At 67.6% G+C, this 90,470-nt stretch carries 85 protein-coding genes, 1 tRNA gene and 1 pseudogene; 56 read left to right on the top strand and 31 right to left on the bottom strand.

The genetic code is table 11. The features are described from left to right. The coding region (locus OX89_RS08505) for a CYTH and CHAD domain-containing protein (protein WP_234305535.1) at positions 1-1,607 on the top strand (1,607 nt) is incomplete at its 5' end. A gap of 204 nt (positions 1,608-1,811) precedes the next feature. Next, positions 1,812-2,684: a 4-hydroxybenzoate octaprenyltransferase gene (gene ubiA / locus OX89_RS08500; protein WP_047350289.1), complete on the top strand. Its 873-nt coding sequence runs from the start codon at positions 1,812-1,814 to the stop codon at positions 2,682-2,684. A 54-nt stretch (positions 2,685-2,738) separates the two neighbouring features. On the opposite strand, the gene proC is transcribed toward ubiA, so the two are convergent. Together proC and glpK are read right to left on the bottom strand one after the other, a co-directional pair. Then, positions 2,739-3,569, bottom strand: a complete 831-nt coding sequence (gene proC / locus OX89_RS08495) for a pyrroline-5-carboxylate reductase (protein WP_047350288.1) — start codon at positions 3,567-3,569, stop codon at positions 2,739-2,741. Between the two features lie 165 nt (positions 3,570-3,734). Beyond that, positions 3,735-5,231 carry a glycerol kinase GlpK gene (gene glpK, locus OX89_RS08490; RefSeq protein ID WP_047350287.1) on the bottom strand — a complete coding sequence of 499 codons (1,497 nt, stop codon included), beginning with the start codon at positions 5,229-5,231 and terminating at the stop codon, positions 3,735-3,737. Positions 5,232-5,329: 98 nt separating this feature from the next. On the opposite strand from glpK, the gene OX89_RS08485 reads away from it, so the two are divergent. From OX89_RS08485 to OX89_RS08400, 19 genes are all read left to right on the top strand, one after another. Then, complete coding sequence (locus OX89_RS08485; RefSeq protein WP_369799266.1) at positions 5,330-6,904, top strand: FAD-dependent oxidoreductase; 1,575 nt, start codon at positions 5,330-5,332, stop codon at positions 6,902-6,904. 203 nt (positions 6,905-7,107) lie between these two features. Further along, complete coding sequence (gene rplN / locus OX89_RS08480) at positions 7,108-7,476, top strand: 50S ribosomal protein L14 (RefSeq protein WP_047350286.1); 369 nt, start codon at positions 7,108-7,110, stop codon at positions 7,474-7,476. 10 nt (positions 7,477-7,486) lie between these two features. Beyond that, positions 7,487-7,807: a 50S ribosomal protein L24 gene (gene rplX / locus OX89_RS08475; RefSeq protein WP_047350285.1), complete on the top strand. Its 321-nt coding sequence runs from the start codon at positions 7,487-7,489 to the stop codon at positions 7,805-7,807. A 9-nt stretch (positions 7,808-7,816) separates the two neighbouring features. Continuing rightward, entirely contained in the window at positions 7,817-8,356 is a 540-nt protein-coding gene (rplE, locus tag OX89_RS08470; RefSeq protein ID WP_047350284.1) for a 50S ribosomal protein L5, read from the top strand. Positions 8,357-8,365: 9 nt separating this feature from the next. Further along, positions 8,366-8,671 carry a 30S ribosomal protein S14 gene (gene rpsN, locus OX89_RS08465; RefSeq protein ID WP_011803856.1) on the top strand — a complete coding sequence of 102 codons (306 nt, stop codon included), beginning with the start codon at positions 8,366-8,368 and terminating at the stop codon, positions 8,669-8,671. 21 nt (positions 8,672-8,692) lie between these two features. Continuing rightward, positions 8,693-9,088 carry a 30S ribosomal protein S8 gene (gene rpsH, locus OX89_RS08460; RefSeq protein WP_013520742.1) on the top strand — a complete coding sequence of 132 codons (396 nt, stop codon included), beginning with the start codon at positions 8,693-8,695 and terminating at the stop codon, positions 9,086-9,088. A gap of 24 nt (positions 9,089-9,112) precedes the next feature. After that, the gene (gene rplF / locus OX89_RS08455; protein ID WP_013520741.1) at positions 9,113-9,646 is read left to right on the top strand and encodes a 50S ribosomal protein L6; all 534 of its coding nucleotides are present in this window, start codon (positions 9,113-9,115) and stop codon (positions 9,644-9,646) included. A gap of 11 nt (positions 9,647-9,657) precedes the next feature. Beyond that, complete coding sequence (rplR, locus tag OX89_RS08450) at positions 9,658-10,023, top strand: 50S ribosomal protein L18 (protein ID WP_013520740.1); 366 nt, start codon at positions 9,658-9,660, stop codon at positions 10,021-10,023. Between the two features lie 15 nt (positions 10,024-10,038). Then, on the top strand, positions 10,039-10,560 hold the full coding sequence (gene rpsE, locus OX89_RS08445) for a 30S ribosomal protein S5 (protein ID WP_013520739.1): 522 nt from the start codon (positions 10,039-10,041) through the stop codon (positions 10,558-10,560). Between the two features lie 12 nt (positions 10,561-10,572). Beyond that, positions 10,573-10,755: a 50S ribosomal protein L30 gene (gene rpmD / locus OX89_RS08440; RefSeq protein ID WP_013520738.1), complete on the top strand. Its 183-nt coding sequence runs from the start codon at positions 10,573-10,575 to the stop codon at positions 10,753-10,755. Positions 10,756-10,765: 10 nt separating this feature from the next. Then, a complete protein-coding gene (gene rplO / locus OX89_RS08435; protein ID WP_013520737.1) occupies positions 10,766-11,197 on the top strand; it encodes a 50S ribosomal protein L15 in 432 nt (143 codons plus the stop codon). Between the two features lie 23 nt (positions 11,198-11,220). Beyond that, positions 11,221-12,540, top strand: a complete 1,320-nt coding sequence (gene secY / locus OX89_RS08430) for a preprotein translocase subunit SecY (protein ID WP_047350283.1) — start codon at positions 11,221-11,223, stop codon at positions 12,538-12,540. Positions 12,541-12,684: 144 nt separating this feature from the next. After that, positions 12,685-12,798: a 50S ribosomal protein L36 gene (rpmJ, locus tag OX89_RS18125; RefSeq protein WP_003050535.1), complete on the top strand. Its 114-nt coding sequence runs from the start codon at positions 12,685-12,687 to the stop codon at positions 12,796-12,798. A gap of 23 nt (positions 12,799-12,821) precedes the next feature. Beyond that, the gene (gene rpsM, locus OX89_RS08425) at positions 12,822-13,187 is read left to right on the top strand and encodes a 30S ribosomal protein S13 (RefSeq protein ID WP_011803864.1); all 366 of its coding nucleotides are present in this window, start codon (positions 12,822-12,824) and stop codon (positions 13,185-13,187) included. Positions 13,188-13,204: 17 nt separating this feature from the next. Next, positions 13,205-13,609, top strand: a complete 405-nt coding sequence (gene rpsK, locus OX89_RS08420) for a 30S ribosomal protein S11 (RefSeq protein WP_011803865.1) — start codon at positions 13,205-13,207, stop codon at positions 13,607-13,609. Between the two features lie 88 nt (positions 13,610-13,697). After that, entirely contained in the window at positions 13,698-14,321 is a 624-nt protein-coding gene (gene rpsD, locus OX89_RS08415) for a 30S ribosomal protein S4 (RefSeq protein WP_012655444.1), read from the top strand. A 111-nt stretch (positions 14,322-14,432) separates the two neighbouring features. Continuing rightward, positions 14,433-15,425: a DNA-directed RNA polymerase subunit alpha gene (gene rpoA, locus OX89_RS08410; protein WP_011803867.1), complete on the top strand. Its 993-nt coding sequence runs from the start codon at positions 14,433-14,435 to the stop codon at positions 15,423-15,425. A gap of 89 nt (positions 15,426-15,514) precedes the next feature. Further along, positions 15,515-15,904: a 50S ribosomal protein L17 gene (gene rplQ / locus OX89_RS08405; protein WP_047350282.1), complete on the top strand. Its 390-nt coding sequence runs from the start codon at positions 15,515-15,517 to the stop codon at positions 15,902-15,904. Positions 15,905-15,928: 24 nt separating this feature from the next. Continuing rightward, positions 15,929-16,005, top strand: a tRNA-Met gene (locus OX89_RS08400). Between the two features lie 146 nt (positions 16,006-16,151). On the opposite strand, the gene OX89_RS08395 is transcribed toward OX89_RS08400, so the two are convergent. Genes OX89_RS08395 through OX89_RS08385 form a run of 3 tightly spaced genes read right to left on the bottom strand, consistent with a single transcriptional unit; the run spans position 16,152 to position 20,013 of the window. Beyond that, positions 16,152-17,492 (bottom strand): UDP-glucose/GDP-mannose dehydrogenase family protein, encoded by a 1,341-nt coding sequence (locus tag OX89_RS08395; protein WP_047350281.1) that lies wholly within the window; start codon positions 17,490-17,492, stop codon positions 16,152-16,154. After that, positions 17,489-18,499 carry an NAD-dependent epimerase gene (locus OX89_RS08390; RefSeq protein ID WP_047350280.1) on the bottom strand — a complete coding sequence of 337 codons (1,011 nt, stop codon included), beginning with the start codon at positions 18,497-18,499 and terminating at the stop codon, positions 17,489-17,491. The genes OX89_RS08395 and OX89_RS08390 overlap by 4 nt, the downstream gene beginning before the upstream one ends. Further along, positions 18,496-20,013: a glycosyltransferase family 39 protein gene (locus tag OX89_RS08385; protein WP_047350279.1), complete on the bottom strand. Its 1,518-nt coding sequence runs from the start codon at positions 20,011-20,013 to the stop codon at positions 18,496-18,498. Before OX89_RS08385 ends, OX89_RS08390 begins: the two co-directional genes overlap by 4 nt. A 104-nt stretch (positions 20,014-20,117) precedes the next feature. Here OX89_RS08385 and OX89_RS08380 point away from each other — a divergent pair, with 104 nt between their 5' ends. Continuing rightward, entirely contained in the window at positions 20,118-21,149 is a 1,032-nt protein-coding gene (locus tag OX89_RS08380; protein ID WP_047350278.1) for a glycosyltransferase family 2 protein, read from the top strand. Continuing rightward, positions 21,146-22,075 carry a lysylphosphatidylglycerol synthase transmembrane domain-containing protein gene (locus OX89_RS08375; protein ID WP_047350277.1) on the top strand — a complete coding sequence of 310 codons (930 nt, stop codon included), beginning with the start codon at positions 21,146-21,148 and terminating at the stop codon, positions 22,073-22,075. Before OX89_RS08380 ends, OX89_RS08375 begins: the two co-directional genes overlap by 4 nt. Positions 22,076-22,303: 228 nt before the next feature. On the opposite strand, the gene rsmI is transcribed toward OX89_RS08375, so the two are convergent. Continuing rightward, positions 22,304-23,242, bottom strand: coding sequence for a 16S rRNA (cytidine(1402)-2'-O)-methyltransferase (gene rsmI / locus OX89_RS08370; RefSeq protein ID WP_047350276.1), 939 nt, complete (start codon positions 23,240-23,242; stop codon positions 22,304-22,306). Between rsmI and OX89_RS08365 the strand changes: the two genes are divergently transcribed. The 3 genes from OX89_RS08365 to OX89_RS08355 are packed head-to-tail and all read left to right on the top strand — an operon-like array spanning position 23,242 to position 24,963. Then, positions 23,242-23,640, top strand: coding sequence for a YraN family protein (locus tag OX89_RS08365; RefSeq protein WP_011803875.1), 399 nt, complete (start codon positions 23,242-23,244; stop codon positions 23,638-23,640). The two genes, rsmI and OX89_RS08365, sit on opposite strands and share 1 nt — an antisense overlap. 58 nt (positions 23,641-23,698) lie before the next feature. Further along, on the top strand, positions 23,699-24,292 hold the full coding sequence (locus OX89_RS08360) for an SIS domain-containing protein (RefSeq protein WP_011803876.1): 594 nt from the start codon (positions 23,699-23,701) through the stop codon (positions 24,290-24,292). Then, positions 24,289-24,963 carry a BON domain-containing protein gene (locus OX89_RS08355; protein ID WP_012655453.1) on the top strand — a complete coding sequence of 225 codons (675 nt, stop codon included), beginning with the start codon at positions 24,289-24,291 and terminating at the stop codon, positions 24,961-24,963. Before OX89_RS08360 ends, OX89_RS08355 begins: the two co-directional genes overlap by 4 nt. Positions 24,964-25,060: 97 nt before the next feature. On the opposite strand, the gene OX89_RS08350 is transcribed toward OX89_RS08355, so the two are convergent. The 4 genes from OX89_RS08350 to OX89_RS08335 all read right to left on the bottom strand — a co-directional run bounded on the left by OX89_RS08350 (position 25,061) and on the right by OX89_RS08335 (position 28,986). Then, positions 25,061-25,990, bottom strand: a complete 930-nt coding sequence (locus OX89_RS08350; protein ID WP_011803878.1) for an NAD(P)-dependent oxidoreductase — start codon at positions 25,988-25,990, stop codon at positions 25,061-25,063. Positions 25,991-26,054: 64 nt separating this feature from the next. After that, the gene (locus OX89_RS08345) at positions 26,055-27,191 is read right to left on the bottom strand and encodes a PilT/PilU family type 4a pilus ATPase (RefSeq protein ID WP_011803879.1); all 1,137 of its coding nucleotides are present in this window, start codon (positions 27,189-27,191) and stop codon (positions 26,055-26,057) included. A gap of 46 nt (positions 27,192-27,237) precedes the next feature. Further along, on the bottom strand, positions 27,238-27,867 hold the full coding sequence (locus OX89_RS08340) for a Crp/Fnr family transcriptional regulator (RefSeq protein WP_047350275.1): 630 nt from the start codon (positions 27,865-27,867) through the stop codon (positions 27,238-27,240). Between the two features lie 75 nt (positions 27,868-27,942). Next, positions 27,943-28,986 carry a type IV pilus twitching motility protein PilT gene (locus tag OX89_RS08335; protein WP_047350274.1) on the bottom strand — a complete coding sequence of 348 codons (1,044 nt, stop codon included), beginning with the start codon at positions 28,984-28,986 and terminating at the stop codon, positions 27,943-27,945. Between the two features lie 39 nt (positions 28,987-29,025). Here OX89_RS08335 and OX89_RS08330 point away from each other — a divergent pair, with 39 nt between their 5' ends. From OX89_RS08330 to OX89_RS08320, 3 genes are all read left to right on the top strand, one after another. Then, positions 29,026-29,742 carry a YggS family pyridoxal phosphate-dependent enzyme gene (locus tag OX89_RS08330; RefSeq protein ID WP_047350273.1) on the top strand — a complete coding sequence of 239 codons (717 nt, stop codon included), beginning with the start codon at positions 29,026-29,028 and terminating at the stop codon, positions 29,740-29,742. A 306-nt stretch (positions 29,743-30,048) separates the two neighbouring features. Then, on the top strand, positions 30,049-31,185 hold the full coding sequence (locus tag OX89_RS08325) for an aminotransferase class V-fold PLP-dependent enzyme (protein ID WP_047350272.1): 1,137 nt from the start codon (positions 30,049-30,051) through the stop codon (positions 31,183-31,185). 82 nt (positions 31,186-31,267) lie between these two features. Next, positions 31,268-32,614, top strand: coding sequence for a DUF445 domain-containing protein (locus OX89_RS08320; RefSeq protein ID WP_170163335.1), 1,347 nt, complete (start codon positions 31,268-31,270; stop codon positions 32,612-32,614). A gap of 59 nt (positions 32,615-32,673) precedes the next feature. Here the strand turns inward: OX89_RS08320 and OX89_RS08315 are convergent, their stop codons facing one another. The 4 genes from OX89_RS08315 to purU all read right to left on the bottom strand — a co-directional run bounded on the left by OX89_RS08315 (position 32,674) and on the right by purU (position 36,675). Next, entirely contained in the window at positions 32,674-33,129 is a 456-nt protein-coding gene (locus tag OX89_RS08315; RefSeq protein WP_047350271.1) for a hypothetical protein, read from the bottom strand. 92 nt (positions 33,130-33,221) lie between these two features. Continuing rightward, the gene (locus OX89_RS08310; protein WP_234305534.1) at positions 33,222-34,706 is read right to left on the bottom strand and encodes an FAD-linked oxidase C-terminal domain-containing protein; all 1,485 of its coding nucleotides are present in this window, start codon (positions 34,704-34,706) and stop codon (positions 33,222-33,224) included. A 175-nt stretch (positions 34,707-34,881) separates the two neighbouring features. Continuing rightward, complete coding sequence (locus OX89_RS08305; RefSeq protein WP_012655462.1) at positions 34,882-35,802, bottom strand: LysR substrate-binding domain-containing protein; 921 nt, start codon at positions 35,800-35,802, stop codon at positions 34,882-34,884. 24 nt (positions 35,803-35,826) lie between these two features. After that, entirely contained in the window at positions 35,827-36,675 is an 849-nt protein-coding gene (purU, locus tag OX89_RS08300; RefSeq protein WP_011803889.1) for a formyltetrahydrofolate deformylase, read from the bottom strand. 190 nt (positions 36,676-36,865) lie between these two features. On the opposite strand from purU, the gene OX89_RS08295 reads away from it, so the two are divergent. Then, positions 36,866-39,046 (top strand): putative bifunctional diguanylate cyclase/phosphodiesterase, encoded by a 2,181-nt coding sequence (locus OX89_RS08295; RefSeq protein ID WP_369799267.1) that lies wholly within the window; start codon positions 36,866-36,868, stop codon positions 39,044-39,046. Between the two features lie 27 nt (positions 39,047-39,073). Here the strand turns inward: OX89_RS08295 and OX89_RS08290 are convergent, their stop codons facing one another. After that, positions 39,074-39,928 (bottom strand): ChaN family lipoprotein, encoded by an 855-nt coding sequence (locus OX89_RS08290; RefSeq protein WP_047350292.1) that lies wholly within the window; start codon positions 39,926-39,928, stop codon positions 39,074-39,076. A 277-nt stretch (positions 39,929-40,205) separates the two neighbouring features. On the opposite strand from OX89_RS08290, the gene OX89_RS08285 reads away from it, so the two are divergent. The 15 genes from OX89_RS08285 (at position 40,206) to OX89_RS08215 (ending at position 59,875) form a co-directional block, all read left to right on the top strand. Further along, positions 40,206-42,647, top strand: coding sequence for an adenosylcobalamin-dependent ribonucleoside-diphosphate reductase (locus OX89_RS08285; RefSeq protein WP_047350269.1), 2,442 nt, complete (start codon positions 40,206-40,208; stop codon positions 42,645-42,647). A 170-nt stretch (positions 42,648-42,817) separates the two neighbouring features. Beyond that, positions 42,818-44,734, top strand: a complete 1,917-nt coding sequence (locus OX89_RS08280; RefSeq protein ID WP_047350268.1) for a type IV pili methyl-accepting chemotaxis transducer N-terminal domain-containing protein — start codon at positions 42,818-42,820, stop codon at positions 44,732-44,734. Next, complete coding sequence (locus OX89_RS08275; protein ID WP_013721289.1) at positions 44,731-45,405, top strand: response regulator; 675 nt, start codon at positions 44,731-44,733, stop codon at positions 45,403-45,405. Before OX89_RS08280 ends, OX89_RS08275 begins: the two co-directional genes overlap by 4 nt. Positions 45,406-45,633: 228 nt before the next feature. Continuing rightward, complete coding sequence (locus tag OX89_RS08270) at positions 45,634-46,905, top strand: nitrate/nitrite transporter (RefSeq protein WP_047350267.1); 1,272 nt, start codon at positions 45,634-45,636, stop codon at positions 46,903-46,905. Positions 46,906-46,951: 46 nt separating this feature from the next. After that, positions 46,952-48,400, top strand: a complete 1,449-nt coding sequence (locus tag OX89_RS08265; RefSeq protein ID WP_047350266.1) for a NarK family nitrate/nitrite MFS transporter — start codon at positions 46,952-46,954, stop codon at positions 48,398-48,400. A gap of 36 nt (positions 48,401-48,436) precedes the next feature. Beyond that, positions 48,437-52,237, top strand: a complete 3,801-nt coding sequence (locus OX89_RS08260) for a nitrate reductase subunit alpha (RefSeq protein WP_047350265.1) — start codon at positions 48,437-48,439, stop codon at positions 52,235-52,237. 19 nt (positions 52,238-52,256) lie between these two features. Next, a complete protein-coding gene (narH, locus tag OX89_RS08255; protein WP_047350264.1) occupies positions 52,257-53,780 on the top strand; it encodes a nitrate reductase subunit beta in 1,524 nt (507 codons plus the stop codon). A gap of 19 nt (positions 53,781-53,799) precedes the next feature. Continuing rightward, entirely contained in the window at positions 53,800-54,501 is a 702-nt protein-coding gene (narJ, locus tag OX89_RS08250) for a nitrate reductase molybdenum cofactor assembly chaperone (protein WP_047350263.1), read from the top strand. Continuing rightward, positions 54,498-55,232 carry a respiratory nitrate reductase subunit gamma gene (gene narI, locus OX89_RS08245; protein ID WP_047350262.1) on the top strand — a complete coding sequence of 245 codons (735 nt, stop codon included), beginning with the start codon at positions 54,498-54,500 and terminating at the stop codon, positions 55,230-55,232. The genes narJ and narI overlap by 4 nt, the downstream gene beginning before the upstream one ends. Positions 55,233-55,323: 91 nt before the next feature. Further along, positions 55,324-56,160, top strand: a complete 837-nt coding sequence (locus tag OX89_RS08240) for a peptidylprolyl isomerase (protein WP_047350261.1) — start codon at positions 55,324-55,326, stop codon at positions 56,158-56,160. A gap of 22 nt (positions 56,161-56,182) precedes the next feature. After that, positions 56,183-56,860, top strand: coding sequence for a carbonic anhydrase (locus OX89_RS08235; RefSeq protein ID WP_047350260.1), 678 nt, complete (start codon positions 56,183-56,185; stop codon positions 56,858-56,860). A gap of 36 nt (positions 56,861-56,896) precedes the next feature. Then, positions 56,897-58,231 carry an NnrS family protein gene (locus tag OX89_RS08230; RefSeq protein ID WP_047350259.1) on the top strand — a complete coding sequence of 445 codons (1,335 nt, stop codon included), beginning with the start codon at positions 56,897-56,899 and terminating at the stop codon, positions 58,229-58,231. A gap of 5 nt (positions 58,232-58,236) precedes the next feature. Further along, complete coding sequence (locus tag OX89_RS08225) at positions 58,237-58,899, top strand: nitroreductase family protein (RefSeq protein WP_047350258.1); 663 nt, start codon at positions 58,237-58,239, stop codon at positions 58,897-58,899. Further along, positions 58,900-59,325: a hypothetical protein gene (locus OX89_RS08220; protein WP_011803904.1), complete on the top strand. Its 426-nt coding sequence runs from the start codon at positions 58,900-58,902 to the stop codon at positions 59,323-59,325. A gap of 4 nt (positions 59,326-59,329) precedes the next feature. After that, on the top strand, positions 59,330-59,875 hold the full coding sequence (locus OX89_RS08215) for a hemerythrin domain-containing protein (RefSeq protein ID WP_047350257.1): 546 nt from the start codon (positions 59,330-59,332) through the stop codon (positions 59,873-59,875). Between the two features lie 234 nt (positions 59,876-60,109). On the opposite strand, the gene OX89_RS08210 is transcribed toward OX89_RS08215, so the two are convergent. From OX89_RS08210 to OX89_RS08200, 3 genes are all read right to left on the bottom strand, one after another. Next, complete coding sequence (locus tag OX89_RS08210; protein ID WP_012655478.1) at positions 60,110-60,400, bottom strand: DUF3567 domain-containing protein; 291 nt, start codon at positions 60,398-60,400, stop codon at positions 60,110-60,112. A gap of 176 nt (positions 60,401-60,576) precedes the next feature. Next, the gene (locus OX89_RS08205) at positions 60,577-61,809 is read right to left on the bottom strand and encodes a DUF3108 domain-containing protein (protein WP_047350256.1); all 1,233 of its coding nucleotides are present in this window, start codon (positions 61,807-61,809) and stop codon (positions 60,577-60,579) included. Positions 61,810-61,813: 4 nt separating this feature from the next. Continuing rightward, positions 61,814-62,602: an IclR family transcriptional regulator gene (locus OX89_RS08200; protein ID WP_047350255.1), complete on the bottom strand. Its 789-nt coding sequence runs from the start codon at positions 62,600-62,602 to the stop codon at positions 61,814-61,816. A gap of 115 nt (positions 62,603-62,717) precedes the next feature. On the opposite strand from OX89_RS08200, the gene OX89_RS08195 reads away from it, so the two are divergent. Next, positions 62,718-63,707 carry a fumarylacetoacetate hydrolase family protein gene (locus tag OX89_RS08195; RefSeq protein WP_047350254.1) on the top strand — a complete coding sequence of 330 codons (990 nt, stop codon included), beginning with the start codon at positions 62,718-62,720 and terminating at the stop codon, positions 63,705-63,707. A 266-nt stretch (positions 63,708-63,973) separates the two neighbouring features. After that, a complete protein-coding gene (locus tag OX89_RS08190; RefSeq protein ID WP_047350253.1) occupies positions 63,974-66,178 on the top strand; it encodes a glycosyltransferase family 41 protein in 2,205 nt (734 codons plus the stop codon). Between the two features lie 60 nt (positions 66,179-66,238). On the opposite strand, the gene OX89_RS08185 is transcribed toward OX89_RS08190, so the two are convergent. Next, on the bottom strand, positions 66,239-68,308 hold the full coding sequence (locus tag OX89_RS08185) for a molybdopterin-dependent oxidoreductase (RefSeq protein ID WP_047350252.1): 2,070 nt from the start codon (positions 68,306-68,308) through the stop codon (positions 66,239-66,241). 121 nt (positions 68,309-68,429) lie between these two features. Here OX89_RS08185 and OX89_RS08180 point away from each other — a divergent pair, with 121 nt between their 5' ends. From OX89_RS08180 to OX89_RS08165, 4 genes are all read left to right on the top strand, one after another. Beyond that, entirely contained in the window at positions 68,430-69,578 is a 1,149-nt protein-coding gene (locus tag OX89_RS08180) for an ABC transporter substrate-binding protein (protein ID WP_011803912.1), read from the top strand. 108 nt (positions 69,579-69,686) lie between these two features. Further along, entirely contained in the window at positions 69,687-70,892 is a 1,206-nt protein-coding gene (locus OX89_RS08175) for a M20 aminoacylase family protein (RefSeq protein ID WP_012655485.1), read from the top strand. A 100-nt stretch (positions 70,893-70,992) separates the two neighbouring features. Beyond that, a complete protein-coding gene (locus OX89_RS08170; RefSeq protein ID WP_047350251.1) occupies positions 70,993-72,093 on the top strand; it encodes a M14 family metallopeptidase in 1,101 nt (366 codons plus the stop codon). Between the two features lie 84 nt (positions 72,094-72,177). Continuing rightward, the gene (locus tag OX89_RS08165; RefSeq protein ID WP_011803915.1) at positions 72,178-72,435 is read left to right on the top strand and encodes an acyl-CoA-binding protein; all 258 of its coding nucleotides are present in this window, start codon (positions 72,178-72,180) and stop codon (positions 72,433-72,435) included. Positions 72,436-72,519: 84 nt separating this feature from the next. Here the strand turns inward: OX89_RS08165 and OX89_RS08160 are convergent, their stop codons facing one another. Continuing rightward, positions 72,520-73,665: an aminopeptidase gene (locus OX89_RS08160; RefSeq protein ID WP_047350291.1), complete on the bottom strand. Its 1,146-nt coding sequence runs from the start codon at positions 73,663-73,665 to the stop codon at positions 72,520-72,522. Between the two features lie 74 nt (positions 73,666-73,739). On the opposite strand from OX89_RS08160, the gene OX89_RS08155 reads away from it, so the two are divergent. Beyond that, a complete protein-coding gene (locus OX89_RS08155; RefSeq protein WP_047350250.1) occupies positions 73,740-74,411 on the top strand; it encodes a DNA-3-methyladenine glycosylase I in 672 nt (223 codons plus the stop codon). Between the two features lie 69 nt (positions 74,412-74,480). On the opposite strand, the gene OX89_RS08150 is transcribed toward OX89_RS08155, so the two are convergent. Both OX89_RS08150 and OX89_RS18825 read right to left on the bottom strand, forming a co-directional pair. Continuing rightward, positions 74,481-75,035 carry a hypothetical protein gene (locus tag OX89_RS08150; protein WP_234305532.1) on the bottom strand — a complete coding sequence of 185 codons (555 nt, stop codon included), beginning with the start codon at positions 75,033-75,035 and terminating at the stop codon, positions 74,481-74,483. Between the two features lie 115 nt (positions 75,036-75,150). Continuing rightward, entirely contained in the window at positions 75,151-75,321 is a 171-nt protein-coding gene (locus tag OX89_RS18825; protein WP_011803919.1) for a hypothetical protein, read from the bottom strand. Between the two features lie 289 nt (positions 75,322-75,610). Here OX89_RS18825 and OX89_RS08145 point away from each other — a divergent pair, with 289 nt between their 5' ends. After that, positions 75,611-76,894: a class I SAM-dependent methyltransferase gene (locus tag OX89_RS08145; RefSeq protein WP_011803920.1), complete on the top strand. Its 1,284-nt coding sequence runs from the start codon at positions 75,611-75,613 to the stop codon at positions 76,892-76,894. Positions 76,895-76,914: 20 nt separating this feature from the next. Further along, a complete protein-coding gene (locus tag OX89_RS08140) occupies positions 76,915-77,238 on the top strand; it encodes a DUF1840 domain-containing protein (RefSeq protein ID WP_011803921.1) in 324 nt (107 codons plus the stop codon). Positions 77,239-77,275: 37 nt separating this feature from the next. On the opposite strand, the gene OX89_RS08135 is transcribed toward OX89_RS08140, so the two are convergent. The 9 genes from OX89_RS08135 to OX89_RS08095 form a co-directional block, all read right to left on the bottom strand. Continuing rightward, a complete protein-coding gene (locus OX89_RS08135) occupies positions 77,276-78,313 on the bottom strand; it encodes a tripartite tricarboxylate transporter substrate binding protein (protein ID WP_047350248.1) in 1,038 nt (345 codons plus the stop codon). A 165-nt stretch (positions 78,314-78,478) separates the two neighbouring features. After that, complete coding sequence (locus tag OX89_RS08130; protein WP_011803923.1) at positions 78,479-79,468, bottom strand: tripartite tricarboxylate transporter substrate-binding protein; 990 nt, start codon at positions 79,466-79,468, stop codon at positions 78,479-78,481. Between the two features lie 191 nt (positions 79,469-79,659). Continuing rightward, a complete protein-coding gene (locus tag OX89_RS08125; protein WP_047350247.1) occupies positions 79,660-80,907 on the bottom strand; it encodes a phenylacetate--CoA ligase family protein in 1,248 nt (415 codons plus the stop codon). 92 nt (positions 80,908-80,999) lie between these two features. Beyond that, positions 81,000-81,809: an ABC transporter ATP-binding protein gene (locus OX89_RS08120; protein WP_047350246.1), complete on the bottom strand. Its 810-nt coding sequence runs from the start codon at positions 81,807-81,809 to the stop codon at positions 81,000-81,002. Between the two features lie 196 nt (positions 81,810-82,005). Continuing rightward, positions 82,006-83,331, bottom strand: a complete 1,326-nt coding sequence (locus OX89_RS08115) for an ABC transporter substrate-binding protein (protein WP_047350245.1) — start codon at positions 83,329-83,331, stop codon at positions 82,006-82,008. Between the two features lie 76 nt (positions 83,332-83,407). Beyond that, positions 83,408-84,484: a branched-chain amino acid ABC transporter permease gene (locus OX89_RS08110; protein WP_047350244.1), complete on the bottom strand. Its 1,077-nt coding sequence runs from the start codon at positions 84,482-84,484 to the stop codon at positions 83,408-83,410. A 118-nt stretch (positions 84,485-84,602) separates the two neighbouring features. Continuing rightward, on the bottom strand, positions 84,603-85,532 hold the full coding sequence (locus OX89_RS08105; RefSeq protein WP_012655498.1) for a branched-chain amino acid ABC transporter permease: 930 nt from the start codon (positions 85,530-85,532) through the stop codon (positions 84,603-84,605). Positions 85,533-85,542: 10 nt separating this feature from the next. After that, positions 85,543-86,328 (bottom strand): ABC transporter ATP-binding protein, encoded by a 786-nt coding sequence (locus OX89_RS08100; RefSeq protein WP_011803929.1) that lies wholly within the window; start codon positions 86,326-86,328, stop codon positions 85,543-85,545. A 22-nt stretch (positions 86,329-86,350) separates the two neighbouring features. Further along, entirely contained in the window at positions 86,351-88,285 is a 1,935-nt protein-coding gene (locus OX89_RS08095) for a long-chain fatty acid--CoA ligase (RefSeq protein WP_041835859.1), read from the bottom strand. Positions 88,286-88,509: 224 nt separating this feature from the next. Between OX89_RS08095 and OX89_RS08090 the strand changes: the two genes are divergently transcribed. Both OX89_RS08090 and OX89_RS08085 read left to right on the top strand, forming a co-directional pair. Further along, positions 88,510-90,216: an ExeA family protein gene (locus OX89_RS08090; RefSeq protein WP_047350243.1), complete on the top strand. Its 1,707-nt coding sequence runs from the start codon at positions 88,510-88,512 to the stop codon at positions 90,214-90,216. A 4-nt stretch (positions 90,217-90,220) separates the two neighbouring features. After that, positions 90,221-90,470 (top strand): annotated as a pseudogene (locus OX89_RS08085) (hypothetical protein); the annotation flags it as partial.

Here is a 90,470-nt window from a genome sequence, read left to right as displayed (position 1 = left end):
GGCGTTCAGACTCTACCGCGCTGGTCTGGTTTAAAGATACAAGCGCAGCTGCGCACGCGGGCCGGGCCATGTCCGCCACCGAGACAGAGCTCAAGCTGGCGCTGCCCCCGCGCGATGCGGCGGCGCTGGCGGTGCGCCTCATGCGCGTGCCGGCGCTGGCACGGGCCACGCCGGTGCGTGAGCACCTGGTCAGCCTCTACCACGACACGCCTGCGCAGGACCTGCTGCGCCAGCGCGTCGCCCTGCGCCTGCGCCGCGAGGGGCCTGAGGGCGCGGGTGCCCGCTGGCTGCAGACCCTCAAGACCGCGGGCGACACCACGTCCGCGCTGAGCCAGCGCGGCGAGTGGGAAATGCCAGTGGCCGGCCCGGCGCTGGAGTTGCACCGGTTGGAGGGCACGCCCTGGCCCGCCATGGACCCCGATGGCGTGCTGGCCGCCGCGCTGCAACCGTGCTTTACCACCGACTTCGTGCGCACCCGCTGGCGTGTGCGGGTGCGCGGCGGCGCCGTGGTGGAGGTGGCGCTGGACGTGGGCGCCGTGACCGCCACGGTGGACGGCGCGGCGCATGCCACGCCGCTGTGCGAACTGGAGCTGGAGTTGCTGCAGGGGCCACCCGAGGCACTGCTGGCGCTGGCGCGGCGCATCGCGCGGCACGTGCCGGTGCTGCCGCTGGCCGCGAGCAAGGCCGCACGCGGCTACGCGCTGCTGCACCCGCCGGCCAGCCCGGCCGTGGAGGCCCAGCCGCCCGCGCTGAAGCGCGGCATGACGGTTGCGCAGGTCGCCGAACGCGTGCTGCAGGAGCCTTTCCACCAGTTCTGCGCCAACCTGTTTGCGCTGCAGCAGGGCAGCGACGCGCCCGAGGTGGTGCACCAGGCCCGCGTGGGCTGGCGCCGGCTGCGCAGCCTGGCGCGCCTCTTCGCCCCGGCCTGTGCCGCGCGGCCGGCCCCCGCCGCCGCAGCGCTTGCGCCGCTGCTGCAGTCCCTGGGACATTTACGCGACCTGGATGTGGCGCGCACCCAGACGCTGCCTGCGTTGGCCGCGCACTACGCGCAGGGCGGCGCGCGGCAGGCCGCCGCCTGGGCGGCAGCGCAGGCCGCGCTGGATGCCGCCGCAGACCAGGCCCGCGCGCAAACGCGCGCCGCACTCCATCGGCCCGCCGTGGGCGCCGCGCTGCTGGCCTGGCAGGACTGGTTGCATGGCTGGGCGCTGGCCGCGCAGGGGGAGTGCGGCGTGGACGCCTGTGCCAGCGATGCCCTGGCCGGCGCGCCGGCGCGGCACTGGGTGCGCAAGCGCGTCCAGCGGCTGGTGCGGCGCCTGGGCGCGGCGCTCAAAACGGCGGGCGATGACGAAGGCCTGCACCATGCCCGCATTCTCGCCAAGCGGTTGCGCTACGGCAGCACGTCGCTGGCGCCGCTGCTGCCCCGTCGCATGGGCCGCCACCGGGGCGCGGCTGAGCAGTGGCAGGAGCGCCTGGGCGCGCAGCGCGACTGGGCGCAGGCCGCCGCTCTGGTGGCTGGCTGCGGGGGCGATGCCGCCGTGGTTGCCTTCCTGCGCGGGGCCGCGCTGGGGCGCGGCTGGGATCCCCTGCGGGACGCCGCGCGCCGTTGAACGGCAGTCTTCCGGTCACGGGCAGTGCCGTGCGCCCACGCGGGCGCGCCGGCCGCCATGGCGTATAAAAGCGGGCTTTGGCGCACGCTGGCGGGCACCCGCCCCCGTGTGCTGCGTCGTCCGCGGGCCTTGTGTCCTTTGTGCCCTCGGTGTCCGTGTCCGCCCCGTGGCCGCCCCGCGCAACCTGTGTTTTCCCTTGCCTCCATGTCCGCTGTCGCCCCGCGCTCCCGCCTGTCCCTGTACCTCGACCTGATCCGCTGGAACCGCCCCGCGGGCTGGCTGGTGCTGGTGTGGCCCACGCTGGCGGCGCTGTGGGTGGCGGCGGACGGCTTTCCCGGCTGGCACCTGCTGGCGGTGTTCGTGGCCGGCACGGTGCTCATGCGCAGTGCGGGTTGCACCATCAACGACATTGCCGACCGCGACTTCGACCGCCATGTGAAGCGCACCACGCAGCGCCCCATCACCAGCGGCCAGCTGGGCGTGAAAGAGGCCGCGCTGGTGGGCGTGGTGCTCACGCTGGTGGCTTTCGTGCTGGTGCTCACCACGCGCTGGGAGGCGGTGGCCTGGTCGGTGCCCGCGGTGCTGTTCACCATCCTGTACCCGTTCACCAAGCGGTTCTTCGCCATGCCGCAGGCGTTCCTGGGCATCGCGTTCAACTTCGGCATCGTGATCGCCTTTGCGGCCGTGCAGGGCCGGGTGCCGGCCACGGCCTGGGTGCTGTGGCTGGCCAACCTGTTCCTGGTGCTGGCCTACGACACCGAGTACGCCATGGTGGACCGCGACGACGATCTGAAGATCGGCATGAAGACCTCGGCCATCACGCTGGGGCGCTTCGACGTGGCGGCCATCATGGGCTTCTTCGTGCTGTGCCTGGGGCTCACGGCGTGGGTGCTCGCGCCCTACGGCCTGGGCTGGCCGCTGTGGCTGGGGCTGGGCGTGGCGGCGGCGCAGGTGGCATGGCACTTCACGCTGATCAAGGACCGCACGCGCGAGGGGTGCTTTACCGCCTTCAGCAAGAGCCACTGGATCGGCGCGGCGATCTTTGCCGGCGTGGCGCTAGGGTATTTGCTACGCTAGTGATAGCTGCCAGCGCTTGACTGTCAAGCGCTGGAGCTATTTTTGACGCATGAATCAGGCGCCGAACTCGGCCGCCAGTTCCTTGGCACGGGCCTCTGCCGCGCGCATGGCGGCGATGAAGTGCGCGGGCACCTGTGCAGCCTGCAGGTGCGTGATGGCGGCGTGCGTGGTGCCGCCCTTGCTGGTCACGCGCTGGCGCAGCACCTCGGCGCTCTCGGGCGAGCGCGCGGCCAGCTCCGATGCGCCCTGGAACGTGGCCACGGCCAGCTGGTAGGCCTGCGCGGGGGGCAGGCCCATGTCCACGCCGGCCTGGGTCATGGCTTCGAGGAACAGAAACACATAGGCCGGGCCGGAGCCCGACAGCGCGGTGACCGCGTCGAGCTGCTCCTCGGCCTCCACCCAGACGAACTGGCCGGTGGTGGCGATCACGCGTTCCACCAGCGCCTTGCCCTGCGGGTCCACTTGCGGGCGGGCGAACAGGCCGGTGATGCCCTTGCCCACCAGCGCGGGGGTGTTGGGCATGGCGCGCACGATGTGCTGCGTGTCCAGCCAGCGCGCGATGCTGTCCGTGGGGATGCCGGCGGCCACGCTCAGGTGCAGGGCGGTGGCGGTGTGGGCGCGGGTGGCGGCGGCGGCTTCCTTGAAGGTCTGGGGCTTGACGGCCCAGACGACCAGCGCGGCGCGCGCGAGCGCATCGCCAGCCGCGGGCTGCGCGGTGATACCGAATTTTTCCTGCAGCGCGGCGCGCGCGGGCTCGAAGGGTTCGACCACCTCGATCTGGCCGGCCGGCAGGCCGCGCTGCAGCAGGCCGCCGATGATGGCGCTGGCCATGTTGCCGCCGCCGATGAAGGCAATGGGGGGAAGGGGGGATGCGCTGGCTGTCATGGGATTGGGCGGGGAAGCGATGGGGTCAGGCGGCATTGTGCGCCGTCCAGCATCATTCAGAGTGATTCAAAAACAGGAGCTGCTCGCGCTTGCTACGCAGGAAGTTCAGAGGGTTTTATGTCTGAAAATGGGTTGCAGCAAGCGCCAGCAGCTATGGTTTTTACGTCAACCGGGTAGCACGGCCTGCGCGACGGCGTGCTCCCAACGCGCCATCAACGCCTCGGCCTGGCTGCGCGGCAGGGTGGGGGTGAAGCGCCGCTCGGCCTGCCACAGCGCGGACAGCTCGTCGGTGCCCGCATACACGCCGCTGGCCAGGCCCGCCAGGTAGGCGGCGCCCAGGGCGGTGGTCTCCACCACGGCGGGGCGCACCACGGGAATGCCCAGCAGGTCGGCCTGGAACTGCATCAGCAGATCATTCACGCAGGCGCCGCCGTCCACGCGCAGCTCGCTCACCGGGGCGCCGCCTGCGGCCACGGCGTCGCGGCCCATGGCGGCCAGCAGCGCGGCGCTCTGGTAGGCGATGGATTCGAGCGCGGCGCGCGCGATGTGGGCAATGGTGGTGCCGCGCGTCAGCCCGGTGATGGTGCCGCGCGCGTCGGGCTTCCAGTAGGGCGCGCCCAGGCCGGTGAAGGCGGGCACCATCATCACGCCGCCGGAGTCGGGCACGCTCTCGGCCAGGGACTGCACCTGGCTGCTGGCGGAGATGGCGCGCAGCCCGTCGCGCAGCCACTGCACCACGGCGCCGCCGACGAAGACGCTGCCCTCCAGGGCGAACTCGGGCCGCTTGCCCGTCTGGGCGGCGCTGGTGGTCAGCAGGCCGTTGCCGCTCTGTTGAAACCGCCCGCCCGTGTGCATGAGCATGAAGCAGCCCGTGCCGTAGGTGTTCTTGGCCATGCCCGCAGAAAAGCACGCCTGGCCGAAGAGCGCGCTTTGCTGGTCGCCCGCCACGCCGCCGATGGCGATGGCGCCGCCCAGCAGCGCCGCGTCGGTGGCGCCGAAGTCGGCCACGGACGGCAGCACCTCGGGCAGCAGCGCGCGCGGGATGCGCAAGAGCTGCAGCAGCGCGTCGTCCCACTGGTTGGCGTGCACGTTGAACAGCATGGTGCGGCTGGCGTTGCTCACGTCGGTGACGTGGCGGCGCCCGCCGGTGAGCTGCCAGATGAGCCAGCTGTCAACGGTGCCGAAGGCCAGCTCGCCGCGCTCGGCCGCGTCGCGCGCGCCGGGCACGTGGTTCAGCAGCCACTGCAGCTTGGTGGCGGAGAAATAGGCGTCGATCAGCAGGCCGGTGCGGGCCTGGATCGTGGCCGCGTGGCCCTGCTCGCGCAGCAGGGCGCAGGCGGGCTCGGCGCGCCGGTCCTGCCAGACGATGGCGTGGTGCACGGGCTGGCCGGTCTTGCGGTGCCACAGCACGGTGGTCTCGCGCTGGTTGGTGATGCCCAGGGCGCGCACGTCCCGCGCGGTGATGCCCGCCTGGCGCAGCGCGTCCTGCGCGGTGGCCAGCTGGGTGCGCCAGATCTCGCGCGGGTCGTGCTCCACCCAGCCGGGGCGGGGGTAGAGCTGCGGCAGCTCGCGCTGCGCCTGGGCCACGATGCGGCCCCGCGCGTCGAACACGATGCTGCGCGAGCTGGAGGTGCCTTGGTCGAGTGCGAGCAGGTAGGTCATGGGGGTCAAGCATAGGGCGGACGCGGGGCGGACATAAGTGGCTTTCATCATCACCATGGAGAATGGGCGGCATGACGGCAGACCACGCATTCCCCCCCATGGCCACTGAGCGGGCCGCATTGCTGGAGCGGCTGGCGCAGCCCGTGACCCACGACGTGGCGGTCATCGGCGGCGGCGCCACGGGCCTGGGCGTGGCGCTGGACGCGGCCGCGCGGGGCTTCTCCGTCGTGCTGCTGGAGTCGCACGACTTTGCCAAGGGCACCTCGTCGCGCGCCACCAAGCTGGTGCACGGCGGCGTGCGCTACCTCGCGCAGGGCAACATCGCCCTGGTGCGCGAGGCGCTGCACGAGCGCGCCACGCTGCTGCGCAACGCGCCCCACCTGGCGCAGCCGCTGGCCTTCGTCATGCCGTCCTACAAGATATGGGAGACGCCCTTCTACGGCGCGGGCCTCACGATGTACGACGCCCTGGCCTGCCAGGCGGGCCTGGGGCGCACCGAATTCCTGGGGCGCATGCAAACCCTGGCCTGCCTGCCCACGGCCGTGGCCAGCGGGCTCAAGGGCGGCGTGAAGTACTGGGACGGGCAGTTCGACGACGCCCGCCTGGCCCTGGCCCTGGCGCGCACCGCCGCCCGGCTGGGCGCGCTGGCTGTCAACTACTGCCCCGTGACCCGCCTGCTGTATGACGGCGGCAAGGTGGCGGGCGTGCTGTGCAGCGACGCCGAGACCGGCACGCCCTACGAGGTGCGCGCGCGCTGCGTGATCAACGCCACCGGCGTCTGGGTGGACGAGCTGCGCCAGCGCGACGGCCAGGACAGCGGCCAGCCCGTGCAGCCCATGGTGGCGCCCAGCCAGGGGGCGCACATCGTCGTGGACAGGGATTTCCTGCCCTCCGACCACGCGCTGATGGTGCCCAGGACGGCGGACGGGCGGGTGCTGTTCGCCGTGCCGTGGCTGGGCAAGCTGATCCTGGGCACGACCGACAGCCCGCGCCACGACCTGGCGCGCGAGCCCGTGGCCCTGCGCGAAGAGGTGGCCTTCATCCTGGGCGAGTCCGGGCGCTACCTGCGCCGCGCGCCCCGGGCGGCCGATGTGCGCAGCATCTGGGTGGGGCTGCGCCCGCTGGTCAAGCCCCGGCACGACGACGGCGCCAGCACCAAGACCCTTAGCCGCGAGCACACGGTGCTGACCAGCCCCAGCGGCCTGGTCACCGTGACCGGCGGCAAATGGACGACCTACCGCGCCATGGCCGAGGACGTGCTGCGCCAGTGCATGCGCGACGGTCTGCTGCCGCACAGGCCCGCAGGCGTGACGGTGGCGCTGCCGCTGGTCGGCGCGGGCCATCCTGGAAAAGGGCCGGGCATGAGCCAGCCGCAGGGCCTGCATTCCTACGGCACCGAGGCGCCGCTGGTCGCCAGCCTGCCGGGGGCGGATGTGGCGCTGGCGCCGGGGCTGACCGAGGCCATGGTGCGCTTTGCCGCGCGCCACGAGTACGCGCGCACGGTGGAGGACGTGCTGGCCCGCCGCGCCCGCGTGCTGTTTCTGGACGCGCGGCTGGCCGCGTCGCTGGCGCCTCGCGTGGCCGGGCTGCTGGCCGAGGAGCTGCCCGGCTGCAACCCCGGGCTGGAGCCGTTCCTGGCGCTGGCGCAGCAGTACGCCCGCGTGCCCGCATAATTTCTTGCACAAGACTGTTGACGCAGCATTTGTGTTTTGCGATACTTGCGGGCTTCGCGTTGCAAGCGCGAGGTTTCTGCCCAGCGGGAAGCGCCGCAAATGGTTTGCGGCGTGGACGACGGGCCCAAGACTGACTGGCGGGTCGGCCGTCCTGAAAAGGTTTTCAGGGCATTCAACCGCTGGTGCAAGTTGGGAATATTGAAATGATCCAAACAGAATCTCGGTTAGACGTTGCCGACAATACCGGCGCGAAGTCCGTCCTGTGCATCAAGGTGCTGGGCGGTTCCAAGCGTCGTTATGCAAGCGTTGGCGACATCATCAAGGTGAGCGTGAAAGAAGCTGCGCCCCGTGGTCGCGTCAAGAAGGGCGAGATCTACAGCGCCGTGGTCGTTCGCACGGCCAAGGGCATCCGCCGCGGCGATGGCTCGCTCGTCAAATTCGATGGCAACGCAGCAGTGTTGCTCAATGCAAAGCTGGAGCCCATCGGCACCCGCATCTTCGGCCCCGTGACGCGTGAACTGCGTACCGAGCGCTTCATGAAGATCGTGTCCCTGGCTCCCGAAGTTCTCTGAAGGACGGGCCATGAACAAGATCCGCAAGGGCGACGAAGTCATCGTGATCACCGGGCGCGACAAGGGCAAGCGCGGCACGGTCACGCTGCGCAAGGATGACTCCCATCTGGTCATCGAAGGCATCAACCTGGTCAAGAAGCACGTCAAGCCGAACCCCATGAAGGGCACCACCGGCGGCATCGTGGAAAAGGCCATGCCCATCCACCAATCCAACGTGGCCATCTTCAATGCCGCTACCGGCAAGGCCGACCGCGTGGGCGTCAAGGTGCAGGCCGACGGAACGCGCGTGCGCGTGTTCAAGTCCAACGGCGCCGAAATCAAGGCGGCCTAAGGAGTCCATATGGCACGACTGCAACAACTCTATCGCGAAAAGATCGCTCCCGAACTGATCAAGCAGTTCGGCTACACCTCGCCCATGCAGGTCCCGCGCCTGACCAAGATCACGCTCAACATGGGCGTGAGCGAGGCCGTGGCCGACAAGAAGATCATGGACAACGCCGTGGCCGACCTGACCAAGATCGCCGGCCAGAAGCCTGTGGTGACCAAGGCCAAGAAGGCCATCGCCGGCTTCAAGATCCGCGAAGGCCAGGCCATCGGCTGCATGGTGACGCTGCGCGGCGCGCAGATGTATGAATTCCTGGACCGCTTCGTGACGGTCGCGCTGCCCCGCGTGCGCGACTTCCGTGGTATCTCCGGCCGCGCTTTCGACGGCCGTGGCAACTACAACGTCGGCGTCAAGGAACAGATCATCTTCCCCGAGATCGAGTACGACAAGGTGGACGCCTTGCGCGGCCTCAACATCAGCATCACCACGACGGCCAAGACCGACGAAGAGGCCAAGGCGCTTCTCGCGGCTTTCCGTTTCCCGTTCAAGAACTAAAGGCAGCGTATGGCTAAAGTAGCTTTGATCCAGCGCGAACTCAAGCGCGAAAAACTGGCCGCCAAGTACGCCGCCAAGTACGCGGAACTGAAGGCCATCGCCGGCGACGCCAAGCGCAGCGACGAAGAGCGCGAAGCCGCTCGCCTGGGCCTGCAGAAGTTGCCCCGCAACGCCAACCCCACGCGCCAGCGCAACCGCTGCGAAATCACCGGTCGTCCCCGCGGCACCTTCCGTCAATTCGGTCTGGGCCGCGCCAAGATCCGTGAACTGGCATTCGCCGGCGACATCCCCGGTGTCACCAAGGCCAGCTGGTAAGCGCAGCAGGAGAGATACAACATGAGCATGAGTGATCCCATCGCTGACTTGCTGACCCGCATTCGCAATGCGCAAATGGTGTCCAAGGCCACCGTGTCGGTGCCTTCCTCCAAGGTGAAGGTCGCCATCGCGCAGGTGCTGAAGGACGAGGGTTACATCGACGGCTTCGAAGTGAAGGCCGACGGTGGCAAGTCTGAACTCCAAATCACCCTGAAGTACTACGCTGGTCGCCCCGTGATCGAGCGCATCGAGCGCGTGAGCCGTCCTGGCCTGCGCGTGTACAAGGGCCGCGACTCCATTCCGCAAGTCATGAACGGCCTGGGTGTGGCAATCGTCACGACGCCCAAGGGTGTGATGACCGATCGCAAGGCGCGCGCTACCGGTGTCGGTGGCGAGGTGCTTTGCTATGTCGCTTGACGTGGCATTGAGGAGAAGACTGAAATGTCCCGTGTAGGTAAATCCCCGGTAAGCATCCCCGCAGGCGTGGATGTGTCCATCAAGGACGACCAGATCAGCGTCAAGGGTTCGGGCGGCACGCTGTCGCTCGCACAGAACGCGCTGGTGAAGGTGTCCAGCAACGACGGCAAGCTGAGCTTCGAGCCGGTCAATGATTCGCGCGAAGCCAATGCCATGAGCGGCACCGTGCGCCAGCTGGTGAACAACATGGTGCAGGGCGTCAGCAAGGGCTTCGAGAAGAAGCTCACGCTGATCGGCGTGGGTTTCAAGGCCGCCGCTTCCGGCAGCAAGCTGAACCTGAACGTCGGTTTCTCGCACCCCGTGAACTTCGAGATGCCCGCCGGCATCACCGTGGCCACCCCCACTCCGACCGAAGTCGTGATCAAGGGTGCCGACCGCCAGGTGGTGGGCCAGCTGGCTGCCGAGATCCGCGCCGTTCGTCCTCCCGAGCCCTACAAGGGCAAGGGCATCCGCTATGCGGATGAGAAGGTCGTGATCAAAGAGACCAAGAAGAAGTAAGGAGCTGCAGCATGTTGACCAAGAAAGAGCAGCGTCTTCGTCGTGCCCGCCAGACCCGCATCCGCATTGCCCAGCAAGGCATCGCGCGTCTGACGGTCAACCGTACGAACCTCCATATCTACGCCAGCGTGATCTCTGGCTGCGGCACCAAGGTGCTGGCCAGCGCCTCCACGGCCGAGGCCGATGTGCGCAAGTCGCTCGGCGGCTCCGGCAAGGGTGGCAACACCGCCGCGGCCCAGATCATCGGCAAGCGCATCGCCGAAAAGGCGAAGGCCGCCGGTATCGAAAAGGTCGCGTTTGATCGCGCAGGTTTTGCGTATCACGGCCGCGTGAAGGCCCTGGCTGAGGCGGCCCGCGAAGCCGGCCTGCAGTTCTAAGCGGAGCGGATAAAAATGGCGAAATTTCAACCCAAGGTGCAAGACGAAGGTCGTGACGACGGTCTGCGCGAGAAAATGATCGCGGTCAACCGCGTGACCAAGGTCGTGAAGGGCGGTCGTATCCTCGGCTTCGCTGCACTGACCGTGGTCGGCGATGGCGACGGCCGTGTCGGCATGGGCAAGGGCAAGTCCAAGGAAGTGCCCGCTGCCGTGCAGAAGGCCATGGAAGAAGCGCGTCGCAAGATGATGAAGGTGTCCCTCAAGAGCGGCACGATCCATCACAACGTGACCGGCCACCATGGCGCCGCCGTCGTGATGATGGCTCCGGCCCCCAAGGGTACCGGCATCATCGCCGGCGGCCCGATGCGCGCCGTGTTCGAGGTGATGGGCATCACCGACATCGTGGCCAAGAGCCACGGGTCGTCCAACCCCTACAACATGGTTCGTGCAACGCTGGACGCCCTGGCCAATTCCACTACGCCGGCCGAAGTGGCCGCCAAGCGTGGCAAGACGGTCGAAGACCTGTTTGCCGCTTGATTGGGAGGCTCAATGACAACGCAACAAACCATCAAGATTCAATTGGTGCGCAGCCCCATCGGCACCAAGGAATCGCATCGCGCCACGGTTCGTGGCCTGGGTCTTCGCAAGCTCAACAGCGTGAGCGAACTCAAGGACACGCCCGAGGTGCGCGGCATGATTAACAAGATCAGCTATCTGGTCAAAGTCCTCTGAGAGGTTGATGATGGAACTCAATAGCATCAAGCCCGCAGCAGGAGCCAAGCACGCCAAGCGCCGTGTCGGTCGTGGTATCGGCTCCGGCCTGGGCAAGACGGCCGGCCGCGGCCACAAGGGCCAGAAGTCGCGTTCGGGCGGCTACCACAAGGTCGGCTTCGAAGGCGGTCAAATGCCCATGCAGCGCCGCCTGCCCAAGCGCGGCTTCAAGTCGCAGTCGCTCAAGTTCAATGCCGAGATCACTCTTTCGGCGCTGAATGCGCTCGACCAGGCTGAGATCGACGTTCTCTCCCTGAAGCAGGCCGGGCTCGTGCCCGCCCTGGCCCAGGTGGTGAAGGTCATCAAGAGTGGCGAACTCACCAAGGCCGTGAAGCTCACGGGCATCGGTGCCACGGCGGGTGCCAAGGCCGCGATCGAAGCGGCTGGCGGCAGCTTGGCCTGATTTGGTTCTGAAGAAAGGCATCTGTGGCTACTAACGCAGCTCAACTGGCAAAAACCGGTAAGTTTGGTGATCTGCGCCGGCGACTGGTGTTCTTGTTGCTCGCGTTGGTGGTGTACCGCGTGGGGGCGCACATTCCCGTTCCGGGAATCGACCCCGCGCAGCTGCAGCAGCTGTTCAGTGGCCAGCAGGGCGGCATCCTCAACCTGTTCAACATGTTCTCGGGTGGGGCGCTCTCGCGCTTCACGGTCTTCGCGCTGGGGATCATGCCGTACATCTCGGCATCGATCATCATGCAGCTGATGACTTACGTGCTTCCCACGTTCGAGCAGATGAAGAAGGAAGGGGAGGCCGGGCGCCGCAAGATCACGCAGTACACCCGTTATGGAACGTTGGGCTTGGCGATTTTCCAATCGCTGGGTATCGCGGTGGCTCTGGAGAGCTCTGCAGGTCTCGTGTTGAGTCCGGGCTTCGGCTTCCGGCTCACGGCAGTGGTCAGCCTGACCGCCGGCACGATGTTCCTGATGTGGCTGGGTGAACAGATCACTGAGCGCGGCCTGGGCAACGGTATTTCGATCCTGATCTTTGCCGGTATCGCCGCGGGTCTGCCCAGTTCTATCGGTGGTCTGTTGGAGCTGGTGCGCACGGGGGCGATGAGCATCCTGGCAGCCATCTTCATCGTGATCGTCGTGGGACTGGTGACGTACTTCGTCGTCTTCGTCGAACGTGGTCAGCGCAAGATACTGGTGAACTATGCGCGGCGCCAGGTGGGCAACAAGGTCTATGGTGGGCAATCCTCCCATCTGCCTTTGAAGCTCAACATGGCGGGTGTGATTCCTCCAATCTTTGCGTCGTCCATCATCCTGCTGCCTGCAACCATTGTGAATTGGTTCAGCGCGGGAGAGTCGATGCGGTGGTTGCGTGATATTTCTGCGGCACTGACGCCCGGTCAGCCGGTCTATGTGATGTTCTACGCCGCGGCGATCATCTTCTTCTGTTTCTTCTACACGGCTCTAGTTTTCAACAGCCGCGAAACGGCAGACAACCTGAAGAAGAGCGGAGCATTCATTCCAGGCATCCGCCCGGGTGAACATACCGCGCGCTACATCGACAAGATCCTGGTGCGGCTGACGCTGGCCGGGGCTGTTTACATCACCTTCGTGTGTTTGCTGCCCGAGTTCCTGATCCTGAAGTACAACGTGCCGTTCTATTTTGGTGGTACGTCGTTGCTGATCATCGTTGTCGTGACGATGGACTTCATGGCTCAGGTACAGAACTACATGATGTCGCAGCAGTACGAGTCGCTGCTGAAGAAGGCTAACTTCAAGACGACATTAGGTACCTGATGTCCGTGTGCCTTTGGCGAATGCGCTATAGTCGCGGGTTCGCCAAGAAGCAACGGCTTATTGATGCCCTTCGATCCATCGCGGGCACTTATTTTGTGTTCCGCGCACTGGGCCGGAACGATTGGACAAGTTTAGGAGAATGCAATGAGGGTTTCGGCTTCGGTCAAGAAAATTTGCCGTAACTGCAAAATCATCCGCCGCAAGGGCGTTGTGCGCGTGATCTGCACGGATCAGCGCCACAAGCAGCGCCAAGGTTGATTGGGAAGTATTAGAGGACGAACATGGCACGTATTGCTGGTATCAATATCCCGCCCCATCAGCACACCGAGATTGGCCTGACGGCCATCTACGGGATCGGGCGTACCCGTGCTCGCAAGATTTGCGAGGCATGCGGAATTGCTTATTCCAAGAAGGTCAAGGAATTGACCGATGCCGATCTGGAGAAGATTCGCGACCAGATCGCTCAGTTCACCATCGAAGGTGACCTGCGCCGTGAGACCACGATGAACATCAAGCGACTGATGGACATTGGTTGCTATCGCGGTTTCCGTCATCGTCGCGGTCTGCCGATGCGTGGTCAGCGCACGCGCACCAACGCACGCACCCGCAAGGGCCCGCGCAAGGGTGCAGCGGCACTCAAGAAGTAAGATTCTGAAAGATCACTATGGCTAAATCTCCTGCCAATAATGCCGCGCAACGTGTGCGCAAGAAGGTTCGCAAGAACATTTCGGACGGCATCGCCCACGTGCACGCCTCCTTCAACAACACGATCATTACGATCACCGATCGCCAAGGCAACGCTCTGTCCTGGGCTTCTTCTGGTGGCCAGGGTTTCAAGGGTTCGCGCAAGTCGACTCCTTTTGCTGCTCAGGTGGCATCGGAAGTGGCCGGTCGCGCAGCCATTGAACAAGGCATCAAGAACCTCGATGTCGAAATCAAGGGTCCCGGTCCTGGCCGCGAATCCTCGGTGCGCGCGCTGGGCGCTCTCGGCATCCGCATCACCTCCATCTCGGATGTGACGCCTGTGCCCCACAACGGTTGCCGTCCCCAGAAACGCCGCCGTATTTAATTGGTTTCATAAGCCCACCGCCACCGATCGCCTGGCGCGATGGTGGCTCCCGCAGTCCGCTGCGGCAGTCGATTCAAGGATATAAAAAGTGGCACGTTATCTCGGCCCCAAGGCCAAACTCTCCCGCCGCGAAGGCACCGACCTGTTCCTGAAGAGCGCACGCCGCTCTATCGCGGACAAGGCCAAGTTTGATTCGAAGCCAGGCCAGCATGGCCGTACTTCCGGTGCGCGTACGTCAGACTATGGTCTGCAACTGCGCGAAAAGCAGAAAGTCAAGCGCATGTATGGCGTGCTGGAAAAGCAGTTCCGCCGCTATTTCGAGGCCGCTGAACGCCTCAAGGGCAATACGGGCGCTAATTTGCTCGGCCTGCTCGAGTGCCGCCTGGATAACGTGGTGTACCGCATGGGCTTCGGCTCGACCCGTGCCGAAGCGCGTCAGCTCGTGTCCCACAAGGCCATCACGGTGAATGGTCAAAGCGTCAACATCGCATCCTATCTGGTCAAGGCCGGCGACGTGGTTGCGGTACGCGAAAAATCCAAGAAGCAAGCACGTATTGTTGAAGCCTTGCAACTGGCGCAGCAGGTGGGCATGCCCGTTTGGGTCGAAGTGAATGCCGACAAGGTAGAAGGTACCTTCAAGAAGGTCCCGGATCGCGATGAGTTCGGTGCAGACATCAACGAATCCCTGATCGTTGAGTTGTACTCGCGTTAAACCATAGCTTTAAGTTAGCCGAAATCGTCCCTGAACCGCGAGGCATCGCGGTTTAGGCGCTTCACCAGCCTTACCGGTGTAACGAGCTGGGGGTATTGAGAGGAAGTCTGCATGCAAACCAATTTGCTGAAACCCAAGGCAATCAATGTCGAGCAACTTGGCCCCAACCGTGCCAAGGTGGCGTTGGAGCCTTTTGAGCGCGGTTACGGGCACACGCTGGGCAATGCCATTCGCCGTGTACTGCTCTCTTCCATGGTGGGTTACGCAGCAACGGAGGTGACGATTGCCGGTGTCTTGCACGAATACTCGTCCATTGACGGCGTTCAGGAGGATGTGGTCAACATCCTGCTGAACCTCAAGGGGGTGGTGTTCAAGCTGCACAACCGTGACGAAGTCACGCTGAGCCTGCGCAAGGATGGCGAAGGCGTCGTCACGGCGCGCGACATCCAGACGCCGCACGACGTTGAAATCGTGAACCCCGAGCACGTCATTGCCACGCTGTCTGCGGGCGGCAAGCTGGACATGCAGATCAAGGTGGAGAAGGGCCGCGGCTACGTGCCCGGCAACCTGCGCCGCTACGCGGACGAGGCGACGAAGTCCATTGGCCGTATCGTGCTGGATGCTTCCTTCTCGCCGGTGAAACGCGTGAGCTATACCGTCGAGAGCGCGCGTGTGGAACAGCGCACGGACCTGGATAAGCTCGTCGTCGAGATCGAAACCAACGGCGCTATTACTGCCGAGGACGCGGTCCGCGCTTCCGCCAAGATTCTGGTGGAACAACTGGCAGTGTTCGCGCAGCTGGAAGGCGGTGAGTTGGCAGCTTTCGATGCGCCGGCAAGCTCTCGCGGCGCTGCGACCTTCGATCCGATCCTGCTGCGTCCTGTGGACGAACTGGAACTCACCGTTCGCTCCGCCAACTGCCTCAAGGCGGAGAACATCTATTACATCGGTGATCTGATTCAGCGAACCGAGAATGAACTGCTGAAGACGCCGAACCTGGGTCGCAAGTCGCTCAACGAGATCAAGGAAGTGCTCGCTTCGCGCGGCCTGACCCTCGGTATGAAGCTCGAGAACTGGCCTCCGGCAGGGCTCGACAAGCGTTAAGTTATAATCTTAGGCTCTCTGAAAAGAGCCAGTGCCTCGGGCAGTACCTGATACGGCTGCCCGATTTAATTACATCAAAGGAAAGCACCATGCGCCACGGACACGGTCTCCGTAAACTCAATCGCACCAGCTCGCACCGCCTCGCGATGCTGCAGAACATGATGAACTCGCTCATCGAGCACGAGGCCATCAAGACCACATTGCCCAAGGCCAAGGAACTGCGCCGCGTGATCGAACCCATGATCACCCTGGCCAAGGAAGATTCCGTTGCGAATCGCCGCCTGGCTTTCAATCGCCTGCGTGATCGTGACAGCGTGACGAAGCTGTTCAACGACCTGGGTCCGCGTTTCAAGACGCGTCCCGGCGGCTACACCCGCATTCTGAAGATGGGCTTCCGGGTGGGCGACAACGCGCCCATGGCGTACGTCGAACTGGTTGATCGTTCTGAGACGCCTGAAGTTTCTTCCACGGAAGCTTAAATATAGGTTATAATTTCTGTCTACCGCGCGATGGAGCAGTCTGGTAGCTCGTTGGGCTCATAACCCAAAGGTCGGAGGTTCAAATCCTTCTCGCGCAACCAAATACTGACAGTCAAAAAAAGGCCCACTTCGGTGGGCCTTTTTGTTTTTGTTCAGGCTGCTCCGCTTCTTGAATCTGCGGCGCGCGGGACCCGAGGGCGGACGGAAACGGCCCTCTGTTGTCTTAGGTCCCCCACGTGGTTGGGTTTCAGGACATGCCGACGACTGGCGCGCGTCCTATTGATACGTACCCCAGGCCGAAGCGCGTAATGGTCTCGGGGTCATAGAGGTTGCGTCCGTCAAAGACCATACGGTCGTGGAGCGCATGGGCCATCTGCGCAAAGTCGGGCACGCGGAAGATTTTCCATTCCGTCACGATGGCCAACGCGTCCGCTCCTTCCAATGCCTCGGTGGGACTGCCGCACAGCACCAGGTCGTCACGCTCTCCAAAAATGCGCCGGGCCTCGTCCATGGCGGCCGGGTCGTGGGCGCGCACCTGGGCGCCTGCCGCCCACAGGCTCTGTAGGAGGTAACGGCTGGGCGCTTCGCGCATGTCATCGGTTTCTGGCTTGAAGGCCAGCCCCCAGACCGCGATGGTCTTGCCGCGCAGGCTGCCGCCGTAGTACGCAATGATGCGCCGCGCCAGCAACTGCCGCTGCGCGTCATTGCGGCTTTCGACCGCCAGAAGTAGATCGGGGGTGAAGCCAATGGACTGGGCCGTGTGGATGAGGGCCTTGACGTCCTTGGGAAAGCAGCTCCCGCCGTAGCCCACGCCGGGATAGATGAAGTGGTAGCCAATGCGCGGGTCACTTCCGAGCCCGCGGCGCACGTCTTCGATGTCCGCACCCAGTTGCTCGGCCAGGTTGGCCATTTCATTGATGAAGCTGATCTTGGTGGCCAGCATGGCGTTGGCGGCGTACTTCGTCAGTTCGGCGCTGCGCACATCCATCATTACGATGCGGTCGTGGTTGCGATTGAAAGGCGCATACAGCTCGCGCAATTGGCGCTCGGCCTGGGGTGCGCGTGTACCGATGACGATACGGTCGGGCCGCTTGCAATCGGCGACGGCAGCGCCTTCCTTGAGGAATTCGGGGTTGGACACCACCTCGAACGCCAAGGCCACGCCCCGCGTCTCCAGCACCTTGCGTACGGTATCGGCGACCTTGTCGGCCGTGCCTACGGGGACGGTGGATTTATTGACGATGGTCTTCGGCTCGGTCATGTGGGTCGCGATGGTGCGCGCGACGGCCAACACATGTTGCAGGTCGGCGCTGCCGTCCTCATCGGGCGGGGTGCCGACGGCGAGAAAGATCAGCTCCCCATGGGCCACGCCCTGAGCGGCGTCAGTAGTGAAGCGCAGGCGGCCTGCCGCCTGGTTGGCCTGCACCAGGGGCTCCAGCCCCGGCTCGTGGATGGGGATATGGCCTGCCTGCAGCGCGGCCACCTTGGCGGCATCGACGTCCACGCAGATCACATCGTGGCCGACGTCGGCCAGCACTGCACCCTGCACCAGGCCGACATAGCCGGTGCCAAAAACCGTAACTTTCATGATGGGTAGAAGTCCTTGTACCAGTGGACGAAGCGCGCCACGCCGTCCCGCACGGGCGTATGGGGGGCAAAGCCGACCCAGGAAGCCAGCGCCGACATGTCGGCCGCCGTGCTGTGCATGTCGCCGGGCTGTAGTGGAAGCATGCGCTTGAGGGCGACCATCCCCAGCGCCTCCTCCAGTGCATGGATGTAGTCCATGAGCAGCGTAGGAGCGCTGTTGCCGATATTGAAGATACGGTAGGGCGCGAGGCCCGAGCCGGGCGACGGCGACAGTGGATCGAATGCGGCGTCGGGCGTGGCGGGCTTGTCGAGTACGCGCAATACGCCCTCGACGATGTCGTCGATGTAGGTGAAGTCACGCACCAACTGACCTTCGCCGTAGACGTCGATCGTCTCGCCCGCAAGCATGGCGCGGGTGAACTTGAAGAGCGCCATGTCGGGCCGCCCCCATGGCCCATACACCGTGAAAAACCGCAGGCCCGTGGTCGGAATGCCGTACAGGTGCGCGTAGGCATGCGCCATGACCTCATTGGCCTTCTTGGTCGCCGCGTAGTAGCTGACGGGATGGTCCACCGCGTCGCGCTCGGAGAACGGCAACTTCGCGTTGCCTCCGTACACGCTGGAGCTGCTGGCAAACACCAGGTGCTCCACCTGCTGTGCGCGGCAGCCCTGCAGGATGTTGCCGAAGCCCAGGAGATTGGAGTCGGTGTAATCGTCGGGTTGGTCGATGGAGTAGCGCACGCCGGCCTGTGCCGCCAGATGCAACACCCGATGGGGACGCACCCGCGCAAACAGCGCATGCATGGCGTCGCGGTCGGCGACATCGATCTGCTCGAAAGTGAAGTCGCCCTGACCGTGCAAGCGGCCCAGGCGCGCGTGCTTCAGGCCGACGTCATAGTAGGCATTGAGGTTATCGATGCCCACCACCCGTTCGCCGCGCTCCAGCAGCCGCTGCGCGCAATGCATGCCGATGAAGCCGGCGCAGCCGGTGACCAGGGTGACGCTCATGGTTGTGTGCCGCGTGGGCTCCAGATGTATTCGTAATGGGCCAGGGGTGTGCTCGCGCGCACCATGTGGAAGGGCAGGTGGATGGACTGCAGCGCACGCGGCGCGATGCGGGCCTGGGCCTGATCCCACCAGCTCGACGGAATGTAGTCGGTGCGTGAAATCAACAGCAGGCCTTGCCCCCGCTGCACGCTGCGGCGCAAATGGTCGGCGACACAGGTCGGGACCTCGTCTTCGCCCGGCGCACAGGCGTCCACAAACGCGTCGGGAAAGCGCACCCGCAGCATGCCGGCCAGCATATGGTCGGACGCGACGATGGGACTGGTGCCGTCATAGCCCGCGGCGCGCAGGGCGTCCGCCAGTTCGATGGACGGGTGGTTCAGCTCATCCACCTCGCCGCGCAGCCCGCTGAACCAGGGGCGTATGCCGGCAGCGACCAGCAGGATGACGGCCATCGTGGCCACGGCGATCGTGTAGCGCCGTGCACGCGGGTGGTGTTGCAATTCGGGCCGCGCAGAGAAGGCGGCCAGGGGTGCCATACACAGCAGTGGAAGTATCCAGCGGCCCTTGAAGTTGCTCACGCCTGCAAACACCACCATGCCGGCCAGCGCCAGCAACACCAGGCCCAGGTAGCGCACGAACACGCGGTGCATCGGCGGCGACACCGGCGCCAGCGGCCGCTGCCACCAGGCCGAACGGAAAGCCCACAACGCGAACAGCGCCCACAGCAGCAGCGTGCTGGGGACCACACCCTCCAGCAGCCTCAGCAGGCCCTTGACCAGCCCGTTTTCAGGCTGGATGTTCATCTTGCTGATGGTGCCGGACGTCGCCTCGGTGAGGTGTGACAGCAGCCATGCCACATGCGGCAGCACGACCAGCAGGCCCACCAGGGGCGCCCACCACCAGCCGCGCGACAGCAGCGCGCGGCGCGCCTCGGGTACCGACAGCGCCGCCAGCAGCATGGCGCCCGCCACCAGCGCGAAGCTGTACTTGCCCAGCATGCCGAAGCCGCACACCAGCCCCAACAAGGCAAAGTCCAGCGGCCGGGGGCGCCGCACGATGCGCAGCAGCAGCCACCACGCGCCACAGGCCATCGCCGTGACGAGGATGGTATGGGTCTGGTCGCGGACCGAATACCAGCCCAGCGCGGGCATCAGCACCATGCTGGCCGACGCCCAGAAGGCCCCCCGCTCGTCCAGCAGTTCCCGCCCGGCCAGGTACATGAGCGAATACGTCAGCGCCAGCAGCCCATGCTTGAGCAGCGACAGCGCCAGTACGCTGGGGCCGAACACCTGGTTCATCGCCCATTGCAGCCAGGTGTACAGCGGCGGCTGCGGGCCGTAGCCCAGTGCCAGCTCCTGGGTCCACAGAATCTGCTCGGCCTCATCCCACTTCAGCGCGGGCGAAGCGAGCAGGCGCATGGCCACGTGCGCCAGCGAGATGGCCGCGAACCAGAACAGCGGGTGGGTCCAGGGAAGGCGGGACGAAAGCGCGCGGGGCGCGGTGGAGGCGGTCATGGGGCAAGGGGAAAGTAGCGCACCGTGTGCGTCCGGCGGGCGCGAACGCGCGGGGGCGCGCGAGGCACAATCGCAGCCATTATCCCGCTACAACTGTTTCCTTGATGAACACCGCCCCTACTCCAGCGCCCGACGTCTCCATCGTGGTGCCGATCTACAACGAGGTCGAGAACCTGCCCGACCTCGTGGAGCGCATCGCGCAGGCGATGTCCGCGCAGCCGCTCAGCTTCGAACTGCTGGCGGTGGACGACGGCTCGCGCGACGGCAGCGCCGACATGCTGCGTGAACTGGCGGCCACGCGTCCTTGGTTGCGCCCGGTGTTCCTGGCACGCAACTACGGCCAGTCGAGTGCCCTGCAGGCGGGTTTCGATCGCGTGCGCGGCCGCTATGTGGTGACGCTGGATGCCGACCTGCAGAACGAACCCGGCGACATTCCGCTGCTGCTGGAGCGCCTGGAGACAGACTCCAGCGTGGACATGGTCAGCGGCTGGCGCAAGGACCGGCAGGACGCGGAGCTGTCGCGCAAGCTGCCCTCGCGCATCGCCAACCGGCTGATCTCCAGCGCCACGGGCGTGCACCTGCACGACTACGGCTGCGCGCTCAAGGCCTACCGCCGGCCCATCATCGACTGCATCCGCCTCTACGGCGAGCTGCACCGCTTCATCCCGTCGCTGGCTAAGGAGGCGGGCGCGCGCATCACGGAAGTGCCGGTGCGCCACCATGCGCGCACGCGCGGCGTGTCCAAGTACGGCATCGACCGCACCTTCCGCGTCATCCTGGACCTGATCCTCATCGTCTTCTTCATGCGCTACCGCCAGCGCCCGCTGCATGCCTTCGGCGGGCTGGGGCTGTGGCTGGCTGCGCCGGGCGTGCTGATCCTGGCCTGGCTGCTGCTGCAAAAAGTGCTGGGCGAGGACATCGGCGGCCGGCCACTGCTGCTTGCCGGCGTCATGCTGGTGCTGATGGGCGTGCAGATGGTAGTGGCGGGCCTGATCGGCGAGCTGCTGATGCGCATCTACCACGAGGCCGGCGGGGCACCGCAGTTCCATGCGCAGGAATATGTGCCGGATTCAAGAGTAAATATGCCTGCAGCGCCCGACCAGCAAGCGCAAGCAGCTACTAATAAGATAGCGTGAAACGTCCGTTCAAGGCCCTGCTGCGCGGCCTGGTGGGCCTGGCCCTGCTGGGCGCGGTGGTGGCGCTGGCCGATCCGGCCCGCGTGTGGGGCCAACTGCGCCAGGCCCAGCCAGGGTGGCTGCTGGCGGGCCTGCTGGCGGGCATCGCTTCCAACCTCGTCTCGGCGCTGCGCTGGCGGGCATTGGCGCGGTGGCTAGGCGCCAACGCGAGCACGCGCGATGCCTGCCGTTGGTACTTCCAGGCCATCGGCCTGAATGCGTTGCTGCCGGGGGCCGTGGTGGGGGGCGACGTGTACCGCGCCGTGGTACTGCGTGGTGCCGGTCAGGACACGGCGGCCTCCAGTTGGTCGGTGGTGCTGGACCGGCTGAGCGGCCTGTGGATGCTGTGCGCCATCGGCGGCCTGGGCGCTGCCGCCTGTGCCGACGTGCTGGCGCCCTGGCTGCGGTTGCCAAGGGGGCTTTTCATCGCGCTGATGCTTGTGGGCACGCTGCTGTGGCTGGCGCTGCCGTGGTGCCTGCCTGCGCTGCTGCGCAGCCGCCGGTTTGCGGGCGGCTGGCTCGCGCCGCTGCGTGAAGCCGCAACGCGCCCCGACTTCCCGCGTCAACTGGTCTGGCAGGCCGGGGCATCGGCGGCGGTGCAACTGCTGTCGGCCGCAGCGCTGGCGGGGGGCGGGCTGGCACTGGGCGTGGCGCTGCCGGCCAGCGTGTGGGCCTGGGCGATCGCGCCCGTGTTCCTGATGGCGGCGCTGCCGGTGAGCGTGGGCGGCTGGGGCACGCGCGAGGCGGCCGCCGTGGCCGCGCTGGCCCCCTTCGGCGTGGCCGCGTCCGCCGCCGTGGGCGTGGGCGTGGTCTATGGCGTCTACGGGCTGGCGCAGGGCGCGCTGGGGGCGCTGGCGTTCGGCCTGCCGCGCAGCGCGGGGCGGTAGGCCCGGGCGCTGGCCCGCGATGGCCCGCGATGGCCCGCGATGGCCTGGCCATCATTGGTGTATTTTTATCAAATTGATAGCACCTTGCGCTTGATGGATGAGCGCTGGAGGTCAATTCGGCTTGAAATGAGGGGCGTGCCCGCGCCGACCATGCAGCGGCGCCGTGCCCGTGGCGCATGTCGGTCGGATGGGGCGCTGGCGCTGCCGGCACCGGGGCGCCGGCGCGATTCAGCCGTGTTCGCCCGCGGCCTCTGCGTCCCGCTTGATCTGCAGCGCGCGCTCGTACAGCGTGTTGCGCGAGGCGTGCGCGATGTCGGCCGCCAGTTTCACCGCGGTCTTGGTCGGCAGCTCGTCCAGCAGCAGGCGCAGCACGCGCTCGGCCTCCGCACCGTCGCCCTGCGTGGCCGCCAGCGGGTGCAGCAGCACCACGAACTCGCCCTTGACCCGCTGGGGAGCGCCGGCCAGCCAGGCGGCCAGCTCCCGCGCGGGATGCGTGGAGACTTCCTCGAACTGCTTGGTGAGTTCGCGCGCGAGTGTCACCGGCCGCTCGCCCAGGTCCGCCAGCGTGTCGGCCAGCGCAGCGATGCGGTGCGGCGCCTCCAGCAGTACCACGCAGCGCGGCTCGGCCGCCAGGCGCTGCACCGCGGCCGTGCGCTCGGCGCCCTTGGGCGGCAGAAAGCCCGCGAACAGGAAGCCGCCGCTGTCGGCGGTGGGAGCCACCGCGCCCGCGACGCTCAGCGCGCTCGTCACGCTGCTGGCCCCCGGCAAGGGAATGCAGCGCAGCCCCGCGGCCTGCACGGCCGCCACCAGGCGCGCGCCGGGATCACTCACTCCGGGCGTGCCGGCGTCGCTCACGTATGCCACGCGCTGGCCGGCCTGCAGTTGCTGCACCACCATCTGCGCGGCCTGCGCCTCGTTGTGCTGGTGCAGCGCCAGCAGGCGGTCGGAGGGCTTGTCGATGCCGTAGGCGCGCAGCAGCGACTGGGTGTGGCGCGTGTCCTCGCACGCCAGCGTGTCGGCCAGTTGCAGCACGTGCAGCGCACGCAGTGTGATGTCGGCCAGGTTGCCGATGGGCGTGGCGACCACGTACAGGGCGCCCTGCGGATAATGCTGCGCGGCCGCCGCATCGCGCGCGGCGCTCAAGGCAGAGGCAAAAGAGGCGCTCAATGGGATTCCTCGGCAAGAAGGTGAATGGCAGTGCGCCCGCGCGCACCACGCGCGCCGCGGGGCAGGCGGGGGAAGACCGCGCGCTGGCCCATCTCACGGCGGCGGGCCTGGCGCTGGTGGAGCGCAATTATCGGACGCCGGGGCGCGGCGGCGGAGAGATCGACCTGATCCTGCGCGAGCGCGACGGCACGCTGGTGTTCGTGGAGGTGCGCAGCCGCGGCGCCAGCGCCTACGGCGGCGCGGGCGGCAGCATCGGCGTGGCCAAGCAGCGGCGCATCGTCTTTGCCGCGCAGCACTACCTGCTGCGCTGGCCCGCACCGCCGCCATGCCGCTTCGATGCGGTGCTCATCGAGGGCGACCGGCTGCAGTGGCTGCGCGGCGCATTCGACGCCGCGTAGCGCGCGGCCTACCGTTTGCTACAGGCGCCGCGATACCCCCAGGTATCATTCACGGCCCATGCTTGAGCAACGCATCCAACAGCATTTCATCGACAGCGCCGACCTGAAATACCAGTCGGCCCAGGCGCTCAGCCATCCCATCAGCGCAGCCGTGCAGGCCATCTGGGCTTGTGTGACCAACGGCGCCAAGGTGCTGGCCTGTGGTAGCGGCCCTTCATCCGCGCAGGCCCTGCAGTTCGCGGCCTTTTGCGTGGCCGGTTTCGAGCGCGACCGGCCCGAACTGGCGGCGCTGGCCCTGCTGCCCGATGCCCTGGCCACCGGCACCAGCGCCGTAGCGGACAGCGCCGTGCTGGCGCGCCAGGTGCGCGCCCTGGGGCAGGCAGGAGATCTGCTGCTGGTCATCACCATCGGCGGCAACGAGCCAGCCCTGCTGCAGGCCGTGCAGGCCGCCCATGAGCGGGACATGACCGTGGTCGCCCTGTGTGGCCGCGACGGCGGGGCGTTGGGCGCGCTGCTGCACGAGACCGATGTCCAGATCTGCGTGCCGCACGACCGAGCCGCCCGTGTACGCGAGGTGCATGCGCTGGTGCTGCACTGCCTGTGCGACGGCGTGGACGCCCAGTTACTTGGAGAACAGGAGATTCCTCTATGACATTTCCCCTGCTGCGAATTTCTAGCGCCGCGCTCGCTGCCGCGGCCCTGGCCGGCAGCCTCGCCGGCTGCGCGCCGCTGGTCATCGGCGGCGGTGCCGTGGTCGGCACCCTGATGGCGACCGACCGGCGCACCACCGGCACCCAGGTGGAGGACGAAGGCATCGAGATGCGCACCGCCAGCCGCATCCGTGAGACCCTGGGCGACCGCGTGCACGTGAACGTGACCAGCTACAACCGCCAGGTGCTGCTGACGGGCGAAGTGCCCACGGCCGCCGACGGCCAGAAGGTGGAGCAGATCGCGCAAGGCGTGGACAACGTGCGCTCGGTGGTCAACGACCTGGGCGTGATGCCCGCGTCCTCGCTGACGCAGCGCTCGCGCGACGCCTTCATCTCGACCAAGGTGCGCGCGAGCCTCGTGGACGCCAAGGACCTGTCTGCCAATGCGTTCAAGGTCGTCACCGAGCGCGACGTGGTGTACCTGATGGGCCGTGTCACGCAGCGCGAAGCCAAGCGCTCCGCGGAGATCGCGCGCGGCGTGGATGGCGTACGCAAGGTCGTGCGCGTGTTCGAGGTGATCTCCGAAGAGGAACTGATCCGCGGTGGCGCGGCGCAGCAGCCCGCGCCCGTCTCGCAGGACCCCGCCGCGGCGGCGCAGCCAGTCAAGCCCTGAGCACGGGCTGCTCGCGCCGAACAAGTCGGCACCATCCGCGCCTTGTGACAGGCGATTGAACCACTGCCCGCCCTGCGCGGGCAGTGCGCCTGGGGCCTCAGTCTTTTTTGGGCGCCAGGCGGGTGATCAGGCTGGACGTGTCCCAGCGGTTGCCGCCGGCAAGCTGCACGTCGGCATAGAACTGGTCCACCAGCGCCGTGACCGGCAGACGCGCACCGTTGCGCTTGGCTTCGTCGAGCACCAGCCCCAGGTCCTTGCGCATCCAGTCCACGGCAAAGCCGAAGTCAAAACGGCCCTCCACCATAGTCTTGCCGCGGTTGTCCATCTGCCAGCTCTGGGCAGCGCCCTTGCCGATCACGTCGAGCACCAGCGGCATGTCCAGGCCCGCGTGCTGGCCGAAGGCGATCGCCTCGGACAGACCCTGCACCAGGCCGGCAATGCAGATCTGGTTGACCATCTTGGCCAGTTGGCCGGCGCCGCTGTCGCCAATGCGGGTGAACGCGCGCGAGAAGGCCATCGCCGTGGGGCGTACGGCATCGAAGGCTGCAGCGTCGCCGCCGCACATTACGGTCAGTTGCCCGTTTTGCGCGCCGGCCTGCCCGCCGGAGACCGGCGCGTCGATGAACTGCAGGCCCAGCGTGCGGGCGGCGCCATAGAGTTCGCGCGCCACCGCCGCGGATGCCGTGGTGTGGTCCACGAAGACCGCACCCTGCTGCATGCCGGCGAACGCGCCGTCGGCCCCGAGCACCACGGAGCGCAGGTCGTCGTCATTGCCCACGCAGCAAAACACGATGTCCGCGCCTTGTGCGGCCTCGCGCGGCGTCTTGGCATGTTTTACGGTTGCAACGCCCTTGAATTCAGCGCACCATGCTTCTGATTTCGTAGCGGTACGGTTGTACACCGTCACGGTATGGCCCGCCGATGCCAAGTGCCCCGCCATCGGGTAGCCCATGACGCCCAAGCCCAGGAAGGCCACGCGGCGTGCGGGGACCGGATCGTAGGTGCGGGGATTGATGCTGCTGCTCATGGGTTGGGCTCCGTCAAAAAGAGAGGCCCGCAGGGGCGGGCCGGGTGGGGCGAGTGTGGGGGTATCAGACGATGGCGAAATGCTCGGTGCCCGAGGCCAGGTCCGTCGTCTTGGCACGCTGGCTGCTGAGCTTGATCTGCAGGCGCAGGTCGTTCACCGAGTCGGCGTTGCGCAGGGCATCCTCATAGCTGATCACGTTGGCCTCGAACAGGTCGAACAGTGCCTGGTCGAAGGTCTGCATGCCCAGGTTGCGGCTCTTCTTCATGATTTCCTTGATCTCGGCCACCTCGCCCTTGAAGATGAGGTCGGCGATCAGCGGCGTGTTCAGCATCACCTCGACGGCAGCCGCGCGCCCCTTGCCGTCCTGCTTGGGAATCAGGCGCTGCGAGACCAGTGCCTTGAGGTTCAGCGACAGGTCCATCAACAGCTGGGCGCGCCGCTCCTCGGGGAAGAAGTTGATGATCCGGTCCAGTGCCTGGTTGGCGCTGTTGGCGTGCAGCGTGGCCAGGCACAGGTGGCCGGTTTCGGCAAACGCCACGGCGTGCTCCATGGTCTCGCGGTCGCGGATTTCGCCCATCAGGATCACGTCCGGCGCCTGACGCAGCGTGTTCTTGAGGGCCGCCTCCCAGCTGTCGGTGTCCAGGCCCACCTCGCGCTGCGTGATCACGCAGTTCTTGTGCGGATGCACGAATTCCACCGGGTCTTCCACCGTGATGATGTGGCCGAAGGAGTTCTCGTTGCGCCAGTCCAGCATGGCGGCCAGCGTGGTGGACTTGCCCGAGCCCGTCGCGCCGACCAAAATGCACAGTCCGCGCTTGGTCATGGTGACTTCCTTGAGCACCTGCGGAACGCCCAGGCCGTCGATGGTGGGCAGCGTGAGCGGAATCGTCCGCAGCACCATGCCCACGCGGCCCTGCTGCACGAAGGCGTTCACGCGGAACCGGCCCACGCCCGCGGGCGAGATGGCAAAGTTGCACTCCTTGGTGCGCTCGAAGTCGGCCACCTGCTTGTCGCTCATGATGGCGCGCGCCAGCGTGAGCGTGTGGTTGGGCGTCAGAGGCTGGGGAGAGACCTTGGTGACCTTGCCGTCGACCTTGATCGCCGGCGGAAACTCCGCCGTGATGAAAAGGTCGCTCCCCCCGCGGCTGACCATCAGCTTGAGCAGATCGTTGATGAATTTGCTCGCCTGATCCCGTTCCATCCCATACCCCCTTGGTCGTCAGCCTTGTGTTGTTGTGCCGGGCTGTTCAGCGTTGATTTTCACTCAGACGCGCGCTCACCACGCGCAGGCGCTGCGACAGCTTGCGCGCCAGCAGGGCCACCAGGCTGGCGGCCAGTTGCGGGTCGTGGGCCATCATCTCATCCAGCGCCTCGGCGCTGAGCACCGCGATCTCGCATTCCGTGAGCGTGGTGCACGCCGAAAAACGGATGCCGCTGTCCAGCAGCGACATCTCGCCCAGGATATCGCCGGGCCGCGTCTCGGCCAGGCGCAGTTGCTCTCCCCAGGGCTGGACACGGTCCACGGCGATGGTGCCCGTGAGCAGCACGACCATGAAGTTGCCGTATTCGTCCTGGCGGATCAGGTCGCGGTTGGGCGCAACGGAGGCGAACTCGAAGAAGCGCTCCATGCGTTCCACGGCGTCGTGGTCCAGGTGCGCCATGTACTTGTCCTTGCTCCACAGCGACTGCAGCAGCCTGCCGCCACGGCTTTGGGGCAGGCGCTTGGCATCGACTTCGACGGCGCGCGCCTCCCAGGGGACCAGTTGTGATTGCTCCACGCCCTGGCCGGCAAATGCGGTGGTGAAGAACACCGAGTCGGTGCTCTCCTCGCCGGACTTGCGGTTTTTGGACTTGAGCAGGCCGAGAATGCCTTTCATGATGGGGCTCCGATGCGGGCTCGTGTACCAACGAGCCTGGTAGTGAAAAAGTGTGCGGGCCCGCCTTGGAGGGGGTCAGCCGGGGAAGTTCTCGGGAATCTTGGCCTTGCTGCGCGCCTCGGCCGGGCTGATGATGTTGCGGCGCACCAGGTCGGAGAGGTTCTGGTCCAGCGTCTGCATGCCGACGCTGTTGCTGGTCTGGATGGTGGAGTACATCTGCGCCACCTTGGCCTCGCGGATCAGATTGCGGATGGCGCTCGTGCCCAGCATGATCTCGTGCGCCGCCACGCGGCCCGAGCCGTCCTTGGTCTTGCACAGCGTCTGCGAGATCACCGCCTGCAGCGACTCCGACAACATCGCGCGCACCATTTCCTTTTCTTCAGCGGGGAAGACGTCGATGATCCGGTCGATGGTCTTGGCGGCGCTGGACGTGTGCAGCGTGCCGAACACCAAGTGGCCGGTCTCGGCGGCGGTCATGGCCAGGCGGATGGTTTCCAGGTCGCGCATTTCGCCCACCAGAATGGCGTCCGGGTCCTCGCGCAGCGCTGAGCGCAGGGCCGCGGCGAACGACAGCGTCATCGGCCCCACTTCGCGCTGGTTGACCAGGCACTTCTTGGACTCGTGCACGAACTCGATCGGATCCTCGATGGTGAGGATGTGGCCGTACTCGCTTTCGTTGAGGTAGTTGACCATGGCCGCCAGGGTGGTGGACTTGCCCGAACCTGTGGGGCCCGTCACCAGCACCAGGCCGCGTGGCTTGAGCGCCAGGTCGGCAAAAATGCGCGGCGCGTTGAGCTGCTCCAGCGTCAGGATCTTGCTCGGAATGGTACGGAACACCGCGGCCGCGCCACGGTTCTGGTTGAACGCGTTGACGCGAAAGCGCGCCAGGCCGTCGATCTCGAAGGAAAAGTCCACTTCCAGGAACTCTTCGTAGGTCTTGCGCTGGGCGTCGCTCATGATGTCGTACACCATGGCGTGGACGGTCTTGTGGTCCAGTGCATCGACGTTGATGCGGCGTACGTCCCCGTGGACCCGGATCATGGGCGGCAGGCCGGCGGAAAGGTGCAGGTCGGACGCCTTGTTCTTCACGCTGAAGGCGAGCAATTGGGTGATGTCCACGGATTCCCTCTTATCGTTTGATACGCTTGGGCGAACATTATGACGACGATTGCCAGCAACCTCCAGAATGTGCGGGAGCGCATCGCGCGCGCCTGCGCGGCGGCCGGCAGGCCACCCGATGCCGTGGCGCTGCTGGCGGTTTCCAAGACCTTCGGCCCCGAGGCCGTGCGTGACGCGGCATTGGCGGGCCAGCGGCGGTTTGGCGAAAACTACATTCAGGAAGCCGTGGAAAAGATGGCTCTGGTGGCGGCGCTCGGGCTGCCGCAGCCGCTGGAGTGGCACTGCATCGGCCCGGTGCAGAGCAACAAGACCCGCCTGGTGGCCCAGCACTTCGACTGGGTGCACACGGTGGACCGCCCCAAGACGGCGCAGCGTCTGTCCGACCAACGTCCCGACAACCTGCCCGCGCTGCAGGTCTGTATCCAGGTGAACGTGGATGGTGGCGCCACCAAGGCCGGTGTGCCGGCCGAGGAGGCATTGGCGCTGGCCCAGGCGGTGGCAGCGCTGCCGCGGCTCACGCTGCGCGGCGTCATGAGCATTCCCGACCCGGTGCCCGACGAGGCCGCGCAACTGGCCGTGCTGCTGCGCGTGCGCCAGGTGTTCGACACCCTGCGCGCGCAGGGTGGCCCAGGGTTCGAGGCCGTCGATACCCTGTCGCTGGGCATGACCGGCGACCTGGAGGCCGCGGTGCGCGCCGGCAGCACCATGGTGCGCGTGGGCAGCGGCATCTTCGGTGCGCGCCACTACCCGGCCTGATAAGCTGGCCGTCCTCTAGGGCCTGTTCACACTATTTTTGCCAGATGCGTTGCGATCAAAAAGGGCCAGGCGCAAGGCGCCAAACGAAGCTGGGGTGCTACCCCAGCGAGGCTTGGCAACGCCGCGAATGGCCCTTTTTGATCGCAACCCGGAGGGAACGGAGTGAGAACCGCGCCATTCGTCGTTGCCCTCCTAGCCAAGGCCCCGGCCTTGGCGTCGTCACGCGCCTAGATTGGCGCGGTTTTCACGCCATTCGCACTGGCAAAAATAGTGTGAACAGGCCCTAGTTTTGACGGAGATTCCCTCATGCCCGGTTTGCTGCCCGATGTCGATCCCGATGGCCTGCTCGAATTCTCGGTGGTCTATACCGACCGTGCGCTCAACCACATGTCGCGCCGCTTCGTGGGCGTGATGCAGGACATCCTGTCGACGCTCAAGGAGGTCTACCGCGCGCACACGGCGGTGCTCGTGCCCGGCAGCGGCACCTTCGGCATGGAGGCCGTGGCACGCCAGTTCGCCAACCGCGAGAAGGTGCTCATCGTGCGCAACGGCTGGTTCAGCTACCGCTGGAGCCAGATCTTCGACGCCGGCGGGCTGGGCGGTGGTGCCGCGGTCTGCCAGGCGCGCCGCCAGGGCGATGGTCCACAGGCGCCCTGGGCTCCCTGCCCGGCGAGCGAGGTGGCCGCCGCCATCCGCGCCGAGCGGCCGAAGGTGGTCTTCGCCCCGCATGTGGAGACGGCCAGTGGCATCCTGCTGCCCGACGATTACCTGCGCACCGTGAGCGACGCCGCGCACGAGGTGGGCGCGCTGTTCGTGCTGGACTGCGTGGCCTCCGGCGCGATGTGGGTGGACATGGAAAAGACCGGTGTGGACGTGCTGATCTCCGCGCCGCAAAAGGGCTGGAGCGGCTCGCCCTGCTGCGCCATGGTGATGCTGTCGGCCCGCGCGCGCGAGGCGATCGAGCAGACGCAGAGCTCCAGCTTCTCGTGCGACCTCAAGAAGTGGATGCAGATCGCCGAGGGCTACGAGAAGGGCCAGCACGCCTACCACACCACCATGCCCACCGATGCGCTGGTGCGCCTGCGCGACGTGATGCTGGAAACGCGCGACTACGGCTTTGCCAAGGTGCGCGACGAGCAGATCGCACTCGGCGCCAAGGTGCGCGCGCTGCTGCAGGCGCGGGGCTTTCCCAGCGTGGCGGCTGCGGGCTACGAGGCACCGGGCGTGGTGGTGAGCTACACCACCGACCCCGGCATCCAGAGCGGCAAGAAGTTCGCCGAGGCGGGGCTGCAGACCGCCTCGGGCGTGCCGCTGCAATGCGGCGAGGGTGCGGACTTCCAGACCTTCCGCCTGGGCCTGTTCGGCCTGGAGAAGTGGCACAACGTGGACCGCACGGTGGGCCACCTGGCCGCGGCGCTGGACCAGGTCGCGCCGGCGCGCTGACTGCTGGCCGGCGGCGCAAAAGCGTCCATCTCCTACAACCGCGGGGTGGCGTGGGCCGCGGTGCGCGGCTATGCTTTCCCGCATGCATGCTTCCCCCCTGGAGCCTGGTGCGCAGGCCGCGGCTTCGGCCGAGCCGGCCGCGCTCGCGGGCCGCGCCTCCCAGCTGTCCCGGGCCAAGCGCCAGGCCACCGGCCTGCTGCTGGCAGTGGTCGTCGTCTTTGCGCTGACCTATTTCTTTCCACCCAGTCTGGGCGTGGCCTGCGTGCGCGCCGTGGCGGAGGCCGCCATGGTGGGCGCCCTGGCCGACTGGTTTGCGGTGTCGGCGCTGTTTCGGCGCATCCCGCTGCCGCTGGTGCAGCGCCACACCGACATCATTGCGCGCAACAAGGACCGCATCGGCGGCAACCTGGCGGTGTTCGTACGCGACAAATTCCTGGACGCGCCTTCGCTCGTGACCATGATCCGCCGCCACGATCCGGCCAACATGCTGGCGCAGTGGCTCACGGCACCGGCCAACGCGCGCCTGCTGGGCAGGCAGGTGGCCAGGCTGGCGCTGACCGCGCTGGACACGGTGGAGGACGCGAAGATCCAGGCCTTCCTGAGCCAGGCCGCGCGCACGCTGGTGGGCAAGATCGACCTGTCGCGCTCCATGGCGTCGGCGCTGGGCGCGCTCACCTACCAGGGCCGGCACCAGGCGCTGCTGGACGACCTGCTGGAGCGCCTGGGCGGCATGGTGCGATCCGAGGACACGCGCGCCTTCGTGGCCGACACGCTGCTGCAGTGGATCAAGCGTGAGCATCCGCTCAAGCAGAAGGTGCTGCCTACCGATTGGCTCTCGGGCAAGGGCGCCTCGGCCATCACGCACGCCGTGGACACCCTGCTCAAGGCGGTGGCCGAGGACCCGCAGCACGAGCTGCGCGAGGCGCTGGACGGCGCCGTGCAGCGCCTCATCGCCCGCCTGCAGACCGACCCCGATTGGGCGCGCCGCGGCGACGAGGTGCGCGGCTACCTGCAGAACGACGAGGTGCTGGGCCGCTATGTGCGCGATCTGTGGAGCGACCTGCGCCAGAAGCTGCGCGACGATCTGATGAACGAAGACTCGGCATTGTCCGCGCGCGTGGCCGACATGGGGCAGTGGCTGGGGCTGTCGCTCGCGGGTGATGCGGCGCTGCGCGTGCGCCTGAACGTGCGCCTGGAACTGTGGGCCGCCACCTTTGCGCCCGATGTGGCGCAGTCGGTGGCCGAACACATCCGCGCCACGGTGCAGCGCTGGGACGCGCAGGAGATGGCGCGGCTGGTGGAACTGCACATCGGCAGCGACCTGCAGTACATCCGCATCAACGGCACCGTGGTGGGCGGCTGCATCGGGCTGCTGCTGTTCGCCGTCTCGCACGCGGGCGCGTTGTGGGCGGCGGTGGCCGGGCCGTGAGTGCTATCTAATTAGTAGCTGCTAGCGCTTACTGGATAAGCGCTAAGCCCCGATTTTGCTTAGAACCGAAAATCCAGCGTTTGCGGCGTCCGGCCCACCTGCACGGTGCGGCTGTGGTTCTGGCCGGCGCCCTGTACCTCCACACGGTAGCTGCCCGCAGGCAGTTGCAGCAGGCACACGGGGCCGCCGGCGCGCAGTTGCATCGCGTCGCCCCCGCCTTGCGGGGTGATGCGCACGTCGACGTTGGCCTCGTAGGCGCCATCGGCACGCGCGAACAGCAGCGACAGGGGGTAGTCCTTCATGGCTGCGCGCATGGCGGTGGATTCGTCCGTGCCGATGCCGCCGCACTGGTAGTGCAGCGCGCCGGCCGTCTGCACGGGCGGCAGCACGGCCGGGCGGGGCGCGCTGTCGGCCTGCGCCTGCACGGCGCTGGCGCCGCTGGCCAGCAGGGCACACAGACCCAGCGGCGCCAGACGGCGCGGAAGTCGAAACGGGAACGGGGACAACACGGGCATGGCGCACCTCCTTGTCAGGGGTAAAAGCGCCATGCTGGCACCTGGTTGCGCGCCGCGCTGTCAGCCCAGGGCGCGAGCGCACGTGGTGGCCGTCAGAAGCGCGGCAGGTTGGCGTGGCTCATCTTGCCGTTGCGCACCAGCATCTTGCCGTACTCGGCGCAGCGGTTCAGCGTCGGGATCACCTTGCCGGGGTTGAGCAGGCCCTGCGGGTCGAACGCCTCCTTGAGCGCGAACATCTGCGCGTTCTCCTCCACGGTGAACTGCGCGCACATGGAGTTGAGCTTTTCCACCCCCACGCCGTGCTCGCCCGTCACGGTGCCGCCCATGGCCACGCTGGTTTCCAGAATGTCGGCGCCGAACAGCTCGCAGCGGTGCAGCTGGTCGGGGTCGTTGGCATCGAACAGGATCAGCGGGTGCAGGTTGCCGTCGCCCGCGTGGAATACGTTGCAGCAGCGCAGCTGGTATTTCTTCTCCATCTCCTGGATGGCGAGCAGGATGTCCGCCAGGCGCTTGCGCGGGATGGTGGAGTCCATGCACATGTAGTCGGGACTGATGCGGCCGCTGGCGGGGAAGGCGTTCTTGCGCCCGCTCCAAAAGCGCATGCGCTCTTCCTCGCTGGTGCTGACCGAGATGGCCGTGGCGCCCGAGCCGCGCAGCACCTCGCTCATGCGCGCGATCTCTTCCTCCACTTCCTCGGGCGTGCCGTCGGACTCGCACAGCAGGATGGCCTCGGCCGTCAGGTCGTAGCCGGCCTTGACGAAGTCCTCCACGGCGGCGGTCATGGGCTTGTCCATCATCTCCAGCCCGGCGGGGATGATGCCGGCGGCGATCACCGCGGCCACGGCGTCACCGGCTTTGCGCACGTCGTCAAAGCTGGCCATGATGCAGCGCGCCAACTGCGGCTTGGGCACCAGCTTGACGGTGACCTCCAATGCCACGGCCAGCATGCCCTCGCTGCCGATCACGGCGGCCAGCAGGTCGTAGCCGGGCGCGTCCAGCGCCTCGGCTCCGAAGGTGATGGGCTCGCCCTCCATGGTGTAGCCGCGCACGCGCAGCACGTTGTGCACCGTCAGGCCGTACTTCAGGCAGTGCACGCCGCCGGAGTTCTCGGCCACGTTGCCGCCGATGGTGCAGGCGATCTGGCTGCTGGGGTCAGGGGCGTAATACAGGTTGTAGGGCGCGGCGGCCTCGCTGATGGCCAGGTTGCGCACGCCGCACTGCACGCGCGCCGTGCGGGCGACCGGGTCCAGGTCCAGGATGCGGTTGAACTTGGCCAGCGACAGCGTCACGCCCATGGCATGCGGCATGGCGCCGCCCGACAGGCCCGTGCCCGCGCCGCGCGCCACCACGGGCACGCCCAGGCGGTGGCAGGTCTTCAGCACGGCCTGCACTTCGCCTTCCGTCTCGGGCAGGCACACGACCAGCGGGCGCTGGCGGTAGGCCGTGAGGCCGTCGCATTCGTAAGGCGTGGTGTCCTCGGGCTGCCAGAGCAGCGCATGCTGTGGCACGCAGGCCGACAGGGCCTGCACGACCTCGGCCTGGCGCTGGGCGCGTTCGGTGGATGTGGGGCTGGGCATGGCGTGACTGTAGGCCATGGCGTGCGCGCGCGGCGTGAGTTTTCTTGCAGGCGGGCGTGAGCCGTGTTGCGCCAATTGCTGCGTTATTAATAGCTACTGGCGCTTGATGGATAAGCGCTAGAGCCTGATTTGGCTTATGGAAATTGGCTTGCGCACGGCCGCGCCGCTTGCGGGGTTACCCCAGCGTGCGGCGCAGCCAGTCCGCGAAGGCCGCGCATTCCCAGCGGTCCATGGTGCCGGTGCGCCAGCACAGGTAGTGCGCGTAGGGGCTGGGGGCGTCGGTGTCGAACAGGCGTACCAGTGTGCCCTGGTCCAGCCAGGGCGCGGCGAGCTTGAGCCGTACCGGGGCCACGCCCATGCCCGCCGCGGCGGCGTCGCACATCAGGCCCACGTCGTTGAATTGCGAGCCTTCGTTGGGTTCGGCCCAGGCCAGGCCCACGGCTGCGAACCAGCTGCGCCAGGGCTCCAGCGGGCTGCGCAGCAGGGGCAGGCCTTCCAGGTCCTCGGGGCGCTCGAAGGGGCCATGCTCGCGCACGAAGCCGGGCGAGGCCAGGGGCGTGAGCACGTCCCGTGCGATCTCCACATGCTCCATGTCGGCGTAGTGGCCGGGGCCGTAGCGCACGACGAGGTCCGCGTCCTCCGCCACCACGTCCAGCAGCGGGATGGAGACCTGCAGGGCCAGGTCGATCTCGGGGTAGGTCTCGGTGAACTGGCGCAGCCGCGGGATGAGCAAGGCGCGCGCGAAGGTGGGAGTGACCGCGATCTTCAGCCGGCGCTTGCCCGGCGCCACTGCCGTGCCTGGGAAGCGCTGCAGCGCGGTGAGCCCCTCGCGCACATGGGCCAGATAGGCGCTGCCGTCGGTGGTCAGGGAAAAGTCGGCCCGCCCGAACAGCCGCGTGCCCAGGATCTGCTCCAGCTGCTTGACGCGGTGGCTTACGGCGCTGGGGGTGACGCACAGCTCATCGGCCGTCTGCGTCACGCTGCGCAGGCGCGCCAGCGCCTCGAAGGTCAGCAGGCACTGGATGGGCGGGATGCGCCGCAGGCTGGCGGCGTCCAGGGCCGCCTTGGCCGCGATGGAAAGGGATTGCGTGGCCATGGCGGCGTGTGGGGCAAGGCGGGTTCAGCGGAAGACGACGGTCTTGTGGCCGTTGAGCAGCACGCGGTGCTCGCTGTGCCACTTCACGGCGCGCGCCAACACCTGGCTTTCGGTGTCCCGCCCGCGGGCGGTGAGATCTTCCACGGTATCCGTGTGATCCGCTCTTGTAACATCTTGTTCGATAATCGGCCCCTCGTCGAGGTCGGCCGTCACGTAGTGGGCGGTAGCGCCAATCAGCTTCACGCCGCGGTCATGCGCCTGGTAATAGGGCTTGGCACCCTTGAAGCTGGGCAGGAAACTGTGGTGGATGTTGATCGCGCGGCCCGACAGCTTGGTGCACAGGTCGTTGGACAGCACTTGCATGTAGCGCGCCAGCACCACCAGTTCGGCCCCCTCGGCCTGGATGATCTCGTACTGCTTGGCCTCGGCCTGCGCCTTGGTGGCGGCGGTGACGGGGATGTGGTGGAAAGGGATGTTGTAGCTGGCCGCGAGTTGGTAGAAGTCGCGGTGGTTGCTGATGATGGCGCGGATGTCGATGGGCAGCAAACCGCTCTTGTAGCGAAACAGCAGGTCGTTGAGGCAGTGGCCTTCCTTGCTGACCATCAGCACGGTCTTCATGGCCGCGCTGGTGGCATGCAGGCTCCAGCGCATGCTGTGCTCTTCGGCAAAGGTGGCCAGTTCGGCCTTGAGGGTGGCTTCGTCGGTGGACTCGCATGCGAATTGCACGCGCATGAAGAAAAGGCCGGTGCCCTGGTCGTTGTACTGAGCGGCTTCCTCGATGTTGCCGCCGTGGTCCAGCAGGAAGCCGGAGACGGCGTGCACCAGCCCGAGCCGGTCGGGGCAGGACAGTGTCAGGATGTAGGAATGGGTCATATGCTGCGATTGTCGCAGCACGCGAGGCCCCTTCAGGAGTGTGGATTGCTGAGTAAAGGCGCGGGCCGCAGGCCCTCGTGGAGGCCCCTGCAGGGCCGCTGGATGTTGGCGCTGGCCGTTGGTGCCATGGGTGCGGCCTGGGCCTGGGCGGGCGGCCGCCTTGCAGTACCTGCCCCTGGAGCCGCAGGCGCTGCAGTCCCTGCTGCAGTACAAGAGCGGGCTGGACGCCGTGCTGGCGGGTGCTCTGCTGGGCTGGCTCCTGCTGCGCTGGCGCCGGGGCGGGAGCCGGCGCACCCTGGCGCGCCGGGTGGAGCAGGTGCTGCGCCACGCGCCCGCCGGCATGGCGCGGCTGAGCATGGACGGCCGCCTGGTGTGGGCCAATGAACGCCTGCGTGAATGGCTGGGCGTGGCGCCGCACGAGCCGCTGCCGCAGGTCGACTTCCGAACGCTGGTGCGCCCGCACGACAGCGATTGGGCGCAGCGGCAACTGCAGCGGCTGCGCGCCGGCGAGATCGACCATTACCAGGGCGAGCGCTGGTGCCGCAACCAGCGCGATGGATCGCAGCTGCCCGTGCTGTGCACCGTGAGCCATGTGCTGGCCCTGGAGAGCGAGCCCGACCACCTGGTGTGCGTACTGCAGTCCCTGCGCGAAGTGCATGCCGCGCGCGACGCGCAGGCGCTCAGCGAACAGCGCTGGCGCTTGGCGGCCACGGTGGTGGACAACACCATCGAAGGCGTGGTGGTCACCGATGCCGACGGCCGCATCCTCTCGGTCAACCCGGCCGTCACGCGGCTCATGGGCTATACCGAGGAAGAGTTGCTGGGCCAGAACCCGCGCGTGTTCAAGTCGGGGCGGCACGGTCCGGCGTTCTACGAGGCCATGTGGGACACCATGCGCCAGACGGGCCACTGGCAGGGGGAGATCTGGAACCGGCGCAAGAACGGCGAGGTGTTCCCGGAGCGCATGTCGCTCTCGGCCGTGCGCGGCGCGGACGGCGCGGTGACGCACTACGTGTGCATGTTCACCGACATCTCCGAGGAAAAGGCCCAGCACCAGCGCCTGGAGTTTCTGGCGCACTGCGACCCGCTGACCGGCCTGCCCAACCGCGCCTGGTTTGGCGAGCAGCTCGACAGCGCCGTGCGCCAGGCACAGGACAGCGGCGAGCAGATGGCCCTGCTGCTCCTGAACCTGGACCGCTTCAAGGACGTGAACGACAGCTACGGCCACGCCGTGGGCGACGAGGTGCTCAGGCACATCACCCGCCAGGTCGAGCAGAACCTGCGCCCGGGCGATCTGCTGGGGCGGCTGGCCGGCGACGAGATCGCCGTGCTGGCCCGCCACCTGCGCCATGCGGACGGCGCGGCAGCCGTGGCGCGGCACCTGATCGCCGCGGCCAGCACGCCCTGGTGCACGCCCGATGGCATCGAGGTGGTGGTGGGCGTGAGCGTGGGCATCTGCATGTTCCCCGCGCATGCGCGGACCACCGAGGCGCTGCTGCAGGGCGCGCATTCCTCGGTGTACGGCGCCAAGGCCCGCGGGCGCGGCGCGTATTGCTTCTTTGACGAATCGCTGATCCAGGCCGCGCGCGAGCGCCTGGAGATCGAGGCGCGGCTGCGCGTGGCCCTGGCGCAGGGGCACCTGCGGCTGTACTACCAGCCGCAGGTATGCATCGCCACCGGCCGGATCATGGGGGCCGAGGCGCTGGTGCGCTGGCTGGACCCGCAGGAGGGCATGATCTCGCCCGCGCGCTTCATCCCCGTGGCCGAGACCTCGGGCGTGATCGGCCCGCTGGGCCAGTGGGTGATGCGCGCCGCCTGCGAGCAGGGCCAACGCTGGCGCGCCGACGGCCTGCCGGAGATCCGCCTGGCCATCAACCTCTCGCCGCGCCAGTTCCAGTTGACCGACGTGGCCGCCTGCGCCGCCGAGGCGCTCAAGGCCAGCGGCTTCCCGGCCCGCTGCCTGGAGCTGGAACTGACCGAGTCGGTGCTGGCCGAGCGGCCCGACGAGATCCGCGCCGTGCTGCAGCGGCTGCAGCAGCTGGGCGTGCGCATGGCGGTGGACGACTTCGGCACCGGCTATTCGTCCCTGGCGCACCTCAAGCGCTTTCCCATCGACGTGCTCAAGATCGACCAGGGCTTCATCCGCGACATTCCCCGCAGCGCCGACGACATGGCCATCAGCGCCGCCATCGTTGCCATGGGGCACAGCCTGGGGCTGTCGGTGCTGGCCGAGGGGGTGGAGACGCCGCAGCAGCTGGCGTTCCTGCGCGAGCGCGGCTGCGACGCCTACCAGGGCTACCTGTGCAGCCGCCCCCTGCCGGCGGAGGAGTTCGCCCGGCTGCTGCAGGCGCACAACGGCATGGCGGGCTGAGCGAGCGCGGGCTGGGGCCGGCGTCCGCTACGGCGCGGGCGGCGGGCCGGGCCAGCGCTCGCGCAGCTCCGCACACGGGTCGTGGGGCGTCAGCGCCGGCGTGCGGTGGATGTAATCCGCTTCACTTTCAATAGCTGGTCGCGCTTGTCCCGCTTGGGCTATTGCCACTTTTGACGTGAAATCACTCGGCAGCCACGTGGGCACGCCCAGGCTGCGCTGCACGTGGCCGAAGCCCGCCACCAGCAATACCGTGCGGCCGGGGCGGTGGGCGGCCTGCACGGCGCGCGCCATGCGGGCGTCCCGCGCCAACTGGATGCGCACCATGGGCATCAGCCGCTGCGCCGGCACCAGGCCGCAGTGGCCCTCCTCGATCGCGGTGCGCTGGCGCGCCAGCGCGGCGGGAGGCAAGTGCGTGTCCAGCGCGGTGTCGCGCATGGCTTGCGGCATCTGGCTGCGCGGCAGGTTACCGCCGCGCACCGGCACGCCCGCGGCCACGGCAGCCATCACCACCGGCGCATAGCGGTCCCAGGGCCAGGCCTGTTCATCCCATTGCAGCGCGGCGCGCACCTGGGCAGCGTCCGCGTCCGGCGGTAGGCCGTCGGTGCCCGCGCCTTCGGGCGCCATCTCCAACACCAGGGCCGCAAGGCGCTGGCGCGCGGCGAGCCACTGGACCGTGTGCCGCTGCCACTGCTGGTGGGCGGCGGCGTCATGCTGCTCGCCCAGCAGCAGGGCGTCCACGGGCGGCCAGCGCTCCAGTTGGGAATCCCAGGCCGTTTCGGCCCCAGAGGTGGGCTGTGGCTGCTCGGGGGGTGTCGTGCAGCCTGCGATCCAGACCAGTGCCAAAGCGGTGAGCAAGAGACGAACCAGCGGCGAGAAAATCATGGGCCAATGGTAGGGCGTGGTTGCCTTGCAACCGGGCGTAAATGCGACTTGCATGCCGATCATGCGGGTGCGTAATTGCGCGGGGCCGCTTCCCAGGCGGCTGGCGTGCTACAGGAAACGGAGAGCGCGGCGGACAACAGGGGCGCCTTTGTGTGGTGCCCCCCGCAGGGTCTTGACGCAGGTTCGCGGCGCGGGCTCCCGAGCAGTGTAAAAATCTAGGATTGCCGCCGCGGCTGCCCGCGGCGTGCCCGTCAGAATCCCTTTCGGAGCCCCTTCCATGCAGCGTGAAATCACCGACCTTGCCCCCGCCCTGTCTACACAACCCATCAGCATGGATGTGCTGAAGGAGAAATACTTCAAAGACGGCGAGAGCGATGTCGAGGATCTGTTCCGCCGCGTGGCGCGGGCGTTGGCCTCGGTCGAGCGCGAGGACATGCGCCAGGCCCTGGAGGCGCGCTTCCTGGACAACCTGCGTGCCGGCGCCATCGGGGCGGGGCGCATCATGAGCGCCGCCGGCACCGACATCCAGGCCACCCTCATCAACTGCTTCGTGCAGCCCGTGGGCGACTGCATCCAGGGCGTGGACGATGCGGGCTACCCCGGCATCTACGAGGCCCTGCGCGAGGCCGCCGAGACCATGCGCCGCGGTGGCGGCGTGGGCTATGACTTCTCGCGCATCCGCCCACGCGGCGCGCTGGTGAAGGGCACGGCCTCCATGGCCTCGGGCCCCTGCAGCTACATCAATGTTTTCGATCAGTCCTGCTCCACCGTGGAGAGCGCGGGCGCGCGCCGCGGCGCGCAGATGGGCGTGCTGCGCATCGACCACCCGGACGTGCTGGACTTCATCACCGCCAAGCGTACGCCGGGCCGCTGGAACAATTTCAATGTGTCCGTGGGCGTGCCCGATGCCTTCATGGAGGCGGTGGAGCAGGACCGTGATTGGGAGCTGGTGCATGGCGCCGCGCCCGGTGCGGAGCTGCAGGCCCAGGGCGCACACCAGCGTGCCGACGGCCAGTGGGTGTACCGCACGGTGCGCGCGCGCGAATTGTGGGACACGATCATGAAGTCGGCTTACGACTTCGCTGAGCCCGGCATCCTGTTCCTGGACCAGATCAACACCGACAACAACCTGCGCTACACCGAGACCATCCAGGCCACCAACCCCTGTGGCGAGCAGCCGCTGCCGCCCTACGGCTGCTGCGACCTGGGCCCGATCATCCTCACACGCTTCGTGCGCAACCCGTTCGGGCTGCATGGCGAGGCGTCGTTCGACTTCGATGCCTTCGAGCAGGCCGTGGCCACCCAGGTGCGCGCGCTGGACAATGTGCTGGACGTGACCTTCTGGCCCCTGCCGCAGCAACAGGCCGAGTCGGCCGCCAAGCGCCGCATCGGCGTGGGCTTCACGGGCATGGGCAACACTCTCGCCATGCTGTGCAAGCGCTACGACCGCCAGGAAGGGCGCGACATGGCGGTACAGATCGCCGAGCGCATGCGCAACGCGGCCTACCGCGCGTCGGTGGAACTGGCCAAGGAAAAGGGCGCATTCCCCAAGTTCGACGCCGATGGCTACCTGGCCAAGGGCACCTTCGCCAGCCGCCTGCCCGCGGACATCCAGAAGGCCATCCGCAAGCACGGCATTCGCAACAGCCACCTGCTGTCCATCGCGCCCACCGGCACGGTGAGCCTGGCTTTCGCCGACAACGCCTCCAACGGCATCGAGCCGCCGTTCTCCTGGAGCTACACGCGCAGGAAGCGCGAGGCCGACGGCAGCAAGAGCGAGTACGTGGTGGAGGACTACGCCTGGCGTCTGTACAAGACGCTGGGCGGCGACGTGAACCATCTGCCAGCGTACTTCGTGAGCGCCATGGACATGGCGGCCGCCGACCACGTGGCCATGATGGAGGCCGTGCAGCCCTTCGTGGACACGGCGATCTCCAAGACCGTGAACGTGCCCGAGGACTACCCCTACGCCGATTTCAAGGGCCTGTACATGCAGGCCTGGCACTCGGGCCTGAAGGGCCTGGCCACCTACCGGCCCAACAGCATCCTGGGCGCCGTGCTGGAAGTCACGCCCGCCGCAGCGCCGGCCCCCGCCGCCGCACCCGAGGCCGCGCCCGCCCCGGTGGTGGTGGACCCCATGCGCACCATGATCGAGAGCCGTCCCACGGGCGGCCTGTCGGCCGTGGCGGAGAAGCTGGAGTACTGGACGCAGGAAGGCCACAAGACGCTGTACCTGATCGTCTCCTTCCTGCCTGTGCCTGACGGGCGCGGCGGCACGGTGGACCGCGCCATCGAGTTCTTCATGCCCGTGGGGCAGAGCGGCGAATCGCAGCAGTGGATCACCTCCAGCATGCGCCTGCTGTCGCTGGCCGCGCGCGGCGGCTTCCTGGAGCGCGCGCTGTCCGACATGCGCAAGGTGGCCTGGGACCGCGGCCCCGTGCGCCTGGGCACGCACCAGAAGGCCGACGGCACCCATGTGCCGCTGTGGCACGACTCCGAGGTGGCCGCCATCGCGTATGCCGTGCAGAACATCCTGGCCCAGCGTGCCATGCCGCAGCAGCAGGTGCTGCCGCTGGACGAGCCCGCCGCAGCGCCCGCGACCGGCATGCCCCCGGCCATGGCCGGCAAGAAGTGCAATGAGTGCGGTGCCCACGCCGTGATCCGCAAGGATGGCTGCGACTACTGCACCCAGTGCGGCGCCCTGGGCAGCTGCGGCTGAGCAGACCGGAATGCCCTGGCAACACCAGGGCGTTTACTATCAGTATGATAGCTGTTTGCGCTTGATGGGAGCGCGCGGAAGCATGTTTTCGCTTATATGCCGCGGCCGTAGGCTTGAGCAAACTTGACTTCCATCAAGACATTTCAAAAGCGCGTGCCTACACTGCCGCCATGCGCAACAAGTCCACGCTGTCCACCAAGCTGCTGGCCATGGGCACGGTGTTCCTGCTGGTGGCGCTGGCATCCATCGGCTTCACGCTGTGGGTGACCTGGAAGTTGGAGGGGGGCGCCGCTGCGGTGAACGAGGCGGGCCGCCTGCGCATGAACATGCTGCGCATGATCCTGGCGCAGCAGAACGAATCGCCCCAGGAATTCGCGCGGCTGAAGCAGCGCTTCAACGACGGGCTGGAGCTGCTGCGCACCGGGGACCCCGCGCGCCCCCTGTTCGTGCCCTGGAACGACGAGACCCGCACGCAGTACGAGCACATCCGCTCGCAATGGCTTTTGCTGCAGCAGGAATGGAAGATGTCCCTGCCGCAGGAGAGCGGCGCCGCCGCCGTGGCGCGCGGCGACGCCTTCGTGAGCGAGATCGACGGCTTCGTGCAGGCCATCGAGGTGCGCATCATGCGCTGGACCGCGGTGCTGCACCTGTTCCACCTGTTTCTCGTGGCCCTGGCCATAGGTTCGGCCGTGGCCTTCATGGCGCTGAGCTATCTGCTGGTGCTCAATCCCGTGACGCGGCTGCAGCAGGCGCTTGGCCGCGTGCGCCAGGGCGACCTGGGCACGCGCCTGGAGGTGGAGACGGAGGACGAGTTCGGCCAGCTGGCGGCCGGCTTCAACCTCATGGCGCATGCGCTGCAGGCCTCGCACGAGGGCCTGGAGCGCAAGGTGCGCGAGAAGACCGCCACCATCGAGGTGCGCAACCAGCGCCTGTCCGCGCTCTACGCCGTGAGCGCGCTGGCGGGCGAGGCCGGCAGCCTGGAGGCCCTGGCCCAGGGCTTCGTGCAGCAGATCCGCAGCGTGGCCGGCTGCGATGCCGCCGCGCTGCGCTGGTCGGACGAGGCCAACCAGCGCTACGTGCTGCTGGCCGCCGACGGCCTGCCCAAGTCCCTGGCTGAGGAGGAGCACTGCCTGAACACCGGCACCTGCGAATGCGGCCAGGCGCAGGAACGGGCGCGCATGCGCGTGATCCCCATCGTCCCGGCGGGAAGGCTGCAGCTGCCGCACTGCCGCGAGGCCGGCTACGAGACCGTGGTCAGCATCCCCGTGCAGCTGCACCAGCGGCTGCTGGGCGAGGTGACGCTGTTCTTCCGCACCACGCTGGACCTGTCCGAGGACATGCGCGAGCTGCTGTCCACCATGGCGCGGCATCTGGCGAGCTCCATGGAAGGGCTGCGCGCCACGGCGCTCGAACGCGAGGCCGCCGTGGCCGAGGAGCGCAGCCTGATCGCGCGCGAGCTGCACGACTCGATCGCCCAGTCGCTGGCCTTTCTCAAGATCCAGACCCAGCTGCTGCGCGACGCCGTGGCCAAGGGCAACACCGAGGCCCGCGACCGCAGCATGGCCGAGCTCGACGTGGGCGTGCGCGAGTGCTATGCCGACGTGCGCGAGCTGCTGGTGCACTTTCGCACGCGCACCCAGGACGAGGACATCGAGGAGGCGCTGCGCGCCACGCTCTCCAAGTTCGAGCACCAGACGGGCGTGGCCACGGCGCTGTCCATGTCGGGCCAGGGCCTGCCGCTGGCGCCCGACGTGCAGATCCAGGTGCTGCACATCGTGCAGGAAGCGCTGTCGAACGTGCGCAAGCACGCCGGCGCGCGCCACGTGCAGCTGCGCGTGCAGCGCCACCCCTGGCGCTTCGAGGTGCAGGACGACGGCAGCGGCTTCGACCCCCAGGCCGTCCCGCCCGATTCGCTGCACGTGGGCCTGGGCATCATGCGCGAGCGTGCCCAGCGCATCGGCGCCAGCCTGCGGCTCGAATCCCGCGCGGGCGGCGGCGGCACCTGCGTGACTTTGGAACTGCCCGCGGCCGGCGTGGACGAGCGCCTGCCGGACGCCATCACCACCCCATTCATCGCTGCCGCATGACCGCCACCCCCATCACGCTGTTCCTGATCGACGACCACACGCTGCTGCGCCGCGGGCTGGTGGCCCTGCTGTCGCAGTACGGCGACCTGTGCGTGGTGGGCGAGGCGGGCGACGCCGCCGAGGCCCTGCGCCTGCTGCCGCAGCTGCGGCCCGACGTGATCCTGCTGGACAACCACCTGCCCGGCGTGCGCGGCGTGGATGCCATCGCCGGGCTGCGCGAGGCCTCGCAGGGCAGCCGCGTGATCATGCTCACCGTGAGCGAGGACGGCGAGGACCTGGGCGCGGCGCTGCGCCACGGCGCCCAGGGCTATCTGCTCAAGACCATCGACGGCGATCTGCTGGCCCAGGCCATACGCCGCGCCGCGCGCGGCGAGCCCGTGGTCAGCCCCGAGATGATGGGCAAGCTGGTGGCGGCCTTCCAGTCCCAGGGCGCGCCCGAGCCCGACCCCGGGCCCATGCCCCAGGAAGACCCGGCCCCGCAGCTGTCGCCGCGCGAGCAGGAGGTGCTGCGCGAGATCGCCCGGGGCGCGAGCAACAAGGAAATCGCGCGCCAGCTTTCTATCGCCGAGACCACGGTGAAGATCCACGTGCAGCACATCCTGCGCAAGCTGGGCCTGACCTCGCGCGTGCAGGCGGCGGTCTACGCCTCGGACCGGCAACGCGCCGAATAGCTCGCGCATCGGGCTCCTGTTCTTCTGTTTTGATAGCTGCCGGCGCTTGATGTACAAGCGGTGGGGCCCGTTTTTCCTTAAACCCCACGAGAAGGGCATAGTTCTTTCGGAGTAGGACGCGGGCGCGGGCCATCGTTCTTTTGCAGCGGCCCGAGCCTTCCACCGAAGTATGGGAAAACCCTAGCAGCTGCGCGAACATCCATGCACACACCAAGAGAGGACTATTGCATGGCATCCGCGTCGCACCCTGCGGCACAAGACTCCCGCCGCAACCGCCAGGCCTGGTCGGTGCTCATCGTGAGCACCCTGGCCTTCACCGTCTGCTTCATGGTCTGGATGATGTTCGGCGTCATCGGGATCCCGATCAAGAAGATGCTGAACCTGAGCTCCACCCAGTTCGGCCTGCTCACGGCCATGCCCGTGCTCACGGGCTCGCTGGTGCGCGTGCCGCTGGGTATCTGGACCGACCGCTACGGCGGCCGCATCGTGATGGCGTTGCTCATGGCCGCCACCGTTCCCGCCATCTGGATGATGGGCTACGCCACCGAATACTGGCATTTCCTCGTGATCGGCCTGTTCGTCGGTTTGGCCGGCGGCGCATTCTCGGTCGGTACGCCCTACGTGGCCCGGTGGTTCCCCAAGCACCGCCAGGGCATGGCCATGGGCGTGTATGGCGCGGGCAACTCGGGCGCGGCCGTGAACAAGTTCGTGGCGCCCGTGATCCTGGTGGCCTTCGGGTGGGCGGCCGTGCCGCATGTGTATGCCGCCATCATGCTCGGTACGCTGGTGCTGTTCTGGCTGTTCAGCCACAGCGACCCGGCACACCTGGTACCCAGCAACGTGTCCTTTGGCGAGCAGCTCAAGGCACTGAAGGACCCCAAGGTGCTCAAGTACTGCCAGTACTACAGCATCGTGTTCGGTGGCTATGTGGCGCTTTCCCTGTGGATGGTGCAGTACTACGTCGGTGAGTACGGCCTTGACATCCGTGTGGCGGCGCTGCTGGCAGCCTGCTTCTCGCTGCCGGGCGGCGTGCTGCGCGCCATCGGCGGCGTGCTGTCCGACAAGTTCGGGGCGCACTCCGTGACCTGGTGGGTGATGTGGGTGAGCTGGATCTGCCTGTTCCTGCTGTCCTACCCGCAGACCGACTTCACCATCCAGACCGTCAACGGACCCATCACCCTGCACGTCGGCTTGAACGTATACATGTTCACCGCGCTGATGTTCATCCTGGGCATCGCCTGGGCCTTCGGCAAGGCCAGCGTCTTCAAGTACATCAGCGACGACTACCCCAAGAACATCGGCGCCATCTCTGGCATCGTGGGGCTGGCCGGCGGCCTGGGCGGCTTCATCCTGCCCATCATGTTCGGCGCCCTGCTCGACTTCACCGGCATCCGTTCCAGTGCCTTCATGCTGCTCTATGGCGTGGTCTGGGTGTCCCTCATCTGGATGTATTTCACCGAGGTGCGCCGCACCGAGCTCATGGGCCCGCACGGGGCCTAGGGCACCACCCCTGCGAGGGCCTGAGCGGCCCGACTTGGAGAATCGCATGAACACCACTTCCGGCAACGCGCCGCGGGCCTCGCGTCCGGGCCGGGTGCTGACCGTCTGGACCCCGGAGGACAAGGCCTTCTGGGAACGCGAAGGCGAGGCCATCGCCAAGCTCAACCTGTGGATCTCGGTGCCGGCGCTGTTCCTGGCCTTTGCGATCTGGCAACTGTGGAGCGTCGTGGCGGTGAACCTACCGGCCCTGGGCTTCAAGTACTCGACCAACCAGCTCTTCTGGCTCGCCGCCGCACCGGCCCTGTCGGGGGCGACGCTGCGCATCTTCTACTCGTTCATGGTGCCCCTCGTGGGAGGGCGGCGCTGGACGGTGCTGTCCACCGCGTCGCTGCTGATCCCCGCCATCGGCATCGGCTATGCGGTGCAGGACAACACCACCAGCTACCCCACCATGCTTTTGTTGGCGCTGCTGTGCGGCCTGGGCGGCGGCAACTTCAGCTCCAGCATGGCCAACATCAGCTTCTTCTTCCCGAAGGAGCGCAAGGGTTCCGCGCTGGGTGTGAACGCCGGCCTGGGCAACCTGGGGGTGTCGGTGGTGCAGTTCCTGAGCCCGCTGGTCATTACGGCAGGCATCTTCGGTATCTTTGGCGGGGAGCCCCAGACCATCGTGAAGAATGGCCAGGAGCAGATGGTGTGGGCGCAGAACGCCGCCTTCATCTGGGTGCCCTGGATCGCACTGGCCGCGGTGGCGGCGTGGTTCGGCATGAACGACATTGCCGATGCGCGTGCCAGCTTCGCCGCGCAGGCGGCCATCTTCAAGCGCAAGCACAACTGGATCATGTGCGTGCTGTACCTGGGCACCTTCGGTTCGTTCATCGGTTTTGCCGCAGGCTTTCCGCTGCTGATCAAGGCGCTCTTCCCTGAAGTCAACCCCCTGGCCTACGCCTGGCTGGGTCCGCTGGTGGGCGCCGTGGTGCGTCCGCTCGGTGGCTGGCTGGCCGACAAGGTGGGCGGTGCCCGGGTCACGGTCTGGAACTTCCTCGTCATGGCGCTGGCCGTGGTGGGTGTTCTGTTTTTCCTGCCCAAGGGCTCGGGCAGTTTTGCGCTGCCCTTTGGCCCGGCTGAAGGCAGCTTCACGGGCTTTTTCCTGATGTTCCTGGTGCTCTTCTTCACCACCGGCATCGGCAACGGCTCCACCTTCCGCATGATCCCCGTGATATTTCTGACCCAGAAGCTGCGCGAGTTGCGCACCGATGACGAAGCATCGCGCGCCCAGGCCATCAAGGAAGGCAACACCGAAGGCGCGGCCGCCCTGGGCTTTGCCGGAGCACTGGGCGCCTACGGGGGCTTTTTCATTCCCAAGAGCTATGGCAGCTCCATCGCCGCGACGGGCGGTCCCGAGTTCGCGCTGTGGATGTTTGCCGTTTTCTATGTTCTCTGCATCATCATCACTTGGTGGTACTACTCTCGCAAGCATGCAGAGATGCCTTGCTGAGCCACGCCACTACCCAGATTTCCAAGGAGCCCCACGATGAGTCATTTTCTCGACCGTCTCTCGTACTTCTCGCAGCCACGCGAGGAGTTTTCTAACGGCCACGGCCAGACCAACGGCGAAGACCGTACCTGGGAAGACGCCTACCGCGACCGCTGGGCGCACGACAAGATCGTGCGCAGCACGCACGGCGTGAACTGCACGGGCAGCTGCTCGTGGAAGATCTACGTCAAGGGCGGCATCGTCACCTGGGAAACCCAGCAGACCGACTACCCACGCACCCGCCCCGACATGCCCAACCACGAGCCCCGTGGCTGCGCGCGCGGTGCCAGCTACAGCTGGTACCTGTACAGCGCCAACCGTGTGAAATACCCGATGGTGCGCGGCCGCCTGCTCAAGCACTGGCGTGCCGCACTGGCCATCGCCAAGAGCCCCGTGGACGCTTGGGCCGCCATCGTCGAGAACGACAGCGCGCGCCGCGAATGGCAGAAGCAGCGCGGCCTGGGCGGCTTCGTGCGCAGCACCTGGGACGAGGTCAACCAGATGATCGCTGCGGCGAACGTCTACACCATCAAGAAGCACGGGCCGGACCGCATCATCGGCTTCTCGGTGATCCCGGCCATGTCGATGATCTCGTACGCCGCGGGCAGCCGCTACCTGAGCCTGATCGGCGGCGTGATGACGAGCTTTTACGACTGGTATGCCGACCTGCCTCCGTCTAGCCCGCAGGTCTGGGGCGAGCAGACCGACGTGCCCGAGAGCGCCGACTGGTACAACAGCTCGTTCATCATCGCCTGGGGTTCCAACGTGCCGCAGACGCGCACGCCCGATGCCCACTTCTTCACCGAAGTGCGTTACAAGGGCGCCAAGGTCGTGGCCGTGACGCCCGATTACTCCGAGGTGGCCAAGCTGGCCGACCTGTGGCTGCACCCCAAGCAGGGCACCGATGCCGCCGTGGCCATGGCCATGGGCCACGTGATCCTCAAGGAGTTCTACTTCAAGGATGGCGGCAAGGGGCGCTCGGCGTACTTCGACGACTACGCGCGCCGCTACACCGACCTGCCGCTGCTGGTGGTGCTCAAGGAGAAGACGCTGCCGGATGGCCGCACGGTGATGGTCCCCGACCGCTATGTGCGCGCCAGCGACTTCGGCGACAAGCTGGGCCAGACCAACCACCCCGACTGGAAGACCGTGGCCTACGGTACCGACGGCAAGGTGGCGCTGCCCAATGGCTCCATCGGCTTCCGCTGGGGCAAGGACGGCCGTGACGACCAGGGCCTGTGGAACCTGGAGTCCAAGGAGGCGCGCACGGGCAACGACGTGCAGCTCAAGCTGTCGGTGCTGGAAGACGGTGCGCAAGAGCACCAGGTGACCGATGTCGCCTTCCCGTACTTCGGCGGCATCGAGACCCCCAACTTCGAGGCCAACGACCAGGGCGGCGACGTGATCGTGCGCCGCGTGCCCATCACCCACCTCGACCTGCAGGGCGAGGGCGTGCAGGGCCGCGTGGCCGTGGCCACGGTGTTCGACCTGCAGGTGGCCAACTACGGCATCCTGCGCGGCCTGCAGGGCGAGGAGAAGGACGGAGGCTACGACGCCAACGCACCCTACACGCCCGCGTGGCAGGAAAAGATCACCGGCGTGCCGCGCGACCAGGTGATCGCCATCGCGCGCCAGTTTGCCGACAACGCCGACAAGACCCACGGCAAGTCCATGGTGATCATCGGCGGGGGCATGAACCACTGGTACCACACCGACATGAACTACCGCGGCATCATCAACATGCTGATGCTGTGCGGCTGTATCGGCCAGAGCGGCGGCGGCTGGTCGCACTACGTGGGCCAGGAAAAGCTGCGCCCGCAGACGGGCTGGACCGCGCTGACCTTCGCGCTGGACTGGATCCGCCCGCCGCGCCAGCAGAACTCCACCAGCTTCTTCTACGCCCACACCGACCAGTGGCGTTACGAAAAACTGGGCGTGGAGGAAGTGCTCTCGCCCCTGGCGGATGCCAAGGCCTACCAGGGATCGATGATCGATTTCAACGTGCGCGCCGAGCGCATGGGCTGGCTGCCCAGCGCGCCGCAGCTGCAGACCAACCCGCTGCAAGTGGTGCGGGATGCCGCCGCCAAGGGGATGGACGCCAAGGACTACGTGGTGCAGTCGCTCAAGAACGGCTCGCTCACGCTGAGCTGCGAGGACCCCGACAACCCGATGAACTGGCCGCGCAACATGTTCGTGTGGCGCTCCAACATCCTGGGCTCGGCGGGCAAGGGGCACGAATATTTCCTCAAGCACCTGCTGGGCACCACGCACGGCGTGCAGGGCAAGGACCTGGGCAAGGACGAGGCCAAGCCCGAGGAGGTGCGCTGGCGCGCCCAGGCGCCCGAAGGCAAGCTGGACCTGCTGGTCACGCTGGACTTCCGCATGAGCACGACTTGCCTGTATTCGGACATCGTGCTGCCCACGTCGACGTGGTACGAGAAGAACGACCTCAACACCAGCGACATGCACCCCTTCATCCACCCGCTGTCGGCAGCCGTCGACCCGGCCTGGCAGGCCCGTAGCGACTGGGAGACCTACAAGGGCTTTGCCAAGGCCTTCAGCGAAGTCTGCGTGGGCCACCTGGGCGTGGAAAAGGAAGTCGTACTCACGCCGATCATGCACGACACCCCGGCCGAGCTGGCACAGCCCTACGGCGTGAAGGACTGGAAGCGCGGCGAGTGCGACCTGATCCCCGGCGTGACCGCTCCGCAGGTGACGGTGGTCGAGCGCGACTACCCCAACACCTACAAGCGTTTCACGGCCCTGGGCCCGCTGATGGACAAGCTGGGCAACGGCGGCAAGGGCATTGCCTGGAACACGCAGACGGAGGTGGAGCAGCTGGGCGATCTCAATGGCCGCGTGCGCGAGGAAGGCGCGACACAGGGCCGTCCGCGCATCCTGAGCGACATCGACGCGGCCGAGACCGTGATGATGCTGGCGCCCGAGACCAACGGCCATGTGGCGGTGAAGGCCTGGGATGCGCTTAGCAAGCAGACCGGCCGTGAACACGCGCACCTGGCGCTGCACCGCGAAGACGAGAAAATCCGTTTCCGCGACATCCAGGCGCAGCCGCGCAAGATCATCTCCTCGCCCACCTGGAGCGGGCTGGAGAGCGAGAAGGTCAGCTACAACGCCGGCTACACCAACGTGCACGAGCTGATTCCATGGCGCACCCTCACGGGTCGCCAGCAGTTCTACCAGGACCACCCCTGGATGCGCGACTTTGGCGAGGGCTTCGTGAGCTACCGCCCGCCCGTGCACCTGAAGGCACTGCACGAGGTCGAGGGCAAGAAGCCCAACGGCAATCCCGAGATCGCGCTGAACTACATCACGGCGCACCAGAAGTGGGGCATCCACAGCACGTACAGCGACACCCCGCACATGCTCACGCTCAGCCGCGGCGGCTCGCTGATCTGGCTCAGCGAGGACGACGCCAAGCGCGGCGGCATCGTGGACAACGACTGGGTGGAGCTGTTCAACGCCAACGGCGCCATTGCCGCCCGTGCCGTGGTCAGCCAGCGTGTCAACCCGGGCATGGTGCTCATGTACCACGCGCAGGAAAAGATCATCAACACCCCCGGCTCGGAGATCACCGGTACGCGCGGCGGCATCCACAACTCCGTCACGCGCATCGTGCTCAAGCCCACGCACATGATCGGCGGTTACGCGCAGTACAGCTACGGCTTCAACTATTACGGGACCGTCGGCACCAACCGCGACGTGTTCGTGCTGGTGCGCAAGATGCGCCGCGTCGACTGGATGGACGACGAGGCATCCACCAGCGCCGCCCACGCCTGAGCGACAAGGAGAAAACACGATGAAAATTCGCGCACAAATCGGCATGGTGCTGAACCTGGACAAGTGCATCGGTTGCCACACCTGTTCCGTCACCTGCAAGAACGTCTGGACCAGCCGCCCCGGCATGGAATACGCCTGGTTCAACAACGTCGAGACCAAACCCGGCATCGGCTACCCCAAGGAATGGGAGAACCAGGACAAGTGGAACGGCGGCTGGGTGCGCAACCCGGACGGCTCCATCGCCCCCCGCCAGGGCGGCAAATGGAAGCTGCTCATGCGCATCTTCGCCAACCCTAACCTGCCGCAGATCGACGACTACTACGAGCCCTTCACCTTCGACTACGACCACCTGCAGTCGGCGCCCGAGATGAAGGCCGCGCCCACGGCGCGCCCGCGCAGCCTGATCACCGGCCAGCGCATGGAAAAGATCGAATGGGGCCCGAACTGGGAGGATGACCTGGGCGGCGAGTTCCCCAAGCGCAGCGCCGACGTGAACTTCGAGCAGGTTCAGAAGGACATGTACGGCCAGTTCGAGAACACCTTCATGATGTACCTGCCGCGCCTGTGCGAGCACTGCCTGAACCCGACGTGCGTGGCGTCATGCCCCTCGGGCTCGATCTACAAGCGCGAGGAAGACGGCATCGTCCTCATCGACCAGGACAAGTGCCGCGGCTGGCGCATGTGTGTCTCGGGCTGCCCCTACAAGAAGATCTACTACAACTGGCAGACCGGCAAGGCCGAGAAGTGCATCTTCTGCTACCCGCGCATCGAGGCGGGCCAGCCCACGGTGTGCTCCGAGACCTGCGTGGGCCGCATCCGCTACCTGGGCGTGCTGCTGTACGACGCCGACCGCATCGAGGAAGCCGCCAGCGTGGAGCGCGACCGCGACCTGTACCAGGCGCAGCTCGACATCTTCCTTGACCCGCACGACCCCGACGTCATCAAGCAGGCGCGCATCGACGGCATCCCCGATGCCTGGATGGACGCCGCCCGCAACAGCCCCGTCTATAAGATGGCCGTTGACTGGAAGGTGGCACTGCCCCTGCACCCCGAGTACCGCACGCTGCCCATGGTCTGGTACGTGCCGCCGCTGTCGCCCATCACGGCCGCGGCCAACGCCGGCCACGTGGGCGTGAATGGCGAGATTCCCGACGTGTCGCAGCTGCGCATTCCTGTGCAGTACCTGGCCAACCTGCTCACCGCCGGTGACACCGGGCCCGTGGTGCGGGCGCTGGAGCGCATGCTGGCCATGCGCACCTACCAGCGCGACAAGCATGTGGACCGTCAGCAGAACCTGGCCGTGCTGCAGCAGGTGGGGCTCACGGTGCATGAAGTGGAAGACATGTACCAGGTCATGGCGATCGCCAATTACGAAGACCGCTTCGTCATCCCCTCGGCGCACCGCGAGTACGCCGAGAACGCATTCGACCTGCGCGGCGGCTGCGGCTTCTCGTTCGGCAACGGCTGCTCCGACGGCTCCACGGACGTGAGCATGTTCGGTGGCAAGAAGCGACGCACCATCCCCATCAAGGCCACGGTCTGAGGCGAAAGGAAGAATTGCCATGTTCCAGAAAACGCCTGAATCCCTGCGCCTGACGCTGCGTGCGCTGGCGCACCTGCTGGGCTATCCCGATGCCGCGCTGCGTGCGAACGCGCCGGCACTGCTGGACGCGTTGCGGCTGGAGCGCGCCCTGCCCGAGGCGCGCATGCAGGAGATCGAAGCCCTGTGCCGCCAACTGTGTGCCATGGAGCCCTACGAGGCCGAGGCGCGCTACGTCGACACCTTCGACCGCGGCCGCCAGACCTCGCTGCACCTGTTTGAGCACGTGCACGGCGACTCGCGCGAGCGCGGCCCCGCGCTCATCGACCTGATGCAGACCTACGAGAAGGCGGGCCTGCAGTTCGATGCGCAGGAACTGCCCGACCATCTGGCGGTGGTGCTGGAGTTCGCCTCCACCCAGCCGCCGGCCGTGGCGCGCGAATTCCTCGGCGAGATGGCGCACATCCTCAATGCGCTGTTCACCGCGCTGAGCACCAAGGGCAACCCCTACGCCTGCGTGATCGCCGCGGTGCTCGAAGTCGCGGGCCAGCGCGTGCAGGCCGTGGCCATCGCGCCCGAGCCCGAGCTGGACGAAGCCTGGGCCGAGCCCGAGGCTTTCGACGGCTGCGCCACCAAGGGCCAGAACCGCCCCGACCAGCCCCAACCCCTGCATTTCGTGCGCAATGCGCGCGGCAATTCCTCTTCCCAAGGAGTCTCGTCATGACCGCCTGGATCGACCATTTCCTGTTCGGCCTGTACCCCTACATCTGCCTGGCCGTGTTCTTCATCGGCAGCTGGGTGCGCTTCGACCGCGACCAGTACACCTGGAAGAGCGACTCCTCGCAGCTGCTGCGCACCGGCAGCCTGCGCTGGGCCAGCAACCTGTTCCACATCGGCGTGCTGTTCCTGTTCTTCGGCCACTTCGTGGGCATGCTCACGCCGCACGCGCTCTACGAGCCCTTCATCAGCGCCGGCAACAAGCAACTGCTGGCCATGGTCTCGGGCGGCGCCGCCGGCCTGCTCGCCTTCATCGGCGTGACGCTGCTGCTGCACCGGCGCCTGACGGACGCGCGCATCCGCGCCACCAGCAAGACCAGCGACATCGCGCTGCTGTGGATCTTCTGGGTGCAGCTGGCGCTGGGCCTGGCGACCATCCCGCTGTCGGCGCAGCACCTGGACGGCTCCATGATGATGCTGCTGGCCGAATGGGCGCAACGCATCGTCACCTTCCGCGGCGGCGCCGTGGAACTGTTGGCCAATGCCGGTTGGGTATTCAAGGCGCACATGTTCCTGGGCATGACCGTGTTCCTGATCTTCCCGTTCACCCGCCTGGTGCACGTGTGGAGCGGGTTTGGCACACTGGCCTACATCACGCGCCCGTACCAATTGGTGCGCGACCGCCGCATGAACCTGCCCGCAGGCCACAACCAGCCGGGCAATCGCAACGCGCTATGAAGTAAATAGCTACCAGCGCTTGCTGGTAGCGGGCTGGAGGTCAATTTCGCTTGAAATCGGCTTTCGGCCTCCCAGCCTCCAGGAGAACCCCATGAGCTACACCACCTGCGGATCGGGCGGCTGCGGCTGCGCCGGCAGCACCGACAACCTCCCACAGGAAGACGCCGCCCCGGTGGCCCGCATCAATGGCGTGCCTTTGCACGCCGACGGCGAGATCCTGCCGCCCGATGCACTGCGCCAGCGCGCCTGCACCGAGCTGCTGCGCCAGCAGGCGCAGCGCGAGGGGCTGTTGTCGCAAGACGACGCGCCGGGCCTGGACGGCGCCACCAGCGCCGAGGCATCGCAGGCCATCGAGCGCCTGCTCGACCAGGCCCTGCAAGTGCCCGAGCCGTCCGACGAAGCCTGCCGCCGCTACCACGCCGCCCACCCGACGCTGGGCGGGCAGGGTGAGCGCGTGCGGATGCGCCACGTGCTGTTCGCGGTCACCCCGGGGGTGGATGTGAAGCTGCTGCGCCAGCGCGCCGAAGGCGTGTTGCTGGACCTGCGTTGCGCTGACGATGACGGCGCGCGCTTTGCCGCCGCGGCGGGACAGTGGTCCAACTGCCCCAGCGGGCAGGAGGGCGGCGATCTGGGCTGGCTGTCGGCCGAGGACTGCGCGCCCGAGTTCGCGCGCGAGGTGTTCGGCACGCAGGAAGTGGGTGTGCTCTCGCGCCTGGTGCACAGCCGCTTCGGCCTGCACGTGGTCGAGGTGTGCGAGCGCCAGCCGGGCCAGGAGCTGCCCTTCGAGCAGGTGCGCGCCAGCGTGGCGCTCATGCTGCGCCAGCAGGCCTGGGTCAACGCATTGCGCCAGTACCTGCAGCTGCTGGCCGGTGACGCCGAAGTCGAGGGCGTGCAGCTCGACGCGGCCGACACGCCGCTGGTGCAGTAGCGCCAGGGCAGGGGAGACGCCCATGCCTGACGACGAGCTGCTGCAACGGCTGCGCCGCTTCCATCTGGATGCCTTCCCCCAATACCGCGAGCAGTTCCAGACGCTCGTGGACGAGGGGCAACACCCGACCACCCTGTTCATCGGCTGCTCGGACTCGCGTCTGGTGCCCTATCTGCTGACGGGCGCCGGGCCGGGCGAGCTGTTCCTGGTGCGCAACGTCGGTGCCTTTGTGCCGCCCTATGACGGTTCCCACGGCCACCACGGCACGGCCGCGGCCATCGAATTCGCCGTGCTCAACCTGCACGTCAGCCGCATCGTGGTCTGCGGCCACAGCCACTGCGGGGCCATCAAGGCGCTGTATGGCGATGTCGCGCCCGAGGCCAAGAACCTCGAGCGCTGGCTGGATCTGGGGCGCGAGGCCGTGCTGCCGGTGCAGCCCAGCCCCGAGGCACTGCGCCGCACCGAGCAGCGCGCCGTGGTGCTGCAGCTCGAACGCCTGATGGACTACCCCATGGTGCGCCGCCGCGTCGAGGACGGCAGCATCACGCTGCACGGCTGGCACTACGTGATCGAGGAGGGCGAGGTCCACGTGTTCGACGTGGCCACCGGCGGCTTCGTGGCGGCGTCCAAGGCCAAGAGCAGCGGCACGGGCCCGTATGCGCCATATGTGGAACATGATGGGCAAGTGCTGGTGGATTGAGGTGCACGCTGGCCACACTGGGCGAGGCCCACGCCCATGACTGAAGTGCGGCGCCGCACCGTGCCCCTGCGCAGTGAGCCCGCCGCGCCGGGCCGGCCCTCGGCCGAGGCGCTGGCGCGGCTGGACCGGCGCTGGCGGCCGCGCTACCTCATGCTGGCGCCGCACCGGCTGGGGTTCTTCCTGGCGATGCTGCTGCTCATGGCCTCGGGCCTGTGGTGGGCTCTGGTGCAGATCGACCGCGTGAGCGGGGCGCTGGCATTGCCATACGGTGTGGCGCCGTCGCTGGTGCACGCGGCGGTGATGACGTTTGGCTTCATGCCGCTGTTTTTCGCCGGCTTTCTTTTCACCGCGGGACCCAAGTGGCTGCATGTCGAGCCCTGGCCGGTCTCCCGCGTCATGCCGCCCCTGCTGCTGCAGGCCGGCGGCTGGCTGGTGTGGCTCGCCGGCGGTTCCTGGGGGCTATTGGTTGCGCTCGCCGGCTGCGCTGCCGCGTTCCTCGGGTTGGCGTGGATGACGGTGCTTTTCATCCGCCTGGTCCAGCGCAGCACGCTGCAGGACCGTTTGCATGCGCGCGCCATTGCCGCGGCCTGCCTGGTGGGCTGCGTGTGCATCGCGGCGCTGGGGCTGAGCCTGGCCGGCGGCCGTGGCGACCTGGCGCGTGCCTGGGTGCTGACCGGGCTGTGGGGGTTCGTGGCCGCGGTCTTCGTGGTGGTGGCCCACCGCATGATTCCTTTCTTCACCTCGGCCGTGCTGCCCATGGTGCAGGCATGGCGCCCTTTCTGGGTTCTGTGGCTGATGCTTGCCGCGGTGGTGGCCGAGGCGCTCGCCGTCTGGCTGCCGTGGCTTGGCTGGGCGCCCGCGCTCGACACGGGCGGGCTGCTGGTGCGTGGCGCGCTGGAGTTGTCGGCGGGGGCCGTGCTGCTGTGGCTGGCCTACCGCTGGGGCCTGCTGCAGAGCTTGGCGCAGCGCCTGCTGGCCATGCTGCACATCGGCTTCATCTGGCTGGGGCTGGCCTTCGTGGGCCATGGCCTGGCGCACGGGGCGCAGGGTCTCTACGGCAGCGCTGCCGGGGAACTGGGCGCGCTGCATGCGCTCACCATGGGGTGCCTGGGCTCGCTCATGCTCGCCATGGTCACGCGCGTGTCCTGCGGCCATGGCGGCCGCGCGCTGGTGGCGGACCGCCTGGTCTGGACGCTGTTCTGGGTGCTGCAACTGGCGACCGTGGTGCGGCTGGCGGCGAGCGCGCCATGGCCCTGGTCGCCCGTGCTGTTGGCCGTCGCGGCCCTGCTGTGGGCTGGCATCATGGCGGTGTGGGGCCTGCGCCTCATCGGCTGGTATGGCCGGCTGCGCGCCGATGGTCGGCCGGGGTGAATGCCATGGAACAGGAGAGACCGGTGCCTCCACAGGCCTTGAACAATGCATCCGCCACGGCGGAACTGGCCGCCGCGCTGCTGCAGGCGCGCCAGACCATCCTGCCCAAGCGGCTGGGCGCGCCGGGGCCGGACGCCGCGCAGCTGCAGGCCATATTGGCCGCGGCCGCGCATGCGCCGGACCATGGCTGTCTGCTGCCCTGGCGTTTTGTCTTGGTGCCCGACGCGGCCCGCGCGGCGCTGGGCCAGGCGTTTGCCGATGCGCTGCGCGAGCGCGACGCGCAGGCCACGCCCGAGCAGCAGGAGCAGGCGCGCGAGAAGGCCCTGCGCGCGCCCGTGCTGCTGCTGGTGGTGGTGGACGAATGCGGGGGTGATCCCGAGATCGCACCCAGTGAGCGGCTGGTGTCCGCGGGTTGCGCGGTGCAGAACCTGCTGCTCATGGCGACCGCGCTGGGTTTTGGCTCCGCGCTCACCAGCGGTAAGGCGCTGCAGTCGCAGGCGCTGCGCGGGCTGTTCGCGCTGGGCGAAGGCGAGCGCGCGCTGTGTTTCGTGAGCGTGGGAACGGTCGTGTCGCGCAAGCCCGTGCGCGCGCGGCCCGTGCCGGCGCAGTATGTGGGCACGCTGGTGCCCGGCCGGGGCGTGCAGCCTTGGCCGCAACAAGGGGAATGAATGCAAGTGAAAACCGAGATCAACAGCTTTGACGACCTGCTGCGCGCCGCGCGCAGCCACCGCGAGCGCCAGCGCCTGCTGTTCGTGTTTGCCGGTACAGAGCTGCCCGACGAGGCCACGCCGGAGCAGCGCGAGCGCTTCGCGCAGGGCGAGGGCGGGGTGCTGGTGCCGCTGATGTGCGTGGACAAGCTGCCCGAGGAGTTGGAGTCGTTCGACGCGCTGGTGCGCGAGTCGCAGCAGTTCGAGCAGCCGGGCCAGCCCTGGCGCCTGGTGTTCACCGCGGCGCTGTCGGGCACGGCGGCGCAGGCGCCGTCCGACGACGACGCCGACAAGGTGCTGCGCCGCATGGTGGAGGCCGTGAAAACGGGCGCTTTCAGCGCCTATCTGCCCTTCAACCGCGACGGCCAGCCCGTGCGGCTGGGCTGACGCCATGGCCAGCCGTGTGTCCCTGCCCGGTCTGCACACGCCAGGCGCGGGCTTTGACGAGCCGTTCGAGATGCTGGGCGCCTGCCATGACCGCGTACGCCGCTCGCTGGACCTGCTGCAGCGCCTGCGCGACTACCTCAAGGCGCACGCCTGCGATGACTCCGCCCGCCAGGCGGCGCGCGACGTGCTGCGCTATTTCGACATCGCCGCCCCGCTGCACCACGAGGACGAGGAACTCCACGTCTTCCCGCCCCTGCTGGCCGGTGGCGACGCCGCGCTGAAGGACCTGGTGCGCCAGCTGCAGCGGGACCATGTGCTGATGGCCGAACGCTGGGCTGCCGCGCGCGTGGGGTTGCAGGCGCTGGCCGACGGGGCCGTGCAGGCGTTCACGCCGCAGCACGAGACGGCCTTGGACCGGTTTGCGCAGTGCTACGACGATCACCTGCGCCATGAAGACGACCGCATCTATCCCGCCGCGCGCGCGCTGCTGGACGACCCCGCACAGCAGTCCATGGGGCAGGAGATGGCGCGTCGCCGCGGCGTGCGTTGATCGCTATTAAAATATGAGCTGCTACCGCTTGATGGATAAGCGCTAGAGCCATTTTTCATCTGGATCGGACGGGCGGCTGCGCGCCGCTGTTCGTCAGCGCGCGGCCTCCAAAAAGAAGGCGCCGTGGCCTAGGCCACGGCGCGCTGTGCCCCTCACGGGGCGGCGACCCGCCGGGGGCGACCCGCCGGGGGCGGACCGCAACGGGGGCCTGGCCCCCGAAACTCTGGTGCCGCGTCAGTGCACGATCACCGGGTTCTGCGCGAGCCCGACATAGCCATCCAGCGTGTCCTCCACCTCTTCCTGGGTGGGCGTGTTGCGCTGCCAGGCCAGGATCTGCTGCTGGAACATTTCGGCCCAGGAGCCATCCAGGTACACCTCCTTGCCGGAGCGCTTGTCCACGATCTCGAAGCCGTGGCGCACCAGTTGTGGAACGGCGGGCGTGGCGGCTTCGCTGGCGCTGTCGGGGGTTGCGTCTGCCAGCATGTGGACCACCACAAAGGAGTCGGAGTCGTAGAGCATATTCATGGCGTGTCCCCCTATCGGTATGCCTGTCAGATTGCAGCGGATCGGCAGAGTTCAAGCCCCCGCGCCCCGCCGCTGTGACCAGTATTCCACGGAAAAGGGGCCGTGGCGGCCTTCGTGCGCGGTCGCGGCCTTGTCCCACGCCGGGATGCGCCGGCAGCGCGCGGCAAATGCCGGCATCAGGGCGTGTCGTGATGGCTCAGGGACAGGTCGGCGAAGTCGCCGTTGGCCTGTGTGAGGCGGATGCGCACTGGCAGATAGCCCATGTCCGTGCCCAGCCAGAGTTCGGCCTTCTGGTCGTAGCGCTGGTCGGGGCGGGGCAGGCGCTGCAGCTTGAGCGCGGGCGTGCTGCCGGCGGGCAGCTCCAGCGTTTGCGGCCCTTCCACGGTGAAGGTCCAGCGCTCGGCGCTGCGCGCACCCACGGTGGTCAGCGTGATCCGGGTGCCAGGGGGGTAGCGTTCGGGTGCGGCGGCCAGCAGGGCGCCCAGCTGGATGAACACGCTCAGCCGGTCCTGGGCGCCGCTGCCGATGGCCGCGCGCGGGGCGTTGGCGCTGAAGATCACCTCGCCGCGCTCGAAGTCGAAATGCGCTGCGCGCTCGCTGCGCGACTTGTCGCCGAACCGCGTGGGGCGCAGTCCTTGCGGCGTGATTTGGCCCACGCTGCTTTGCGAGCGCGCTCCCAGCAGGAAGGCCTTGATCTGCTGGCGCGCCTCGTACTGCGTACCGTCCTGGCGCCACAGCAGTTCGGCGCTGGCGTTGTAGTGGAACTTCTTCACCTCGCCCGTCACGTCGAACGCCAGCCGCGCCGAGGGCGGCAGGCGTACCGGGGGCGGTTCGGTGCCGGCCACGGCACCCGCGGCGCCGGGGGGCAGGATTTCCACGCCCGCGGTCAACGCGGGCGCTTCCTGCGCCGGCTGCGATGCGGCGGCTGGCGCGGACGCGCTGGAGGCTTCGGCCATTGCGGGCATGGCCGGATCGCTGGCCGGGGAGAGGGGGGAGGAGGGTGCCTGGGGCGCCGCGGCGTCCGCCGGCACTTCGGGGGGTGGGGTGGAGGAATCGGCCGGCACCTCGGCAGGGGGCTCCGCGGGAGAGGGTGCGGCTTGCGCGGGCGCCTCCGTGGCTGGTGCGGGCTCAGGGTGCTGCGTGGGAGGCGGTGCCTCCACGGGCGGCGGCGGTGGCTTGCGCACGGGACGGGGGCGCGGCTTGGGGGCCGGCGGCGGCACTGGTGCGGCCTGGGGTTCCGGGGGAGGCGGCGGCGGAGGCGGCGGAGGCGGGGGCTCCACCATCCGCGTATGGAAGGCCAGCCGCTGCGGCGCGCCCTGGTCCGTGCCGCCCCGCGGCAACCCGACCAGCACCAGCCAGTGCAGGGCCAGTACCACGGCGGTCAGCAGCAGCAGGGCGCGGCGCGGCATGCGTTCAGCCGGGTGTGGCGGCGTGACCCAGGTCGCGCGAGAGCTGCTCGGCCGCGGCGCGCAGCGGGGCCTCTATCGCGCCGCCCCAGGCGGCGTCGAATGTGGCGGCGGGGCCCAGGGTGGTGATGGCCAGGGCCAGGTGGCCGCCGGCGTCGAACACGGGTGCGCAGAAAGCGTGGATGCCCGGCAGCAGCGTGTCCAGCACCCGCGCGCAGCGGCGCTCGCGCACCTCGTGCAGCAGTGCCTGCACGCCGGCCTCGTCTTGCGGCAGGTCGGCGCGGCCCTGGCGGGTGGCGAGCGCGAGTTCCTCGGCCAGCAGCGCGGCCGTTTTCTCGCGTGGCAGGTAGGCCGCAAAGCAGCGGCCCGTGGCGGAGCTGAGCAGCGGCATCACGTCGCCCAGGCGCAGGTTGGCCGTGAGCGCGCGTGGTGCCTCCTCCCAGTGCACGATGGTCGGTCCATGGTTGCCCCAGACGGCCAGCGCCAGCGTGTGGCCCAGCGCATCCATGAGTGGCGCCATGCGCTCGCGCGCCAGCCGCATGGCATCGAGGCGTGCCAGCGAAGCAAGCCCTAACTTGAGTGCCGCAGGGCCGAGGTCGTAACGGGCGTTGCGGGCGTCCTGCACCACCAGGCCCAGGCGCTGAAAGCTCACCAGGTAGCGGTGGGCCTTGGCCGCGCTCATGCCGGCCTCCTGCGCCAGGTCCTTGAGCATCAGCGGCCCGCGGGCGCGCGACAGCGCGTCCAGCAGCGCGAACCCGACCTCCACCGACTGAATGCCGACGCGTTCCTTGTCCATCTGCACTAGAATTTTGGAGTTTTGTTTAGTTAAATCAATTTACTGGATCGTAATTTGTGCCAGGCGAGAGGGCTCGCGCGGCGCAGGCGATGCATTCACCCGGAGACCCAGGCCCATGAAACTTGCTACCTACAAAGACGGATCGCGCGACGGCCAGCTTGTCGTGGTGTCGCGCGATCTGGGCACGGCCCATTATGCGACCGGCATTGCCAGCCGCCTGCAGCAGGTGCTGGACGACTGGAACTTCATGGCGCCCCAGTTGCAGGACCTGTACGACCAGCTCAATGCCGGCCGCGCGCGCCATCCGTTCCCCTTCGATCCGCAGCAGTGCATGGCGCCGCTGCCGCGCGCCTACCAGTGGGCGGACGGCTCGGCCTACATCAACCACGTGGAGCTGGTGCGCAAGGCGCGCAATGCCGAGGTGCCCGCCAGCTTCTACACCGATCCGCTCATGTACCAGGGCGGCAGCGACGACTTCCTGGGCCCCTGCGACGACGTGGCCGTGCCGTCCGAGGCCATGGGCATCGACTTCGAGGCCGAGATCGCCGTCGTCACGGGCGACGTGAGGATGGGCGCCAGTCCCGAGCAGGCGCTCGACGGCATACGCCTGGTGATGCTGGCCAACGACTGGTCCCTGCGCAACCTGATCCCGGCCGAGCTGGCCAAGGGCTTCGGCTTCTTCCAGTCCAAGCCGGCGACGGCCTTCAGCCCCGTGGCGGTGACGCTGGACGAGCTGGGCGACGCCTGGGAGGGCGGGCGCGTGCACCTCACGCTGCAATCGACCTGGAACGGCCGCAAGGTCGGCATGTGCGACGCGGGGCCCGAGATGACCTTCCACTTCGGCCAGCTCATCGCCCACATCGCCAAAACGCGCAACGTGCGCGCCGGCTCCATCGTGGGCAGCGGCACGGTGAGCAACAAGGACTGGACCCGGGGCTACAGCTGCATCGCGGAGAAGCGCTGCATCGAGACCATCCAGGACGGGCAGCCCAGCACGGAGTTCATGCAGTACGGCGACACCATTCGCATCGAGATGAAGGGCCGGGACGGGCAGAGCCTGTTCGGCGCCATCGACCAGCAGATCGTGCCGCTACGCGAGGGTTGAGGCAAAAGAATGGCGTGGTCGGCGCGGGAGTGCCGCTGGACTGGCTACGTACACTCAACCATGAGCTGATCGCGCTGCACGGCGCGACGGGGCTGGCAGGTTGCGCAAGATGGCGCCGGATGTGAACCGGGGCATCCCTCATGGCGGCTCTGGGGGCGGAACGGCGCTAGACTGCGGCCTCCGCCGCTTACGCATCGGCGCGAATTCCCGGTATCCATGCCGTTCGCGTGGGAGGCCCTTTCTCTGACCCAGAGCATCCGAGCACCGTGACAGACTCGAAAAAGCCGAACTTCAGCATCCGTTTCCAGAGCCCCGCGGTGCCGGCACCCGGTTTCCCTTCCGCTGGCGTATCGTTTCGCGTGCCCACCATGCAGCCGCCAGAACCTGCATTGCCTGACGACGCACAAGCGTGCAATACGCAAGGCAACACATGGCTGCAGGCCAATCGGGTCGCGGACGCCATCAAGGCCTACGACCGTGCCATCGCGCTGCAGGTCGATTATCTGGATCCGCATTTCAATCGCGGCAATGCTTTGCTGCGCCTGGGGCACAAGGCCGAGGCGCTGGCTGCTTTCGAGCGTGCGATCGCCCTGGCGCCCGGGCTGGCGCTGGCGCACTACAACCGAGCTACCGTGCTCGAAGGCATGGGCCGGGAGCAGGAGGCAATGGACAGCTACCGGCAGGTGCTGCGCATCGAGCCCGGCCACGTGCAGGCCCAGTTCAACCTGGGTTGCCTGCACCTGCGCCGCAAGGCGTATGGCGAGGCCGTCGCCTGCATGGATCGGGTGCTTGCGCTGGAGCCGCGACTGGCGCAGGCGCATAACAACCGGGGCAATGCGCTGCTGAAGTCCCGGCACCTGCTGGAGGCCATCGCCAGCTTCGACCAGGCCTTGGCGCTGCAGCCGCAGTATGCCGATGCGCTCGTCAACCGCGGCAATGCGCGCCTGCAGCGCAAGGAACATGCGCAGGCATTCACAGACCTCGACCAGGCCATCCGGCTCAACCCCGACCAGGCGCAGTCGCGGCAGCTCATGGGGACGCTGCTCAGGGATTCCAAGCGCCATGAAGAGGCACTGCAGGAATTCCAGCGGGCCTGGCGTTGCAACCCCGGGCAGCCGGGCTTGCTGACCGACATCCTGGGTGCCAAGACCGCCGTCTGCGACTGGCACAACATCGGCGCCGGCATCGACCGCCTCGGGCAGGCAGTGGCGCAGCGGCAACCAGGCGTTTCACCGTTCTCCGTCGCGGTGCTGTGCGATGACCCGGCGCTGCAGTTGCAGGCCGCGCGCAATTTCGTGGCGGCGGACTACCCGGAAAACCCGTTGCTGGGCCCGGTCGCGCCGCGTGCGGACGGCGGCAGGATACGCGTGGGCTATTACTCAGCGGACTTCCACCACCATGCCACGGCCATACTGATGGCGGAGCTGTTCGAGTTGCACGACCGCGAGCGCTTCGAGTGGTTCGCCTTCTCCTTCGGCCCGGATTCGCAGGACGCCATGCACGCGCGCGTGCGCCAGGCCTTCGACCATTTCCTCGACGTGCGCGACCGCAGCGACGAAGCGGTCGCCCGTCTTTCGCGCGAGCTGGGCATCGACATCGCAGTCGATCTCAAAGGCTTCACCCAGGACACGCGCTTCGGCATTTTTTCCTATCGCTGCGCGCCGGTGCAGGTAAGCTACCTGGGCTACCCCGGCACCACCGGGGCGGACTATATCGACTACGCTATCGCCGACAAGGTGGTTCTGCCCCCGCAGGCGCGGTGCCATTTCAGCGAGAAGGTGGTCTACCTGCCCCACAGCTACCAGGTCAATGACTCGAAACGCCGCATCGCCGATCGTGCCTTCACCCGCGAGGCATTGGGCCTGCCTGCCACGGGCTTCGTCTTTTGCTGCTTCAACAACAACTACAAGATCCTGCCGCAGATGCTCGACGGCTGGGGGCGCATCCTGCACGCGGTCAAGGACAGCGTGCTGTGGCTGCTCGAAGACAACCCTGCCGTGTCGCGCAATCTGCTGCGCGAAGCCCAGGCCCGGGGCATTGCGCCGCAGCGGCTGGTGTTCGCGCAGCGCATGCCGCTGGACGAGCACCTGGCGCGGCATCGCCTGGCCGATCTGTTCCTCGATACGCTGCCGTGCAACGCGCACACCACCGCCAGCGATGCGTTGTGGGCGGGCCTGCCCGTGCTGACCTGCGCGGGCCAGTCTTTTGCCAGCCGCGTGGCCGCCAGCCTGCTGCATGCCGTGGGGCTGCCCGAGCTCGTGACCGAGACCCAGGGGGCGTACGAGGCGCGCGCCATTGCGCTGGCGCGCGACGCGGGACAGCTGGATGCCCTGCGCAGCAGGTTGCATGCGCAGGCACCTGCGTCGCCATTGTTCGATGCCCGGCGCTTCGCGCGCGATCTCGAAGCCGCGTACGTGGTCATGCATGCACGCGCCGTGCAAGGCTTGCCACCCGAGGCGTTCAAGGTTTGATGGAAGTGAAAAGGAGCGCTCAGCGCTTTATACGTAAGCGCTGATTGCTTTTTTTTATAGTCAAGACGTAGCCAGCGCCTCCACCTGTACTGCGCAGTCGTAGAACGTCGGCCCCGCGCCCATGTCCGTCAGGGCCTGGCTCGTGATCTCGTTGACGTTGGTGCCGCCGTGCCCCAGCTTGCGCCACCAGATCCCCAGGCCGTTGACCACGCCGGGGCGCGCGCGCCCGTTGAGCGTGGCGTGGCATTCGTAGCTGCCGCGGTCGTTGAACACGCGCACCAGGGCGCCGTCGGCGATGCCGCGTGCGGCGGCGTCGTCGGGGTGCAGCTCCAGCAGCGGGCGGCCCTCGATGTCGCGCAGGCTTTGCAGGCTCACGAAGGTGGAGTTGAGGAAGTTGCGCGCCGGCGGCGAGATCATGGCCAGCGGGTAGGCGGCCGAGCTGCCCGCCGCCTCGTGGTTGGGCACGTGGCCGGGCAGCGGGTCCAGGCCCTGCCGGGCAAGGCGCTCGCTGTAGAACTCGCAGCGGCCCGAGGGGGTGGGAAAGCCTCCTTCGGCAAACGGGGCGTCGGGCACGGGCAGCGGGGCGAAGCCGTCGGCGAGCAGCCGTGGGAAGTCCACGGCCTCGCCATAGGCCTGGCGGCACAGCTGCTCGTCCGTGTCGGCGAAGCAGGGATCGGCGAACCCCATGCGCGCCGCCAGGTCGCGGAAGATCTGTGCGTTGCTGCGCGCCTGGCCCTGGGGGGCAATGGCCGGGCGGTTGAGCAGCACGTCCGTGTGGCCGTAGGCCAGGTGCACGTCCCAGTGTTCGAGCTGCGTGGTGGCGGGCAGGATGTAGTCGGCGTAGTCGGCCGTGTCGGTCTGGAAATGTTCCAGCACCACGGTGAACAGGTCTTCGCGTGCGAAGCCCCGCACCACCTTGGGCGAGTCGGGCGCCACGGCCACGGGGTTGCTGTTGTAGACCACCAGGGCCTCGATCTTCGGGCCGAAGGCGGGTGAGGATTCGCGCAGCAGGTCGTCGCCTATGGTCACCATGTTGATGGTGCGTGGCGCGCGGCCGGCCAGCAGCTCGGGGCGCTGCAGCCGCGCGCGGTCCACGGGAAACGCGCCCGAGCTCGACAGCAGCACGCCGCCCGCGCGCTGGCGCCACGCGCCCGTGAGCGCGGGCAGGCAGGCAATGGCGCGCACCGTGTTGCCGCCACCATGCACGCGCTGCACGCCGTAGTTCAGGCGGATGGCGGCAGGCCGCGTGGTGCCGTAGTCGTGCGCCAGCCGGCGGATCTGCTCCACGGGCAGGCCGCAGACCTCGGCCGCGCGCTCGGGCGGCCACTGCAGGGCGCGCTCGCGCAGTGGCTCCCAGCCCAGCGTGTGCCGGGCGAGGTAGTCATGGTCCAGCCAGTCGTGCACGATCAGTTCGTGCATCAGCGCCAGGGCCAGCGCGGCGTCGGTCCCCGGGCGCAGCTGCAGGTGCTCATGGCATTTCTCGGCCGTCTCGCTCTTGCGCGGGTCGATGCAGACCAGGCGCGCGCCGTACCGCTTGGCCTGCTGCGCGATGCGCCAGAAATGCAGGTTGCTGCCGATGGAGTTGCTGCCCCAGATCAGGATGAGCTGGGCCTCGGCGAAGAACTCCACCTTCATTCCCACCTTGGCACCCAGCGTGTGCACCAGGCCTTCGCCGCCCGCCGTGGCGCAGATGGTGCGCGCCAGCAGCGACGCGCCCAGGCGGTGGAAGAAGCGCCGGTCCATGCTCTCGCCCTGCACCAGTCCCATGGTGCCCGCGTAGCTGTAAGGCTGGATGGCCTGGGGGGCGCGCGCGGCGATGTGCGCAAGGCGCGCCGCGATGTCCCCCAGCGCTTCGTCCCAGCTCACCGGCGTGAACTGCCCGCTGCCCTTGGGGCCCGAGCGCCTGAGGGGCGTGAGGATGCGCTCGGCATGGTGGGTGCGCTCGGCGTACTTCGACACCTTGGCGCACAGCACGCCGCCGGTCTGCGCATGCGCCGGGTTGCCCTGTACGCGCACGGCGCGGCCGTTCTCCACGGTGGTGAGCAGGGCGCAGGTATCGGGGCAGTCGTGGGGGCAGGCGCCGCGCACCTGGTGGGTGGCCGAAGCGTCGGGGACGGGAGTCGGGAGCATGTGTGGGGACTTTGGTGAGGGATGGACCGGGGGAAACGGGCTTCGGTAAACTTCGCGCCGGGCACTCCGTTTAACGCAGTGCCTTATTTATTTCAATAATGGTTTACTCTGAGGGTTTTCTATGCATTCAACGCGGTTGAGCCGCCGGCAATTCTCGGCAGGGATGGGCGCGGCCCTGCTGACCGGCGCATCCCTGACGCGCGCGCAGAGCGACACGCGCATTGTGCTGGGCCAATCCGCGGCCCTGACCGGGCCTGCCAGCCAATTGGGCCTGCAGTTCCAGGCGGGTGCCAAGCTGGCGTTCGACCAGGTCAACGCCCAGGGCGGCATCGGGCGGCGCACCATCGAGCTGCGCTCGCTGGACGACGGCTACGAGCCCGACCGCTGCGCCGAGAACACGCGCCGCCTGATCAATGAGGACGTGCTGGCCCTCTTTGGCTACGTGGGCACGCCCACCAGCCTGGCCGCGCAACCACTGTTCACGCAGGCCAAGGTGCCGTTCTTCGCGCCCGTCACGGGCGCGGAATCCCTGCGCCAGCCATTCAACCGCCTGGCCTTCCACGTGCGCGCCTCCTACGCGGACGAGGCCGAGCTCATCGTGCGCCAGCTCACCAACCTGGGGCTGGACCGCATCGGCGTCTTCTACCAGGACGACGCCTATGGCAAGGCTGGCCTGGACGCCGTGACCCGTGCACTGGCCACGCGCAAGCTGGCGCCCGTGGCGACCGGCACGGTGGCGCGCAACTCCGCCAACGTGACGGCTGCCGTGGCGCCGCTGGTGGCGGCGCAGCCCGTGGCCATCGTGCAGATCGGTGCCTATGCCGCCAGTGCGGCGTTCGTGCTGGCCGCGCGCAAGGCGGGATACGGCGGCAAGTTCTACAACGTGTCCTTCGTGGGCACGCAGGCGCTGGCGGATGCGCTGGGCGCCAACGGCGCGGGCGTGGTGGTGTCGCAGGTGGTGCCTTCGCCCTACCAACAGTCGCGCCAGATCACGCGTGAATTCCAAGAGGCCATCAAGAAGGGCGGCAACGTGCAGGCCAATTACTCCAGCATGGAGGGCTACCTGGCCGCGCGCGTCTTCATCGAGGGGCTGCGCAACGCGCAGGCGCACGCCAGCGGCAAGCTCACGCGCGAGAGCCTGGTGGCGGGGCTGGAATCCCTGCGCGGTTCGGTGGGCGGCTTTACGGTCAACTTCAGCCCGTCCGACCATGAGGGCTCACGCTTCGTGGAGATGTCCATGCTGACCGGCGACGGCCGCGTGCGCACCTGAGCNCCCGCCGGCGCCATCGGCGGGCCGCAGGGGCTTCGGGCCCGCTTCGGCGCGGATCGGGGAGCACGGCTAGACTGTGGCATTCCCAGGACGACAGGCCCGATCCCCATGAACATCATCGACTCCATCGCCCGCGAAGCGGCCGCCATCGCCGAGGTGCGGCGCGACATCCATGCCCATCCCGAACTGTGCTTTCAGGAGGTGCGCACGGCCGACGTGATCGCGGCCAAGCTCACCGAATGGGGCATCCCCATCCACCGCGGCCTGGGCACCACCGGTGTGGTGGGCATCGTGCACGGCCGTGACGGCGGTGCCTGCGGCCGCGCCGTGGGCCTGCGCGCAGACATCGACGCCCTGCCCATGCAGGAGTTCAACACCTTCGCCCATGCGAGCAAGCACCAGGGTCGGATGCACGCCTGCGGCCACGACGGCCACACGGCCATGCTGTTGGCGGCGGCGCAGTATTTCTCCAAGCACCGCGACTTCGACGGCACCGTGTATTTGATCTTCCAGCCCGCGGAAGAGGGCGGCGGCGGCGCGCGCGAGATGATCAAGGACGGCCTGTTTGAGCGGTTCCCCATGCAGGCGGTGTTCGGCATGCACAACTGGCCGGGTATGCCGGCCGGCAGCTTTGCCGTGAGCCCCGGCCCGGTGATGGCGTCAAGCAATGAGTTCAAGATCACCATCCGCGGCAAGGGCAGCCACGGCGCCATGCCGCACATGGGCATCGACCCCGTGCCCGTGGCCTGCCAGATGGTGCAGGCGTTCCAGAACATCATCAGCCGCAACAAGAAGCCCATCGAGGCGGGCGTGATCTCGGTGACGATGATCCACGCCGGCGAGGCCACCAACGTAGTGCCCGACAGCTGCGAGCTGCAGGGCACGGTGCGCACCTTCTCCACCGAGCTGCTGGACATGATCGAGCGCCGCATGCGGCAGGTGGCCGAGCACACCTGCGCCGCGTTCGAAGCGCGCTGCGAATTCGAGTTCGTGCGCAATTACCCCCCCACCATCAACTCGCCGGCCGAGGCCGAGTTCGCGCGCCAGGTGATGGTGGGCATCGTGGGTGAAGACAAGGTGCTGGCGCAGGAGCCCACCGGCGGCGCGGAGGATTTTTCCTTCATGCTGCAGGCCAAGCCGGGCGCCTATGTGTTCATCGCCAACGGCGACGGCGACCACCGCGCCATGGGCCACGGCGGCGGTCCCTGCACGCTGCACAACCCCAGCTACGACTTCAACGATGCGCTGATTCCGCTGGGCGGCACCTATTGGGTGGAACTGGCGCGCCAATGGCTGGCACAGCCCACGGCCTGAGAGGTTCCGGGTCCCCGTGAGGCGGCATTCACACGGCTGACATGCCCAGGCTCCACCGTTGCGCGGTGGGGCCTTTTTTACATGTCCGAAGGGGGTTTCGATGATCGGTATCCCGCAGGCGTTCGCCGCAAGTTACGCACAGGCGCGGGCCCAATTTGTTGGCGCCGCGGCAGTGGCCGGCCTGGCGCTGCAGCCGCAGGTGCATCCGCTGTGCGGCCCCAATGGCGAAACGCTGGCGCTGGACGTGGTGCGGGAGGGGCCGCTTGACGCGCCCCGCCTGCTCATCGTGAGCAGCGGCTGCCACGGCGTGGAGGGCTTGTGCGGCAGTGGCGTGCAGGTGTTCGCGCTGCAGGATGGCGAGTGGCGCGCCAAGGCACGGGCGCAGCGTGTGGCCGTGCTCTACCTGCATGCGCTCAACCCGTACGGCTTTGCCCACCTGCGCCGCGTGACACACGAAAACGTGGACCTGAATCGCAACTTCGTGGACTTCAGCCAGCCGTTGCCGGCCAACCCCGCCTACAGTGCGCTGCACCCCGTTTTGTTGCCGCCCGAATGGCCGCCCAGCGAGGCCGATACGCAGGCCTTGCTCGGTCTGCTGAATGCGCACGGCTTGCAGGCGCTGCAGGCGGCGATCACCCGCGGGCAGTACCAGCACCCGGACGGCCTGTACTTCGGCGGCGCGGCGCCCACCTGGAGCAACCGCACGTTGCGCGCCGTGCTGCGCCGCGAGGGCGCGCGCGCCGAACGTATCGCCTGGGTGGACCTGCACACGGGCCTGGGGCCGAGCGGCCATGGCGAGCGCATCCATGCGGGGCGCGACGAGGCGCAGGCCCTGGCGCGTGCGCGCCGCTGGTGGGACGGGGGTGGCGCCACGCCGGTCACGTCCACCGAAGACGGCTCCTCCACCTCCGCGCCGCTCACGGGGCTGATGTGCCACAGCGCCTATGACGAGTGCCCGCAGGCGGAGGTCACGGCCCTCACGCTGGAGTTCGGCACGCAGCCCGCGCCCGCCGTGCTGCAGGCGCTGCGGGCGGACCATTGGCTGCACCGGCATCCCGAGGCATCGCCCGCCCTGGCCGCGCGGGTCCATGCCCAGATGCGCGAGGCCTTCTACACCGACACCGACGCCTGGAAGGGCCAGGTGATCAGCCAGGCGCGGCAGGTGCTGTTCCAGTCCGTGGATGGGCTGTGCATGGCGTGACCCTTGCGTGGCTTTAAAAAAGAACGGTCGTTCGTGTTTTGACTACACTGTGCGGCGATACCAACCCTGAACCGGAGACACTCCATGTCCGATCTGAACGCCACCTTCGAGGCCGCCGTGGCCAATTCCAAGAACCTCAGCGAGCGCCCCGACAACCCGACGCTGCTGAAGATCTATGCGTTGTACAAGCAGGCCACCGCCGGCGACAACGCCGAGAAGAAGCCGAGCTTCTCTGACATCGTGGGCCGCGCCAAGTGGGACGCCTGGGAAAAGCTCAAGGGAACGTCCGGCGACGCGGCCAAGCAGCAGTACATCGACTTGATCGAATCCCTGCGCGGCTGAGCGCTGTGGGCCCGCCAGCGTGCGGGCCAACCGTCCCCCAGGCCGCGAAGCCGCAGCAGGCACGCGGGGGCGGGCAACGCGGCGTCAGCCTCCGCCGTGGGCCACCCGGGGCGGCTGTGGCGCCAGCGCCTGCAGCGCGGCGGTGCGCTCGGCCTGCGGCGCCTGGGCCAGCGCCCGCACGGCTGCATGAAAGCGCCGCCAGTCGCGCCCCTCGCGCTCGAACAGCGCCATGAACGCGGGCACCCCTTCGTCATAAGCCGCCTGCGCGGCGAAGCTGGCGTTGTTGGCATCGCGCACCCAACGGTCCAGCGTCGCCAGCTGTGCCTCGGGGACGTGTGCGGCCAGCCAGCGCGCGCGCAGCGTTGCATAGGCCGCGCGGAAGTCCTGCATTGCTTCTTTTTTAATAGCTGATAGCGCTTGATGGTCGGGCGCTACAGCCCCATTTGATGCATAAATCTCGGCCAGCCGCTGGCGCGTTGCCTGGGTCAGCGCGCGCCATTGCGCGCGGCGCTCCTCGCTGGCCGCGAACTGGGCGCGGGTGGCCGGGGTGGCGTGCTGCTGCAGCCAGCGCTGCACGCCCAGCCGCTCCACTGCCGTGGCGTAGGATTCGTTGAAGGCGGTATCGCCCTCGGCATACGCCACCTGGTGCGCCAATTCGTGCAGCAGCAGCCGCACGAAGTCGCCCTCGGGCCAGCCGATGAAGGTGGACAGCAGCGGGTCGCCCCCCATCCAGTTGCTGTAGCCCAGCGTGGAATACGCGGGTACGCCGTACACGCTGACCTCCAGTCCGGTGGCCGCCAGGCGCGCGGCCTCGGCCCGTGCGCCGGGCTCGTCGAAGTAGCCGCGGTAGCCGATGCAGCCGGTGATCGGAAAGCACCAGCGGTGCAGCGTGAGCGAATAGGGGCCCGCCGCCACCACGTTCCACACGGCAGCCGTGCGGTCCAGGCGCGCATAGCGGCGGTAGCTGGCGTTGTCGGGCAGGGCCAGCTCGTCCACCGCGAACGCCCGGGCGCGCTGGGCCAGCTGCAGCCGCTCGCGCAGCGGCGCGGAGGTGTCGGGGTGGGTGATCCACTCCTGCACCGGGCGCGCGGCGTTCATGATCTCCAGGTGCCCGCGCAGGGACTGCCAGTAGTAGCCCAACGTGCCGCCCGACTGGGCGCAGCCGCCCAGCAGCAGCGCGGCTGCCAGCAGCGGCCACGGGCGCCGGGGCGATGGGGTGGATGTGCTCATGGTGGCGGAGGCGGGTGCGGCCAAGCATAGCAAGACGTTCTTGCGCCATGCGACCCAACCCCCACAATGCCCCCATGCTCGAAACCACCGAACCCCCCTCCCCAGACGAAGCCAGTGGCCTGTTCACCGACGAGGGCGGCCATGCGCGCTGCTTCTGGTGCCGCGCCAGCCCGCTGTACCGGCACTACCACGACCACGAATGGGGCTTCCCGGTGACAGACGAGCGCCGCCTGTTCGAGAAGCTCTGCCTGGAGGGGTTCCAGGCCGGCTTGTCGTGGATCACCATCCTGAACAAGCGCGAGGCCTTCCGCGCGGCGCTGGCGCAGTTCGAGGCCGAGCCGCTGGCGGACTTCGGCGCCGCCGAGGTGGACCAGCTGATGGGCAACGCCGGTATCGTGCGCCACCGCGGCAAGATCGAGTCGGCCATCAACAATGCGCGCCGCGTGCTGGAGCTGCGCCGCGAGTTCGGGTCGCTGGCGCACTATGTGTGGCGCTATGCGCCCCTGGCCGCGCAGCAGCGGCCCGAGCGCATGACGCTGCCTGCGGTGCGTGCGATGACCACCTCGGCGGCGTCGGTGGCGCTGTCCAAGGATATGAAGAAGCGTGGGTTCAGCTTCGTGGGTCCGACCACCATGTATGCCTTCATGCAGGCCATGGGGCTGGTCAACGACCACCTGGAGGGCTGCGGCGCACGCGCTGCGGCAGAGGCCGCGCGCGCCGCGTTCACACCCCCCGCTGCGGGCTGATGCGCGCCCCAAAGCCGGCTTAAGGCCTGCTCACGCTATTCGCACTGGCGAAAATAGTGTGAACAGGCCCTAGACCACCGCGTCGGACCGGACCACGATGTGGTCGAACCCCAGATGGTGCAGGCACTCGCGCAGGATGAGCAGCGTGGCCGCGAAGGCGTTGTCCTGCGCAAGGGTGTCCTGCGTGGCGGGGCGCCCCAGGCTGAGGGCGGCCAGGCGGTTGAAGGTGTGCTCCACCGCTTCCAGCGGCAGGTGCAACTCCGGCTGCGCCGGCAGGCCCGCAGCCAGCGCGATCTGGCGTATGCCGCCGTCGGCTGTGTAGAGCGTGGAGCCGGGCGCCAGCAGGGCGCGCACCGGCATCACCGCATCTTCCACCAGCATGATCGCGTGCTCCATCTCGGCCTCCGTGGGCGGCTGGTGGGCAAAGCAGGTGGCGGCCGTCACCCGCGCGCCGATGTCCAGCGTGCGCAGCAGCGCGGGCGCGTCTGCGGCGCCGCTCAGCAGCCGCGTGTGCGCGCCACCGATGTGCAGCGTGGTGAGGGCGTCGGCCATGCCCTCGGCGCGCAGGGCCTGGTACAGCGCGGCGGCATCTTCGGGAGACAGTGGCGCGGGCGTCTGGGGCATGGGGCCTTCCGGTAGCGGGAATGCGGCGATGGTGCGGCACGGGCGGCGTGCAGTGCCGCCCATGAAAAAGCCCTCCGAAGAGGGCTTGCAGGCTAAGCCGGGCAAAAAGGGGCGATCAGCCGCCCTGGTTGGCGCGCTTGCCGGGGTTTTTCTTGCTGCGCGTGGCCACGCCGCGCTCCAGGCTCACGCGCTGGCCGCGGCCGTGCGTGGTCACTGCCATGCCGGGCATGGGGGTGGGACGGGGTGTGCGCTTACGGTCGGCTTCGGTGACGATTTTGTTGCCCATGATGGCTCCTGAAATGAAAACGGTGAAAACTCCCTATTAGGCCATAGCCGCGAGCGCCCTTCCAAGGCCGAGGGGTGTGCCAGCCGTGATACCAAATATGCTATTAATAAATGAGCTGGTGGCGCATGTCTGGCGGGACATCCACCGCAATTTTGCCGCGCCATTGCCGGTGGCGGTGCGCGCGGCACCTGTCAGACAGCACCTTGCCGGCATGTCGGCCAGCGCCCATTGACGGGCCTGCCCGCGCCCTTCAAGAATGGCAGTTGTCATGGAGACCGAGGGACATGTCATGAAGCATCTGCTCCACTCCCTGGAGGCCAGCCTGGCGCTTTCCCCTGTAGGGGTGGCTGTCGAACTGCCCGACGGCGCGCGCCTGGGTGACGCCAATGCCGACCTGCGGTTGCGTTTTCGCGACCGCATGGCCGTGGTGGCCCTGGCCATGGGCGAGATTGGCAACGTGGGCGCGGCCATCGTCGAAGGCCGCGTAGCGTTGGAAGGCAGCATGCGCCAGTTGATGACGGCGGCCGCGGCGCTGCTCAAGCAGAACCCCACGCACGAGGGACCGGCGACTGGGTGGCAGCGCGTGTTGCTGCGTGCGCGTTCGATGGCGGCGCACACCCTGTCCCATGACGCACGCAATATCCAGTTCCACTACGACCTGTCCGACGACTTCTACGCCCTGTGGCTGGACCCGCGGCGCGTCTATTCCTGCGCCTATTACCGCACGCCTGACATGAGCTTGGCCCAGGCACAGGAGGCCAAGCTGGACCACATCTGCCGCAAGCTCCTGCTGCGTCCCGGCGACCGCTTTCTGGACATTGGCGCCGGCTGGGGCGGGCTGCTGCTGTGGGCCGCGCAGGAGTATGGTGTGGACGCCACGGGCATCACGCTGTCGCGCAACCAGCATGCGCATGTGCAGCGGCTCATCGCGGAGCGCGGCCTGCAGGGTCGTGTGCGCATGCAGTTGCTGGACTACCGCGAACTGCAGGTGGAGCAGCCGTTCGACAAGATTGCCTCGGTCGGCATGTTCGAACATGTGGGCCGTTCGCAGATGGAGCGGTACTTCGCCACCGTGCACCGTCTGCTGCGCCCGGGCGGCCTGCTGCTCAACCACGGCATCACGTCGGGCGGGCTGGACAACCCCCGGCTGGGCGCCGGCTTGGGCGATTTCATCGAGCGCTACATCTTCCCCGGCGGCGAACTACTGCATGTGAGCGCGGTGCTGCACGACATGGCCCGGGCCGGGCTGGAGATGGTGGACACGGAGAACCTGCGCCCCCACTACGCCCGCACGCTGTGGGCCTGGTCGGATGCGCTGGAGGCCCGTCAGGACGAGGCGCGCAGCGTGCTGGTCGCGCAGCACGGCAAGGAACGCGGCGAGAAGGCGCTGCGCGCCTACCGGCTGTACCTGGCGGGCTGCGCCCTGGCCTTCGAGCGCGGCTGGACCGCGCTGCACCAGATGCTGGCCGTGCGGCCCACGGGCCACGTGGAAGATGGCGTGCTCAAGGGTGCGCAGTCCGACTATCCTTTCAGCCGCGCCTACATGTACGAAGGCCCTGCGGCCACCCACTGATCCTTTGTCCTGGAACTTCGATGCTTTTCAAATTCAAATCCCGCGCCACCGCCGACGTCATCATGCTGGAGCCCAATGGCAAACAGCTGCTGGAGATCATCGGCAAGTCGCCGAATGAGCCGCACGGCATCATCACCGCCGCGCAGATTCCTGCCGCCATCCGCGCGTTGGAAGAGGCGGTAGCGGTTGAAGAGGCCGCTGCAGCGGCCACCGCCCCGGACGAGGACGATCAGACCGAGGAAGAGGCCCCTCGCGGCGACGGCGTGCGCCTGCGCCAGCGCGCGGCGCCCTTCATCGACATGCTGCGCCGCAGCGCCGCCGAGGATTGCGACGTGGTCTGGTGACGCGCAGCGCGCCCTGGCGGGCGCGCGCATCCGCTCTTCAATCCACCTTCGCGCCCGACGCCTTCACCACCTGCGCCCACTTGCGGTGCTCGCGGTCGATCAGGCTGGCAAATTCGGCGCTGGTATTGCCGCCGGGAATCGCTCCCTGGGACAGCAGTCGCTCCTTGACGGCAGGGGTGGCCAGCGCCTTGGCCACCTCCTGCTGGACGCGCTGGACGATGTCGGCCGGCGTGCCCGCGGGCGCCAGCAGTCCGAACCATGAACTGGCTTCGAAGCCCTTGAGCGCGGGGCCGCCGGCCTCTTCCACCGTGGGGACGTCGGGCAGGGCGGTGGAGCGTTTCGCGCTGGTGACCGCCAGCGCCTTGAGCTTGCCGCCCTTGATATGGGCCATGGAGGAGGGCAGGTTGTCGAACATCACGTCCATGTTGCCGCCCACCATGTCCAGCAGCGCGGGCGCAGACCCGCGGTAGGGCATGTGCAGCATGTAGGTGCCGGTCATGCTCTTGAACAGCTCGCCGGCCAGGTGGATCGAGGTGCCGTTGCCGCTGGACGCCATGTTGAGCTTGCCCGGGTTGGCTTGGGCATAGCGGATGAAGTCCTGCACGTTGTTGATGCCCAGGCTGCGCGCCTTCTCGGTGTTCATGACCATCACGTTGGGCACCGACGCGACAAGCGTGACGGGCGCGAAGTCCTTGATCGGGTCGTAGGGCAACTGCTTGTACAGCGCGCGGTTGATGCCATGCGTGCCCACGGTGCCCATCAGCAGCGTGTATCCGTCAGGGGCGGACCTGGCCACCAGTTCGGCACCGATGTTGCCTCCCGCGCCGCCGCGGTTGTCCACGATGAACTGCTGGCCAAAGGCCTTGCCCAGCTCGGGCGCAATGGCGCGCGCCAGGATGTCGGTGGTACCCCCGGCGGCGAACGGCACCACGATGCGGACCGGCTTGGCCGGCCATGGGCTGGCTTGGGCATACGCGGCGCCCGTGGCGCCCAGGCCCAATGCAAGAAGCGCCGCGATGGCGTGCAGGGCCTGGCGGCGCGGTGGGGTGCGGCGTGGGGTGGATGTGTGCGGCATGCGGTCTTTCCAAAAAGCGTGAAAGAAGGCTTCGGTTGTAGGCGCCGCAGCCGCGCAGGGGCAGCAGGATTACCCGCAGTTCCCATGAAAAAACGCCCGGTGCGCGGGCACCGGGCGTTGGCAGGAAAGGCGGGCAGACGGACGCGCCCGCCGCGCTGGCGCAGATCAGTCGGCGTAAGTGCCGGCTGCCTTGATCACCATGCCCCACTTTTCGATTTCAGACTGCACGAACTTCTTGTGTTCGGCCGGCAGCACGCGCTTGTCGGCCACCACCACGGCGCCCAGGCCTTCCTGCTTCTTGATGAAGTCAGGATCCTTCACGGCCACTTGCAGCGCTTCGTTGATGCGCGTCAGCACGGCGGCGGGCGTGCCCTTGGGGGCATACAGGCCATGCCAGACGGAGACGTTGAAGTCTTTCAGGCCGCTTTCCTGCAGCGTCGGCAAGTCCTTGAGCGACGGCATCGTCAGGCGCTGGTTGGTGGTCACGGCAAAGGCCTTGACCTTCTTGCCCTCGATCTGCGTCGTGGTGTTGGTGGTCTGGTCGCACATCAGGTCGATCTGGCCGCCAATCAGGTCGGTGATGGCGGGCGCCGCGCCCTTGTAGGCCACGGGCGTCATGTGCGACTGCAGCGCGTGCTGGAACATCAGGCCGCACAGATGGCCGGCCGAGCCCAGGCCGGAGTGGCCCAGGTTCACCTTTTCCTTGTTCTGCGCAATCCAGGTGGCCAATTCCTTGTAGTTCTTGGCCTCCAGCGTCGGGCGCGAGATGATGGTCATGGGCACGTCGTTGACGATGCCCAGGAACTCGAAGTCGTTCAACACGTTGAACGACAGCTTGCGGTACAGCGTGGGGATGGTGGCCATGCCGATGTGGTTCAGCAGCAGGGTGTAGCCGTCCGGCTGTGCACGGGCCACCTTGGCTGCGCCAATGGTGCTGCCTGCACCGGCGGCGTTTTCGACGACGACCGTGGCACCGCCCAGGGGCTTGCGCAGGGCCTCTGCCAGGTCACGGGCCACGCGGTCGGTGGGGCCGCCGGCCGAGAAGGGCACGACGATGGTGATGTTCTTGTCCTTGACCGGATAGGCCTGGGCGGATGCGCCGAATGCAGCCAGGATGGCGGCCGCTCCCACGGCGATCTTGAATGTCGTTCTCATGATGCTCCTTGGAAAAGAGGCGCAATCATAGAGAGAAACGGCGTGCCGGACATCAAGGAAACCCCCGAGGCCGCACCGCCTGACAAATGGGCGACGTTTGACCCCAGGGGGTTGACGCGGCTGCGGGCGGCTTGTGTGCCGCGCACGACGCCGTGGCGACGCACGGCGCCGGCCGGCCGCCCCGCGGGGCATCAGCGGTAGCTGCGCGCGTCTTCGATGACCTTGCCGTCGTTGGGCAGGCTGCCGGGAGGCACCATCTGCACGTCGCCGCGCAGCTTGGTCACTTCGCGCAGCGCTTCGGCCAGTTGCTGGGCCATGCCTGCGGCGGTTTCCGTGGTCTCCACCTGCAGCACCATCTGGTCGTTGGCCATCTCGCCGCTGACCACCAGCCGCGCGCGCTGCACCTGGGGGAAGCGCTTGACCACGCTGGCAATCTGGCCGGGGTGCACGAACATGCCGCGCACTTTGGTGGTCTGGTCCGCGCGGCCCATCCAGCCCTTGATGCGGGTGTTGGTGCGGCCCGTGGGGCACTGGCCCGGCAGTACGGCCGACAGGTCGCCGGTGCCGAAGCGGATCAGCGGGTAGTCGGGGTTCAGCGTGGTGATGACCAGCTCGCCCACTTCGCCCTCGGGCACCGGGTCGCCGGTGCCCGGGCGCACGATCTCGACGATCACGCCCTCGTCCAGCACCAGGCCTTCGCGCGCGCTGGTCTCATAGGCGATCAGGCCCAGGTCTGCCGTGGCGTAGCACTGGTAGCCCGTCACGCCGCGCGCGGCCAGCCAGTCGCGCAGCGAGGGCGGGAAGGCCTCGCCCGAGACCAGCGCCTTGGTCACGCTGGGCAGCGCCACGCCGTGTTCGTGGGCCTTGTCGAGGATGATCTTCAGGAAGCTGGGCGTGCCGATGTAGCCGGCCGGGCGCAGCTCGGCCATGGCCTGCACCTGCTGCTCGGTCTGCCCCGTGCCGCCCGGAAAGACCGTGCAGCCCAGTGCGTGGGCGCCAGTCTCCATCATCGAGCCGGCAGGCACGAAGTGGTAGCTGAAGCTGTTGTGGATCAGCTCGCCGGGGCGAAACCCCGCGGCATACATGGCGCGTGCCATGCGCCAGTAGTCCGGCCGCGCGCCCTCGGGTTCATAGATGGTGCCGGGGCTGGCGAACACGCGGGGCATGTGGCGCCCGAATGCCAGGGCGCTGAAGCCGCCGAACGCATTCTGGCCGCGCTGTGCCTGCTGGCGCTCCAGCAGTTCGTACTTGCGCGTGACGGGCAGGCGGGCCAGCGCGGCGCGGTGGGTGATGGTGGTGGCGTCCACGCCCGCCAGGATGTCGGCGAAGGCGGGGCTGGCCTGCTGGGCGTGGGCGATCTGCCGGGGCAGGGCCGCCATGAGGGCGGCTTCGCGCTCGGCGGGGGCGCGGGTTTCCAGGGCGTCGTAGAACATGCTCATGCCTGGGTCTCCTGTCGTTGGGAGAGGTTTAGGGCAAAATCGGCCTCCAGCGCTTGTCTGTCAAGCGCTAGCAGCTATTAATTTGAGAGTAATTAGGCCAGCCAGCGCTTGCGGCGCTTGTAGCTCTTGACGTCCTTGAAGCTCTTGCGTTCGCCACCGCCGACGCCCAGGTAGAACTCTTTCACGTCTTCGTTGCTGGCCAGGTCCTGCGCGGCGCCGTCCATGACGATGCGGCCGCTTTCCATGATGTAGCCGTAGTCGGCGTACTTCAGCGCCATGTTGGTGTTCTGCTCGGCCAGCAGGAAGGTGGTGCCTTCCTTGGCATTGAGGTCCTTCACGATGTTGAACACCTCTTCCACGATCTGCGGCGCCAGGCCCATCGAGGGCTCGTCCAGCAGCACGATGGAGGGGTTGCACATGATGGCCCGGCCGATGGCGCACATCTGCTGCTCGCCACCCGAGGTGTAGGCCGCCTGGCTGGTGCGCCGCGTCTTCAGGCGCGGGAAGTAGTTGTAGACCTTCTCCAGGTTGGCCGCGATCTCGGCCTTGTCGGTGCGGGTGTAGGCGCCGGTGAGCAGGTTTTCCTCGATGGTCAGGTGGGCGAAGCAGTGGCGCCCCTCCATGACCTGCACCACGCCGCGCTTGACCAGGTCGGCGGGCGAGAGGTTCTGGATCTGCTCGCCGCGCAGCTCGATGCTGCCCTTGGTGACCTCGCCGCGCTCGCCCTTGAGCAGGTTGGAGATCGCGCGCAGCGTGGTCGTCTTGCCCGCGCCGTTGCCGCCCAGCAGGGCGACGATGCCCTTCTCGGGCAGTTGCAGCGACACGCCCTTGAGCACCAGGATCACATGGTTGTAGATGACCTCGATGCCATTGACGCTGAGAACGATGTTTCTGGACTCCATAGCCTTGCCCTTGTAGTGGTGCCAATCGGCAGGGCTGTCGCCACAGCCCTCTCGATTGGCGGCTGCCCTGCGCAGCCGCTTGAACCTGGCGCAACCCGCGCCAGCAGGCGCCGTGGAACGGGTCTTGCCCGACCACCGGCGCCACCCCCCTTCCCGAGCAGAAGGGCGATGGCGCGCAGCGCCTCAGGGGACGTCCTTAGGACTGGCAGTCGCCCGCTTCGCGGCGGGACATCTTCTTGTCGGCGAGGTACTTGTCCGCGCCGGCCTTGACCATGGGCTTGATGACCTGCTCATCGGCCTGGTACCAGTCGGACGAGAACTTCCACTGCTTGCCGTCCCAGGTGTGCACGCGGGCCCAGGTGGAACCCATGTGGTCCGCGCAGCTGGTGGACAGCGGGCGCATCAGGTCGGTGAAGCCCAGCGCGTCCAGTTTCTTCTGGTCCAGCGCCAGGTTTTCCATGCCCCAACGCACCTGCTCGCCGGTCATGACCTTGCCCTTGCCGAAGCGCTCCTGCGCGCGGCGCACGGCCTCCACGCCCAGCATCTGGATGATCACGCCGCGCGTGTACAGCACCGAGCCCACTTCGTCCTTGGGGCCCGTGCCCTGGTTGGCGCCGTGCACGTGCTTGAGGATGTCCTGCATGACCTTGGACTGCGTGCCATGGCCGTTGAGCGCCAGTGCGTGGTAGCCCTTGGCGCCATCGCCCACGTCGCGCACGTCCGGCTCGGCACCGGCCCACCACACGCCGTACATCTTGTCGCGCGGGTAGCCGGTGGCCTGGGCTTCCTTCAGGGCGGTGGAGTTCATCACGCCCCAGCCCCACAGCAGCACGTAGTCGGGGCGGCTCTGGCGCACCTGCAGCCAGGTGGCCTTCTGCTCCACGCCGGGCGCGGTCACGGGCAGCATCTGCAGCTCGAAGCCGTGCATCTTGGAGCGCTCCTGCAGCAGCGGGATCGGCTCCTTGCCGAACGGGCTGTCGTGGTAGACCAGCGCGATCTTCTTGCCCTTGAGCTTGTCCAGGCCGCCGGCGTTCTTGCCGATGTGCTGGATCAGGATGTCGGCACCGGTCCAGTAGCTGCCCATGTAGGGGAAGTTCCACTTGAACGCCATGCCGTCCTGCGCGACCGACAGGCCGTAGCCCAGCGTCATCAGCGGGATCTTGTCCACGGGCGCCTTCTCGGTCAGCGCGAAGGTGATGCCGGTGGCCTGCGGGTCGAACAGGGACACGCCCGGGCGGCTCTTGAGGCGCTCGTAGCACTCCACGCCGCGGTCGGTGGCGTAGCCCGTCTCGCATTCCTCGAACGTGAGCTTCACGCCGTTGACGCCGCCGTCGCGCGCGTTGATCATCTTGATGTAGTCCTGCTTGCCGTTGGCCCATGGCACGCCGTTGGGTGCGTAGGGGCCCGTGCGGTACGACAGCAGGGGGAAGAACTGTTCCTTGGCCTGGGCGGCGGCGGCGCCTGCAAAGCCGGCCAGGGTGCAGGCCACCGTGGCGGCCGCAGCGAGTCGGGTGAATTTCATGGTCTTGTCTCCTTGTGGTTGGATGGAACGTCGCCTGAATTGCGCCGGTCGGCGCGGAACACACCTTGCAATGGCATCAATGGGGGAAGGGCCACACGCGCATCTTCTGCTTGCCGATGGACCACAGCTTGGCCAGGCCGTGGGGCTCCACGATGAGGAACCACACGATCAGCGCGCCGAAGATCATCAGTTCCGCATGCGACACGGCGGCGGTGGAGATGTCCACGCCGAACAGGCCGGCCACCGCGGGCAGGAACTGGTTCAGGAAGATGGGCAGCACCACGATGAAGGCCGCGCCGAAGAACGCGCCCATGATGGAGCCCATGCCGCCGATGATGACCATGAACAGCAGGCGGAACGACATCTCGACCGAGAACGCCGCCGGCTCCCACGAACCCAGGTGCACGAAGGCCCACAGCGCGCCCGCCATGCCGACGATGAAGGAGCTGACAGCGAAGGCGCTGAGCTTGGCGTACATCGGGCGGATGCCGATCACCGCGGCGGCCACGTCCATGTCGCGGATGGCCATCCATTCGCGGCCGATGGCGCCGCGCACCAGGTTCTTGGCCAGCAGGGCCACGACCACCAGGAGCGTCAGGCAGAACAGGTACTTGGCCATGGCGCTGTCCAGCGGCATGCCGAAGACCTGCAGGTTGCTGACCGAGACCGAGCCGGAGTCGGAATTGTTGGTGAACCATTTGATGCGCAGGAACATCCAGTCGCTGAAGAACTGCGCCGCCAGCGTGGCCACGGCCAGGTATAGCCCTTTCACGCGCAGGCTGGGTAGCCCGAACAGGATGCCGAAGAACGTGGCGCACAGCCCGCCCAGGATGAGGGCCGCGACCAGCGGCATCCCGGGGAAGCGCACGAAGAAGTTGAAGGCCCCGTAGGCGCCCACCGCCATGAAGGCGCCCGAGCCCAGCGAGATCTGCCCGCAGTAGCCCACGAGGATGTTCACGCCCAGCGCGGCCATGGACATGATGACCAGCGGGATCAGGATGGCGCGGTAGAAGTAGTCCGACGCCATCGCGGGCACCGCCACGAAGGCCACAGCCAACAGCAGCAGGATGGCGATGCGGTCCTGGGTGATGGGAAAGATCTGCTGGTCGGCCTTGTAGGTGGTCTTGAACTGGCCGTTTTCGCGGTAGAACATTATTTACTCCAAATCTTTCAACCAAGGGCGATGATCTTTTGGCTGCGGGCACTGTGTGCCCTCGCCGGAAGACCATCCTTCGCCTGCGGCGAAGAACCCTGCGGGTTGATTGCGTATGTCATACGCGATCGATGATCTTCTCGCCGAACAAACCTTGGGGCCGGAACAGCAGGAACACGAGGGCCAGCACGTAGGCAAACCAGATCTCGATGCCGCCGCCCACGAAGGGGCCCAGGTACACCTCGGAGAGCTTCTCGCCCACGCCGATGATCAGCCCGCCGATGATGGCGCCCGGCACCGAGGTCAGGCCGCCCAGGATCACCACCGGCAGCGCGCGCAGCGCCACCGTGGTCAGCGAGAACTGCACGCCCAGCTTGGAGCCCCAGATCATCCCGGCCACCAGTGCCACGACACCGGCGACACACCACACGATGACCCAGATGTGGTTGAGCGGGATGCCGATGGACTGCGCCGCCTGGTGGTCGTCGGCCACGGCGCGCAATGCGCGGCCGGTCTTGGTCTTTTGAAAGAAGATGCTCAGCACCACCACCAGGGCGGCGGCAATGCCTGCGGCAATCACGTCTTCCTTGTTCACGAGCACGCCGCCCTCGAACACGGTGTCCAGCAGGAACACCGGGTCCTTGGGCATGCCGATGTCGATCTTGTAGATGTCGCTGCCGAAGAAGGTCTGGCCCAGGCCTTCCAGGAAGTAGGTGATGCCCAGCGTGGCCATGAGCAGCGTGGCGCCTTCCTGGTTCACGAGGTGGCGCAGCACCAGGCGCTCGATGAACCAGGCCACTGCGAACATGCACAGGCCCGCGATCAGGAAGGCGGCCAGATTGGCCACGATGGGGTTGCTGATGCCGGTCCACTCCGGGATCCACTCGGCAAAGCGCGCCATGGCCAGGGCCGCGAACAGCACCATGGCACCCTGCGCGAAGTTGAAGACGCCCGAGGCCTTGAAGATCAGCACGAAGCCGAGTGCCACCAGCGCGTAGAGCATGCCGGCCATCAGGCCGCCGATCAGGGTTTCGAGAAAGAATGCCATTTGCTTGCCCTCAGTGGCTGGTGCCCAGGTAGGCTCGAATCACGTCTTCGTTGTTGCGCACTTCGTCCGGCGCGCCGTCGCCGATCTTTTTGCCGTAGTCCAGCACCACGACGCGGTCGCTGATGTCCATCACCACGCCCATGTCGTGTTCGATGAGGACGATGGTGGTGCCGAACTCGTCGTTCACATCCAGGATGAAGCGGCACATGTCCTGCTTCTCCTCCACGTTCATGCCGGCCATGGGTTCATCGAGCAGCAGCACCTGGGGTTCCATGGCGAGGGCCCGGCCCAAGTCCACGCGCTTTTGCAGGCCGTAGGGCAGCTGGCCGACGGGGGTCTTGCGGTGCGCCTGGATCTCCAGGAAGTCGATGATGTGTTCGACCTTCTCGCGGTGGGCGATCTCCTCGCGCTCGGCCGGTCCGATGCGCAGTGCCTGCAGGAGCAGGTTGCTTTTGATCTTGAGGTTGCGCCCGGTCATGATGTTGTCGATCACGCTCATGCCCTTGAACAACGCCAGGTTCTGGAAGGTGCGCGCGATGCCCATCTCGGCGACCTGGCGGCTGTTCATGTGGCCGAAGGTCTGGCCGCGGAAGGTGATGGAGCCCTCGGACGGCGTGTACACCCCGTTGATGCAGTTGAGCATGGAGCTCTTGCCCGCGCCGTTGGGGCCGATGATCGAGCGGATCTCGTGCTCGCGCACGTTGAATGAGATGTCGGTGAGCGCCTTGACGCCGCCGAACCGCAGGCTGATGTTCTTGACGTCGAGGATGACGTCGCCAATCTTCTTGCTGGTCATGTGTCTGCTGCCTCGTTGCGTGTCAGGCGGCCGCCCGGGTGGCGGGGAAGGTCTTGGCGTCGGTGATCTTCAGCGTGGCGCTCACGCTGCCCTTGCGCCCGTCCTCGAACTTCACCTGCGTTTCGATGAACTGCTCGGCCTTGCCCGTGTACAGCGCATCCACCAGCACGCCGTACTTCTCGGCGATGAAATTGCGGCGCACCTTGCGTGTGCGGGTCAGTTCGTCGTCGTCGGGGTCCAGCTCCTTGTGCAGCACCAGGAAGCGCGCGACCTGCGTGTCGGCCATGCCGGCTTCGGCGGCCAGGTCGGCGTTCACCTGCGAGATGCAGTCGGCGATCAGCTCGATCACCTTGGGCTTGGAGGCCAGGTCCACATAGCCGCCGTAAGGGATGCCCTGGCGCTCGGCCCAGTTGCCCACGGCCTCGTAGTCGATGTTGATGAAGGCACAGACCTGATCGCGCTGGTTGCCGAAGCAGACGGCTTCCTTGATGTGCGGGAAGAACTTGAGCTTGTTTTCGATGTAGTTGGGCGCGAACATGGCGCCGCTGGCCGTCTTGCCCACGTCTTTGGCGCGGTCGATGATGCGCAGCTGGCCGTTGGCGTCGATCACGCCGGCATCGCCGGTGTGGAAGTAGCCTTCGGCGTCGATCACCTCGGCGGTGGCGTCGGGCCGCTTGTAGTACTCCTTGAGCACCGACACGCCCTTGACCAGCACCTCGCCGTTGTCGGCGATCTTCAGCTCGATGCCGGGGGCCGCCTGGCCCACGGTGTTCAGGTCCACCTGGCCATCGCGCTGCAGGCAGACGTAGGCGCAGGTTTCCGTCTGACCGTAGAGCTGCTTGAGGTTGATGCCGATGGAGCGGAAGAAGCGGAACAGGTCGGGCCCGATGGCCGCGCCTGCCGTGTAGGCCACGCGGATGCGCGACAGGCCCATCACGTTGCGCAGCGGTCCGTAGATGGCGAGATCGGCCAGGCGGTACTTGAGGCGGTCAATTGCGCCCACGGGCTTGCCGTCCAGGAGGTCGGAGCCCACGCGGCGCGCCAGCTGCATGCATTTCTCGAACAGCCAGCGCTTGGGCGCAGCGGCGTCTTCCATGCGGATGGAGACCGACGTCAGCATGCCTTCGAACACGCGCGGCGGGGCGAAGTAGTAGGTGGGGCCGATCTCGCGCAGGTCGATGGAGACGGTGCTGGCCGACTCGGGGCAGTTGATGGTGAAGCCGGCCACCATCCACTGCGCGAGCGAGAACAGGTGGTCCCCCACCCACGCCGGGGGCAGGTAGGAAATCACGTTGTCCTGCGGGCCCAGGCGGTCCACCTCCACCGCGCCTTGCGCAGAGGCGATGAAGCTGGCATGCGTCTGGCACACGCCCTTGGGCTTGCCCGTGGTGCCCGAGGTGTAGAGGATCACCGACACGTCCTGCGGGTCGATCTGCTCCACCAGTGCATCCCATGCGCCGGGGTGGGCCTTGTCCCACTCGGCGCCGCGCGCCACCAACTGCGCGGTGCTGATGAGGCCCGGCTGGTCGTAGTGGCGCAGGCCGCGCGGGTCGTCGTAGATGATGTGCTGGATACCGGATACCGATTCGCGCACTTCCAGCAGCTTGTCCACCTGTTCCTGGTTTTCGGCAAACGCGAAGGCAATCTCCGCGTCCTGGATGACGAAGGTCATCTCAGCGGCCACGGCGTCCTGGTACAGCGGAATCGGCACGCCCCCCACGCTTTGCACGGCCACGAAGCCCATGTACAGGTGTGGCCGGTTGTCGCTGATCAGCGCCAGGTTCTGGCCCTTGGCAAAGCCCAGCGACAGCAGCCCGCAGGCCATGTGGCGCACCTCGGCCGCGGCGTCCTTCCAGCTCCAAGTCTGCCAGATGCCATATTCTTTCTCGCGCAGTGCTGCAGCGTCGGGGCGCTGGGCGGCGTGCTGCAGCAGTAGATGGGGGAATGTGGTCTTCATTCCGGTTCCTATCAGGGTCTGTGGAGGGCAGCGCACGGGAAACACGAAGTCCGCTGCCGGTTTGCAACCAATGGTAGGAACGACTTTGACGTTATCTTGTCTTTGCGATGACAATTCAAGGGTTAGTCCTCAGGGGTCTAACCCTGACCGCCCTCGACAGGTGGTGATCGCGGGGAGCTGAGGGGTTCATGGGCGCGACAGGCGAGGGCGCTATGCTCGCCGCCATGTACGCCCCGTTCTTCGGACTCGAACACCCGCCTTTTTCCATCGCGCCCGACCCGCGCTACCTCTTCATGAGCGAGCGCCATCGCGAAGCCCTGGCCCACCTGCTGTACGGCCTGGATGCGGGCGGCGGCTTCGTGCTGCTCACGGGCGAGATCGGCACCGGCAAGACCACGGTGTGCCGCTGCTTCCTGGAACAGATTCCGCCGCAGTGCAACGTTGCTTACATCTTCAATCCGAAGCTCACGGTGCCTGAGCTGCTGCGCTCCATCTGCGACGAATTCGGCGTGGCGCACCGCCCCGCCATACCGGGGGCGGAGACCGTGAAGGACTGCCTGGACCCGCTCAACGACTTCTTGCTGCAGCAGCACGCGGCGGGGCGCAACAACGTGCTCATCATCGACGAGGCGCAGAACCTCGCACCCGATGTGCTGGAACAACTGCGCCTGCTCACCAACCTCGAGACCAGCGAGCGCAAGCTGCTGCAGATCATCCTCATCGGCCAGCCCGAGCTGCGTGCGATGGTGGCGGCGCCGGAGCTGGAGCAGCTCGCGCAGCGCGTGATCGCGCGCTACCACCTGGACGCCTTGAGCGCCGACGAAACACGCCAGTACATCGCCCACCGCCTGGCCGTGGCCGGGTTGCAAGGGCCGCTGCCTTTTCAGCAGCGGGCGCTGGCGCGCGTGCACGCGCTCACGGGTGGCGTGCCGCGGCGCATCAACCTGCTGTGCGACCGTGCACTGCTGGGTGCTTACGGCGCGGGTGTGCGCGAGGTGACCGATGCCATGGTGCGCCGCGCCGCGCGCGAGGTGTTCGATGCGCCCGCCACGGCGCGCCCGGGCACGGCGGGGCGCTGGCTGGCCGCTGGAACCGGTGGGCTGGTGGGCGCGGCGGCGCTGGGCGGGCTGGCCTGGGCCCTGGGCTGGTGGCCGCTCGCAGATGGTGGCGCCGGCTCCACACAGGCGCAGGCACAGACACAGAGGTCGGCCATCGCCGCGTCGGCTGCGGCCGTGCCCGCGTCATCCCCCGCCTCGGCTGCTTCTGCACCCGACGCGCCGGCCCTCCCGCCGACGTTGGCGCAGTTCCTGGCCATCCAGCCCGTGGCGCAGGCGCCGGCGGCATGGCAGGCGCTGGCCCGGCAGTGGCAGGCGAGCGTGCCCGACGGCGCCACGGACCCCTGCGCCGCGCTGGCGCCCGAAGGCCTGCGCTGCTACCGCAGCCGCCGCGCCAGCCTGAACCTGCTGCGCCAGCTCGACCGGCCCGTGCTGCTGATGCTGCGGCCCGCCGAGGGCGATGCGCAGGGCGAGGCCCTGGCGCCTGAGGTGGCGGTCTTGCTGCGCCGGCTGGATGACGGCACCGCCACGCTGGAAGGCGTTCAGGGCCAGACGCTGCAGGTGCGCGTGACGGAGCTTGCGCCGCTGTGGCGCGGCGAGGTTGCCACGCTGTGGAAGGCCCCTGCCGAGCTGGCCGATTCGGGCGACGTCACAGCCACTGTCGCGGGCGCCGCCTGGCTGGACCAGCAACTGGCGGCCGCCGGCGCGGGCACCGCCGCAGCCCGTACCGCAACGCCCGCCGCGCGCCGCGCGCGCATCCACCAATTTCAGCTGGGCCAGGGCCTCACGCCCGATGGCCGCGCTGGTCCCTTGACCCTGATGTTGCTCAACCGCGCCGCAGGCGTGCCGGAGCCGCGTTTGCTCAGCGGAGCCTGAACCCATGTCCTACATTCTTGATGCGCTGCGGCGCGCCCAGGCCGAGCGCGGCCGTGGCAGCGTGCCCGGCCTGCATACCCCCACGTCGCCCGTGGCGGTGCCCACCGTGCAGCGCGCCGCACCGGCGCGGGGGCTGCCCTGGATGGTGCTTGCAGCGCTGGCGGGCGTAGGGGCGGCAGCCGGCGCCTGGTGGCTGGTGCGTGCGCCCAGTGCGACGGTGGCCGCGGTGGTGCCTGCGCCTGCACCCGCCATAC

This window comes from Diaphorobacter sp. J5-51 (assembly GCF_001023515.1).
GTDB lineage: Bacteria > Pseudomonadota > Gammaproteobacteria > Burkholderiales > Burkholderiaceae_C > Diaphorobacter > Diaphorobacter nitroreducens.
The sequence above is the reverse complement of the archived record's forward strand: the minus strand, read 5'-3'. Positions and strand labels throughout refer to the sequence as shown.

Excerpts from the sequence above, each read along its gene's own strand:
- rplF (WP_013520741.1), top strand. The coding sequence starts at position 9,113 with ATGTCCCGTGTAGGTAAATCCCCGGTAAGCATCCCCGCAGGCGTGGAT.
- OX89_RS08305 (WP_012655462.1), bottom strand. The coding sequence starts at position 35,802 with ATGGCCACGCAATCCCTTTCCATCGCGGCCAAGGCGGCCCTGGACGCC.
- OX89_RS08140 (WP_011803921.1), top strand. The coding sequence starts at position 76,915 with ATGCTTTTCAAATTCAAATCCCGCGCCACCGCCGACGTCATCATGCTG.
- rpsM (WP_011803864.1), top strand. The coding sequence starts at position 12,822 with ATGGCACGTATTGCTGGTATCAATATCCCGCCCCATCAGCACACCGAG.
- OX89_RS08225 (WP_047350258.1), top strand. The coding sequence starts at position 58,237 with ATGGAACAGGAGAGACCGGTGCCTCCACAGGCCTTGAACAATGCATCC.
- OX89_RS08365 (WP_011803875.1), top strand. The coding sequence starts at position 23,242 with ATGGGATTCCTCGGCAAGAAGGTGAATGGCAGTGCGCCCGCGCGCACC.
- rpsN (WP_011803856.1), top strand. The coding sequence starts at position 8,366 with ATGGCTAAAGTAGCTTTGATCCAGCGCGAACTCAAGCGCGAAAAACTG.
- rpmJ (WP_003050535.1), top strand. The coding sequence starts at position 12,685 with ATGAGGGTTTCGGCTTCGGTCAAGAAAATTTGCCGTAACTGCAAAATC.
- OX89_RS08485 (WP_369799266.1), top strand. The coding sequence starts at position 5,330 with ATGGCCACTGAGCGGGCCGCATTGCTGGAGCGGCTGGCGCAGCCCGTG.
- rpmD (WP_013520738.1), top strand. The coding sequence starts at position 10,573 with ATGACAACGCAACAAACCATCAAGATTCAATTGGTGCGCAGCCCCATC.
- rplR (WP_013520740.1), top strand. The coding sequence starts at position 9,658 with ATGTTGACCAAGAAAGAGCAGCGTCTTCGTCGTGCCCGCCAGACCCGC.
- rplN (WP_047350286.1), top strand. The coding sequence starts at position 7,108 with ATGATCCAAACAGAATCTCGGTTAGACGTTGCCGACAATACCGGCGCG.
- OX89_RS08110 (WP_047350244.1), bottom strand. The coding sequence starts at position 84,484 with ATGTTCTACCGCGAAAACGGCCAGTTCAAGACCACCTACAAGGCCGAC.
- OX89_RS08160 (WP_047350291.1), bottom strand. The coding sequence starts at position 73,665 with ATGAGCACATCCACCCCATCGCCCCGGCGCCCGTGGCCGCTGCTGGCA.
- OX89_RS08270 (WP_047350267.1), top strand. The coding sequence starts at position 45,634 with ATGGCATCCGCGTCGCACCCTGCGGCACAAGACTCCCGCCGCAACCGC.
- rplX (WP_047350285.1), top strand. The coding sequence starts at position 7,487 with ATGAACAAGATCCGCAAGGGCGACGAAGTCATCGTGATCACCGGGCGC.
- glpK (WP_047350287.1), bottom strand. The coding sequence starts at position 5,231 with ATGACCTACCTGCTCGCACTCGACCAAGGCACCTCCAGCTCGCGCAGC.
- ubiA (WP_047350289.1), top strand. The coding sequence starts at position 1,812 with ATGTCCGCTGTCGCCCCGCGCTCCCGCCTGTCCCTGTACCTCGACCTG.
- rpoA (WP_011803867.1), top strand. The coding sequence starts at position 14,433 with ATGCAAACCAATTTGCTGAAACCCAAGGCAATCAATGTCGAGCAACTT.
- OX89_RS08360 (WP_011803876.1), top strand. The coding sequence starts at position 23,699 with ATGCTTGAGCAACGCATCCAACAGCATTTCATCGACAGCGCCGACCTG.
- OX89_RS08310 (WP_234305534.1), bottom strand. The coding sequence starts at position 34,706 with ATGCCCAGCCCCACATCCACCGAACGCGCCCAGCGCCAGGCCGAGGTC.
- narJ (WP_047350263.1), top strand. The coding sequence starts at position 53,800 with ATGTTCCAGAAAACGCCTGAATCCCTGCGCCTGACGCTGCGTGCGCTG.
- OX89_RS08390 (WP_047350280.1), bottom strand. The coding sequence starts at position 18,499 with ATGAGCGTCACCCTGGTCACCGGCTGCGCCGGCTTCATCGGCATGCAT.
- OX89_RS08265 (WP_047350266.1), top strand. The coding sequence starts at position 46,952 with ATGAACACCACTTCCGGCAACGCGCCGCGGGCCTCGCGTCCGGGCCGG.
- OX89_RS08180 (WP_011803912.1), top strand. The coding sequence starts at position 68,430 with ATGCATTCAACGCGGTTGAGCCGCCGGCAATTCTCGGCAGGGATGGGC.
- rpsK (WP_011803865.1), top strand. The coding sequence starts at position 13,205 with ATGGCTAAATCTCCTGCCAATAATGCCGCGCAACGTGTGCGCAAGAAG.
- OX89_RS08100 (WP_011803929.1), bottom strand. The coding sequence starts at position 86,328 with ATGACCAGCAAGAAGATTGGCGACGTCATCCTCGACGTCAAGAACATC.
- OX89_RS08195 (WP_047350254.1), top strand. The coding sequence starts at position 62,718 with ATGAAACTTGCTACCTACAAAGACGGATCGCGCGACGGCCAGCTTGTC.
- OX89_RS08275 (WP_013721289.1), top strand. The coding sequence starts at position 44,731 with ATGACCGCCACCCCCATCACGCTGTTCCTGATCGACGACCACACGCTG.
- OX89_RS08280 (WP_047350268.1), top strand. The coding sequence starts at position 42,818 with ATGCGCAACAAGTCCACGCTGTCCACCAAGCTGCTGGCCATGGGCACG.
- rplO (WP_013520737.1), top strand. The coding sequence starts at position 10,766 with ATGGAACTCAATAGCATCAAGCCCGCAGCAGGAGCCAAGCACGCCAAG.
- OX89_RS08205 (WP_047350256.1), bottom strand. The coding sequence starts at position 61,809 with ATGCCGCGCCGCGCCCTGCTGCTGCTGACCGCCGTGGTACTGGCCCTG.
- OX89_RS08200 (WP_047350255.1), bottom strand. The coding sequence starts at position 62,602 with ATGGACAAGGAACGCGTCGGCATTCAGTCGGTGGAGGTCGGGTTCGCG.
- OX89_RS08380 (WP_047350278.1), top strand. The coding sequence starts at position 20,118 with ATGAACACCGCCCCTACTCCAGCGCCCGACGTCTCCATCGTGGTGCCG.
- proC (WP_047350288.1), bottom strand. The coding sequence starts at position 3,569 with ATGACAGCCAGCGCATCCCCCCTTCCCCCCATTGCCTTCATCGGCGGC.
- OX89_RS08325 (WP_047350272.1), top strand. The coding sequence starts at position 30,049 with ATGCCCGGTTTGCTGCCCGATGTCGATCCCGATGGCCTGCTCGAATTC.
- OX89_RS08095 (WP_041835859.1), bottom strand. The coding sequence starts at position 88,285 with ATGAAGACCACATTCCCCCATCTACTGCTGCAGCACGCCGCCCAGCGC.
- OX89_RS08090 (WP_047350243.1), top strand. The coding sequence starts at position 88,510 with ATGTACGCCCCGTTCTTCGGACTCGAACACCCGCCTTTTTCCATCGCG.
- OX89_RS08165 (WP_011803915.1), top strand. The coding sequence starts at position 72,178 with ATGTCCGATCTGAACGCCACCTTCGAGGCCGCCGTGGCCAATTCCAAG.
- OX89_RS08145 (WP_011803920.1), top strand. The coding sequence starts at position 75,611 with ATGAAGCATCTGCTCCACTCCCTGGAGGCCAGCCTGGCGCTTTCCCCT.
- OX89_RS08385 (WP_047350279.1), bottom strand. The coding sequence starts at position 20,013 with ATGACCGCCTCCACCGCGCCCCGCGCGCTTTCGTCCCGCCTTCCCTGG.
- OX89_RS08315 (WP_047350271.1), bottom strand. The coding sequence starts at position 33,129 with ATGCCCGTGTTGTCCCCGTTCCCGTTTCGACTTCCGCGCCGTCTGGCG.
- OX89_RS08230 (WP_047350259.1), top strand. The coding sequence starts at position 56,897 with ATGACTGAAGTGCGGCGCCGCACCGTGCCCCTGCGCAGTGAGCCCGCC.
- OX89_RS08220 (WP_011803904.1), top strand. The coding sequence starts at position 58,900 with ATGCAAGTGAAAACCGAGATCAACAGCTTTGACGACCTGCTGCGCGCC.
- OX89_RS08210 (WP_012655478.1), bottom strand. The coding sequence starts at position 60,400 with ATGAATATGCTCTACGACTCCGACTCCTTTGTGGTGGTCCACATGCTG.
- OX89_RS08345 (WP_011803879.1), bottom strand. The coding sequence starts at position 27,191 with ATGGAACGGGATCAGGCGAGCAAATTCATCAACGATCTGCTCAAGCTG.
- OX89_RS08290 (WP_047350292.1), bottom strand. The coding sequence starts at position 39,928 with ATGATTTTCTCGCCGCTGGTTCGTCTCTTGCTCACCGCTTTGGCACTG.
- rplQ (WP_047350282.1), top strand. The coding sequence starts at position 15,515 with ATGCGCCACGGACACGGTCTCCGTAAACTCAATCGCACCAGCTCGCAC.
- OX89_RS08105 (WP_012655498.1), bottom strand. The coding sequence starts at position 85,532 with ATGGCATTCTTTCTCGAAACCCTGATCGGCGGCCTGATGGCCGGCATG.
- OX89_RS08350 (WP_011803878.1), bottom strand. The coding sequence starts at position 25,990 with ATGAGCAGCAGCATCAATCCCCGCACCTACGATCCGGTCCCCGCACGC.
- OX89_RS08355 (WP_012655453.1), top strand. The coding sequence starts at position 24,289 with ATGACATTTCCCCTGCTGCGAATTTCTAGCGCCGCGCTCGCTGCCGCG.
- OX89_RS08185 (WP_047350252.1), bottom strand. The coding sequence starts at position 68,308 with ATGCTCCCGACTCCCGTCCCCGACGCTTCGGCCACCCACCAGGTGCGC.
- OX89_RS08330 (WP_047350273.1), top strand. The coding sequence starts at position 29,026 with ATGACGACGATTGCCAGCAACCTCCAGAATGTGCGGGAGCGCATCGCG.
- OX89_RS08340 (WP_047350275.1), bottom strand. The coding sequence starts at position 27,867 with ATGAAAGGCATTCTCGGCCTGCTCAAGTCCAAAAACCGCAAGTCCGGC.
- OX89_RS18825 (WP_011803919.1), bottom strand. The coding sequence starts at position 75,321 with ATGGGCAACAAAATCGTCACCGAAGCCGACCGTAAGCGCACACCCCGT.
- OX89_RS08125 (WP_047350247.1), bottom strand. The coding sequence starts at position 80,907 with ATGAGCATGTTCTACGACGCCCTGGAAACCCGCGCCCCCGCCGAGCGC.
- rpsE (WP_013520739.1), top strand. The coding sequence starts at position 10,039 with ATGGCGAAATTTCAACCCAAGGTGCAAGACGAAGGTCGTGACGACGGT.
- OX89_RS08320 (WP_170163335.1), top strand. The coding sequence starts at position 31,268 with ATGCATGCTTCCCCCCTGGAGCCTGGTGCGCAGGCCGCGGCTTCGGCC.
- rpsH (WP_013520742.1), top strand. The coding sequence starts at position 8,693 with ATGAGCATGAGTGATCCCATCGCTGACTTGCTGACCCGCATTCGCAAT.
- OX89_RS08240 (WP_047350261.1), top strand. The coding sequence starts at position 55,324 with ATGAGCTACACCACCTGCGGATCGGGCGGCTGCGGCTGCGCCGGCAGC.
- OX89_RS08120 (WP_047350246.1), bottom strand. The coding sequence starts at position 81,809 with ATGGAGTCCAGAAACATCGTTCTCAGCGTCAATGGCATCGAGGTCATC.
- OX89_RS08170 (WP_047350251.1), top strand. The coding sequence starts at position 70,993 with ATGATCGGTATCCCGCAGGCGTTCGCCGCAAGTTACGCACAGGCGCGG.
- rplE (WP_047350284.1), top strand. The coding sequence starts at position 7,817 with ATGGCACGACTGCAACAACTCTATCGCGAAAAGATCGCTCCCGAACTG.
- narH (WP_047350264.1), top strand. The coding sequence starts at position 52,257 with ATGAAAATTCGCGCACAAATCGGCATGGTGCTGAACCTGGACAAGTGC.
- OX89_RS08155 (WP_047350250.1), top strand. The coding sequence starts at position 73,740 with ATGCTCGAAACCACCGAACCCCCCTCCCCAGACGAAGCCAGTGGCCTG.
- OX89_RS08395 (WP_047350281.1), bottom strand. The coding sequence starts at position 17,492 with ATGAAAGTTACGGTTTTTGGCACCGGCTATGTCGGCCTGGTGCAGGGT.
- OX89_RS08130 (WP_011803923.1), bottom strand. The coding sequence starts at position 79,468 with ATGAGAACGACATTCAAGATCGCCGTGGGAGCGGCCGCCATCCTGGCT.
- OX89_RS08175 (WP_012655485.1), top strand. The coding sequence starts at position 69,687 with ATGAACATCATCGACTCCATCGCCCGCGAAGCGGCCGCCATCGCCGAG.
- OX89_RS08215 (WP_047350257.1), top strand. The coding sequence starts at position 59,330 with ATGGCCAGCCGTGTGTCCCTGCCCGGTCTGCACACGCCAGGCGCGGGC.
- purU (WP_011803889.1), bottom strand. The coding sequence starts at position 36,675 with ATGACCCATTCCTACATCCTGACACTGTCCTGCCCCGACCGGCTCGGG.
- OX89_RS08115 (WP_047350245.1), bottom strand. The coding sequence starts at position 83,331 with ATGAAATTCACCCGACTCGCTGCGGCCGCCACGGTGGCCTGCACCCTG.
- OX89_RS08135 (WP_047350248.1), bottom strand. The coding sequence starts at position 78,313 with ATGCCGCACACATCCACCCCACGCCGCACCCCACCGCGCCGCCAGGCC.
- OX89_RS08260 (WP_047350265.1), top strand. The coding sequence starts at position 48,437 with ATGAGTCATTTTCTCGACCGTCTCTCGTACTTCTCGCAGCCACGCGAG.
- OX89_RS08235 (WP_047350260.1), top strand. The coding sequence starts at position 56,183 with ATGCCTGACGACGAGCTGCTGCAACGGCTGCGCCGCTTCCATCTGGAT.
- OX89_RS08285 (WP_047350269.1), top strand. The coding sequence starts at position 40,206 with ATGCAGCGTGAAATCACCGACCTTGCCCCCGCCCTGTCTACACAACCC.
- narI (WP_047350262.1), top strand. The coding sequence starts at position 54,498 with ATGACCGCCTGGATCGACCATTTCCTGTTCGGCCTGTACCCCTACATC.
- OX89_RS08150 (WP_234305532.1), bottom strand. The coding sequence starts at position 75,035 with ATGCCCCAGACGCCCGCGCCACTGTCTCCCGAAGATGCCGCCGCGCTG.